Source organism: Pseudomonadota bacterium, assembly GCA_034189865.1.
Lineage (GTDB): Bacteria > Pseudomonadota > Gammaproteobacteria > UBA5335 > UBA5335 > JAXHTV01.
Genome location: JAXHTV010000003.1, coordinates 57,672 through 173,014, shown reverse-complemented (window position 1 = coordinate 173,014; position 115,343 = coordinate 57,672). Strand labels below are relative to the sequence as shown.

The window sequence follows — 115,343 nt, the reverse complement described above, 5'->3', positions numbered from 1 at the left end:
CCCGCCAAAATGAAACCAACGAGGCTTTTCAGGCCAGTCAGGAGCGTTATTTCAACGCCGGTGCCACGGTCGCCCGTTTGGAGCAGGAAATTCAGCACGCCAAAGAGCTCCGCCAACGGCAGGAACAGGAAAGACTGGAACTGGAACGGACGTCTCGAAAATTATCCGATGAGCTTGCCGAGGACCAACGGGCCGTTGATCAAGCGGGCCAGGCCCTGGCGGAGTTGGAGCCGGCGTTCAACCGGGCGTTAGAAGAAGAACAAGCGGCCAAAGCTGCGGTTCGACAGGCGGAGCAGCAGGGCAGTGAGGTTCAAAAAGCCTGGGAAGCTCTCCAGGCGCGCATCAATGAGGCCGAGCGTACGCTGAGCGTGGAAAGCACCCGCCAGGATCAAATCACCCAGCGCGATCACGATGCCGATCAGCGGCTTGCCCGACTGAACGAGGAATGCACGCGGCTGAATGCCGAGGCCTTGGAGCAAGAACTATCGCAGTTGGCACAATTCGCCTCGCAACTGGAGGTCGATGACGGCAACGCTCATCAGGCACTTCGGGATGAGACGGATCGGATCACGCGGCTTCGCGGGCAACTGCAACAGGTCCAGACCGAACTTCATCAAACCCAAGAGCAGTTGCAAAAGGCGAGCGGACGTTTGGCGTCTTTACAAGCGCTCCAGCAGGCGGCCTTGACCGACAATGCCCGGAGTGCGCGTGACTGGCTGCGCGAACGATCATTGGATGAATCCCCGCGTCTTGCCCAGTCGCTGGATGTGGCGGCGGGTTGGGAACGCGCGGTGGAAATGGTGCTGGGATCGCAGTTGGATGCCGTGTGTGTTCCGCTGAGTGACGATTTACTGGCGCAGCTGGCGTTTTTGGAACAGGGCAGACTGTCTCTGATCGATCCCAGCGCGTCCGCATCTGGGTCGCGAGGAACGCAAGCTTCGGGCAGCTTGGCTGCGCAAGTGAGCGGGGCCGGCCCGTTGGCGGCTCTCTTGGAACCGGTTCTAACCGCCGCGACACTGAGTGAGGCCATCGCGCGCAGTGAACAACTGGCGCCTGGTGAGTCGGTGATCACGCCCGATGGATTTTGGTTGTCTGCAAGCTGGGTTCGGGTTGTCCATCCCGACCCCAAAGAGGACGGCGTGCTCAAACGCGAAAGGGATATCAAATCGCTGACCCAACAATCGGCCGGTCTGGATCGGGATGTTGGACGCTTGTCCGAGTCGCTGGAAGCACTCAGAGGGCAATTGTCACAGGCCGAGCGGGAGCGAGATCGCCGTCAGTCGATCGCCAATGATATTCACCGTCGGCTCGCCGATGCCAAAGCGAAACGAAGCAGCACCGAGCAGCGCCTGCGACAGACACAAGAGCGAATGGAGCGGATTGCCGCGGAGCGTCTCGATTTACAGCGTTGGCAAGCCGAATGGCGCGCGCAGCGCGAGCAGATTCAATCCCACATTCGGAGTACCACCGAACAACTGGCGGGTGCCAAGGCCGAACAGTCGGAGATGACCGCCCGACGAGAAGCGATCCAGTCGGAACTGGCGCAGCGTCGTCATGATCAGTCTGCCTGTTCCGAGAAGCGCCAGAAACTCGATGTCGATCGACAGGCAGCCCGCAGTCGCCTGGAATCCGGTCAGCGGCAGATCGAGCGCCTACTCGCGCAACACCAGCAGATCGTGGGTCGACAGCAGTCGCTTACTGAGACGTTGGCCGAGCTGGATCAGCCGGAGCAGGCACGGCAAACCGGGCTTGAGCAGGCGCTGGCAAAGCGCTCGGAGGCGGAGCGTGGGCTGGCCGAAGCGCGGAATTCGCTGGCCGGCGTAGACCAGGAAATACGGGAGCTTCAGCAGCAGCGCGACGGTCAGGAGGCGGCGGTGGGCGCCAGTCGCGATGTGGTGGAACGACTTCGCATGCAGCGCCAGGAGCAACAGGTTCGCTGTCAATCCTTCGAGGAAAAGCTGGCGGAAATGGGGCATCAAGCTCAAGCGGTGGCCGACAGCTTGCCGGACGAGGCCGAACCGGCGGTCTGGAACGAGCAATTGCAGGGCATCGTGCGGCGGATCGAACGGTTGGGTCCGATCAACCTGGCGGCCATCGACGAATATCAAAGCCAGTCGGAACGCAAATCCTACCTGGACCAACAAGATGCCGATTTGACCGCAGCGATGGAGACCTTGGAACAAGCCATGGCGAAGATCGACCGAGAGACCCGGGCCCGTTTTCAGGATACCTTCAATCGCTTGAACGAAAGTTTTCGGGCCAAGTTTCCGCGGCTGTTCGGGGGTGGCGAAGCCTATCTCGAACTGGAAAGCTCGGACTTGTTGGAAAGCGGTGTGCGAGTGATGGCCCGTCCCCCAGGTAAGCGGAATAGCCATATTCATCTGCTTTCAGGCGGTGAGAAAGCGCTGACCGCGGTCGCTTTGGTGTTTGGAATTTTCGAGTTGAACCCGGCCCCGTTCTGCATGCTGGATGAAGTGGACGCGCCGTTGGATGAGGCCAATGTAGGAAGGTTCTGCGAGCTTGTACGGGACATGTCGGAGCGGGTGCAGCTGATACTCGTCACACACAACAAAACCACAATGGAAATGACCCAGCAACTGCTCGGCATTACCATGAAAGAGCCCGGTGTTTCGCGCGTGGTGTCGGTGGATATTGAAGAAGCCGTCGAAATGGCAGCGGTCTGAAGAGGCGAGAGCGAGGAATGACAGGACTCAGGTGGACCATACTGATTATCGGCGCGCTTTCGTTGCTCATCATCTATGTTCATGGCCGACTTAGAATACGATCGGGAGCGAACGCAGACACGGATTCACATCCGACGGTGGACCATGACGCGCTCGTCGAGCGTCGAGAACCGGCGTTGGATGCCGCGCGATTGGATATGGATGAAGTGGCTGATACCGTGCCCGTTTTGGGTCCGGCGGCATCATCGATCGTGGATCCGGATAATGAATCAGCGGTCGAACCCAGGATTGAAGAGCCGGTATTCGACGAGCCCGATGTCGAACAACCGAATATGAAGCAGCCGGCGCCGACAATTCCGCCGGTTGAGGAGCCGGCACAAGAAATCGAAGAACCGTCGGACGGTCCCGAACCGGACAACCCCACACCAGTGGTGTTTTACGTCGTGGCACCCCGAGGCGAGGAGTTTCTCGGCACGGAAGTCCTGCAAGCCCTCTCTGCCCAAGGGTTAGTGCTGGGTGAGGATCGTACCTTTCACCGTTATGTCAGCCCCGACCGAACACAGGGTTCGTTGTTTCGGGTAGCCAACGCCATGGAGCCCGGCGCTTTCCCCGAGAATGTCGAGGACTTGGTGACACCGGGATTGGCGTTTTTCGCCGTCCTGCCGGCGATCAAGCCAACGTACGTGGTGGTCCGGGAGCTGTTCACGGCGGCTGAGGCCGTGTCGAGAGGATTACACGGGCGTTTGTTGGGCGACGACCGGGAGCCGGTGACGCCAGAGAAAGTCCAACAGCTGATCCAACGGCACAGCCTACTGGATACAAAAACGCCTGATTCGCCGACATGAAAATTCCCAAATCAGTCAGCGAACGGGCGGCTCACCTGCGCAGGGCCATTGCCTACCACAACCGGAAGTATTACGTCGACGACAACCCGGAGGTCCCCGATGCCGAGTACGATCGGCTCATGCGGGAGCTTGAGGATCTCGAAGCGCACTATCCGGAGTTGGTGAGCCCCGATTCTCCAACGCAGCGCATCGGCGCCGCGCCAGCATCGGGTTTCACGACGGTCACGCACGAACAACCGATGTTGTCTCTCGGCAATGCCTTCGAGGAGCAAGAAGTTGCCGATTTCGACCGCCGCGTTCGGGAACGTCTGACTGACGTCGAATGCATCACTTACTGCGCCGAGCCCAAACTGGATGGCGTGGCCGTCAGTTTGTTGTACGAATCCGGCCGCTTGGTTCGCGGTGCCACCCGTGGCGATGGACGTCGTGGCGAGGACATCACCCATAACGTGCGGACCATTCGCAGCATACCCTTGCAGCTCGAAGCCGGATTCGGTGCTGGGCGAGTCGAAGTTCGTGGTGAGGTCTACATGACGCTCGCCGGGTTCGCACAACTCAATGAACGCATGACCGAGGCGGGGCAAAAGAACTTTGTGAATCCCCGCAATGCGGCAGCCGGCAGTCTGCGGCAGTTGGATCCCCGGATCACTGCCGAGCGACCGCTGCGCTTTTTCGCCTACGGCCTGGGTATCTACGAAGGCCATGACGTTTTGCCGGCAACGCAATGGGACATTCTCGAACAACTCAAAGCCTGGGGTTTGCCCGTCTCCCCGTTGGTTCGTCGCTGTGACGGGGTCGAGGGGTGTTTGGATTACTATCAAAAGATGGGTGAGCAACGCCCGCGCTTGCCCTACGAAATCGACGGCGTGGTTTACAAAGTCGACCGAGTCGATTGGCAGAATATCCTTGGCTACGTGGCGCGGGCACCCCGTTGGGCTGTGGCTCACAAGTTTCCCGCGCAGGAGGCGTTGACCAAGGTTCTCGCGATTGAGTTTCAGGTCGGGCGCACGGGGGCATTGACGCCGGTGGCCCGGTTGGAGCCGGTATTTGTCGGTGGCGCCACAGTGAGCAATGTCACGTTGCACAATATCGACGAGCTGCACCGCAAGGACGTGCGTGTCGGCGATACCGCCTATATTCGCCGGGCCGGTGATGTCATACCCGAACTTGTGCGGGTTGTGGAGCACGAGCGGCCGCCCGGTGCGCAACCCGCGAAGTTGCCTGATGCGTGCCCGGTTTGCGGTTCAGCCGTGGTACGCCCGGAAGGAGAAGCAGTGGCCCGCTGCAGCGGGCAGCTCAGCTGCCCCGCGCAACGCATGGCTGCGATACTGCATTTCGCCGGTCGGCGGGCGATGGATATCGACGGCCTTGGTGACAAGCTGGTGGCCCAACTTATTGAAGAAGGGGTGATCAAAACCGTTGCCGATCTGTACGGACTGACCCTTGAGCAATTGATTTCGTTGCCCCGCATGGGCGAGAAATCCGCGAGCAATCTGCTCGCGGCGATTGCCGGGAGCCGGCAGACCACATTTGCGCGCTTTCTCTATGCTTTGGGAATACTCGGTGTGGGTGAGGTGACCGCACAGCAACTGGCGGCGCATTATCCGCGTTTGGATGAACTCATGGCCGCCGATACCGAGGCCTTGGAACAGGTTCCCGGCGTGGGACCGGTGATTGCGACCCAAATCGCCGCGTTTTTCCGCGAACCTCACAATCGCGAGGTCATCGCCCAGTTGCTGGACTACGGCATCCGATGGTCCGAAACGGGAAGGGAAACCGGCTCGGGCGAATTGACCGGCAAAACCTTCGTGTTGACCGGGACCTTGGAGTATTTGACCCGGGAGGCGGCGAAAGAAGCCATCCAGGTTCGCGGCGGCAAGGTCACGGGCAGCGTGTCGGCCAAAACGGATTTTGTGGTGGTGGGCGAGAATCCCGGCTCGAAAGCCGATAAGGCAAGCCGATTAGGTATCCCCATGTTGAACGAGGAACAACTGTTGAACCTGCTGCAGGGAGAAGGCGATGACCACGACACCTGATAGCGTCGCGAGACCGTCGCTTCGTTTCACCGTGTGGGCGGCGTTAGCCTTCGCTTGTCTTACTTCGGGTTTGGCGAACGCCGAGCCCGAGGGCGGCCGGTTTCAGGTTTGCCCCGCATCGCCCAATTGCGTCTCGACGCGGGCGACGGACGAATTACACCGCGTGGAACCCTTTGCGTTCGAAGGTCCGCCCGAAGCGGCATTCGACCGTTTGCGCGAGATTGTGAAGGCCGAGCCGAGAACCCGAATCGTGACCGATGAGGCGGGATATGTTCACGCGGTTTTCATCACCCGCTGGCTGCGGTTTCGGGATGATGTGGAGTTTCAACTCGATGCGGACGATGGGGTGATCCACGTGCGCTCGGCCTCGCGAGTGGGCTACGGCGATATGGGTGTCAATCGAGCACGGGTTGAAAGCTTGCGCGCGGCGTTCGCGGCAGAAAAGACCGCATCCGACCGCGAATCCGAGCCCTGATAGCGACACAGGCTCCGGCCGGAACGACCGGAGCCTGTGTCAGGGAGCGCCGAGCTATTCTTTGTCGGCGGCGGGGGATAGGTCGATAGTCGCCGAGGCGCGCAAGGTTTCGAGGTATTGCTCGATTTTCTCGCCGCGGGCTTGGCCCATCAGCAGTCCCTGCACTTCTTCCATCGGTGGCGTTTCGTAGTCCCGGGTTTCATCCAACTGAATCACGTGCCATCCGAAGCGGCTTTTGACCGGCGCGGAACTATAGGTTCCGGTTTCCATGGCGCCGACGGCTTCGGCAAACGGCGGCGTCATCCGGTCCAGCGTAAACCAGCCTAAATCGCCACCCACGTCCTTGCTGGTATCTGTGGAGTGCGCTGCCGCCAGTTCGGCAAACGAAGTGCCCTGATCCAGCTCGCTGATGATGGTTCTGGCCAGTTCTTCGTCCTCCACCAGGATATGCCGGGCGTGGTATTCCTTGTCCGGAAGGCTGGCCGACCACTGTGCGTAAGCCGCCTCAATGTCCGATTCGTCGATGGGGTTGGCTTCCAGATAATTCTGCACGGCGGCGGTGGCGAACGTGGTGTAATAAGCGATGACGAGCTGACTGGCGACGTCGGCTTGGTTTTGCAGGCCTTGCCGCTCTGCTTCCTGTGCCAGTAGCTCCATATCAATAATGCGCGGAATCAGGTCTTTACGCTGTTCGTCACCTTCGGGGCCTTCGGGCACCCCTTGGGCCGCGGCGAAGGCGTTCACCAGCTCTTCGCTGATGACTTGGTCGTTGATCTGGGCTTTGACGCTGCCACCTTGCAATACCATCGGGCGCAGCCGGGTGGGTTCCTCAGCCGGCGTCTCGGCCGCTTGTTGACAGCCGGACAGGATTAAGCCGACCGTGAAAATGCCGGTCAGCAGGGGGATCCGTTTAATCATGGTGTGGGAGTTCCTTTTCTCAAAAGGGAAGGTGAGCGGGTTGGTTAGTCGGACCCGGGCGCTTCGGCCGGGGCTTTTGCCTGAATTCTCAATGCATGAATGTCGGTCTTCATCAGCTCCCCTAAGGCATCGTAAATCATCCGGTGGCGAGCCAGTGGCCGCTGATCGGCGAAGGCCGCGGCGACAATGACCACGGCAAAATGGCCTTTGCCACTTTGGGCGCCTGCATGACCGATGTGCAAATGACTTTCGTCGATGACTTCCAAGTGATCCGGCTGAAAATGTTTTTCCAGGCAGGCTTTGATGGTCTCTACCCGTTCGTTCATGCCGGCAGCACCCGCTTGAATGGCGATATATCGACGTGCGAAAACACCCCTGCTAGATTGTAAGGATCCTGCTCGGCCCAACGCTCGGCAGCGGCGAGCGATTCGAATTCTGCCACGATCAAGGAGCCGCGATATCCTGTGTTGCCGGGATCTTCTCCGTCCACTCGCGGCAAGGGCCCGGCCAGTACCAATCGACCGGCGTCCTGTAATTGGGCGAGGTAGGCAAGGTGGTCAGGGCGGGCGCTGGCACGCCGGCTGAGTCCATCCTGTGAATCGTGGCAAAGGATCATGTATAACATCGGCTCGTCAACCATCCTGTGGCGGAGAATCCCGCTGATAACGCACGCCCCGATCAGTTGGCGAGAAACCCCGACCGAGGCTGCCGCCGTTGTTTCGCGGATGGCCATCATAGCGAATGCCGGTTTCGATCCCAAGCGCCGAGTTCCGCTCGTCGTTCATCCGTTTGCGAGGCGATACGTCCTATGACGCAGTTCTTTTCCATTCACGCTGAGAACCCGCAACGCCGGCTGTTGAGTCAGGCCGTCGAGATCATTCGCGATGGCGGTGTGATCGTATACCCCACCGATTCGTGCTACGCGCTTGGTTGCCATATCGGCGATAAAGATGCGATGGAGCGCATTCGGCGGATTCGGGGTTTTGACAAGAACCATCATTTCACCCTCGTTTGCCGGAATCTCAATGAGATCGCCGTGTACGCCAAAGTCGATAACACCGTCTATCGTTTGATCAAGACCATGACACCGGGACCCTATACGTTTTTGCTGCCCGCCACACGCGACGTGCCCCGGCGGCTTCAGAACCCCAAACGCAAGATCATCGGCATTCGGGTGCCCGATCACCCGGTGGCTCAGGGTTTGCTGGAACTGTTGGACGAACCGTTAATGAGCTGCACGCTGATGTTGCCCGGCGATGAGTTGCCGCTCACGGACCCCGTTGATATTCAGGAACGACTCAATAAACAGGTGGACTTGATACTGGATGGCGGCAATTGCGGCTTCGAACCGACCAGTGTGATTGATTTCTCCACCGGCGTTCCGGAAGTGATTCGAGAGGGGAAAGGCGATTGCTCGATGCTATCGGTTTAATGGAACGTGCGTCCCAACGCTATATAATCAACCGTCCAAAAATTGTTCTGCGTGTTCAGACGGACGCGCAGGGACGCTCGTGAACTCGCACAACAGGAGAGGGTGTGCCTAGCCATTCAAATCAGCCCAACCGGGTCGTATCCGGTATGCGGGCATCGGGGGCCTTGCATCTGGGGCACTATCACGGTGTATTGAAAAACTGGTTGCGGTTGCAGCACGAAATGGAATGCCTGTTTTTCGTTGCCGACTGGCACGCGCTCACCACCCACTACGAAACGCCCGAGGCCATTGCCGACACCGCCATCAACATGGTGGTTGAGTGGCTGGCGGTGGGTGTGGACCCCCGTCAGAGCAAGATTTTTATTCAGTCGCAGGTGCCTGAGCATGCCGAGTTGCATCTGCTGTTGTCGATGATCACGCCCCTGGGTTGGCTGGAACGGGTGCCAACCTATAAAGACCAGCAAGAAAAGCTCAAAGAGCGTGATCTGTCCACCTATGGCTTTCTCGGTTATCCGTTGCTGCAAAGCGCGGATATTTTGATTTACAACGCCACGCTGGTGCCGGTGGGCGAGGATCAGGTGCCCCATGTGGAGCTCACCCGCGAGATTGCCCGGCGTTTCAATCATCTGTTCGGGCGCGAACCGGGTTTCGAAACCAAGGCGGCGGACGCCATTCGCAAGATGGGTAAAAAATCCGCCAAGTTGTTCCACGATCTGCGTCGACGTTACCAGGAGAAGGGGGAAGAAGAAGCCCTAGAGGTGGCGCGGGCGCTGGTAGAAGATCAGAAAAACCTGACGCTCTCGGACCGGGATCGGTTATTGGGCTATCTGGAGGGTGGCGGGCGTATCATTCTGGTAGAGCCGGAGGCGTTGCTCACCAAGGCCGCCCGAATGCCAGGACTGGATGGCAACAAGATGTCCAAATCCTACGGCAACACCATTGCATTGCGTGAATCGCCCGAGGACGTCGATCGCAAAATTCGCACCATGCCCACCGACCCGCAGCGGGTTCGCCGGGATGATCCCGGCGAGCCGGACAAGTGTCCGGTGTGGCCGTTGCACCAGGTCTATTCCTCGGCGGATGTTCGGGATTGGGTACAAAACGGCTGTCGCAGTGCGGGCATTGGCTGCATTGACTGCAAGCGGCCGCTGATCGACGCCATCCACGCTGAGCTCGCACCGATTCAGGCCCGCATCAAGGAGCTGGATCAGGATCCCGATCAGGTCCGCGGGATTCTTCGGGAAGGCGCAGAAGAAGCGCGCGAGTTGGCTCAAGAGACCTTGTTCGATGTCCGCAAGGCCATGGGCCTGGATTACCGTTAGGTGGTGGAGACGGACACCCGAGCGCCTGATGAGCGGACCGCCGAACACGGCGAGGCCGCGGTGACCGACAGTCCGGTTGCGGTGGTGGCGGGGCAACCGCTCGATGCGTTTCCGCAGGACTTGTACATCCCTCCCGATGCGCTGGAAATCTTTCTTGAAACCTTCGAGGGCCCGCTCGATCTGCTGTTGTATCTGATCAAAAAGCAGAACCTGGACATCCTCGATATCCCGGTGGCATTGATCACCGAGCAGTACATGAGCTACATCGAATTCATGCAGGGCATGCGATTGGAGTTGGCCGGCGACTATCTGGTGATGGCGTCAATTCTCGCCGAGATCAAATCGCGCATGCTGCTTCCCCGTCCCGAGACGGTGGATGACGATGAGTCCGATCCGCGCGCCGACTTGATCCGGCGGCTCCAGGAATACGAGCGAATCAAACAAGCGGCGGAGGATTTGGATGCCTTGCCGCGGGTCGCACGTGATCTTTTTCCCGTGACGGTCGCCTGCCCGGAGCCGCCGGATCTGGAGCGGCCGTTGCCGGATGTGGATCTTCGCGACCTGATCACCGCGTTCCAGGCGGTACTGGCGCGGAGCGAAGCTTTCGCGCACCATCATGTGCAGCGGGAAACCTTATCGGTGCGGGAAAAGATGTCGATGATTTTGGCGACCTTGCGTCAGCGCGAACATATCGAATTCGCTGAACTTCTCTTGTCCGGTGAAGGGCGATTGGGTGTGGTGGTGACGTTTTTTTCCGTACTCGAATTGGCCAAAGAGGCATTGATCGAACTCCAGCAAACCGCGCCGTTTGCGCCGATTTACGTCCGTGTACCGGACGTCGGCCGCAGCGCCGTGGTGCCGGCAGAAAGTAGCTGAGCCGGTGTTCACCCAGTCACTAGAGACACGAGTTTGAGCGACGACCGAACCCTCATTCACGTTTTGGAAGCCGCCCTGATGGCGGCGGCCGAACCGCTTTCGGAAGACCGCCTCCTCGGCTTGTTCGAGGGTGAGGATCAACCCGACAAGCGCATGATCCGCCAAGCTTTGGAGGATTTAACCGGCCGTTATGCCGACTCGGCCCTGGAGTTGGTGCGGGTCGCCAGCGGTTTTCGCTTCCAGATTCGCAATGACTACGCCCCTTGGGTGGCGCGGTTGGAGGCCGAACGGCCAGCGCGTTATTCGCGGGCCCTGTTGGAAACCTTGGCGTTGATCGCCTACCGTCAGCCGGTGACCCGGGGTGAGATCGAGCATGTGCGAGGCGTGAGTGTGAGCACCCATATCATTCGCACGCTGCTGGATCGGGGGTGGGTCCGGGTGGTGGGGCATCGGGAAGTACCCGGTCGGCCGGCGCTCTATGGCACCACCCCCGCGTTTCTGGATTACTTTAACCTTCGCTCTTTAACCGAGCTGCCGGCACTGGCCGAGTTCCGGGATCCCGACTCATTGAACGTGACCTTGGCGTTGGCATCGGATCCGGAATCGTCTCAGGCCGAAGTTTCGGCGGAACACGACACCCATGAATGACCCATCAAACCCGGCAGCAGGCCAGCGGTTACAGAAAGTCCTGGCCGATCGCGGCTTGGGTTCCCGGCGAGAAATCGAAACGTGGATCGCCGCCGGACGGGTAAGCGTCAACGGCAAAATCGCCGAGTTGGGCCAGCGGATCGTCGGTCATGAATCGGTCTGCATCGACGGCAAACCGGTGACCTCGGCGCCGGCTGCTGCGCCTCGGGTATTGCTTTACAACAAACCCGAAGGTCAGCTGACGGCCCGTAAGGATACGACCGGCCGCGATACCGTTTTTGCGCATTTGCCGCCCCTGACGGAGGGGCGCTGGATCGCTGTCGGGCGTTTGGACATCAACACCGCGGGCTTGCTGCTCTTTACCACCGATGGTGCATTGGCCAATGCCTTAATGCATCCTCGGGGAGAGCTGGAACGGGAGTACGCCGTTCGGGTACTGGGCGAGGTCTCGGGTGAAGTCATCGGCGCGCTGCTTCGAGGGGTGGAGCTGGACGACGGACCGGCACGATTCGCGTCCATCAGCGAAGGGGGTGGCCAGGGCGCCAACCGTTGGTACCGGGTGGTGCTGAAAGAAGGCCGCCGACGGGAAGTGCGCCGCTTGTGGGAGTCTCAGGGCGTCACGGTGAGTCGACTTATTCGGGTGCGTTTCGGCCCCATCCGCTTGCCGGGGACACTGCGTTCGGGTCAATCCCTGGAGCTCGCTCGGGGGGAGATGGCGAAACTCTACCGCGCCGGCGGGTTGTCAGTACCCAAAGCTCGCAAGATTCCTCCCCCGAATCAGTCGCCTGGCAGTGAGAGAGTGGAGCGAAAGGGCGGTGCGACTCGGCCAGGTTCCCAGCGTTCGGCCCGTCCCCGTCGCAGCGATCGGCGAAAACCACCTCGCCGATGACCCCCCAAGGCCTGACCACGGTCTATGAGCGTTTGCTTACAGAATACGGGCGGCAACATTGGTGGCCGGCCGAGGAGCGCTTCGAGATTTTGGTGGGTGCCGTATTGACCCAAAACACCTCGTGGACACAGGTAGAAAAGGCCATCGCCACGCTGCGGTCGGTGCGCTGCCTGACACCGGAGGCGCTGCTCGCGCGCACGGCGGTCGAGTTGGGTGAGCTCATTCGGCCGGCGGGCTATTACAACGTCAAAGCACGCCGGCTTCAGGCCCTTTGCCACTGGTTCGTCGAAAGCGGCGGATTCGCGGCGCTGGAATCCTGCCCGACGGAGAGTTTGCGACGGGGGTTGCTCCAAGTCCATGGCGTCGGGCCGGAAACGGCCGACTCGATTCTGCTTTATGCGTTTTCCCGCGCGGTGTTCGTGATCGACGCGTATACCCAGCGCCTTTTTTCTCGTTTGGGTTTGATTGCCGGGCCGATGCCTTACGAGGCACTGCGTGCGGCGGTGGAAAGCCATTGGCCGGCCGGTGGGTCGGTAGATCAATATGGGGAGTATCACGCCTTGATCGTCGCCCATGCCAAACACATCTGCCGACCCAGACCCCATTGCTCGTCCTGCGTGCTGGCCCACCAGTGTCGCCATGCCAGAGCAAATTCGGTGAGCTGAGGGCCCGATCATGGACGTGGCTATTGAATTCAAAGTGCTCGGTAGCGGCAACGCGGCGGGTGTGCCGGTGTTCGGATGCGACTGCGCTGTGTGCGAGCGTGCACGGCTTGACGGCGCGGGCGTTCGCCATTCCAGTTGCGGGTTACTGATTGCCGGTTCGACCCGACTGCTCGTGGATGCCGGCCACATGGATTTGGTCCAGATGCTGACACCAAGCGACCTGACCCACGTGTTATTGACCCACTATCACGTGGACCATGTTCAGGGTTTGTTTCGTCTGCGATGGGGAAAATCCGGGCGGACGATTCCGGTGTTTTCGCCGCCGGATGCCGAAGGATGTGCCGACCTGTACAAGCATCCCGGTCTTCTGGACTACCAGCCGGCACTGCGTCCGTTCGAAACGTTCGAGCTGCCGGATCTCAAGATCACCCCAGTGCCGCTGCAGCATTCCAAACCCACGTTCGGCTACATTTTCGAATCGAAGGGTCGTCGCCTGGCCTATCTGACCGACACCGTCGGCCTGCCCGTGGCCACTCGTGAGTGGTTGGTGGCCCGGCGGCCCGACGTGATGTTTCTGGATTGCAGTTTTCCGCCGCTTCCGACGCCGAATCGAAACCATAACGACCTCAACATGGCCTTGGCGATTCAATCCGAGATCGGGGCGGAACGGGCCATCCTGACCCATGTTGATCACAAGCTGGATTGTTGGCGTATGGCCCCGAACGCGACGCTTCCGGATGGCGTCGAATGGGCCTACGATGGTTTGGAGATTCGGCTGCCGGTGGAGGAGAGCGTTCGGTGAGTGATGAATGCCGCGGTGACGGAATGCGCGTTCCCATCAAAGGCCGCGGGGCGGTGGACAATCCCGCCGGTCGCTTCGACCATCTTACCAAGCAGCCCGAGGATGACGGCTGGTATCGTGCGGCCGAGGGCGTTCCATCCATACAGACTTCGGTCGAGGTGGATCACGCGCGGCGGGTGATTGCCTACAACGACAGTCCCGATGTGCCGTTCGATCGTTCCATCAATCCCTACCGCGGCTGTGAACATGGCTGCAGCTACTGTTTTGCGCGCCCCAGTCATGCCTATCTCGGATTGTCGCCGGGCCTGGATTTTGAATCGCGGCTTTTTTATAAGCCCGACGCGGCGGAGAAATTGCGCCGGGAATTATCGGCTCCCGGCTATGCGTGTGCGCCCATCGCCCTTGGCGTTAACACCGATGCCTATCAGCCCATCGAAAAGCGGTTCCAGTTGACGCGCGCCCTGCTCGAGGTGCTACTGGAAGCCCGCCATCCGGTGTATTTGATTACCAAATCCGCACTGATCGAACGCGACCTGGATATCTTGCAGCAAATGGCGGAGGCATCGCTTGTCGGCGTGGCGGTGAGCTTAACCACGCTGGATGCCGACCTCGAGCGGCGGTTGGAACCCCGGGCAGCCGGTGGGAAACGGCGCCTGCGCGTGATTGAGACGCTGGCAAAGCATGGAATCCCAGTCAGTGTCTCGGTGGCGCCGGTGATACCCGTGCTGACGGACCCGGAACTGGAGCGCTTGTTGGAGGCGGCACGAGCACACGGCGCCCAAGCGGCCGGCTTTGTCATGTTGAGGCTACCCCACGAACTACAAGGCCTGTTTGCCAGCTGGCTGGAAACCCACTACCCACTGAAAGCGGCCCATGTATTGAACACCCTGCGGCAGATGCATGGTGGCGCGCTTTATCGCAGCCAGTTCGGTCGTCGGGGGCGGGGCGATGGTGCTTACGCCGACGTCGTGGCGCAGCGTTTTCGCATGGCCTGTCGACGTTTAGGCCTGAGTGAACACACCGCGGCGCTAGATTGCGGACAGTTTCGCCCGCCAACTCCCGCGGGTGGTCAATTGGCGCTTTTTAGTTGACCGGTACCCATACTGGGAGCGCGGACATTGCACTGGTTCGATGAGTTGGTGGAACAACGCATTGCGGATGCCCTTCGGCAGGGCGCGTTTGAAGATTTGGCGGGGCAGGGCCGGCCGCTGGAACTGGAGTGCAATGCGCTGGTGCCGGACGAGCTGCGGATGGCTTATCGGGTACTCAAAAATGCGAACTGTCTCCCGCCTGAGCTTGAAACGCGGCGCCAAGTTCAGGATTTGGAAAGCTTCATCAGCCGTCTGGACGAGACAGACGAAAACGCCAGAAACCAAGCCAGAAGAAAACTCAATCTGCTTTTGATACGCCTGGAAGCCGAGCGTGGCCATCGAGCGGGCTATCTCAACTCCCCCGAATACCACGCACAATTACTCCGACAACTGGCGGAACCGGACCCGGACTCGCCTGTTCACACGCCGCCAGAAGACGGTCGTGATCGAACTTAAGGTGTCCTCGCCCGCTTTACGGGGCCTTAAGTTCGTCGCCCGCCTGGGATTGCCACGGACCGTCTTCCTGAGCCCGAAAATGCTGCCCGGTGATGCCGCGACTGGCGGGACCGAGTAGGTAAACGTAGGGCAGTGCGATATCGCTGGGCTGGGCCAGGCCATTCAAATCGGGTTCGGGAAAAATACGTCGGTACAGTTCGGTGTCGACCGGGCCTGGATCGATGCTATTAACGCGAATGTTTGTGTTGTCCCGGGTTTCTTCCGCCAGCGTTTGCATGAGACCTTGCAGCGCGAATTTGCTGACGCCGTAGGCACCGTAGTACGCCTTGGCTTGCAGGCCGACCTGGTCGCTGGTGAAGACGATGGACGCATCCGATGACTGACGCAACACCGGCAGGCAGCACATTGTCAGCACGAAAGGGGCGTTCAGATTGATTTGCAGGGTTTTGTACCATTCCGCCAGCGGGAAATTGGCCAGTGGTGTTAGGCCATGCAAATGGGCGGCGTTATGGAGCACCCCGTCCAAACGGCCGAACTCGTCTCCCATGGTGTCCACCAGGGTTTGGGCCTCATCCCAATGGAGCGACTCCAGATTGATGGGGGCAATGGCGGGTGTGGGACCGCCGGCCGCTAAAATGTCATCGTAGACGACTTCGAGTTCGGATACGCGCGGTCCCGACAGAACCACCGTCGCCCCTGACCGGGCCAGCTGGCGGGAGACCGCCGCACCGATGCCACGACCTGCACCGGTAACGAGAATGATTCGGTCTTTCAGGGGCCGGGCGTCTGCGGGGTGATCTGGCATGGAAATGGATCTCCGAATAAAGCGAGTGAGCAAAGTGTAAAGGGCCTTAGCGCGGGTGTCCTTGCCGGACACAGGCCCGTGCTTCCCGGCCCGCCGTGCGCCACAACAGCCAGAGCCTGCGCAGCGGTTCGGTTCTGCCGCCGGGCGGATCGAAACGAAAGTTATTTCGCCGCAGCTGTTGCAAGTGGTATTCGGCCAATTTGGACAATAACAAAGGTGTTCTCAAAGCAGCACGATTGGCGCTTGGCAGCTCGTCACGGGCCTGCTCGAAATGTTTCTCGGCCGCGCGTGTCAGCTCTTCCAAAGCCGCCCGTATCTCCGGCGCGGCGTCGGCTTTTGATAGCGCGTCGTGCGACACCTCGTGGCGCTTGAGAATCTCGGCGGGCAGGTAAATGCGCCCGAGACGTGCCAGAACCCGCGTTCGCTGTATCAACTCCGCCAGCCTGATGCCATTACCCAGTTGCCGGGCGACCGCCTGCGTTTGGGGATCGCTCCCGCCGCATACGCCCGCCGCCATGGCGTGGAGCACTCCGCCGGTGCGGTAGCAATACAGACCCAAGTCGTGCAGCGTTTGGTATCCCTCATGGGTTAAATCCATCTGACTCCCGGCCATCAGTTCCAGCCATTGTTCAGGCCGAGGGTGCGACGACGGCAGGTGGGCAAGCAGGGCTTGCGTTGCCGGGTGATGCGGCTCGCCCTGCGCAGCGCTGCGGATTTCATCGCTCCACCACTGCAGTTTCGCTTGGGCCACACCCGGTTCCAAGGCGGTATCGACGGGGTTGCGGATTTCGAAATAAACCGCATACAAAGCCCGCAGCGAGGCCCGCCAGTTTGGCGGCGTGAACTGCAACGCCAGGTTCAGCTCCGGTGCCGAGCGTGTGATGCGGTCTTGGCAATAACTGTCCGGGTTCATGGGGGCGTCTGGGAAGCGCTATTCCGACGCATCGGGGAGGTCGGACCCGTCAATGCGACGGGTGGTGTGGTCCAGCGGGTCCAACGGCGGGATGTCTTTGGCGGCCTTGATGCCCATTTCCGGGAAGCGGCGCGCGCCGGGGATGACCTGTCGTTCCAGGGATCCGACCGCTTTGTTGTAGTGGTCGACGCTGCTGCCCAGGGACTTGCCAAGGCGATTGAGATGCTCGGTAAAGGTCGCCAGTCGTTTGTAGAGTTCTTCGCCCAGGTCCCGGATTTGCTCGGCGTTTTCGGCCAACGCCAGTTGTCGCCAACCGAATGCGACGGCGCGCAGCAAGGCGATGAAACTGGTAGGCGTGGCCACGACCACCTTTTGCCGTAGGGCATCCTCGATCAACTGGGAATCCACATCAATCGCAGCGGAAAGAAACTGGTCTCCAGGGATAAATAAGACCACAAAGTCTGGGCTGCGGGCGAACTGACTCCAGTACGCTTTGGAGGATAATTCCCGTATGCGTTCCCTGACCTTGAGCGCGTGTTTTTTCAAATGTTGTTGGCGATGCTCGTCGCTGTCCGCTTCCAGCGCGTTCAGATAGCTGTCCAGTGGTGTTTTAACATCTACGACGATCTCGCGGTTTTCCGGCATCCGAATCACCATGTCCGGTCGGATGCCGGCTCCGTCACCGTCGGTGGAGTGCGGTTGCTCGTAGAAATCGCAATGGTCCACCATGCCGGCGATCTCGGCCAGCCGCCGTAACGTCAGTTCGCCCCACTGACCGCGTACTTCCGGTCGTCTGAGCGCCTGCACCAGCCGACGCGTTTCGGTTTGTAGATCCTGTTGCGACAAGGTGACCTGTTCCAGAATCGTCCGGATTGCGCCGAAGGATTCTTTCCGCTCCTTCTCCATCTGGCGCAATTGTTGTTCGGTTTTCTCCAACGTGGCGCTGATGGGCTTGACCAGATTAGCGATGGATTGTTCGCGCTCACCCAGTTGGTTGGCGGCTTTGATTTGAAATTGCTCGAGACGCTCGCGGGCGACGCGGAGGAATTCTTCGTTATTGGCCTTCAGCGCTTCGCGGGAAAGCGCGCTGAAACTATCGGCCATCGATTGGCGTGCTTGATGCAACTCGCTGATGCGCTCTTCGGTATGGCGGCGTTCGCTGTCCAGCGTGGTTTGTAGGCGGGTCTGCTCGACGCGCATGGCGGAAAGCCGGCGTTGCAGGCTCCAACGGCCAATCACAATGCCGACGATCAAAGCGACAACGGCTGAAATAATCAGCGTCGGAAGATGGGGGGTGATGACAGCGACGTTCACGTACCGAAGACCCAGCTAAGAATCTCCCCGGGATGGGATACCGAACCATCGGCACCCCAAGTTTCTGGTTCGCTTCTCACACCCAGATAACCGAAAAGGGCAATCAGATTGGTCGCTCCTGCGGCTCGCCCGGCAGCCACATCGCGGGCATCGTCGCCGATAAACAAGGCTTCGGAGGGTGAACAACCGATCTGTTCGCAGGCGGTGAGTACAGGCAGCGGGTGCGGTTTGCTGTGTGCGGTGGTATCCCCCGAGATGATGCAGGCGCTGCGGGTATCGAGCTCCAGTGCCGCCACCAAGGGCTCGGTTAGATAGGCCGGTTTATTGGTCACGATTCCCCAGGGAATTTCCGCCTGCTCAAACATTGTGAGCACGGCTTCCATACCATGGAACAGCCGGGTTTCCCGGCAAATATTCCGTTGGTAGTGGGACAGGAATCGTTGCCTGAGGTCGGCGGCCTGCGGATGGTCCGGCTCGAGGCCGAATCCGAGGCGAATCAATCCGCCCGCCCCCCGTGAGACTTCGGGGCGGATCCTCTCAAGCGGCAGCGCGGGGTGGTTTTCTTCCTCCAGCAACCGATTGAGCGCACCGGCCATGTCGGGTGCCGTATCCAGGAGTGTGCCGTCCAGATCGAACAGGACGCCGCGAAAGTGTGCCAAATATAAATCCTCAGGCCGATTCTTTAACGCAGGCCATCAGGTAGTTCACGCCGACGCCGGGTGCCAGCCAGTAATACTTCAAAATGGGGTTGTAATGCATCCCGGTCAAATCTTCGGTGGTGAGATTCGCCCGGCGGGCCCAGCTTTCCAACTCCGAGGGACGGATAAACTTCGCGAATTCATGGGTTCCTCGGGGGAGCAGATTCAGAACATACTCGGCACCGAGGATGGCGAAGACGAACGCTTTGGGGGTGCGGTTGATGGTGGAGAAAAAGACGTGTCCGCCGGGTTTGACCAGATCGGCGCAGGCTTTCACCACCGCAGCAGGATCCGGTACGTGCTCCAGCATCTCCAGGCAGGTAACCACATCAAACGCCCCCGGCATTTCAGCCGCCATCGCTTCTGCTGTCGCGTGCCGGTAAGTGAGCTTTGCACCTGATTGCTCGGCGTGCAACTTCGCGACCGATAAAGGCGCTTCGCCCATGTCGATACCGATCACCTCCGCACCGCGGAGCGCCATGCTCTCACTCAGGATCCCGCCGCCGCAGCCGACGTCGATGACGCGAAGACCTTTCAATCCCACGCGCTTGTCGATGTAATCCAGACGCAACGGGTTGATATCGTGTAATGGCTTGAATTCGCTGGTCGGATCCCACCAACGACTGGCCAGCGCTTCGAACTTGCGGATTTCGTCGCGATCGACGTTCAGCTCGGTCGGCTGGGATTCGGTTTGATCGGTCATGGGTGCGGTAACTCCGAGTCACTGGCTGCGATACGTAATCCCCAATCCACCATCTGGGATTGGATCTGGCTTTCATCCATATGGGTCAGCGTGCCTTGGCTCAGGAGATGGCGGCCGCCAATCCAGACATCGGTGACGTGGTCGCGGTGGGCGGTATAGACCAGCTGGGACACCGGATGGTAGATCGGCAGTCGATCAACCCCATGGAGGTCAACTGCGGCCATGTCGGCCCATTTTCCGGCCACCAGGCTGCCGGTCTGGTCGGCGATTCCCAAGGCACGGGCGCCGTTTAACGTGGCCATTTGGAGTACACGGGCCGCAGGTAAAGCGCTGGCATCGCCGGCGACACCTTTGGCCAGAAGCGCGGCCGTGCGCATCTCACCGAACATGTCGAGGTCGTTGTTGCTGGCGCTGCCGTCGGTGCCCAAGGCCAGGTTGACGCCCGCCGCATCCAACCGGGCGGCGGGGCAAAACCCGCTGGCCAGTTTGAGGTTTGATTCCGGGCAATGCAGGACGTGCACCCCTTGATCCGCCACGAGCGTGATTTCCTCGTCGTTGAGTTGGGTCATGTGCACCGCCAATAAGCTGGGATTAACCAGACCCAACCCGTTGAGGCGGGCCAGCGGCCGTTTACCCAGTTTTTGCTCGCTTTCCTCCACTTCAGCCGCCGTCTCGTGGATGTGCATGTGGACCGGGATGTCCAACTCGTCAGAGAGCGTTCGGAGCCGCTTGAGCGGGTCGTCCGACACCGTATAGGGCGCATGCGGGGCGAAGGCGGTGCGGATCAACGGATGGCTGCGAAATTCGTCGTGAACGCGCAAGCCTTTGGTGAGATAGTCATCGGGTCCTTCGCCCCAGATGGTGGGGAAGTCGAGCATGATCAAGCCGACACAGGCACGAATGCCGAACTGGGCTGCCTGCTGCGCGATGACATCCGGGAAGAAGTACATGTCATTGAAGCAGGTGATGCCGCCCTTGATCATCTCCGCGATCGCAGCGGTGGTCCCGTCACTGACAAACTTGGGGCTCACCCAGCGCTGCTCGGCCGGCCATATATGCTCGTTCAACCAACGCATAAGGGGTAAATCGTCAGCCAGCCCGCGCAGCAGGGTCATGGGCGTGTGAGTATGGGCGTTGATGAGTCCGGGGATCAGCGCATGATGCGGCAAGGAAGTGATCGCCCCCGCTTGATACGTTTGTCGCGCCTGCTCTTGTGGAACGACGGCCACAATCCGCCCTTTGTCCGTCACCACGGCGTGATGATCGAGCACCACGCCTTCGGGTTCAACGGGAATGACCCAACGGGCCTCAACGATCGCCTCGACTGTTTTCACGCTCGTTCCCCGAAATGAATATCTTATTCGTGTCGTATCGCCAGCAGGCCGCGGATGTGCCACTGATCAGGGTTAAACTGTAGTTTGGTGGCTGACAATTCTATCATTTTTGATGACGTGTATTCGCTGGCGCAAAGGATAAGGCGACGCCCGATCCGCGTGGCGGGTGTTAAGGGCTATGCTAGAATTCGCACGTTTTTGACCTTTCACAAGCCCATTGCCTGAGAAAACCATGTCTTCTTTCGATTCTGTTCGCGCCGTCGAATGGTATGACGATTGTTTGGTTCTGCTGGATCAGCGTCGTTTACCGGACGAAGTTCATTTCTTGCGTGTGACGACCGAACAACAAGCCGCGGAAGCGATTCGCGATATGGTTGTTCGGGGTGCGCCAGCCATCGGCATCGCCGCCGCCTACGCGATGGTGTTAGCCGCTCAGCGTTTGCAGGCGGGATCGGATGACCAATGGTTAAGTGGCCTGGGGGAGGCCGCGGAAACGTTGGCGGCGTCGCGTCCGACCGCCGTTAATCTGCGATGGGCACTCTCACGGATGTTTCACCGCGCCAAATCCGGAGCCCCGGGCGATGTGGTCGGATTGTTGGCGGAGGCCGAGCGGATTCTGGCGGAAGATCTGACCGCTAATAAACGCATGGGGGCGCATGGGGCACAGCTAATATCCCCGGGCTCCAACGTGCTGACCCATTGCAATACCGGTTCGCTAGCAACCGCGGGATTTGGCACGGCGTTGGGCGTCATCCGTGCGGCTTATGCCGAACGTCGGATTGGTCAGGTTTTCGCGACCGAATCGCGGCCTTGGTTGCAGGGCGCCCGTTTGACCGCCTGGGAACTGAGCCGGGACGGTATCCCGGTCAACCTAATCGTCGACAGTGCGGCTGCCTATTTGATGGCGCGTGGCGAGATCCAATGGGTCGCCGTTGGGGCCGATCGCATTACCGCCAATGGCGATGTGGCCAATAAAATCGGCACCTATTCACTGGCCGTGGCAGCGGCCCGTCACAAGATTCCATTCATGGTGGTTGCGCCCTTGTCGACCATTGACATGGGATTGGAATCCGGCAATGACATACCCATCGAGTTCCGCGGTCCGGAAGAGATCTTGCCGCGGCTTAGCGAGTCTCAAGCCGAGCTCGTGACGGTGGTCAACCCCGCCTTTGACGTGACCCCTGCCGAACTCATCACCGCCCTGGTGACCGAGCAAGGTGTGGTGCATCGGCCCACCGCCGGCGGGATTCGTCGACTGTATACGGACAGCCACTAAATACAAATCCCGGTACATCCAAATGCTGCGGTTTTGGATGGCTGTTGTGTTAGTATTCGCCGATTAAATTGCCTTCCGCTCGCTCGGTTATCGCGGCTAGATATCATTGACGCCGCGAGGATCGGGCGAACACCGGGTGTCGGTGTGGTTGCTCGGCCGAATACGCCGGTGAGTGCCAGGGATGGTCTGTGTGACTGGGTAAGGAACTGGGTTAACCCCGATGTCTGACGCTGGAAAAGAAATACTCGACGTAAACTTAGAAGACGAAATGCGGCAGTCCTACCTGGACTACGCTATGAGCGTCATCGTAGGGCGGGCTTTGCCCGATGTGCGTGATGGCTTGAAACCCGTCCACCGGCGGGTTCTCTACGCCATGCGGGAGTTGGGCAACGACTGGAACAAGCCTTACAAAAAATCAGCGCGTGTCGTCGGCGACGTGATCGGTAAATACCATCCCCATGGCGATGCCGCAGTGTACGACACCATTGTCCGCATGGCGCAGCCATTCTCTATGCGCTACATGCTGATCGACGGGCAGGGTAACTTCGGGTCTGTCGACGGCGATTCTCCTGCCGCCATGCGTTACACCGAAGTGCGCATGTCGAAGTTGGCCCACGAGTTGTTGGCCGATCTCGACAAAGAGACGGTAGATTTTACCCCCAACTATGACGAATCAGAGCGGGAGCCGGTCGTTCTCCCGACCCGCGTGCCCAATCTGTTGGTCAACGGTTCATCGGGGATTGCGGTGGGTATGGCCACCAACATTCCGCCTCATAATTTAACTGAGGTTGTGAATGCTTGTCTGGCTTTGATTGACGATCCGGAATCGTCCATTGACGATTTGATGCAGCATTTGCCGGGGCCCGATTTTCCGACGGCCGCCATGATTAACGGCGCCACGGGCATCGGTGAGGCTTACCGCACCGGTCGTGGGCGTATATACCTGCGGGCGCGCGCGAACATCGAAGAGGATGATCGGGGTAAGCAGAGTATTGTCGTCACGGAACTGCCGTATCAGGTCAACAAGGCCCGGTTGCTCGAACGCATCGCCGAGTTAGTTAAAGAAAAGCGGGTTGAGGGTATCACCGAGCTGCGAGACGAGTCCGATAAAGACGGACTGCGCGTGGTGATCGAACTGCGACGCGGCGAGTCGGGCGAAGTGGTGTTGAACAATCTGTATCAGCATACGGCTCTCCAGACTGTGTTCGGCATCAACATGGTCGGCCTGCTCGACGGGCAGCCCCAACTGCTGAATCTGAAGCAGTTGCTCGAAGCATTCGTTCGCCACCGCCGCGAGGTCGTGACCCGGCGTACCCTTTACGACCTGCGTAAAGCCCGCGAGCGTGCCCATCTCGTCGAAGGTTTGGCCGTCGCCTTGGCCAATATCGACGACATTATCGATCTGATCAAACGTTCCAGCGGTCCTGCACAGGCCAGGGAAGCCTTAGTGGCGCGGGCCTGGAAGCCGGGCATGGTCGAAACCATGCTCGAGCGGGCCGAAGCGTCAGGAACACGTCCCGAGGACCTGGGTCCCGAGTATGGTGCGCATCCCGACGGCTATCATCTTTCGCCGCAACAGGCACAAGCGATTCTGGATCTGCGATTGCATCGCTTGACAGCCCTGGAGCAAGAGAAACTCTTGAATGAATACAATGAGTTGCTCGATAAAATTGATGAATTGGGTCAAATTATCGCCAACCCCAAACGTTTAATGGAAGTGATTCGCCAAGAGTTGGTCGAGGTCCGCGATGGTTATGGCGACGAGCGGCGCACCGAGATCATTGAGCACCACTTGGGACTCAGCTTGGAGGACCTAATCGCTGAAGAAGACGTCGTCGTCACGCTCTCGCACCAGGGGTATGTGAAAGCGCAACCCTTGGCCGAGTATAAGGCGCAGCGACGTGGTGGGCGCGGTAAAACCGCGACCACCCATAAAGAGTCAGACTTTGTCGACAAGCTGTTTATCGCCAACACGCATGACACGCTGCTTTGTTTCTCCAGCCTCGGCAAGGTGTATTGGCTGAAAGTCTATGAGTTGCCGCAGAGCAGTCGCGTCGCCCGGGGTAAGCCGTTCGTCAATCTGTTGCCATTGGAGCCGGATGAGCGAATCAACGCCGTTCAGCCTATCCGCGATTATCTGGATAACGCCTACGTTTTCATGGCAACGACACAAGGAACGGTTAAGAAGACTCCTTTGTCCGACTTTTCGCGCCCCCGCAGCACCGGCATTATCGCCATTGCTCTAAAAGACGGCGATCGTCTCGTCGATGTGGCAATTACCGACGGCGATGCCGATGTGATGTTGTTTTCGAATTCCGGCAAGGCCACCCGATTCAAGGAGTCGGACGTTCGGGCGATGGGCCGAACCGCCGCGGGTGTTCGCGGTATTCGTTTGCGCAATGATCAGCGGGTCATCGGTTTGGTGATCGTCGGAGAAGGCGATTTGCTGACGGTTACCGAGAAAGGTTTCGGCAAACGAAGCGCGGTAGACGAATTCCCGCTCTATGGCCGGGGTGGCCAAGGCGTGATCGCCATTCAAACCAATGAACGAAACGGTGAACTGGTCGGAGCCATCCAGGTGGCGTCGGATGATCAGATTATGTTGATCAGTGATACCGGTACCTTGGTGCGAACTTCTGTGGACGAGATCTCCCTGCTTGGTCGAAATACCCAAGGCGTCCGCGTCATACGTCTCGACGAGAGAGAACGCCTTTGTGGTATCGACCGGATCGTCCAGCTCGATGAGGACGTGGCCGGCATCGAGGACGAAGCTGACGATACGAGTCCGGAGCCGGAAGCGCCCTGATATCGACGGTCGCTCACGTGTACCGGCAACTCTTGAATACTTTTGATACGCGTTTGCCTAAGGGGTTTTTATGACACGCGTTTACAATTTCAGTGCGGGTCCGGCCGCCTTGCCGGTGTCGGTTTTAGAGCAGATTCGAGAAGAGTTGCTGGACTGGGGTGGAAGCGGCACCTCCGTGATGGAAATGAGCCATCGCGGTAAAGAATTTATCAGCATTGCCGAACGAGCCGAGAGTGATCTGCGTGATCTGCTGCATATCCCGGGTAACTACAAGGTTCTGTTTTTGCAGGGCGGTGCGACCAGCCAGTTCGCGATGGTGCCTTTGAACTTGTTGGGCGGAAAATCCTCTGCCGACTACATCAACACAGGTAGCTGGTCAAAAAAAGCCATCGCTGAAGCGCAGCGGTATTGTGATGTCAATGTGGCCGCGAGTTCTCAGCAAAGCGGATTCACGGAGATCCCGGATCAATCGACGTGGCAATTGAAGGCCGACGCCGCTTACGTGCACTACACGCCCAACGAAACAATCGGGGGTGTGGAATTTCACGAGATACCCGAAACCGGCGACGTCCCCTTGGTCGGGGATTTTTCGTCAACGCTGCTGTCCCGGCCTATCGATGTCAGCCGGTTCGGTGTGATCTATGCCGGAGCACAAAAGAACATCGGGCCTGCGGGCATTACGGTGGTGATCGTCCGGGAAGATTTGATCGGCAATGCATCGCCGGTGACCCCCAGTATGTTCGATTACGCCAAGCATGCCGAAGCCGATTCGATGTATAACACGCCGCCGGCTTTCGCGTGGTATGTCGCCGGCTTGGTTTTTCAATGGCTTAAAGCTGAAGGTGGCCTGACCGCGATGGGTGAGAAAAATCGCGACAAAGCGGCGCGGCTTTACTCGACGATTGATGGCTCAGCTTTCTATTCAAATCCTGTCAAACCGGCCCATCGTTCTTGGATGAATGTGCCGTTTATCCTCGGCGACAGTGCCTTGGATGCGGAGTTTCTCTCTCAGGCGAAAGCGGCGGGTCTGATTGCTTTAAAGGGCCATCGCTCGGTCGGTGGTATGCGCGCCAGTATTTACAATGCGGTCCCGATGGGCGCGGTCGACGCGTTAATCGATTTCATGAGAGACTTCGAGCGTCGTCACGGCTAGCTGTTATTATTGTTAATCTCCTCATTTTACAATGAGTTGAGGGCTTTATTTATTAATATTTCTAATTGGGTTCCGAATGTTCAAAATACTCACCCTGAACAATATTTCACCCCGCGGGTTGGCATTGTTTCCCGAGGACCGGTACCAATGTAGTAACGATGTCAGCGACCCGGACGCGATTCTGGTGCGCTCTCAGGTGATGCACGAGATGACTTTCGGTCCTGGCTTGAAGGCTGTCGGCCGGGCGGGCGCAGGGGTCAACAACATTCCTATCAATGTGCTTTCGGACCGTGGCGTACCGGTGTTCAACACGCCGGGGGCCAATGCCAATGCCGTGAAAGAATTGGTTATTGCGGGTCTGTTGCTGTCGGCAAGAAATATTCCGGCTGCACTGAATTTCGTCGGCGGCCTCGAAGGTGATGACGAATACCTGCATCGTGAAGTCGAGGCCGGCAAGAAGCGCTTTGTGGGGACCGAACTACCGGGCCGCACGTTGGGTGTCATCGGGTTAGGCGCGATCGGCGTTCGCGTCGCCAACGCCGCGCATGCCTTGGGAATGCGTGTGATCGGCTTTGACCCGAAAATTACCGTACAGAGTGCTTGGCAATTGTCATCCGGCGTGGAGCAGGCCAGTAGCGTCGAAGAAGTATTGGCCAAGTCGGAATTCGTCACTTTTCACGTTCCGCTGAACGAACACACCCGCAACATGCTGAGTCGGGAGCGCTTGGCGCGGGTCCGCGACGGCTCGGTGGTTTTGAACTTCGCGCGCGACGGGGTGGTCGACGCCGATGTGATCCGAGAGGGTCTGGATAGCGGAAAGCTTGGCGGGTACGTGTCGGATTTTCCGAACAACCAGTTGAAGAAACGTCCGAACGTCATTGCGCTGCCGCATTTAGGTGCTTCGACTCGGGAAGCGGAAGAGAATTGCGCGGTCATGGCGGTCAGTCAGATTCGGGATTATCTGGAAAACGGCAACATCGTGAACTCGGTGAACTTTCCGGAGACGATACTGCCGCATACGGAAGGTTACCGTTTGTGCATTGCTAATGCCAATGTCGTCAATATGTTAGGTCAGATTTCTTCCGAGCTTGCGAAATCTGATTTAAACATTCTCGATATGCTGAACAAATCCAAAGGCGATTTGGCATATACGGTCGTCGATGTCGACAAACCGATTACGGAACAGGCGCTGGACCACATTCGCTCGATAGAAGGCGTCTTGGCCGTCCGGACCGTTTAACGCGATATGCAATCGACAGAATGTTGGTCGGCAGGGTGTTGCAATTAGTTCATGAGCGAAGATGATCTATCCGAAATCCGGCGTCAGATTGACCGTTTGGATCAAAAGCTTCAGGCGTTAATCAGTGAACGCGCTACGCTGGCCCAGCGTGTGGCGGAAGTCAAAACGAAAACGGGCGAGAAAGACGGATTTTATCGCCCGGGGCGAGAGGCCGAGATCTTGCGCGGGGTGGTCGAGCGAAACGACGGGCCCTTGTCGGATGATACGGTGGTTCGCTTGTTCCGTGAGATCATGTCGTCCTGTTTGGCGTTGCAGCACCCGCTGCGTGTGGCCTATTTCGGTCCAGCAGGAACCTACACTCAGGCGGCGACCTTCAAGCACTTCGGCCATGGCGTGAACGCGCTGCCATTGCCGGCGATCGACGATGTTTTCCGGGAGGTTGCGTCCGGCAGCGCAGACTATGGAGTCGTGCCAATCGAGAACTCCACGGAAGGTGTGGTGACCCACACGTTGGATATGTTCGCCCGATCGAACTTGAAGATTTGCGGCGAGATTGTGCTGCCTGTTCACCATTGCCTGCTCTCGTGCGCCAATGAATTGGCATCCATAGACACCGTTTACAGTCACTCGCAATCGCTTGGCCAATGCCGGCGATGGTTGGATACCCATTTGCCGAATGCGCAACGAGAATCCGTGAGTAGCAATGCCGAGGCGGCTCGCCGCGTGGCGGAGCTTTCGGACGGTGGCGGTGCCGCCGTTGCCAGCCGTGATGCGGCGGATGTTTATGGTTTGAAAGTACTGGCTGAGAACATTGAGGACGAGCCGGACAATACCACGCGTTTTCTCGTCATCGGGCGGCAGGAGGTCAATGCCACCGGGGATGATAAAACTTCGCTAATGGTCTCGGCGGCCAATCAGCCGGGTGCGCTCTATGCTGTGCTCGAGCCCTTCGCGCGCCATGGCGTGAGTCTCACGCGTATCGAATCGCGGCCGTCTCGTCGGAGCCGTTGGGATTACAATTTTTTTCTCGATATCGAAGGTCATACGGAGGATGCGCCGGTCGCCGCCGCACTGGCCGAGGTTAAGAAAAAAGCGACTGTGTACAAAATTCTGGGTTCCTACCCGACAGCGATTGGCTGAATGCGCCGTGGGATCAAGGCTTCGCCCGAGTAACGATCTTGCCTTACCGCACGGTTCCGGTGTCGAGTCCATGGGTTCATCTGTAGGGTCGTTATGACGCAAGGTTCTGATTTTCCTTTTATCGAGGGGGCCCTCCCCGGGATTCGTGCACTCGCACCTTATCAACCCGGCAAACCGATTGAGGAGTTGCAACGGGAGCTTGGCCTCAGCGACATCATCAAGCTGGCGTCCAATGAAAACCCGCTTGGCCCATCCAAGTCCGTTCAGGCGGCGATCACGCCATTAATGTCGGATTTAGGGCGATACCCGGACGGCAATGGTTTCGCGCTCAAGCAGGCGTTGGCGGAGCGCTACCGGATTGCGACCGATTGTTTGACGTTGGGAAATGGTTCCAACGACATTTTGGAGTTCGTGGCACGAATCTTTTTGCGGCCGGGACTGAACGCCGTGGTATCTGACCACGCTTTCGCGATCTATGCCTTGGCGACACAAGCGGTGGGGGCGGAGCTCAGAGCGGCGCGGGCAAACCCGGAGGATAGCCCCCATCCCTACGGACATGATTTGGTGGCCATGTCATCGCTCATCGACGCGGACACGGCCGTCGTATTTATCGCCAATCCCAATAATCCGACCGGCACTTGGTTCGACGATGCGGCTTTAAAGCGTTTCTTGGCCGGCGTGCCGCCTGAGGTGGTTGTGGTCCTGGACGAGGCCTATGCGGAGTATGTCGAACATCCAGCCTACCCAACGGGTTTGTCGTATTTACAACATTATCCCAACCTGATTGTCACTCGAACCTTTTCGAAAGCGTTCGGCTTGGCCGGTCTGCGGGTCGGGTATGCGGTGTCCCATCCAAAAATGGCGGATTTGCTCAACCGCGTTCGCCAGCCGTTCAACGTCAATCTGTTCGCACAGACGGCTGCCGTGGCGGCACTGGCCGACGCGGATCATCTCGAGCGAAGCCGGGCATGTAACCGGGAGGGGTTGCAGCAACTGCATGACGAATTGGCGCGGTTGGGGCTTTATTTCATTCCGTCGGTTGCCAATTTCGTCAGCTTTCGGGTACCCAATGCCAATGGCTGTTTCGAGGCGCTACTCAAGAGCGGCGTGATTGTCCGTCCCATCAGCGGTTACGGATTGCCGGATTTTCTGCGGGTGAGTGTGGGGTTGCGCGAAGAGAATGAACGTTTCCTGCGGACGCTGGAAGGTATCATTGCATCATGATTCAGCGACTGTGCATTGTTGGTGTGGGCCTTATCGGCGGTTCGTTGGCGCTGGCCTTGAAGCGGGCCAATTGGTGCCGGGAAGTCGTCGGCGCCGGCCGCAGTGAAGCGCATCTTCGGCAGGCGGTCGAGAAAGGCGCGATTGATCGTTACTGTCTGGATCTTGAGCAGGCGGTTACCGGCGCGGATCTGGTGGTGCTGGCTGTACCCATGGGTGCGATGCGCGCGGTATTGGAGCGGATTTGTCCGGCATTGGCCGACGATGCGGTCATAACGGATGTGGGCAGCGCCAAGCAAGCGGTCGTTCGAGATGTCCAAGCCGTTATGGGGAAGCATCCGGCATCCTTCGTTCCAGGGCACCCCATCGCAGGAACCGAGAACAGCGGCGTGGCTGCGGCATTCCCTGAGTTGTTTGAAGGCCGCCGCGTAATTTTGACTCCCATGGCCGATACGGCCGAGACGGCAGTGGAGCGGGTCCGCGAGATGTGGCGGCAAGCCGGCGCCAATGTGGTCGTGATGGACGCTGCGCATCACGACGAGGTGCTTGCGGCAACCAGTCACCTGCCCCATGTGGTGGCGTACAGTTTAGTGGATACCTTGGCGCGAATGGACGAACGATCTGAGGTATTCCAGTTTGCCGCGGGCGGGTTCCGCGATTTTACGCGCATCGCTTCGAGTGACCCGGTGATGTGGCGTGATATCTGCCTCACCAATCGGGAGCCCTTGGTGCGCATGATCGACCTTTTTTTCGCGGACTTGAATCAATTGCGTGATGCCATTGCGGCGGGAGATGGCGACGCTATTGAGGCGGTATTCTCCCGTGCCAAAATTGCGCGCGATGCGTTCATTGCCTAGGAAATCGAGTGTCTAAAACCTTTGTCGATAACACTTACGTCGTCCAACCCGGCGGTTGCCTGCAGGGTCCTGTCCAGGTGCCCGGCGATAAATCGATTTCGCACCGCTCCATCATGCTGGGTGCGTTAGCGGACGGTCGTTCGCAAGTGACAGGTTTTCTCGATGGGTTGGATTGCTTGGCCACACGTGATGCATTTCGGGCCATGGGGGTGTCGATCGAAGGTCCGAAAGACCGAAGCGTGACGATCCACGGTGTCGGGCTGGCTGGCTTGAGGGAGGCAAGTGGTGCTTTGGATCTCGGGAATTCGGGTACATCCATGCGTCTGCTCTCCGGTCTATTGAGTGCCCAGCGTTTCGACAGCGAGCTGGCGGGTGATGAGTCGTTGAATCGCCGGCCCATGCGGCGCGTGATCGAGCCCCTGCAATTGATGGGGGCGCAGATCGAATCGTCGGAGGCGGGCACCGCGCCGCTGAAAATACGGGGCGGACAAACGCTGCGCGGCATCGAATACCGATTGCCGGTCGCCAGTGCGCAAGTTAAATCCGCAATTATTTTGGCTGGCTTGTACGCGACCGGCCGCACGATCGTATATGAGCCGGCGCCCACACGCGACCACACCGAGCGAATGCTGCAAAGTCTTGGTTATCCGCTGATCGTCGAGTCCGGGCGAGTGGAAATTCGGTCTGGTGGGCAATTGACGGGCCGCCCAATCGAAGTGCCGGCAGATATCTCTTCGGCCGCATTTTGGATGGTGGGGGCGAGTATCGCACCGGATTCCGACATTGTGCTTCGAAAGGTCGGGATCAATCCGACCCGAACTGGAATCATCGATATACTTCGGCTGATGGGCGGGGATATCGAAGTCCAGCGGTTGCCGGATATGGGAGCCGAGCCGGTGGCGGATATTCGCGTCCGTTCCGCCAACTTGAAGGGTATAGAGATACCGGTTGAATTAGTGCCTTTGGCGATTGACGAGTTCCCCGTCATTTTCGTCGCCGCGGCATGCGCCGAAGGCGAGACACGATTGACCGGTGCGGAGGAGTTGCGCGTCAAAGAAAGTGATCGGCTTTCGGTGATGGCCGATGCGCTCAATGTTGTGGGTATCGCCGCCCAAACAACGCCGGATGGTATCTGTATTCGCGGTGGCCGGATGATGGGCGGGGAGATCGACAGCCACGGTGATCACCGGGTGGCAATGGCCATGGCGATGGCCGGTCTTCGGGCCCGATCGCCCATCCGCATCAAGCAATGTCGAAATGTCGAGACTTCGTTCCCCGGATTTGTCGAGATCGCTCAGAGGACGGGCTTGTCCATTGAGGTCGCGGATGACTGAGCGCGACGAAACGGTTATTGCAGCTGAGCGTTCGGGTACCGCTATCCCCATTATTTGCGTTGACGGTCCTAGCGGCTCCGGTAAAGGTACCCTAAGCCGGCGGCTGGCAAAACATTTGAATTGGAATCTCCTGGATAGCGGCGCCCTGTATCGTTTGGTGGCCATCGACGCGTTGGATTCCGGTATCGCACTGAACGATGAAGCAAAATTGGCTGCGGCAGCGGCGGATTTGATCGTTCGATTTGAAGTCACGGACGACTATGAAGAACGGATACTCCTGGGAGAGCGCGACGTAACCACCAGAGTCCGGGATGAAAAAACCGGAGAAGCCGCCTCACGAGTTGCCGTTCATCCGCAGGTCAGACAGGCATTGATGGGTACGCAGCGCGGATTTTTGAGACGGCCGGGATTAGTGGCCGATGGGCGAGATATGGGGACGGTTGTTTTTCCCGACGCGCCACTTAAAGTTTTTCTCGTCGCCAGTGCTGAAATGCGGGCGGAGAGGCGCTATAAGCAGTTGAAGGAAATGGGGTTAAATGCTAATCTCTCGCAACTCGCAGCCGAGGTGCGGGCACGGGATCTGCGGGACACGAATCGTTCCGTATCCCCTTTGCGTCCGGCCGATGATGCGGTGACGGTGGATTCTACCGCATTAGGAATCGACGACGTGTTTTCTTATGTGGTTGATTTGGCAGTAAAACGAGGCCTCGTTCCCGGTAGCGGCTAGTTTTGTGTCGGTCGTGTTTTAGCGAACGAATTGAGTCGTTGAATGGCACGTCCTGTGACGTTGCGTTTGTCTACAGACGAACGCGTCAGTATTTATACCACCTAAACTCGAGGTGGTTTCGGTTGCGGCAGCTTCATCGTTGTCGCAAATGTGGCAAACCAGCCTTCGCTCTGCGAAGGATAACCCGTGATTCCTTCCTGATTGATGGTCGGTTTCACAACGATTTATTTAGGATAGATACGTTTCATGTCTGAAAGTTTCGCCGAACTGTTTGAAGAGAGCTTACGCGGTCAAGCCATGCAGCCCGGGTCCATCGTGACCGGCACCATCGTGGCGATCCGCGGAGGCAACGTCATTGTTAATGCCGGCTTTAAGTCCGAAGGTGTTATTCCCGCTTCCCAATTCTTCAACGAAGAAGGGAAGTTGGAAATCTCGGAAGGAGATGAAGTCGAAGTTGCATTAGATACGGTTGCGGATGGATTCGGTGAGACCATTCTATCGCGCGAAAAAGCCAAGCGCGCCCGTTCCTGGGCTCAGTTGGAGGCCGCGTTTGAGAAGGATGAACTGGTCAAGGGCTTTATGACCGGCAAGGTGAAAGGCGGCTACACCGTCGAAATTGACGAGGTTCGAGCGTTTCTGCCGGGTTCTTTGGTTGACGTTCGGCCGGTACGGGATACCACCTATCTCGAAGGTAAAGAGCTTGAATTTAAAGTTATCAAGCTTGATCGTCGGCGCAACAACGTGGTCGTCTCTCGGCGCGCGGTTGTCGAAGAAGAGTACAGTGCCGAACGTGAAGCATTGCTCGATACGTTACAAGAGGGCAGCGTCGTCAAGGGTATCGTGAAGAACCTGACCGACTACGGTGCGTTTATCGACTTGGGCGGTATCGATGGGCTGTTGCACATCACCGATATGGCTTGGAAGCGAGTGAAGCATCCTTCGGAAGTCGTCAATGTCGGCGATGAGATCGATGTCAAGGTGCTCAAATTCGATCGCGAACGGAAGCGGGTTTCTCTGGGGCTGAAGCAGCTCGGTGCCGATCCTTGGGAAGACATTGCGCGTCGTTATCCCACGGGAACCCGGTTGTTCGGCAAAGTTACGAACATCACCGACTATGGCTGTTTCGTCGAGATCGAAGAGGGTGTCGAAGGCTTGGTCCACGTTTCCGAGATGGACTGGACCAACAAGAACGTCAATCCCAATAAACTTGTGGCAGTCGGCGATGAAGTCGAAGTGATGGTGCTGGATATCGACGAAGCCCGTCGCCGGGTATCGCTGGGCATGAAGCAAGTTCAACCCAACCCTTGGCGTGATTTCGCGGAAAAACACAACAAAGGTGATCGAATCAGCGGCACTATCAAATCCATCACCGATTTCGGGATCTTTATCGGTCTCGACGGTGGGATTGATGGTCTGGTTCATTTGTCGGACATCGCCTGGAACGAAGCCGGTGAAGAGTCGGTACATCAGTTCAAGAAAGGGGATGAAGTCGAGGCGGTGGTGTTACAGGTAGATGCTGAACGTGAGCGCATTTCACTCGGCATTAAACAACTCGAACAAGATCCGTTCGCTGGTTACTTGGCATCACACCCGCGGGGTACGGTTGTGACGGGGCGCGTTACGGAGGTCGACCCCAAGGGCGCGACCTTGGAGTTGGCCGAAGGCCTGCAGGGCTACCTTTCGGTCTCGGAGATCTCCCGTGACCGCATCGAAGATGCTCGATCGGTCCTCAATGTCGGCGAAGAAATAGAAGCTCGCATTGTCGGTGTGGATCGTAAGAACCGCGGTATCGGCCTTTCAATCAAGGCGAAAGAAATCCAGGAAGAGAAAGAGGCGGTTGAAGACTACAATCGCAGTACTCAAACCGGCGCCGCTACCTTAGGTGATCTGCTCAAAGAGCAGATGTCAGTCCAGAAAGAAGACGAGTAGGCGCGTATCCAAATCAGGGCCGGCTGCCTCATGCCGGCCCTAAGAATCCCAAATATAAGCATTTTTCGAGATTGATCCGCCCTTGTCGGTATTGGGGCGCACTTCGTTGCAAAGGATCCATTCCATAATGACCAAATCTGAGCTAATAGACGAGATCGCACGTCAGCAATCGCATCTCGAACATAAAGACATTGAGCTGGCGGTTAAGAGTATTCTCGATATCATGAGCGTGGCCTTGGCCGAAGGTGAAAGAATCGAGATTCGGGGATTTGGGAGCTTCTCGTTGCACCATCGTCCTCCACGGATGGGGCGTAACCCCAAAACCGGAGAACCTGTCGCGCTGCCTGAAAAATATGTTCCTCACTTCAAGCCAGGCAAGGAGCTTAGAGAGCGAGTTAATCAGAATCAGAATAAGTCAATCCGATAATTTGACGCATCCACGTTTTGTCGCGCGAACCCAATATGGATTGCCATCGCGAACAACTTAGGAGCAAGGTCGAGTTGTTCTTTTAAGGTGATGATATTTAAAAGGAGTATTTGGCCGTGCGTATCCTCAAACTTGCTATCGTATTGATCGTGGCTCTCGTGGGAGCGAGCTTTGCTTGGCTAAACGGGCAGCCGGTGATGTTTGACTACTTCTTGGATCGCCAGCAAATATCGTTGTCGTATTTGTTGCTGGGCGCGCTGGCGGCGGGATGGTTTCTGGGTTGTGTCAGTATGCTAAGACCGTGGCTGCGAGCCCGCTCCCGAATTCGGACCGCCGAGAAACATCGGGGTTTGGCGGAGAAAGAGATCGCAAATTTGCGAGATCTCCCCATCAAAGATGCCCGTTGACCTTCCAGTCGTTACGTTATTTCTTCTCCTGCCAGTTGCTGCCTTGTCGGGCTGGATGATAGCCAGACGCCACGGCCGGAGCGAGACCGAACCCTCGCATCGGTTAGCAAGCGATTATTTGGAGGGAATGAATTACCTCATTAATGAACAACAAGACAAAGCAATCGAGGTGTTCATTCGGCTTGCGGAAGTCGACAATGATACGGTCGATACGCATATGGCCCTTGGTACATTGTTCAGGCGACGAGGAGAAGTCGAGCGGGCTATTCGTATTCACCAGAATCTGATCGCCCGTCCAACCTTGCGTGGCCAGTATCGAGACCGTGCACTTTTCGAGCTCGCACAAGATTATCTCAAGGCCGGGTTACTTGATCGGGCCGAGGCGTTGCTTCTAGAGTTGACGGAGGGGCGTCCAAAGTCAGATGACGCATTGCGTCTTCTGCTTCAAATCTACGAACAAGAGCGAGACTGGACTCAGGCCGTGGAAATCGCCCGGAGCCTGAAAGATGCGGATAGAGAGCAAACACAGCAACTTATCGCGCAGTATTGCTGCGAATTGGCTGAGTCCGCGATTTCTGCCGGTGAGGTGCAGCGAGCAGAAAGGTTGCTCCGCCAGGCGCTATCGGCGGACCGGCATTGCGTTCGGGTGAGTATGCTCCGGGGTCGGGTTGCAGCAGATAGAGGGGATTTTCGCCAAGCCATCCGGCACTATAAAGCGGTTCTCGATCAGGATGTGCGTTTCTCAGGCGAGATCGTCGAAACGGTTCGGCAATGCTATGGACGGTTGGGGGATTTTCGTGGTGAAACACGTTTCATTCAAGAGTTGGCCGACAAGATTCGGCCAATCAAACCGGCTGGCGCTGTGAGTTCATTCGATGCCCGTTTTGCTGACCCTTCGGAACTCAAGAGTGATTTTGCCCGTTTTGTCGCTAATAAACCCGACGTCGAAGGGCTTGCCGGCTTTGTGGATTCATGGCGAAAGCGTGGTGTGGACGACGACGAGGAGTTGGTTCGGCTGGTTCATGAGGGCTTGATCGGCATCGTTGAACAGAGAGACCATTTCAAGTGCCAAAACTGCGGTTTTTCCGGTCGAACTTTGCACTGGCAATGCCCGAGTTGTAAGCAGTGGAACACCGTCATACCCACTCAGGCCTATCTACAGGGATACTCCCGCGTGCCCGGATTGTCTTGACCTCTTTGCTTGCAGTGTTGCTTAACAACATGTTAAAACCCCCACCCCGGAGGCGATCACCCGCGCCGGGGTACAGAACAAAAAGGAGCGTAACTAATGAAAGACGGAATTAAAGCTTTGGTATTCTTTGCGGCGATGTTGTTCGCGGCGCAAGCATTGGGTGCAGCGGTTAATGTTAATAGCGCCACTGCCGAAGATATTGCGGAGGCCCTGGATCACATTGGGCCGAAGAAGGCTGAAGCGATTGTCGAATATCGCAAGAAACATGGTTCCTTCCAGTCTATCGACGACTTGCTCAAGGTCAAAGGTATTGGCCCGGGTACGTTGGACAAGATTCGAAGTGATGTCCAGTTGAAGGATCCGAAGTAGAAGAACAAAAAGCGAAGGGCCTCCGATTGTGAGGCCTTTCGTTTCGGTGGGGAGCGAAGCGTCGTTTTTTAGTCCGGAGACTGTTCCGGAAGAAGCTAAGGGGTGTTATATGACTGCCACGTTAGACAGCGGCCGACCGAAAGTACGCAAGGCGGTATTCCCGGTTGCCGGTCTAGGTACGCGTTTCCTTCCTGCCACCAAAGCCAGTCCCAAGGAAATGCTGCCGGTTGTAGATAAACCGCTGATTCAATATGCGGTGGAAGAAGCAGCCGCTGCGGGTATCGAGGTGATGGTCTTCGTCAATGGTAGGAATAAGCGTTCGATTCCCGACCACTTCGACAAGGCTTACGAGCTCGAGCATGAACTGGAGTTGAGAGGGAAGGCGGCGTTATTGGACACGGTGCGCGGCATTTTGCCGGCCGGCGTCTCGTGTGTCTATGTCAGACAGGCAGAGGCCTTGGGATTGGGGCATGCAGTGCTTTGTGCTCGACCGATTGTGGGTGATGAGCCTTTCGCCGTTATTCTGGCGGACGATCTTATCGAAGGTCAGGGTAAGCCAGTGATGTCCCAGATGGTTGATATGTACAACGACTTTGGAGCCAGTGTATTGGCAGTCCAGGAGGTTCCTGGCGACGAAATCAAGAAGTACGGTGTCGTAGAGCCCTTCGGCCCGGTCGATCGCATCACGGAAATATGTGGGCTGGTTGAGAAACCCGACCCTGCAAACGCTCCCTCCCAGTTGGGGGTGGTGGGCCGGTATGTCCTCAACCCGCGAGTGTTCGAACTCATCGAGGCCACGCCGAAAGGCGCTGGTGGTGAGCTCCAACTCACAGATGCCATCGCGAATTTGCTGAAATTCGAAAAGGTGTTTGCTTATCAGTTTGCCGGAAAGAGATACGATTGCGGAAGCAAGCTCGGGTACCTGAAAGCGAATGTTGAGTATGCCTTGAGCCACTCCGACGTCGGCGACGATTTTCGCGAGTATCTTCGTCACGCGTTTGAGCAGGGCTTGCTCGACTAAGAGCGATCCCACGCAAGATCATGATCAAGAGAAAGGGCCGGTTCTTTCGGAGCCGGCCCTTTCTCTTAAGTTCGCATATTGTACAGCTTTTGGCTCCCCGGGACGGGCTCGAACCGCCGACCCGGTGATTAACAGTCACCTGCTCTACCAACTGAGCTACCGGGGATCCGTTTGCTGGAAGGCGCAAATCTTACCGATTGCGTGCCGCCAACGTCAACTACCTTTTGGCATCACATCTGCAAGGCTTCCGCGAGCCGGTCCAATGCGGTTTTGAGGTTGTCCATGCTGGTGGCGAAGGAAAGCCGCATATGACCGGGCGTGCCGAACGCCGAGCCAGGTACCAGGGCAACAAGCGCTTCGGTGAGCAGCCACTCACCTAGGGCCACATCGTCTGTAATATCAGGGTGCTGATCGATCACGCCCTGAAAGCTGGGGAAAGCATAGAATGTCCCATCGGACGGCAGGCATTTCACCCCAGGCAGATCGTTGAGTCGGCCGACGACGAAATCGTGGCGCTCTTTAAAGGCCTTCAGCATTTCTTGAATGCAGCCCTGATCTCCCGCGAGCGCGACTTCCGCCGCCGCCTGGGCAATGGAGGTCGGGTTGGATGTGCTTTGGGACTGGATCTTTTTCATGGCTTTAATGAGATCGGCTGGTCCCGCGGTATAGCCGATTCGCCAACCTGTCATCGCGTAGGCTTTTGATACACCATTGACTACAGCAGTTCGGTCTTTGAGTTCCGGGCATACGTTCACGATGTTCTGGAACGGGCCATTATTCCAGAGAATATGCTCGTAGATGTCGTCACTTACGATCATGACATCGGGATGTTTCTTCAGCACATTCCCCAAGGCGGATAGTTCAGAGGCGCTGTAGGCCTTGCCACTGGGATTGGATGGGCTGTTCAGAATCAGCAGCCGAGTTTTCGGTGTGATTGCGGCCTCCAGTTGCGTCGGCGTGATCTTAAAGTCGGACGCCATGTCGGTTTCGATGATGACCGGCTTGCCGTCGGCGATCAGGACCATATCGGGATACGATACCCAGTAGGGCGCAGGAATAATGACTTCGTCCCCTGCGTCCAGTATGGCTTCGCACAGGTTGAACAGACTGTGTTTGGCGCCGCAGGACACCAGGATTTCGTCTGAACGATATTCCAAGGCGTTTTCTCTACGGAACTTTTCCGCGATGGCTTGCTTCAAAGCGGGCGTGCCATCGACCGCGGTATACTTGGTGAGCCCCTTTTCGATCGCTTGTGTCGCCGCGGATTTGATGTGTGGCGGTGTATCGAAATCGGGTTCACCCGCGCCGAGGCCGATAACGTCCTGACCGGCTGCTCGCAATTCAGCGGCGCGCGCGGTAACGGCGAGGGTTGGTGACGGTTTGATGCGCTGAACGCGCTGGGAAAGACGAGTAGCCAATCGTGACTCCCTAATGACTCTGGTTTGGCGAGGGCTCAATGATACGGAAAGCAGCTTCTGAATCGCAATGAAAGACGCGTTTGAACTGGGTGGAACCTATACTCCGTCGGGAGATCAACCGGCGGCAATCGAACAACTGATCCAGGGTCTGGAAAACGGCCTTGCCTATCAGACTTTATTGGGCGTGACCGGTTCGGGCAAGACCTACACCATCGCGAATGTGGTTGCGCGGGTTCAGCGTCCCACGCTGATACTGGCCCCGAATAAAACGCTGGCGGCCCAGCTGTACGGAGAGATGAAAGGATTTTTCCCGCGCAATGCCGTCGAATATTTTGTTTCTTATTACGACTACTACCAGCCTGAAGCATACGTGCCTTCCACAGACACGTATATCGAGAAAGACGCGTCTATCAACGATCACATTGAGCAGATGCGGCTTTCGGCCACAAAAGCACTGATGGAGCGGCGCGACGCCGTTATTGTCGCCAGTGTGTCGGCTATATACGGGCTCGGCGACCCGCAAGCTTACTTCAGCATGGTTCTCCACTTGGTCCGCGGAGACCGGATTGATCAACGGGCGATCCTGCGTCGGCTGGCGGAACTGCAGTATACGCGGAATGAAGTAGAGCTTGTGCGTGCCACTTATCGCGTCCGGGGGGACGTGATCGACATTCATCCAGCCGAATCCGAGCGGGAGGCGGTGCGGATTGAGCTGTTTGACGATGAGGTTGAAAGTTTGTCGCTTTTCGACCCGCTGACGGGGCGGGTATTGCATAAAGTGCCGCGCTTCACTGTCTATCCGAAGAGTCATTATGTGACGCCACGAACCACCCTGTTGGATGCCGTCGAGGAGATTAAGTCGGAGCTGCGGGAGCGCCTGAAAGTGTTGCGGGATCAAAATCGGCTGGTCGAGGCGCAGCGATTGGAGCAACGCACACAGTTCGACATCGAAATGATCGTCGAGCTCGGTTACTGCTCCGGCATCGAAAACTACTCGCGATATTTGTCAGGTCGACAGCCAGGCGAGCCGCCGCCCACCTTGTTCGACTACCTTCCGCCTGATGCATTGCTGGTTATCGACGAAAGTCATGTCACCATTCCCCAGTTGGGCGCGATGTACCGCGGTGACCGATCCCGTAAGGAAAATCTGGTGGAGTACGGTTTTCGGTTGCCATCCGCTCTGGACAACCGGCCGCTGAAGTTCGAGGAATTCGAACGTCTGGCGCCGCAATCTCTTTTTGTTTCGGCGACGCCTGGGCCGTATGAGCGGTCCCACTCCGATGCAGTGATTGAACAGGTTGTCCGTCCGACGGGCTTGGTCGATCCGGCGTTGGAGGTTCGCCCGGCCAGCACGCAGGTCGATGATCTGCTCGGGCAGATCCGCGAACGCGTGGCGCTTGGTGATCGAGTCCTTGTGACCACGCTCACCAAGCGTATGGCGGAGGATCTGACAGACTATCTTCAAGAATACGACGTCCGCGTGCGGTATCTTCATTCCGACATCGACACCGTGGAGCGCATGGAAATTATCCGCGGACTACGCCTGGGCGATTTCGATGTGTTGGTCGGGATCAACCTACTGCGCGAAGGGCTGGATATGCCGGAAGTTTCGCTGGTGGCCATTCTGGATGCGGACAAGGAAGGATTCTTACGATCCGAGAGGTCACTGATTCAGACCATTGGTCGGGCAGCTCGGAACGTCCGCGGGACCGCCATCTTGTATGCGGACCGCATCACCGATTCCATGAAAAGCGCAATGGAAGAGACTGATCGGCGTCGTCGCAAGCAAATCGCGTATAACGAAGCCCATGGTATTGTCCCGCAGAGCATCGAGAAGTCGGTGGCCGATGTATTGGAGGCAGGCTATGCCGGGCCGGTGCGACAACGGGTGAGTACACCGCTCGTGGCGGGCGATCGATCCATTCCGAACGAGGAGTTGACGCCCACCAGAATCGATGCGTTGGTGAAAGATCTCGAGCAGCAAATGCATCGCCACGCGCGGGATCTGGAGTTCGAAGAGGCGGCGCGTCTGCGGGACCAAATCACCGCGCTTAGAGCACATGAATTGGGAATCGACCGAAAAGCGGTGTGACGTTGCCGGCCGATGATCGTGTCCATTGCTGTAGACGGGGCCCGGCCAGAGTGCGTTTTGCTTGTTTTTGGCGGCCGGTTTGGGTATTGTTTTCCGTCCTGACGACAGGCGCGTAGCTCAGCTGGTTAGAGCACCACCTTGACATGGTGGGGGTCGTTGGTTCGAGTCCAATCGCGCCTACCAGTTTTCCGGGCGGAGCGAAGAAGCTTTCGCGCTCCGCATCGATCACTCAGACGCAATGCATGTGGCCCCTCGTATCGGTCACCACTGGAGATAAACTCACATGCTTACCATTACCCTACCGGACGGCGGTCAACGCCAATTCGACCAACCGATATCCGTGGCCGACGTCGCTGAGGCGATTGGTCCTGGTCTGGCCAAGGCCGCACTGGCCGGACAGGTTGATGGCCGTTTGGTTGACACCAGCTATGTGATCGACCGTGACGCGGAACTTGCCATCATCACCGATCGTGATCCAGAAGGCTTGGAAGTCATCCGTCATTCCACAGCCCATCTTTTGGCACAGGCGGTGAAAGATCTTTTTCCGACGGCGCAAGTGACCATCGGTCCGGTGATCGAAGACGGCTTCTATTATGATTTCGCGTTCGAACGCCCATTTACGCCAGAGGACTTGCAGGCCATTGAGGAACGCATGGGCAAGTTGGCCTCAATGAATTTGCAAGTGAATAGGGAAGTGATGGATCGTGATGATGCGATCCAATACTTTCGTGAAATGGGCGAAGATTACAAAGCGGAAATTATCTCCGAGATTCCCGAGAACGAAGCCATCTCTCTGTACCGACAGGGGGAGTTCGTCGATTTATGCCGGGGGCCCCATGTGCCCAGCACTGGCAAACTCAAGGCCTTTAAGTTAACCAAACTAGCCGGTGCGTTTTGGCGGGGAGATGCGCACAACGAGCAGCTGCAACGAGTCTACGGCACGGCGTGGCCGGACAAAAAAGCGCTCAAGGCCTATCTTCACCGGATCGAGGAAGCGCAAAAGCGCGATCATCGTCGTATTGCCAAGGTCATGGACTTGTTTCATACCCAGGAAGAAGCACCGGGCATGGTGTTTTGGCACGACTCGGGCTGGCGTATCTATACCCAAGTACAAGATTACATCCGCGCGCGCTTGAAACGGCGCGGTTACATGGAAGTGCATACGCCTCAGATTGTCGATCGAAGTCTCTGGGAAAAATCAGGGCATTGGGAGAAATTCGGCGACGCGATGTTCACGACACATTCGGAGAATCGCGACTATGCCGTCAAACCCATGAACTGCCCGTGCCACGTGCAGATCTATAATCATGGATTGCATAGCTATCGTGATCTGCCGCTACGCATGGCGGAGTTCGGTTCGTGTCATCGAAATGAACCCTCCGGTACGCTGCATGGGTTGATGCGGGTGCGCAATTTCGTTCAGGACGATGCCCATATTTTTTGCACGGAAGCCCAGATTCAATCGGAAGTCTCCGCATTTATCGACCTGGTATTCGAAGTGTATGGCGACTTCGGCTTCGATGAGGTGTTGATTAAGTTCTCGACGCGCCCGGAGCAGCGTGTTGGATCCGACGATATTTGGGATCGCGCGGAACATGCACTGCAACAAGCCCTTGATGCCAAGGGGCTTGAATGGGAGCTGCAGCCAGGAGAGGGCGCGTTCTACGGTCCAAAGATCGAGTTTTCCTTAAAAGATTGCCTCAATCGAGTGTGGCAACTGGGGACGATACAACTGGATTTTTCCATGCCGAGTCGGCTGGGCGCGCAGTACGTCGCCGAAGATGGAACTCGGCAAACGCCTGTTATGTTGCATCGTGCCATACTCGGTTCGCTTGAGCGTTTTATCGGAATATTGCTTGAGCACTACGCTGGCGCGCTGCCGACTTGGCTTGCGCCCATCCAGGTGGTCATCATGAATATCACTGATCGTCAGCGCGACTACGCTGAAAAAATGGCACAAATCTTGTCAAATCAGGGTTTTCGGGCGGAAGTCGACTTGAGAAACGAAAAGATCGGCTTTAAAATCCGCGAGCACACTTTGCGAAAGGTTCCCTACATGCTGATTGTGGGGGATAAGGAACTGGAATCCGATACCGTGGCCGTTAGGACACACGGTGGCACAGATCTCGGCACCAAAAGCGTGGAAGCGTTTGCCGAAGGCTTGTCCCGTGATATTGAGGGTCTCGGTAAGGTGAAATGGGAGGATTGACATATCGCTGCCGACAAGACTGCCCGCCGTAACGAGCAAATCACTGTACGAAACGTTCGGGTGATCGATTCTGAGGGTGAGCAATTGGGGGTACAAAGCATCGAAGATGCGTTGCGACTCGCACAAGACGCTGGCCTGGATCTGGTTGAAGTTTCGCCTAACGCCGAACCTCCCGTCTGTCGCATTATGGACTACGGCAAGTACCTTTTTGAGAAAGCCAAGTCACAGCAAGCGGCCAAGCGAAAACAAAAACAGATCCAAATTAAGGAAGTTAAGTTCCGTCCAGGAACTGACCAAGGGGATTATCAGGTCAAGCTACGCAACCTGATACGTTTCCTAAATGACGGCGACAAAGCCAAGGTAACCTTACGCTTTCGAGGGCGTGAAATGCAGCATAGAGGACTTGGGCTGGAATTGCTCGAGCGGGTGCGCGCGGATCTCGAAGAGTATGGAACCGTGGAGCAGGAACCTAAGATGGAAGGTCGTCAAATGGTGATGCTTCTGTCGCCGAAGAAAAAATAAGTGGCCCCGAACGGTTGGGGTATCTATTACATTGAAATGCGGAGTTTATGATGCCGAAGATCAAGACAAATCGCGGTGCTGCGAAACGATTCGCTCGCACCGGCGGCGGCGGTTTTAAACGTAGCCACGCCAATAAAAATCACATTCTCACAAAGAAGTCGACCAAGCGTAAGCGAGGGCTACGCTCTCAAACCCAGGTTGCGGCTTGTGACGCGGCGGCTATCGCCCGTCAGCTTCCGTATCGCTAAACACGCGCAGGGAGAATGTGAATCATGCCTAGAGTAAAGCGAGGCGTTACCGCCCATGCTCGTCATAAAAAGATATTAGACAAGGCCAAAGGTTACTATGGCGCGCGTAGTCGAACCTACCGTACTGCGAAGCAGGCGGTCATCAAAGCCGGCCAATACGCATATCGGGACCGTCGTCAAAAGAAGCGGGATTTCCGTAGCCTTTGGATCGTACGAATCAATGCGGCCGCGCGAGATAGCGGACTGTCTTATAGCCGATTCATCCACGGTCTTCGCGAAGCAGGCATAGAGATCGATCGCAAGGTTCTGGCCGATATCGCGGTGTATGACAAAGCTGCTTTTGCTCAGCTCGCTGAGCAGGCCAAAGCCGGTCTTTCCCAGTAAATCCGGATCCGCCTGCGAACCGTAGGTGGATCGCCAAATGTAGAGAAAGGGGAAAGCGGTGGCTTTCCCCTTTCTCATTACGCACCTGAGGTTGTTTGACGTGTCGAACCTGGATGATTTAACAGCGGAAGCTTTGGAGTCGTTCAGCAAAAGCCAGGACTTGGCCGAGTTAGACGACGCTAAGGTTGGTTTTCTTGGTAAGAAGGGATCGTTAACGGGCCTGTTGAAAACACTTGGGTCTCTCCCACCGGAAGAACGATCTGCTCGCGGCCAAGCGATTAACGCCGCCAAGCGGACCCTTCTCGACGCTTATCAAACACGACGAGAAGCGCTGCAAGAGGCGATGCTAGCCCAACAGTTGCTCCAGGACCGTATTGACGTCACGCTGCCCGGCCGAGGACAAAGCGCGGGTGGCCGTCACCCGATCTCGCGGACGCTGGAACGAATTCAAGCGTTGTTTCGCGGCGCCGGCTTCGAAGTTGTAGAGGGGCCTGAAGTGGAAACCGATTACTACAATTTCGAAGCGCTCAATTTTCCTGCCGAGCATCCCGCCCGTGCAATGCACGATACGTTCTATTTTGATGCCGATACGCTGCTTCGTACCCATACTTCGCCGGTCCAGATTCGCGAAATGGAGCGTCGGGAAGCGCCACTCAAATTGATTGCGCCTGGTCGGGTCTATCGTTGCGATTCTGATCTGACCCACACCCCCATGTTTCATCAAGTGGAGGGGCTCGTGGTTGATCAAGATGCCTCAATGATTGATCTCTACAGTCTACTGAAAGCGTTCTTGTCAGCGTTTTTCGAGCGCGAGTTGGAGGTGCGTTTTCGGCCCTCGTATTTTCCGTTCACCGAACCTTCGGCCGAAGTCGATATGCAATGCGTGATGTGCGATGGCAAAGGATGTCGTGTTTGCAGTCACACCGGCTGGCTGGAGGTCCTTGGATGCGGCATCGTGCATCCCGAAGTATTTGCCCATGTGGGGGTTGATACGGAACGCTACACCGGTTTTGCCTTCGGCTTAGGAGTGGAACGGTTGGCGATGCTTCGTTACGGAGTCAATGACTTAAGAGTATTCTTTGAGAACGACATTAGGTTTCTAAGGCAGTTTCAGTAAACATCGGACTTAGGGCAACCTGGCGTCAAGTAAGACGGTGAATCATGCGATTTAGCGAACAGTGGCTCAGAGAGTGGGTGAACCCGCCAATCGACACGAACGAGTTGGCGAGCTGTTTGACCATGGCCGGGTTGGAGGTCGACGGTGTGGAGCCGGCGGCTCCACCGTTCTCCGGTGTTGTGGTCGGACGGGTGCTCGAGGTTGAGCGACACCCGGATGCCGATAAACTCCGCGTTTGTCGGGTAGATGTGGATCGTCCTGAGCCGGTTCAAATCGTCTGCGGTGCGTCGAACGTGCGCGCTGGGATGCGGGTACCCGCGGCCTTGCCCGGGGCGGAACTGCCCGGCCATGTCGGGATCGAGGCCACAGAGTTGCGGGGAGTTTCGTCTCACGGAATGCTTTGTTCGGCTCGCGAGTTGGGGCTCGGCGATGCGCCGGATGGCCTGATGGAGTTGTCTGAGGATGCGCCCGTAGGTTCGGACTTACGGCAATGGTTGGCTTTAGACGACTCGATTATCGAGATCGATCTGACGCCGAACCGAGGAGATTGTCTCAGTATTCAGGGGGTCGCGAGGGAAGTTCACGCGCTTACTGAGGCCGATCTGAGGGTGATTCCCGATACTGCGGTGCCGATCGCGCTGGATGAAAGCATCGCGATTTCGATCGCCGATCCGGACGCTTGCCCCCGTTATGCCGGTCGTGTGATTCGAGATTTGAATCCGAGTGCACGGACGCCCGACTGGATGAAGGAGCGTCTACGGAGGGGCGGTATTCGCAGTACGGGCATCGTGGTCGATGTCACCAACTATGTAATGCTCGAGCTGGGACAACCCATGCACGCCTTCGATCTTGAGCGGCTGAAAGGTAGCCTACAAGTCCGATTTGCTCGCGCGGAAGAGCCGCTGGTTTTACTCGATGGTCGCGAAGTGTCCTTGAGCGCCGACGTGCTTGTTATCGCGGATCAAAGCGGTCCGGTAGCGGTTGCCGGAATCATGGGGGGGAGCCGATCGTCGGTAGGCGAGAACACGACATCCGTTTTTCTAGAGAGTGCCTCGTTTTCGCCTAAGGTGGTTCTCGGGCGGGCTCGGCGTTTGGGGCTGCATACCGACTCCTCACATCGTTTTGAGCGGGGAGTCGACCCGGCACTGCAGTGTCGCGCATTAGAGCGCGCCACCAGTTTGCTGTTACAGATCGCTGGCGGTAAAGCCGGGCCCGTGGTGTTGCCCGAAGGGACCACCGATCTGGGGCGAGGAGCGGAGATTAAACTGCGCCGCTCGCGACTCGACCGCATCCTCGGTTTTGTGGTCGACGACGAGGCCGTCGACGGGATACTCCGGCGATTGCAGATGCCGTTTCGGCGTGAGGGGGGGGATTGGTACGTCGAGTCACCTCCGCATCGCTACGACATCGCTATCGAAGCCGATCTCATCGAAGAGATCGTTCGTGTCCATGGTTACGAAAGGCTGTTCGTCCGGGAGCCGATGACTCGCTTTTCGATGCCACGGCTCAGTGAGCAGGTGGCCCCCCAGGAACGAATCAAAGAAGTTTTCGTTCAACGCGGATATCACGAGGTCGTCACCTACAGTTTCGTAGACCCCAAGATCCAGCGGTATTTCCCGACTGAAGGCGCGCCATTGGACTTGGCTAATCCCATCTCCAGTGAACTGGCTCAAATGAGAACCGGGCTCTGGCCTGGCTTGATTAGTACGCTGATACATAATTTGTCCCGTCAGCAAAACCGTGTGAGATTGTTCGAGATCGGTTTGGTGTTCAGCCGTCTTGGGGGAAATATTCTTCAACGCAAACGGATCGGGGGCTTGGCATTCGGACCCACAGAGCCCGAGCAATGGGGGCAGCCTGAGCAACAAGTCGACTTTTTTCATATCAAAGGCGACTTGGCGGCGATCTGGCAATCCACGGGAAGACGAGGCGAGTTTCGGACTATCAAGGCAGAACACCCGGCGCTGCATCCAGGGCAGTGCGCGCAAATTGTCACAAAAGGGGAACATCCGGTCGGTTGGCTTGGTACCCTGCATCCGAAGTTGGTCGATGCACTAGAGCTTCCGCAGAGCCCTGTTTTGTTTGAGTTTGATTGTGAAATCGCTTCGACGGTTAGCGTTCCCGCGCATCGCCCCGTCTCGCGGTATCCCTCTGTACGACGAGATATTGCGGTCATTGTATCGTCGGAGATCGCTAGCGCGGCGTTGGTGGATGCTGTGCGCGAAGCGCTTGATGAGACCTTGGTCGATCTCGTGCTGTTCGACGCCTATCAGGGGAAAGGGATAGAGTCCGGTTCAAAAAGTATCGCTTTAGGCTTGATTTTCCAGAAAGATTCACGCACGCTTGAGGACCAAGAGGTTGATGCTTATGTCGCTCGGGCCGTCAATATAATGAATAGTCGCTTCGATGCGAAAATTAGGGAGTAATAACAAATGGCTTTGACGAAGGCTGACATGGCTGACCGGCTATTTGTCGAGTTGGGTCTTAACAAGCGAGAAGCCAAAGAGTTGGTGGACCTATTCTTTGAACAAGTTCGCTTGGCTCTTGAGAGCGGCGAGCAGGTTAAACTGTCCGGTTTTGGTAATTTCGATTTAAGGGATAAAAGCGAACGTCCGGGTCGTAATCCCAAGACGGGCGAAGAGATCCCGATCTCTGCTCGCCGAGTCGTGACCTTTCGCCCAGGACAAAATCTAAAGAGCCGGGTGCAAGGTTATGCTGGAACCGGGAAACAATAGCGAATTACCGCCGATTCCGAGTAAACGCTACTTTACTATTGGTGAAGTGAGCGAGCTCTGTGGCGTAAAACCGCACGTGTTGCGTTACTGGGAGCAGGAATTTCCTGAGCTGCGTCCAGTAAAGCGCCGAGGTAATCGTCGGTACTATCAGCGCAACGACGTATTGATGATCCGTCAAATTCGAAGTTTGTTGTACGAACAGGGTTTCACCATTACCGGCGCTCGCCAGCAGTTGACTAGTGGCGATGCCAAAAAAGATGTGACCCAGAGTCAACAGGTGGTCCATCAAGTCCGTGTAGAACTCGAAGAGATCTTAAACTTGCTGAAGCGATAATCGTTAATTTAAATCACGCTTCCAACCCGGACGTATATTCGCTATCATCCGGCGTCTCTGATTTCCGCGAGATATAATTGTATTGGTCGTTTCCATTCGGGGCGTAGCGCAGCTTGGTAGCGCACCAGCATGGGGTGCTGGGGGTCGCAGGTTCGAATCCTGCCGCCCCGACCAATCAATTTCCGTTTGAATCTGTGAGCGATTCCTCGGATTCGAGATCAGATTTCGTTTTCTTCTGAAATTCCGCCAAACGATCCGTATTGGGTCTTAGCGAGCCGGCACACGTTTTCCCGCCAGCTGGTCGCCCACCATGGGTCTGAAGTAATAAAATCCTTGTACTAGAACCTCGGGCCAGTTTTGTAAAAAGCCCAGCTGCTCCGGACGCTCAACCGCTTCCGCCACCACGGATAAATCCAGATCCTCCGCCAGTTGAATGATGGTCCGAGCAATGGTGGTGTCGATCGGATCTTCCGGAATTCGTCTCATGAATGAGCGGTCCAGCTTCAACGCGTCTGCAGGGAGTTGCCTGAGATAGGCGAGTGAGGAATAGCCGACTCCGAAATCATCAACAGTAATCCGGGTTCCAAGGGCTTTTAGGCGGTGAATCGTTTCTATCTTGGTGGGGTCCGACAGGACCATCACGCCTTCGGTGATTTCGATATCTAGACGATCAGGACTTAAGTTGGCATCGTTAAGCGCAGATTGAACCCGTATTACGAAATTGGGATCCTCGAGTTGATAGGGCGAGACGTTGATCGCCACGCGAAGTTTTCCGAGGCCTTCTTGTTCCCAACATTTCGCTTGGTGGCATGCGTTGATCAGTACCCAGTCGCCAACCGAGACGATTAATCGTGTCGATTCCAAAATCCCGACGAATTTTCCGGGACCGATGGCCCCGTATTTCGGATGGTTCCATCTTAACAACGCCTCCGCACCCACGATTTCGCCACTCGGTATGTGAACCTGTGGCTGGTAGAGTAGCTGAAACTCGTCACGAGCAAGGGCGTTCTTGAGGTCGGATTCAAAGCTGAGTTGTTTGGTACAGCGATAGTCCATTACCGGCGAGTAGATGCAGAATCGATTGCCACCTGATGATTTTGCGCGGTAAAGCGCCAACTCGGCGCGCTGAAGCCACTCAAATGGGGATTTTTCATCGCTTTTGACTTCGACAATACCCGCACTTGCGGTCAGGCAGACCTGCTTCCCACGAACCAAGATCGAATCTGAAACGCATTCGGTGAAACGTGAGACAAGTGATTCGACGCGTTTCTCCCCCCGCTTTGTGAGACAAATCACGGCGTACTTATCCCCACCGAGTTCGCACAATTCGTCGTACTTATCGAGATGATGGTAGAGGCGGTTTCGAATGGCGTCTAAGATTGCATCGCCTGCGGCATGCCCGAATCCATTGTTAAACGCTTCAAAACGATCGATGTCGAGATATATTAGGTAAACTCGATCAGAGCGATGCGCGGCTTTGACGGCCTTCTCCAAGGCGGCAACAAAGTGACTTCGAGGGTGGGGCGGCGTGTTACCCCCCGGATAACTTGCTCGCGTCGATAGGGGTAATTTGCCCTTGTGGTCCTGGTGACAGGTATTTTGCGAACGCGATTTAGATTTTCCCGCCCCTTGCTTTGAATTCTTTCTATTCCCAGCAAGCATGAACATGATGCTTCCAATGATGATCGTTGTTTTTAAGCAACATCGTTGGAATACCCAAACAGAGAATCCAATGCGCGCCATTCACTAGCGAGTACCGATTTTCGTTGCGGGTTTTCGCACTTTTCGTGCGTTTTCCAACCATCCTTCTTCTACCGCTGTATCGGCAGTATTGATCATAGCTGGAGTGGCTTTTAGATAACTCTGGTATTTGCTTGATATATATCAAAAAAGACGGACGCCTTCGGCTTCTGAATGCGGTACTGAGCGCCGATAAACGCGCAGCGTCAGATATCTTAAGCGAAGCGCGAGGCGTCCGGTTTTGCGGGATATCAATTGTCTGCTTCTACGTTTCCTTTCTTGCACGGCGCATGATACTCGAAGACCCATTCAGTCACCCCGTTGCCCAACTTCCTAGGCTGGAGTTCATACGAGTCACCATTTTTGTGCTTCCATCGTTTGATCCGAACAGATCCGCGAGCGCGATCATTCTCGTTCCGTGGATCGGTGGGCGAAGCGTTAATTGAACCACCGTGAGCTGCATGGTTTTGTTTCTGAAATATCTCGCCAGGCACTAAAACCCAATCAAAGTCTTTCGCTGCGAAGCTTATGAATGCATCAGTTTCGTCATTCTGGCGATATACGACCACGTACTGATGTTGAGCTTGATCGATACCATCCGGTAGTTGGAAGTCGTCTGGAGACGACTGCACCACCAAGATCTTCATGCGGCCCTCCTTCCAGGAACATGAGTTTCCATAGCGTTTAGGATGGCGGCATGGGATTCCGAATTAACCGGGATCCGGCATGCGACGGTAAGAACCTTACCTACGTGTTGAGCTTTTCCGTCCCCAAAACGTTGGAGTTTGAGTCCACCGGCTTTCATCATTCGTTCGATTGCTACGCTGGTGACCATGACATATTCGCGAACACCATTTTTGATGGCGAATTTGTAAGCTTCGTGCATGATCTCGAAACTGCGGTAGGAAAAGCTCGCTTGCAGACGAGCGTCGCGGTCGGGGGTTTGTACGGCGCAGCGACTAAGCTCCCAGACATCAGGTGCACTGGGTGCTTGCTCGCCACGAAGCAGCTGAGGAAACACGTCTTTCAGCATATAGGGCCCCTGCGTGGGTAACAGCCGACCACAGCCATCGACATGATTTTCTTCGTCTTGTGACACGATATATACGGGGTCTATCGTGTCATAGTCATCACGCTCCTCACCCTCATAACTACTTACATCCCAGCCGAGTTTGTCGTGAAAAATGTGATGCCGGAAGCGATAGAGAGAGGATAAAGTGGGTGCGTCAAACGTGTGTTCAGAAGGGCGTCCTACGAGGATGTCGACCATGGCTCCAAAATCTCCTTATACCGAAAGAGAAGTGCGGAACCAGTAAACGGATATTTGCTTTACGTGTAACCTGTAACATCTTACAGGTAAGAATAACTAACAATTCGAGGATTCGAGAACCGGAGGAAATCGCCGTATGAGGCGGCTATCGCGATAGCCTGATTTCTCGCTCGTGGCGGTTAGTCGATCTGTGGCGTGATCAAGCCTTGTGATATCGCTCTCGCGATGGCTTGTTGGCGGCTGGTTACGCCCAGTTTTTCCACGACGCGTTGTAAATGGTATATCACTGTGCGCTCAGAAATGCCGAGTATCTGTGAGATTTCCCAAGAGGTTTTTCCTTCAGCCGACCACAACAAACAGTCCCGTTCTCGGCACGAAAGCTCTATTTTTTCCGAGTCGATCATGCTGTGTTTGACGATCCGGCACGCAGCCTCGTGGATGTATGTGGAAAGTAAAACTACTTCAGGCGTGGCCAGATTGATTTGTTCGCGATGTCGCTTAGGGTCGCTGGAACTCGTTAGACTAAGTAACGCCGCCTCGCCGTGTGCGCCGTGAAGAGGCACGGTTAGGCCGCTGCAAAGACCGAAGTTTCGCGCCTCGTTCATAAAATGATGTATTTCCGGATTGCTTTTTTCGACCGCGTTGAGTTCTTCCCAAAGTAACGGTCGAATCGCACGGGCACTATGCGCGACCGTGGGGTCAATTCGCAGATAGTGGTTTTCGTTATAGCAGGTCAGCCAGTCGTTGGGATATCCGCTGATGACGATGCGGAATGGATTTACGAGCGAGTCCGGGAATCTTGCCGCGTAAATGAAGTGATCGAAGTCGTAAAGCTCACACAGCCGAGAACAGATTCGGTGAATGTCTTCTACGCTGTCGGCCTCGACCGTTTCCCCAACCGTACGGCTCAGCCGATCATCATACATTGATGAAAGCCCCCGTAGAATATTTATTATGCGTTGGCCCCAAACCAAAACACGCATTTCGTTTAATAATAGAATGAGTATATAAATTCGGTGAGATTATGCAATGACATATGGCGGTATGGTGTCGTTTCTATTCTCACCTGCCACGATCTTTGGCGGTGGTCGCTGCAGCATCATTTCACGATTCGGGTATAATCGCCGACAATTTTTTTAACGATCCTGTGCACAAGCGTGTGACTAAATCAGATATGGCTTGTTGCAGCGAGAGAAAATAGGGTAAGCGAATGGAAGAGCTTGTCACTGAAGCGCCAGATTGGTTCAAAGAAGCACTGGCGGTTCCGTATCGCGAAAACACCATCGATGTTCAAGGATGCCCGATTCACTATCTTGCTTGGGGCGATTCGGGAAAACCCGGCATGCTTTTTGTCCACGGTGGCGGTGCCCATGCGCACTGGTGGGACTTTATCGCACCATTCTTCGTTGATGAATACTCCGTCGCAGCCATCGATCTCAGCGGTATGGGCGACAGCGGCCATCGGACCCAATACTCGGGTGATTTATTTGCCGAAGAGCTGATCAGCGTTTGTGACGCGGTGGGTTTCGGTAACGATGTCACCGTTGTCGGCCATAGTTTCGGTGGTCTCGCGACGCTTAAAGCGGGTCTGAGTTATGCGGATAGGTTAAACGGAATTCTCGTATGTGATTCCGCCATTTTCCCACCCGGCTTTAATCCCGGAAACGATCTGCGCGCTTCCCCGTTCAAAGCCAAAAAAATCTATGCGGACTACGAGACAGCGTTAAGTCGGTTTAAGCTGGTTCCGCCACAACCCTGTAAGAATCAATATATTCTCGATTATATCGCCAAACACTCGCTCATGAAGATAGAGGACGGGTGGTGTTGGAAGTTCGACGTTAGATTTTTGCAGAAAACCATTTACGACAATATGGCCAACGAGGTCAAAGATTTGAAAGTGCCGGCCGCCGTGATTTACGGCGAAAAGAGCATGTTATTCGGCAAGTATATGCTCGAGAATACCCGTAAGCTCTATCATTCAGACGTGCCGTTTATCGCCATCCCTGAGGCTCGGCATCACCTCTTTCTTGATCAGCCGCTAGCATTCGTGGAAACCGTAAAGAATGTCATGGGCAGTTGGCATTGATGGTTTCTACATACTGGCGGAAGCGCGGGCAGCTTCGTGGACTAGGATGTTTTGTTCGTGCGCCGTGCGCGGCCACCTCCAATTCGCAAACGCATCCAAGAGACAACTGGTCATTTTATGCTGTTGTAAGGATCAGCCCGTCGGCTGAATGAAGCACTGTGATGTTGTTGGCGGTGCTCCTCGCTGCGCCGCGTATTGCCGGAAGCGCTGATGACCTCATGTGAGAGACTGTTTGTTTACGGCACGCTACGCAGTCAGGGGTCTAACCACGACTTGATGAGCGGCGCCGTATTGCTGGGGCCGTGGCGCACTATTGCGGCCTTTCGGATGGAGGATTTAGGTGCGTATCCCGGGGTTTTCAGGCAAGGGAAAACAGCGATTTCGGGAGAGGTTTATGGGATTGGTCGGCGGCTGTTACGGCGCCTCGATCAGCTAGAGGATTATCCGCGAACCTACACCCGAGAGCGAATCGGCACCGGTTACGGAGTTGCATGGATCTATCTTTATCGGAAACGTCATGTGTACCCGCATATGGTTGTTCGATCCGGAGATTGGATAGAACATGCGCAACGCAAACGCAGCACAAGCTGACCCCCTTCCTTGGTTGACCGGGACAATGAATCAAGAACACCGTTGGACCACTTGGAGTTGGTCTCGTTGCCGGGATGCCCCATGAGCGCTTCTACTGCTGGACACCCTGAGTTCCTCATTGTGCTGAATGCCGTGATCGTCGCGGTCACCGATGAAGCCCCCCGTATTCTCACTGTACCTTACGAGCATTTTGCAGCCAGCGAAATTGGCGGCCAGATCGACGTCGGAGATGGACTTGATGCGTTGCCATCCGGTCCACTTGATCCAGAACGGGATCTTACCTTGGAGTTGGCACTGCGAAATTGGGTCGAACGACAAGCGGATCTGTCTCTGGGATATGTCGAGCAGCTGTACACTTTCGGCGACGCTTCGCGTGATCCGACTGAACGCATGGAGGGGCGACGCGTTATTTCCGTTGCCTATCTCGCTTTGGTTCGGGAGCATCGTCCGGCCCTTCATTCTGATTGGCGAGAATGGTATGCGTATTTTCCCTGGGAAGACTGGCGGCAAGGGCGCCCGGAGCTCATCGACAGCACTATCGCGCCCGCTTTGGAGCGATGGATCGAGGGTGTTGATCACCACGAATTGGCCGACACGCTCCGTGAACGAGTTGACATCAACTTCGGCTTGTCGGGCGCTGCTTGGGATCCGGAGCGGGTGCTTGATCGGTACGAACTTCTCTACGAAGCCGGTATGGTTCCCGAATCACGGAGGAATCAACAGCAGCCGTCGAATCTTCCGTTAATGCCCGGACGACCTATGGGACTGGATCACCGCCGCATTCTTGCGACGGCGATGGGCCGTATTCGCGGAAAAATCAAGTACCGGCCGGTTGTGTTTGAGCTACTGCCCCCTGAGTTCACCCTGCTGCAGCTACAACGAGTGGTCGAAGCGCTCTCAGGGGTTCGTTTGCACAAGCAGAATTTTCGTCGATTGGTAGAGCAGGGTGGGCTGGTAGCCAGTACCGGCGAACGTGAACATGCCACCGGAGGTAGACCGGCTAAGTTGTTTCGTTTCCGCCGAAGAGTTCTACGAGAGCGTCCCGGTCTTGGTGTCGGTTTACCTGCGAAGCATCAGTAAGTTGACTATAGTTATACTCAAGTCTAGTATAACGAGAATGCAACGCCGGTTGTCGCCTGCCGGTTAAGAAAATAGTGATCATACGGCGTAAAAAAGGCGAGGAGAGGGTTTCAGGCATGATGAACGTACCGGAACAACGGTTGGAATTGCGCTTCCAGTTACCGAAATACGATGCAGCGCTCGAACATGAGCTTGCGCCCATTTATGAGCGCATGAAAGGTGTGATGCCAAAAGTGGAATGGGCAGTTCACGCACCATATGTCGCAGCGATCAATAAGTTAAAACGCGAACGCAATGCATTGGTTTTGGCGCATAACTATCAAACACCGGAAATCTATCACGGTATCGCTGATTACACCGGCGATTCCCTCGGTCTTGCCCAGCAAGCCGCGCAGGCCGATGCCGACGTGATTGTTCAATGCGGCGTCCATTTTATGGCTGAGACGTCGAAAATTTTGAGTCCCGAAAAGACCGTGCTGATACCCGATGTTGAGGCGGGTTGTTCTCTCGCGGCATCCATTACCGCGGAAGGCTTGAGGGCAATGAAAAAGCGGTATCCCGGCGTGCCGGTGGTTAGCTACGTGAACACCAGTGCCGATGTCAAAGCCGAGTCCGATATTTGCTGTACGTCAGCGAATGCCGTGGAAGTGGTGGAGTCGTTGGGGGTTGATCGGGTGATTTTTACGCCGGATCAGTATTTAGGGCGTTGGGTTGCCAGCCAAACAGATGTTGAAGTGATCCTGTGGGAAGGGAGCTGTGAGGTTCACGAGCGATTTAGTGGCGACGAATTGAGGCAGTACCGGGATATGCACCCGGGTGTACACATCATCGCTCACCCTGAATGTCCCCCCGATGTGCTTGAGGAAGCTGATTTCGTCGGGTCGACCTCGGGCATGATCAGTCATATCGCTCAAGCCCGCCCGGGAAAGGTGGTGATGGTGACCGAATGCTCTATGAGTGACAACGTGTCGGTCGAATTTCCGAAAGTCGATTTCGTTCGGCCATGTAATATGTGCCCGCACATGAAGCGAATTACACTGCCGAAAGTATTGGAGTCACTCGTGAGTTTGTCACCCGAGGTCACCGTAGATCCGGAGATTGCCGTGAGGGCTCGTCAGGCCGTAGAGCGCATGCTGGCCGTCGGAACCGGCCAGGCGCGACGGGTAGAGCAGCTGGAGGTCGCCACCGCTTAAGCCGCATCATCAGTCAATGTGACCCTTGTCGGTGGCATTTGGTCACGGCTGGATGAGATAGATAAGGCGGCATGGAGCGATCCATGCCGCCTTTTTAGTTGGATTAAGCGAGTGTTTTCTAAAACACGAAATCGAATGCCAGACTCACGATGTCGACCTTGTCCTTTTCCGGGAAGTCATCGAACAAACCGCTGGTACCGTTCAAGGGCTCGGCTTGTTTCCATTCGAACTTCAACGCGGAAGCGGCGTTGACGTTCCAGCGTACTCCCGCGGCCCAGGATCGCTGATCCTCCGAGTAAAAACCGACGTCGTCAGCTTCCGCTTCGGCATAGGTTACATGGGGCAGGAATTGACCAATCCGATAGCCGAGCGTGGTATACCAACCCGTATCCCGACCGAGAGGGCCTTCATTAGAGTCGAAATCGACATATTCGGCCTGACCCACGATGTTGAGCCAGTCGAACTTGAATCCTACGGACCAAATCGTTGCTGGTTCATTGAGCGCTGTAGGATCTGCCCCCGCGGGAATCAGCAGGGCCGTAATGGGATCCAGATTGGCATCGGTCGTTAACTCGGTGTCGATGTAAGTGCCGTGAAGTTGCCAGTTCTCACCGCCGACGTTCGCCGTGAGTACCCAGGTATTCCGGACCTCGGTTCGAACCTCTAGGCCCGAGATGCTTCGGTTTTCTTCGAAGCCTCCGTACAGCAGTTGTAGCCCTAGGTCCAAGCCGCCGATTGTCGTTTCGAAGGGAATCGCTACGCCCGTCAAGGCGGTAACGGGTACGATGTCATAGACTTCTTCGACCGGTCGAACCCAGGGATAGGCGTAGCCCACGTAAAAGACTTCCGATTCCATGTACGTGGGCAGTTTGAGTCGACCCGCCCGAACCGACCAATTGTCATTGATCTGGTAGGAAATGAATCCCCAGTCGGCCTTTACATCGTAGGTGTCCAACTCTCCGCGGGCGATGAGTTGGGCGTTGAAGGTCAGTTCCGGTGTGATTCCGGCGGCGAATTGAAGTCCGATTCGCGTATCCTTTTCGAAACTGACTTTATCGTCGATAAACCCGAGGTAGGTGACTTCGGAATCAGCCCACGCCGCTCCTGCCGTTCCGAACCCATGGATCTCTACGTCAATCGCGAAGGCGCTGAGCGGTAAGCACACACCACAAAAACCGAATGCTCTCCATAACATTCGTCGTTGTTTCGACATGGTTCATCTCCCTATAATCATGTCATCTCGCCGCTATGACCGAAGAGTTGAGACCGAAATGTCTCACGGTATACGGGTTACAACTTTCACGCTGTCATCGACTGCAGCCGCGCTGATGTATCCCAATCCCGACGGATTCCCGGTGATCCACGCCTTAACCGCAGCATCGTCGGCCACGGTGTTGGGCGGGCTGCCTTTTCCGGTGAAAATGCGCTGAGACCAATAGGCCTTGAGTTGGCTTTCGTTTTTATTGAGCACTTTGTCGAGGAATTCGGCCCGATTCGAACTACCTTCTGCTTGATTGATCGGCTCAGCGGTTTGGCCGGTTGGAAAACTGGAAGATTTCCCCTCAAAAATGCGTTTAACATCATCGACGCTGATGCTTTGGATGGAATTGTCAGGGTGAACCACGATCGCCAACTCCGCATGTGCGAATCCGCATAACGACAGCATAGCGGCAACCAGAAGCCCTTGATTCAAAATATTATTACTTCGCATTTGATCTGGTCCTCAGAAAACGAAATCTAAACCGACGCTCACCACATCGATCTTGTCATCAGACAACGATTCACCCGGTTCGGGCTCAAAAAGTCCAGCGGTGCCGCCCGTCGGCTCAACTTGCTTCCATTCAACTTTCAACGCAGAGAAACTGTTCAGCTCATAGCGTAGGCCGACGGCTATGGAGTCTTGATCAGCTGAAAGGGGCACGACTTCTTCACTTTCCGCGCTGGCGACGGTCACATGGGGCGTGAAACTTCCGATTCGGTAGCCCACGGTGGCATACCATGCGGTGACGTCCGCGACGTTGCCATCCACCTCGCTGTCCACATATTCGGCATGCGCGATGATGTTGGCTATATCCAGCTTCAAGCCGATGCTGTAAAGGCGGCTATCACCGTTTTCTATGCTGGGGTCCACGCCCGGCGGTAGGAAGATGGCGGCGAACGGGTCAATGCTGATATCGAGTTCGCTCTCAAGGTAACCGGCTCGTATCTTGAATGATTCATTGCCCAAGGACAGGTTTGCACCGAGCAAACGCGAATTGGTTGACAAGTCTAAACCGCGGTAAAAGATTTCTTCTTCGTAACTGCCGCCAAATAGCTGGACCAAGCCATCTAACGGCCCCAAGCGGAAGTTGATGGGAAGATCGACACCGGATATCGCTCTAAAGGGGACAATCTCGTAAATTTCTTCCGGGGGTCGAATCCACGGGTAGGCGTAACCGACTTCCACGTAATCTGAAACAAGGAGGATCGGTAGTTTGACGCGGCCCGCCCTGACCGACACGCTATCGTTGAATTTGTAAGATACGTAGGCCCAGTCCGCTTTGACGTCGTACGTTTCTCTGTCTCCGCGGGCGAGCAGCTGCGTAGTAAATGTGAGTTCCGGGGTGATCTCAGCGGAAAACTGAAGCCCGATACGGGTATCTTCTTCGAAGCTGATTTTGTCGTCGATTAGACCCGAATAGGGCACTTCGGAGTCTGCCCAGGCAGCCGCGGCCGTTCCGAAACCATTGATGTTGACCGAAGCGGCAAAGCTCATTGCGGGTAACATGCCTACCATTGCTGTTGCGCCGGCCTTGACCAGGATGTTTCTCATTCCTTTTCCTCTTAGCCTAATTGTTTGGGGATATGCAAGAAGCGAAACTAAACGCTCTGGACGATTTTTAGTTTAGTAGATTGGATACAGAACGGAGTTTAGATTTTGAACTTGCCGACCAAGCTCTGTAATCCGATGGCTAGATCCGCGAGTTCCTTATTGGAAAAAGCGATTTGCTCGGCACTGCTATTCGATTGTTCGGCAATGTCGCGAATCTGATTTACGTTCAGTTGAATTTCGTTGGCCACAGCACTTTGTTCCTCCGTGGCCGTAGCGATCTGTCGATTCATGTCACTGATGGTGGCCGCCATTGTGGTGATTGCCTCGAGGGATTTTCCGGCTTTCGCCGCATTTTCAACACTACGTTTCGCCGCATCGCGGCTATGGAGCAATACATCGCCGACCGAGTTGGCCCCACCGCGCAATTGTTCAATGGTTTTTTCGATTTTGACGGTCGATTCCTGGGTGCGTGATGCGAGCGTACGCACCTCATCGGCGACGACTGCAAAGCCGCGTCCATGTTCTCCCGCCCGGGCAGCTTCGATAGCGGCATTCAGGGCCAGTAGGTTGGTTTGCTCAGCGATACCCCGGATCACATCCATGACCGTACCGACTTCTTCGGTGTCGGCATGGAGCGTTTGCATTGCTTCAGCGGCGCGTTCGACTTCCGATGCGAGGGTGTTGATGGTCATTACCGTGCCATCGACGACTTCTTTGCCTTTGTGCGCTTCGTGGTCCGCTTCGCGCGCGGATTCTGCGGCTGCTGCTGCGTTGCGTGCTACGTCGGCAACCGTTGCGGACATTTCATCGATGGCAGTGACCAAATGCTCCGATTCGACCTTTTGTCTTGCCATGCCTTCCTGAGATTCTTGTGTGCTACCGGCGGTTCGTTCGGCGGAAGCCGCAATCTGTGTCGAGGCCGCGGCGATTTGTCCAACAATTTGTTGAAGGTTTCGAACAAACGCATTGAATTCGTGGACGAGGTCACCGATTTCGTCTTTTACGTTGGTTTCCAGTCTTTTGGTCAGATCGCCTTCGCCATTGGCCATTTCTCGAAGTGATGCCAATACGGATTCGATGTTGGCGGAGGTTTTCGAAGCGATGGCCATTGCGGTGATGATCATAATGATCATGGTGACAAGACCGATGCCTATCCCGATGATCAAAGCCCGACTGGTGGCTTGGTTAGTGGCGGCGATGGTGTCGCTAAAACGCTGATAGCGATCCTGAGCAAACTCGTTGAGATCCGCGGTGACCTGATCCAGCGCCATGGTCATGGCTTGGGCCCGTTGTCCCAATGTATTGGGGTCGACGTTGCCACGAATCATAACTTCGGACAGTTCTCGAGCACTATCATAATAGGTTGCCAGATGGCTCTGAATGGCTTCGATGCGTGCTTTTTCCGACGGAAGCAGCGCGACGAGTTCAGTCAGGGATGTATCCATCTGCGCTTTCACTTGATCCGCTGTGGATAGCAGGTCGGTATCACCGGCGGTAACAGCCGAATTCAGGATCTCGGAGATTTTCTCAAGTCGAGGACGATTGGCATTGGCTCGATCCAGAACGGGGTAGAGCACATTTTGGATTTCGTTTAAGCGCCCATCGTTGCTTCGGCTCACGCTGACGTTGTAGGCGAAATATCCGACGAACCCCATGAGTCCAACAAGAGCGATGGCCAGGAATTTGTGGCGGATAGACAGATTCATCACCCATTGCATTGCTGGATTCTCCCACTGCCGTGACTGCTTCGACGAGGCGCCGATTAAACATGGTTTGTTAAGTGAACGACCCGATACAACGGGTATGCTCTGGCCTTGTATCGGCCATGGGATAGGGGGCTTTAATGGGATAAAATAATTCTCGCGGGGCAACGCATGAGTCGAGGTCCCCGTGCCAACGGGCGATTAGGCAAGGGTACGCCCTAAGCTTAAACAGGTGGGCTTAACGGAGGGTGTCGTTGAGATCTGCGATAAGTATCTCGAAACAATCGGATCAGTTGTCGTAGCCCAAATTGGGCGCCAGCCAACGTTCGACCGCCTCGATTGTCATGTCTTTCCGTCGGGCATAGTCGGCAACTTGATCCCGGCCGATTGAACCCAGGCCGAAGTACCGTGATTGCGGGTGGCTGAAATACCAGCCGCTGACGGACGCGGGTGGCCACATGGCAAAGCTCTCCGTCAAGTGCACACCGGTATTCGCTTCGGCGTCGAGCAGATCCCAAAGCAGAGATTTCTCGGTGTGATCGGGGCAAGCTGGATAGCCGGGAGCCGGTCTGATGCCGACATATTTTTCGTCTATTAACGCTTTGTTGTCCAAATGCTCATCCGTAGCGTAACCCCAGAATTCCTTTCGGATAAGTTCATGCATGCGCTCGGCGAAGGCTTCGGCCAGTCGGTCTGCTAACGCCTTGACCATGATGGCGCTATAGTCATCATGATCTTGTTCGTAACGAGCGGCGATATCGTCGCAGCCTAGCCCGACTGTCACCACAAAAGCGCCGATATGGTCTGGTATCCCCGATTCCTTGGGTGCGATGAAGTCGGATAAACAGTGGTTCGGTCGACCTTCCGGTTTGACTTGTTGTTGTCTGAGGTGATGCAAGGTGGTCAAGACACCGTCACGATTGTCGTCAACATATAACTCGATATCATCGCAGTTGACGGTATTCGCGGGAAAGATTCCGATCACCGCGTTGGCTTCCAACCATTTCTCAGCCACCAGTTGATCCAACATCCGTTTGGCATCTTCATACAGCTGGCGAGCCTGTTCACCGACGATCGGGTCGCCGAGAATTTTCGGGTAGCTTCCCGCCAGCTCCCAGGTTTTAAAAAATGGTGTCCAGTCGATATACGGAACCAGGTCCTTCAGAGGGTATTCCTTGATGACGTGAACGCCCTTAAGCCGCGGGACGATAGTTTGGTGAGTACTCCAATCGATGGGGACCCGGTTTTCTCTGGCTTGTTCAAGTGGTAATAGCGGCGTTCGTTTCTTGCGATTCTTATGGCGTTCCCGAACCGCATCGTATTCGTCCTGAATTTGGCGACGAAACTCTCCGCTTAAGGTTTTGCTCAACAGACTGGATGCCACGCCGACGGCGCGGGAGGCATCTTTGACATACACAACGGATCCATTGTACTCGGGTGCGATTTTGACGGCGGTGTGAACTCGCGACGTGGTAGCACCACCAATCAGCAGCGGCACTGTGAACCCAAGTCGATGAATTTCCGATGCGACGTAGACCATTTCATCCAGTGATGGCGTGATCAATCCGGAAAGTCCGATGACATCGACTTGCTCTTTCTGTGCCACCGACAAAATCTCTTGTGCCGGGACCATCACGCCCAGGTCGATCACTTCGAAGTTGTTGCACTGCAAGACCACCCCGACGATGTTTTTTCCGATGTCGTGGACATCGCCCTTAACGGTCGCCATGAGTATCTTGCCGGCAGAACGCTGTTTCCTTTCTTCCTCGGACTTCGCCGCTTCGATGAAAGGAATCAAGTAGGCCACGGCCTTTTTCATCACCCGCGCACTTTTTACGACTTGGGGCAAAAACATTTTGCCGTCGCCGAACAAGTCGCCGACGATGTTCATGCCGTCCATCAGGGGACCTTCGATAACTTGCAATGGATGCTCGAAGGATAGCCGAGCTTCCTCCGTGTCCTCCTCGATATAGTCTGTGACGCCTTTGACCAGGGCATGGCTCAAGCGCTTGCCTACCGGCCAGTCGCGCCAAGCCAGATCCTGAGTTGCGGATTGGCTAGCTTGTCCCTTGATGCTATCGGCGATCTCGAGTAGCCGCTCCGTTGCGTCGGGCCGCCGATTCAGTACGGCGTCTTCGACCCGTTCCTTCAGGTCAACGGGGATTTCTTCATAGACCGCGAGGCTGCCGGCATTGACAATCGCCATGTCCATACCCGCTTTGATCGCGTGGTACAGGAAGACGGCATGTATCGCCTCCCGCATCGCATTGTTGCCGCGAAATGAAAACGAAACGTTGGATAAGCCACCGCTCACTTTGGCGTAGGGAAGTTCCTTTTTAATTCGACGGGTCGCTTCGATGAAAGCAACGGCATAGTCGTTGTGTTCGTCGATGCCCGTCGCGATGGCGAAGATGTTCGGGTCGAAAATGATGTCTTGGGGCGCGAAATCGGCGTGATCGATCAGTAACCGGTAGCTGCGTGCGCATATTTCGAATTTGCGTTCCAATGTCGCTGCTTGCCCTTGCTCATCAAACGCCATCACCACCACGGCAGCGCCGTAACGCCGGGCGAGGCGTGCCTGAGTGAGAAACGCCTCTTCGCCTTCTTTCAAGCTAATGGAATTGACGATGGCCCGTCCCTGAATGCACTTGAGTCCCGCTTCGATGACTTGCCACTTGGACGAGTCGACCATAACCGGAACCCGTGAGATGTCGGGTTCGGATGCCACCAGGTTGAGGAAGCGAACCATCGCGGCTTCTGCATCGAGCATGCCCTCATCCATGTTGATATCGATGATTTGGGCCCCGTTATCGACCTGTTGCCGGGCGACGTCCAAAGCGGTGTCGTAGTCATCTTCCTTGATCAAACGGGCGAATCGGGCGGAGCCGGTGACATTGGTCCTTTCCCCGATGTTTACAAACAGACTCTCGTCAGTGACGTTCAGAGGCTCCAGTCCGGAAAGACGCAGTGCCGGTTTGTGCTGGGGTATGGCACGCGGTGGGTTATCAGCCACACGCCGAGCAATGGCTTCAATGTGTGCTGGCGTGGTTCCGCAACACCCACCGACGATGTTGAAATAACCGCGGTCTGCCCATTCACCGATCTCCGCGGCCATATTCTCGGGTGTGTCGTCGTATTCTCCGAATTCGTTGGGCAAGCCGGCGTTGGGATGGACGCTCACCCGGCACTGTGCAACTTTGGACAGTTCTTGAATATGTGGCCGAAGCTCTTTTGCACCGAGGGCGCAGTTCAGTCCGATACTGAACGGTCTGATATAAGCTATTGAATTATAGAATGCTTCGGTCACTTGCCCCGATAGGGTGCGGCCGGACGCGTCGGTGATCGTCCCGGAGATCATCGTGGGTAAGTATTGGTTCTGCGAAGCGAAGTAGCTTTCGATTGCGAATAACGCTGCTTTGCAGTTCAGCGTGTCGAACACCGTCTCAACCAGGAGAATGTCGCTACCCCCGTCGACCAGGCCACGCAGCGCTTCGTCGTAAGCCTCAACGAGCTGGTCGAAGGTGATGTTGCGAAACCCAGGGTCGTTCACGTCCGGTGAGATGGAGGCCGTACGATTGGTTGGACCTAACACGCCCGCGACAAAACGGGGCTTATCTGGTGTTTTGGCGGTGAACTCGTCCGCCGCTTGGCGGGCCAACCGCGCTCCCTCGAGGTTCAGCTCGTAGGTCAGCGCCTCCATGCCGTAATCGGCCATGGAAATTCGCGTCGAATTAAATGTGTTGGTCTCGAGAATATCCGCGCCGGCAGCCAGGTAACTCCGATGAATTTCCCGGATTACCTCCGGTTGGGTCAACGACAGCAGATCGTTATTCCCCCGAACATCCTGCGGCCAGTCCGAAAAACGCTCTCCCCGATAACCGGCCTCGTCCAATCGATGGTTCTGAATCATGGTCCCCATTGCACCATCGAGTACGAGGATGCGGGAATCGGCAGCGTGTATTAGTTGGTCGGTGCGGGTTTTCGGCATGGAGCGTGTGCTAACTGGTGGTTGTGGGGTTTATCGGAATCAACTGGTAATTATCGCCGAGTCGGACTGATAGGTCACGTTATCTTGGCATCGGTTTGGCAAATCGGATGGGGTTTGCAGGCGAAATCGCCCATGAAAAAGGCCTTGTGGGTTGAACCCACAAGGCCTTTCGTCGGTCGCGAGACCGTGAGCTGAATTACATCAACATCCCTTCGGGCATGATGTTCTGCAGCTGCATGGCGATAGACATATCGCCTTCGATCTGAATGCGACCGGACATGAACAACTGCTGCGGGTTGCCCGTGCGTTCGATCATCATTTCGCGCCAGGTTTCCTCATCGGTGACCAAAGTCATTTCGGCTTCGTCGATGCCGGGTTTGACTTCGATGTCACCCTGATTGATGTGGAAAGAATATTGGCAATCGGTGTCGGTGATGTTGAAACCGATCACGGTTGAAAAATCACCGGCGCGGTCACGAGCTTCCTGCTTCTGTTCTTCAGGAATAGCGGCAATCTGCTCAGGAATGAACTTCTCGAAGAAGTCCTGCGGCGAGATATCCTTTGGCGGTGCTGGACGATCAGCCATTCCAGTCTCTCCTTAGTATTGCTGAATTTTCCCTAATATTTGGGTTCGTTTTGAGATCCAGTATTATCCTGGATGGAGGATAGCCTAGACAAGGCGGATCAAAACTTCAAGCCTCTCGATCGGCCGTGATGACGGGCGAAGGAGCCGGGTTCTTTGAACATCGAGAGCCACTACTCATCGAACGCTACCACCGATGTTTTTCCCACCGTTCGGGATGAGCCCAGTTGTTGGGATTCAGCCAGTCGGGCGTTTGTTTGTAGCTGTTGATATCGAAGGTATATACGCGATATGTCTTGTCCTGGAAGCGATATAGGCCGCGGTTTGCCAGCCCAAGACTCAAAAATTCCTGCTCGCTCCAGTATCGCTCAGCATGCTCGGCGTTGACGACGAGCATGAGGGCTGCGGTTTGCACATCGCGCAATCGTGCGATGAGGGCGCGAACGCTCTCATGCGGGAGTTGCTCAAATATGTCTGAAACGATCGCAGCGTCGTACCGAAGGTCGGGCTCAAGTTCTGTGAGATCAGAGAACCGCGCGATTTTCTGCCAGGTTGTACTGTCTTGTAGTTGGGGGCTCTGGCCGACGAGTTGGCATGCAAGTGCACCGACGGCTAGCGCGTGTTGATGTGGCCGGTCTGCCAGATAGCTCTCTAACAGGGACTGTAAACTCTCCATCGGCTTGTCCCAACATCCCTGATGTGGTTCTCAAAGTGCTCATTGTGTTCCGGCTCGCATAGAATTGCCATCTCAGCTATGGCACTGTGCCCGAATACTCCTTTAACCAGTTTTCAAAACACTCAATAAGCAAATGAAAAAAATAGACGTGGCGTCATGGAATGGTGCATCAAGTCCCCTGGCAACGGTGGGTTGTGGGTTCAGGATTGGCGCACTGTGGCTTTGCATTTTCTTTCTGGGGGCCTGCGCAAGTTCGCCGACGGATGTGCCCAATCCCGATCCTCTCGAGCCGCTTAATAGAGCAACCTATCGTTTTAACGAAGAAGCGGATCAATGGGTGTTGCGGCCAGTCGCTAAGGCATACGATCAGATCGCGCCTGAGCCTGTCAAAATCGGCATCTCTAACTTTTTCGACAACCTCGGTGAGCCGGTTGTAGCAGTCAACAATCTCGCGCAGGGAAAACCCGTATCGGCGGCATCGGATGTGGGACGATTTGCCATCAATACTACCGTGGGTATCTTAGGCGTCATTGACGTCGCCACCCTGATGGGCCTGGGGCGAAACCGGGAAGATTTCGGCCAAACGTTGGGGTACTGGGGCATGGGTCCAGGATGGTATTTGGTGCTGCCTTTGCTGGGTAGCAGTACCGTCAGAGACGGATTCGGCATATTGGTGGATTGGCAGGTGGACCCGATCTCGCTACTGCCGTCGACCACAGAAACGACCGTCGTTCTGCTGGCGGTCGATGCGGTGAGCGTTCGGGCGTCACTGTTGCCGGCCGATCGAATCTTGGAAGTGGTCTACGATCCCTACGCCTTTACGCGGGATGCCTATCTCCAGCGGCGTCGGGTTCTGGTCAGCGATGGAACCATAGAGGACGACGAGTTGCTGGATCCGGATACGGGGATCACCCCGCCCTGGGAGCAATGAACGGTTCGCCCGCGAAAGTTCCATCGCTTGATCGTCACGACGTGGCGGCCGTTTTGTTGGCGGCTGGTCGCTCCGAGCGAATGGGTGCAACGAACAAGCTGCTGATGCAGTGGCGTGGTCAACCGCTCATCACCCACGCGTTGAATGCCTATACCCACGTCGGGTTCGGTGGTGTTTGGGTCGTAACGGGTTTTGAGCGTGATCGGCTGGCGCCGTTGATATCTCAGTCGGGCGCTTATGAAGTGTTCAATCCTGATTACCGGCAAGGTCATCTCAGCTCGTTGCAGGCAGGTTTGGCCGCGATCGGGGATCATTGGGGCGGGGTCGTAATCGGCTTGGCGGATCAACCGCTCATTACCTGTGACGAGGTGTGCGAATTGTTTTCCGCATTCCGCTCAGGGAGCGAGCAGGGCATTTTGATTCCTTTCTATCATGATAGGGAAGGGCACCCCCGGTTCTTTTCGCGTCGCCATTTTTTGGCCATGCGGCAAGCCGGGCCGTTGCTGAATCCGAAACGCTACCTGGCGGCAAATCATCACGCGATTGTTCGGGTGAACTCAGTCAATCCTTCGGTGATCGTCGATATTGATACGCCCGCGGATGCGGAGCGAATCGGCGCGGCTTAGACGGGCTGCCGCCTCTGACGGGGGCAAGCGCCTCGAATGATTCGGCACCGAGTCGCCTGAGGGTGACAGATCTCATAATCCTGAACCGCTCTGCCATAAACACCGCTCAGGTTCGATGTGAGACAATCTGTTCCCTTCGTCGCTGGCCCGATCGGTTTCGTTGTACCGGTCATGCCAAGTGCTAGGCCGCGGTATGTTGGATGCGTTTGTTTTAACTGTGCCGGAAGATGCGCGTTTTTGATGACTGCACCGGAATTTGACGATGTGATCGAGTCGCAACTGAGACTGCGGCAGCGTCGCGTACCGTATGCCGTGGCAACGGTTATCCGAACGGTGGGTTCAAGCGCCGCCAAAGCAGGTTCCAAAGCCATCATCGATGCCCATGGGAGGGTTCTCACCGGCTGGGTCGGCGGTGGTTGTGCGGAAGCCGCTGTTCGAGAGGCTGCCCGCGACTGCCTCAAAAACGGACAGACGCATGTATTACACATTGACATGACGGATGAAGTCCTTGGGATCGGCATGCCATGCGGAGGTCAAATGGACGTTTTTATTGAACCGCAGTTACCGATACCGACGGTCTGGATTTTGGGCCACGGCCGGATGGCGGAGTCGGTCGCCAGCTTGGCGGTCATGCTGGGGCTCGGTGCCATCGTGCACGATCTGAACGTGACCTCGGAGCGCTTACCCAGCCGATGTCAGATGATTAACGACGATCCCGGTTTCGAGCGGCTCGTTCCGCTGAAAGGGGACGCCGTGATTGTGGCGAGCCAGCACAAAGGCGACCACCTGGCGCTGCGTCAGGTGTTAAAGACGCCGGTTGAATACGTCGCTTTGATTGCCAGCGTGAAACGCGCCCGCCTGATTCTCGATTATCTTCGAGAGGCGGGTTTTTCGTCGGCCGATCTGGCGCGCATCAGGGCACCCGCCGGTGTCGATCTGGGTGGTCACACGGCGGAAGAAATCGCCTTGTCGGTGCTGGCCGAGTTCACGATGGTGCGGCGGGGCGGCTCCGGACAGCTGATGCGGGAGCGAATCCACTAGCTATCATCCGTCGATTAATTCACCAAGCCTGATACGCTGCCAATCTTCGCAATCATTCTAGATGAGACTATGAGCGCTTTATCTGTCCAGAATATCAACAAAACGTATGCCAATGGTCTTCGCGCGTTGCGAGATGTCACGCTCGAGGTCGCGGAAGGCGATTTTTTTGCCTTGCTCGGTCCTAACGGGGCCGGAAAATCGACACTGATCGGGATTATCAGCTCGCTGGTGAATAAGTCGTCTGGGAAAGTGGAAATCTGTGGCCATAGCATCGATACATCCCTGGAAGCGGCCAAGGCGCACTTGGGTGTGGTGCCCCAGGAGTTCAATTGCAATGGTTTCGAGACCGTGCTCGACACGCTGATCAATCAGGCGGGCTACTACGGGGTCGATCGAGGGCGCGCTTTGGTCAGTGCCGAGCGTTACCTTAAAGAGCTGAATTTGTGGGATAAACGGGACAATTCGGTGCGGTTTTTATCTGGCGGCATGAAACGTCGATTGATGATTGCACGCGCCCTGGTCCACGAGCCGAACGTCGTGATCCTCGATGAACCGACGGCGGGTGTTGATATCGAAATTCGAAGATCTATGTGGGCATTCATGCGAGAGTTGAACGCCGAGGGCATGACCATCATTCTCACCACCCACTATTTGGAGGAGGCGGAGAGCCTTTGCCGGAACATTGCCATCATCGATCACGGAGAGATTGTCGAAAACACGTCCATGAAGGCGTTGCTCTCCCGGTTGGATTCGGAAACCTTTGTGCTTTATCTCAACCAGCCCGTCACCGGACTGCCCGCCCAGCCACCTGTGACTGTGGAGCTACTTGATGAGACCACACTGGAAGTGGTGATTCACCGCGAGCAAGGTTTGAATGGCTTGTTTGCGTGGCTCAGCCGTCACGGACTGGAAGTCGTTTCCATGCGCAACAAGGCGAATCGTCTCGAACAATTGTTTATGGATCTGGTTTCGTCGGAAGGGCGAACCGAGCGATCACCCCTCGTCGGAGCGAGCGTATGAGTATGGGGTACGCCGCTCGGATTCCACGTGCTCGTCGCTATTGGGTGGCCTTTCGGTCAATTCTAACCAAAGAAGTCCGACGATTTATGCGGATCTGGGTACAAACTCTGGTGCCGCCAGCGATTACGATGAGCCTTTATTTTGTCATCTTTGGCAACCTGATCGGTCCGCGCGTGGGGATCATCGATGGCTTTGATTACATCGATTACATCGTGCCCGGTATCATCATGATGTCTGTAATCACCAATTCCTATGCCAACGTGGTGTCCTCGTTCTTCAGCGCCAAGTTTCAACGCAACATTGAAGAGATGCTGGTTGCACCGGTGCCGTCGATGGTGATTCTGCTGGGATACGTCGGCGGCGGTGTTGTGCGGGGACTCATGGTGGGTCTGGTGGTGACCGTGGTATCCATGCTGTTCATCGATTTGGATATCGCTCACCCGCTGATCACCGTTTCGGTGGTTGTGATGACGGCGACGTTGTTCTCCTTGGGCGGGTTGATCAACGCGGTGTTCGCCAGCAAGTTCGATGACATCTCGATTGTGCCCACGTTTATCCTCACGCCACTGACATACTTGGGTGGCGTGTTCTATTCAATCAGCATGTTGTCGCCGTTTTGGCAGGCGGTCTCTCAGATCAACCCGATCCTCTACATGGTCAACGCGTTTCGCTTCGGGTTCCTCGGCGTTTCGGATATCCAACTGACCACCGCCTACGGCATCGTCATTGGGTTCATTATTGCCTTGACGTCCTGGGCGCTATATTTGCTCAACCGGGGCGTGGGAATACGCACCTGACGCGATCTGAAACCGGTATTTAGGAGGGTCGCCATGAAACGGAAACTTGCGCTCATTACCGGAGGCGGTACGGGTATTGGTCAAGCTTTGGCTTGGCAACTTGCCGGCTGTGGGATGGATATCCTCATCGTAGGCCGTCGAGAGAAACCGCTTGCGGCGACGCAAGAGAAATTCCCGCAGACCATCAAGACGGTTATTGCCGACGTGGCGGAAGCACGCGGTCGGGAAGCGGTCGCCGAGGCCTGTGGTGAGCAACCGATCGGCTACCTCGTCCACAACGCCGCCGTGCTCGAACCGGTCGAACCGTTGGCTAAAATGACGCTGGAGGCTTGGCGCCAGCACATGGCGATCAACGTGGAAGGCCCGCTCTTTCTGACGCAGATACTCCTACCGCACCTAGTGGGTGGTCGCATACTACACATCTCGTCGGGAGCCGCTCATCACCCCTATGCCGGATGGGGGCCCTACTGTACGTCCAAGGCGGCGCTCCATATGGTGTATCAGGTCTACCGTGAGGAGCTGAAATACAAACAGATCGCGATCGGTAGCGCGCGTCCCGGCGTGGTCGATACGCCCATGCAAGCGTTGATTCGGCAAACGCCGCCTGATCGATTTCCAAAGCTTGAGCGTTTCCTGCAATTAAAAGAGAATGAAATGTTGGTTCGCCCGCAGGATGCGGCGCGTTTTCTCGCGTGGTTGTTGTTGGATACGACCGATCGCGAGTTTTCAGAATCGGAATGGGATATCGGTGAAGCGGAACATCGCTGGCGTACCTTCGATGCTTAGCAGCTATCTTACTTCCGCGCTACAAGGACGTAGTACACAGTTATGGGAAATAAGCCAAAAGCGCAAGAAACGACACCCGTTACCTTGACTTATGTCGCCCCCGACGGGGTGCATTTGCGGGCTGACGGATGGGGTCGATCCACCGACGTTCCAGTTATCTTGCTCCACGGCGGGGGACAAACGCGTCATGCCTGGGGGGATACCGCCAGGCGTTTGGGCGAAAACAACTGGTACGCGGTTAACCTCGATCTGCGCGGTCATGGTGACAGCGAGTGGTCACCGGATGGGCATTACGGACTCGGCGTGTTGGCCGCGGATGTGGCTGCCATCGTTGATGAGTTGGGTCGACCACCGGTTCTGGTGGGTGCGTCCATGGGCGGAATGACGGCGTTGTATGCGCTCGGCCGCATGAATCCCGAAATGGCTCGTTCACTGGTGCTCGTGGATGTCGTTCCGCGAATGGAGGGCTCGGGCGTCAAGCGCATTGTCACGTTCATGCAGTCGCATCCGAATGGCTTCGGGAGTTTGGAAGAGGCGGCCGACGCCATTGCGGAATATCGCCAGCAGCGCTCTCGACCTTCGGATCTGTCGGGCTTGAAGAAGAATCTTCGCCAACGGGAGGACGGTCGTTATTACTGGCATTGGGATCCTCGCCTGTTGCAGCCGCGGGACCCCAATGCCCTGAAGGACTACATGGGCTTGTTCGCCGCCGCCAAAGCCATTCGTGTCCCCACGCTGTTGGTACGCGGTAAACAAAGCGACGTGGTCGGGGAGCAGGGCGTGAAGGAGTTCCTGGACTTGGTGCCCCATGCAGAGTTTGTCGATGTCGCCAATGCCGGCCATATGGTCGCCGGCGACAACAACGATACGTTCACGCAGGCGATATTGGATTTTTTGGCTCGCCATTTTCACGAGACCGTTCGCTAAGCACCCGCGTCGAGACCTGGGCCAGAAAATCCGCAAACAGATATTCCAGGATCGGCAGCTGGTCGGTGAGGGTGTGGCCGCTTTTCAAAACATGTAAGCTCGCGCTGTGTTCGCGCGCAAAGCGGATACCGGCATCGACAGGCACGATTTCGTCCTGCCAGCCGTGGACAACGGCCATCAAGCGCGCGCTCGCTGGCGCGGGCAGCTCAAACCCTTGAAAATACAAGGCCGGCGCCATTAAGAACAAACCGTCGGGTTTCAATCGATGGCTTGCAGCGGCACTTACATAGCCGCCCATACTGGAGCCCACCAGCACTAGAGCGCCGTTGGTTTTCGGATGGATATCGAGGAGTTGTGCGACCCGGGTTTTCGGGTCGTGGGTATGGGAGTAGTCGGGGCTGGCAACACGATAACCGGATCGGCGGGCCACCGCTGCCAAACGGGTGATTTTGGTACCCCACGGGCCGCTTTCCTTTCCGTGGGCAAAGTACACCAGGTTGGCATCGATCATGCTGTTTTCCTCTCGTTGTGGGGGTGGGCTCATCCACAGTCGCAATTGAATGGCCGATTAGCCCGGGCTGCATCCAGCGTTGGGATGGATGATGAAAAAAGACACACTATTGGTGCACGCAGGCCGCGACCCTTCGGCTCAGAACGGGGTGGTCAATCCACCGGTCTATCGCGCCTCGACGGTATTGTTTCCCACCTTGGAAGCCCTGGAGTCGGCCTCCCGCCATCCGTTTGATCAAACCTACTACGGCCGATACGGTACACCGACGACGGTCGCCTTAGAAGAGGCTGTTGCAGCGCTGGAGGGCGCCCATCGGGCCGTTGCGACCTCTTCCGGTTTGGCAGCAATAGCGGTGGCGCTGCTGGCGTTTGTCAGCGCCGGCGATCATATCCTGGTGTCTGACAACGTCTATGGGCCAACCCGTAAATTCTGTGATAGCCAGCTCAAGCGTTTCGGTGTCGAGACGACCTACTTCGATCCCTTGATCGGTGCGGGTATCACTGAATTAATGCATTCTAATACCCGGTTGGTGTTCTTGGAGTCACCCGGTTCTTTGACCTTTGAGGTATCGGATGTGCCTTTGCTTGCGCAGGCCGCCCGTTCTCGCGGTATCCGGGTCTTGATGGACAATACCTGGGCCACGCCTTTGTATTTCGATGCCCTGGAACACGGTGTGGATGTCTCGATTCATGCCGCCACCAAATATCTTGTCGGGCACGCCGATGCGATGCTCGGAATCATCAATACCACCCAAGAAACCTTCAATGCCGTAAAACGTTCTGCGGTGGCGCTGGGCAATTGTCCGGGGTCGGAAGAATGCGCGTTGGCGTTGCGCGGTCTTCGTACCTTGTCGGTGCGTCTGGCGCGCCATCAAGCGACGGCATGGGAGCTGGCCACTTGGCTTTCATTGATGCCGCAGGTTAAGCGTGTTCTGCATCCGGCTTTGCCTGATCACCCTGGCCACGAATTCTGGAAGCGGGACTTTCGGGGAGCATCCGGCTTATTCGGTGTTGTTCTTGAGCCGGTTTCGAAGCAAGCGCTCGCAGCGATGGTGGATGGCCTGGCGCTTTTCGGGATGGGGTTCAGCTGGGGAGGCTACGAAAGTCTGATTCTGCCGGTGGAACCCGAAAAGATGCGCTCGGCAACATCCTGGCAGAGCGATGGTGTTTGCTTGCGAATTCACGCCGGATTGGAAGATATCGATGATTTGAAGGCCGATTTGGCGGCGGGGTTCGCGCGTCTCGACGACGCGATGTGAAGCGGTCGGCTGAGACATCGCATGATATTTTCAATCTAGAAGGGTGGATGACGCGGTCTGCTGAGATCTAGAGCTGCAATCGTCTAAGGTTGGGGTCCGGGTCGGATTGCGCCCAATAATCGACGAATTCCTGCCGTTTAGGCCGCACTTTCCCTAAATCGGAATCGACCACGATACCGGCATAATGCTTGGGGTCGCTTCTGAGCACCATACGGTCTTCGTCCGCGAGCAAATAACTGGCGCCGTCGCTTTGTATGTGCGGTCCCAGCCGACGGATCTCGACCTGACTGGGGAAACTGCGAAGCAATTCCACCAAACGGGGGCTTTTCCGCAACGCGGTGGCGCCGTCGAGTACCAACAGGTGGATTCGGCGTGCATGGGCCGTGATGAGAAAGGTTCGCACAGCTTCCATAAACGCCCGCTGCTCGAAAACCCCTGGTTCCAGCGCTGGGCTGAAAATGCGTAGCTCCCGTTTTGCCAAACCGACGAGATGACAATAGCTCTGGCGAACCTCATCCCAGTCCTTGAGTTGTCGCGGTTCTGCTCGGTGATCGCTGGATTCGACCATCAGGACCTCTGTCGGCGTTCAACTAATTTCGAATCAAATATCGCGCGCCTGTTCAGCCGCGTTTCCGACATACCCGTGCGGGGTCAATTCAAGTAAACGCGTTTTGACATCTTGAGGAATTTCCAACTCGGCGATGAAAGACCGAAGGGATTCCTGCGTGACCCGCTGGCCGCGGGTCAGCTTTTTCAACTTTTCGTATGGCTTCTCGATGCCGTATCGCCGCATCACCGTTTGAATGGGTTCGGCGAGTACTTCCCAATTGTCGTTCAGGTCCCGTTCCAGTACCCTCGGATCGGCTTCCAGTTTGTCGATGCCGCGGAGCAAAGACTGGTAGGCGATCAGACTATGCGCCACGCCGACTCCCAGATTTCGCAGCACCGTCGAATCGCTAAGATCCCGCTGCCAGCGTGAGATCGGCAGCTTGGACGAAAGATGCTCGAACAAGGCATTGGCGACACCAATGTTACCTTCGGCGTTTTCAAAGTCGATGGGATTGACCTTGTGAGGCATGGTCGATGACCCCACTTCATTTTCTACCGGTTTCTGGCGGAAGTAACCCACGCTGATGTAGCCCCAGACATCACGTGCGAAATCCAACAAAATGGTGTTGATTCGCGCGATGGCGCCGAAATACTCGGCCAAATAATCGTGGGGTTCGATCTGGGTGGTGTAGGGATTGTAGGCAACGCCCAGTTCGCGGACGAAACGTTGGCTTAAATCGGGCCAGTCGACTTCCGGGTAAGCGGCCAAATGGGCGTTGAAATTGCCCACCGCACCATTGAGCTTGCCCAGAATTTCAATCCGGTTGAACTGATCGCGCTGGCGCTGCAAACGATAGACGTAGTTCGCCATTTCCTTACCCAAGGTTGTCGGTGAGGCGGGTTGACCGTGGGTGCGGGAGAGCATGGGAAGATCTGCGTAGCGATGAGCCAGCGTGCGCAAGGCTTCATAGACGTCATCGAGGATGGGAACAATGGCTTGTTTACGGGCTTCTTCGCACATCAAGGCGTAACAGAGGTTGTTGACGTCCTCGGACGTGCAGGCGAAATGAATGAACTCACTAATGGCCTCGAGTTCGGGATCGCCGGCGATTTGTTCCTTCAGGAAATACTCGACCGCTTTCACGTCATGGTTGGTTGTCGCCTCAATGGTTTTAACCCGCTGGGCGTGTTCAAAACCAAATCGCTTAATGACGTTTTCCAGGCGGTCGTTGGCTTGTTTGCTCAAGGCCGGAACTTCCTGGATGGTCGGTTCCGATGCCAGCGTTTGTAGCCAACGAACTTCGACAATGACGCGATATCGAATGAGACCGAACTCGCTGAAAATGTCCCTTAACTGGAACGTCTTGTCGGCATACCGACCGTCGATGGGTGAGATGGCCGTAAGCGAAGACAGCTCCATGGATTCTCCTGTTCTCTAAACGCGGTAATCTAATTCAGTTGGAAATAATTCGGTCGCACATGATACTGCAATCTGTCGCCTTGAGTGTGGGTCGTATCAAGTTGGGATCATCACGCGGAGACTTTGAGCGCTATGGTGGACGGCGAATATCGTACTGAACGGGACAGCTTGGGTGAGCTGAAAGTGCCGGCCGAAGCGCTCTGGGGCATACAAACACAGCGGGCCGTGGAAAACTTTCCGATCAGTGGTTTACGGATGCCACGCGCGTTCATCGAGGCGTTGGGGTTGATTAAAGCCAGTGCCGCCGAAGCCAACGGCGCGCTGGAGCTGATTCCGGCCGAGCGAGTGATTGCCATTGTGCAGGCGGCAGAAATGGTTGCTTCAGGCGCCGTGGACGAACACTTTCCGGTGGATGTGTTCCAGACCGGCTCGGGTACCAGCAGTAACATGAACGCCAATGAAGTCATTGCTCAATTGGCATCGGAGCATCTTGCCGCTCCGGTTCATCCCAATGATGAAGTGAACATGGGGCAGAGCAGTAACGATGTGATCCCCACGGCGGTTCACCTCAGCGCCGTATTGCAGACGCAGCGGTTCTTGCTACCAAGCCTGGATTATCTGGAAACGGTCATACGTGAGCAGGCAGCCGCGGTGGATGATGTCGTCAAGACCGGCCGTACGCACCTGATGGATGCGATGCCCATCCGAATGTCACAGGAGATGGGCGCCTGGGCCAGCCAGGTCGGCCACGCCAAAGCACGGTTGCAAACAAGTCTGTCAGAGCTCAAGGGTTTGGCCCAGGGTGGAACGGCCGTGGGAACGGGAATCAACGCGCACCCGAATTTCCGAGCCCATTTTTTGCGGGCGCTCAACGCCCGCACCGGGATCGATTTTCAGTCAGCCCCGGACCCGTTTGAGGCCCAGAGCAGCATCGATGCACTGAGCGCTTTTTCCGGGCACTTGAAAACCTTAGGTGCCGCCCTCATTAAAATCTCCAATGATTTGAGGTGGATGAACAGCGGTCCATTGGCAGGGTTGGGCGAAATCAGCTTACCGGCACTTCAGCCGGGCAGCAGCATCATGCCCGGTAAAGTGAATCCGGTGATTCCCGAGGCCGTCGCCCAGGTCGGCGCCCAGGTGATCGGCAACGATGCGACCGTGACCGTGGCGACTCAGTCCGGCAATTTTCAGCTCAACGTCATGTGGCCACTGGTCGCTCACAATGTACTTCAGAGCGGCATGCTTTTGAGTCATGCCGCAAATGTGTTGGCCGATAAGGCCATAGCGGGTCTGACGGTAAACCGTGAACACTTGGCCGATCAGGTCGCCCGCAATCCGGTGTTGGTGACCGCACTGAATATGGTCATCGGATACGATCTTGGCGCGCGGATCGCTAAGATCGCTTATCGTGAGGAACGCCCCCTATTGGACGTCGCACGGGAAATGACCGATCTTAGCGAGGCGAGGTTGCGTGAGCTGCTCGACCCCGAAAAACTGACTCAGGGAGGAATTCCCGGCACCGATGCCGAATCATCGGACCGCGAATAGCCCGCATGATTGATTTGATTAGCGGTCGCTTGCGCGACACGCGTCCCTTGTTGGATCCGGATGAGCTGGCTTCGTATCCCGGAGCACTCAACATACCCATTGATTTCCTGCCCGTCCCGCCCGCAGAGTTGCGGCCGGCTGCCGTGCTTGTCCCGATTGTGGATGAGCAGGAGGGCATGTCCGTATTGTTAACTCAGCGGACGAATCAGTTGCGCAATCACGGCGGCCAGATCAGTTTTCCGGGGGGCGGAGTTGAATCACACGATGTCGATATCACGGCCACCGCGCTGCGTGAAACACATGAGGAAATCGGTATACCGCCGGAACAGGTCGAGGTTATCGGCTATCTGGATCCTCATCTGACGGTGAGCGGATTTTGGGTTACCCCGGTGGTCGGCTTGGTCCGTTCACCCTACCAATTGCTTCCCGACGAGCGGGAGGTAGCCGATGTTTTTGATGTCCCGCTCTCCTTCGTGATGGACCCGAAAAATCACCTCCGGCGCACGGGCAACTTCCGGGGTCAAGAGGTGGCCTATTACTCCATTCCTTACCAAGGCCGCAATATTTGGGGCGCAACGGCGGCCATGATTATCAACCTTTATCAGAAGGTGTTTTTTTGAGTTCTAATCCAACGTCGGCTGGGGAGATCTCGGAGCTATTGGAGATTATGGCTCGCCTTCGCGATCCACAAGGCGGGTGTCCGTGGGATCGCGAGCAGGATTGGCACTCGTTGGTACCCCACACCTTGGAAGAAGCCTATGAGGTGGCCGATGCCATCGAACGCCAAGACTACCAAGCGCTCCCCGGCGAGTTGGGTGACCTTTTGTTTCAGGTGGTGTTTTATGCGCGAATCGGCGAGGAGAGCAGCGCCTTCGATTTTGCGGCTGTTGTTCGCGAACTGCGCGACAAACTGATTCGAAGGCATCCCCACGTCTTCAGCGATCTCAAACTGGAAGATCAGGCGCATCAGGCGCGTCTATGGGACGAGATCAAGGCACAGGAGCGTTCGGGACGGCAAAATCGCGCAGATGTGTCCGATAACGTGCTCGGTAGCGTACCTGCGAATTTCCCGTCTTTAACGCGCGCCGCCAAACTCGGTCGGCGAGCGGCGCGTCTGGGGTTCGATTGGGATGGAATCGATGGTGTGTTGGATAAGGTTCATGAAGAGCTCGGCGAGTTGCGTGACGAGTTGACTGACCCGATTGACCTCGATCGTGCGGAAGAGGAGTTGGGCGATCTGTTGTTTTCTATCGCCAGTTTGGCTCGTCACCTGGGTGTGGACGCCGAAACCGCGCTGCGGCGGGCAAACCGCAAGTTCGAACGCCGGTTTCTGGAAATGGATCGGCTGATGAAAGTTGATGGCTTGGAGCCTGGACAAGATCAGCGCGAAGCGATGGAAGATTATTGGGCCCGGGTCAAGGCCGGTGAGCCATAGCTGTCCGTTATCTCATGGGTTTTCATAGAGCTCGCTGCGCATATAAATGTCGCCCAAATGGCGAAAAAATACCGCCAACACCGCGCTGACCGGCAATGCCAACATCACGCCGGCAAAGCCGAACAACTGCGCCCCCGCCAGTACGGCGAAGATCACAACAACCGGGTGTAAGCCGATACGGTCACCGACCAAGTTAGGTGTGATCACAGAGCCTTCCAGTATTTGGCCGATGCCGAACACGATGACGATATAGAGATAGGTCAAGGGTTCGGCTCCCGTAAACAAGGCTGAGATCAACGCCGCGCCGATACCGACGGCGAATCCCAGATAAGGCACGAAACTCACCAATCCGGCGAAGAAACCAATGACCAATGCAAACTCAACACCGGCGACCCACAAGCCCACTCCGTAGATCAAGCCCAGGGCGATCATCACCGACAGTTGGCCTCGGAGGAATGCTGCCAGCATGTCATCGGTTTCTCGAAAGAATTCTTTGGTCGGTTCCAGTAGCGGGCGCGGAACCAACCGGCTGAAGCTTTCCAACACCCGTTTCCAGTCCCGCATGAGATAGAACGCCACAATGGGAATCAACGAGAGTTTGGCGACCAAGCCCACCAACGCTAATCCGGAGCTGGTGAGGTAGCGGGCCACAAATCCGGCAGCGGTCCCCGCTTCGGATAGATTGCGCTGAATTACGGAGGCAAAACTCTGAATGTCCACTCGCGACACATCAATGCTGAAAACGTTTGATATCCAGGGCAGTGCGGTATCTTGGATCCATGAGAAGATCGCGGGTACGACGGCAATCAGGCGGCTGATTTGCTCCTGAAGAGGGGGGATCAAGATTAACACCGCACCCGATACGGCCAGAATGACGGCAGCGAATACGATGAAAACCGCCAGACTTCGAGGTACCCCCCAACCGGCGATGCGTTCTACGAAGGGCCGAAACAGGTAGGCCAATATGAAGGCCGCCGCAAATGGATCGAGCACGGGGCCCAGAAAATAAACCACAGCGAACAGGCTGAGAATGGATGCACCCCAAGCCCACCAGGGTAGGCGACCCAAATAAGCCCTGACCTGATCGAGCGAGTGCTCGCGATCCAGACTATCGGTCGATTCAGTCTCGTTCATACGCGGTCATCCGAATTCAAAAATGGGTGATGAGGCGTGCGTCGGGACCCCCGACCTTTCAGCTGGACAAGTGTCCCTCGATCCACGCGGCGATTTGGGGAAATTCCTCCGTCCGTGCAGGGTCGTTGTGGGGTTCGTGCAAACATCCGTCAAATACCCTGAGCATCTTATCCTTCAGAGCGAGTCGTTGGTAGAACTTGTGAACCGCACTGGGCGGCGAGACGGTATCGGCGCCGCCATGTACAAACAACGTCGGAACGTTTAGCCGTTGCGGTGAGGCGTTGACACGCCGCATGGCGTCCATCATTTCGGTTCCCCAGCGCGCGCTGGCCAGGCCGTGGACCAGCGGATCATTTCGGTAAGCCTCGACCACGGCGCTGTCCCGCGACAGCGCTTCAGGTTGGACGCCCAGTTTCACGCGCATCGCTGGCAGATAGCGCGACATGACCCGTGACAGAGCGATGAGCACAGGACCGGCAGCGCCCGTGGGTTCTAGTGGTGTGCCGCTCAATATCGCCCCCTTAAGCGCCGGGTTCGGGGTGTGCATGAGATAGTCCAGCGCGATCAGCGCGCCCATACTGTGCCCCATTAAGAAAATCGGCAATGCGGGTGACCGGTTCACGATTGAATCCAGCATGGCCGCAACGTCGTCTCGGTACTGTGAAAAGTCGGAGATGTGGCCCCGGCGGCCGGTTGAACGACCGTGACCTCGGTGATCGAACGCATGGACGTCGATTTGGGCTCGAACCAAGTGTTCGACCAAAGTGGGATATCGCCCACTGTGTTCTCCAAACCCATGTACCAAGAGAAGCCGGGCCCGGGCTGGGCCGCCACTGGGCCAGTGGCGGGTGAGTAAGGTTTTACCGTCGTTTGTCTTCAGCGTCGATTCTTGGCAAGTCAACATGTTGTTCTCATTCCGGATACAACGTTAACCAATACAGCAAGTGGAGTTGGGAGATCCGGCGTGGACCGTCGTCATGGTCGCACATCAGGCATTTAACCATCGCCAACTGTGATATCGGTTGTGATGAATTATTGACACATTGCGTTTAAAATAGAGCCCTTGACTGCATGGGTATCGGTGGATCGAGCAGGGGATTGTCTCTTAACCCCCTGAGAACAACCAGTCCGTATCGGGGAGGATCGGTTGTTATTCGACGAGCTGAAAAGGGGTTTGATGTCGCCCACGCGGTCACCATCGCGTTTCGCACCAGCCATCGCTGGAACACGCGCCCGTCCGAATCTTGGGGGATTTTAGGGTATGGGTGATCTTCTTCTCGCGTCGAAATCGGGCGTCGGCCGAATGGTCGGCGAGCCAGGAGCGTTTGGGCATCTGGATCCTACTCGGCATCATTATTATCGGCAGTTTGTGCCCGATTTTCGGGGGCTCAGTGTGTTGGAACCCGCATGGGGTACGACCGTGGGCAATGAGTATCTCACCAAGCAGGGCGCTCAGGTGTCGACAGTCGATATGAGCCTCTACGCGCCGGAACTAACGGGTGAGCAAGCCATCCCGTCGTTATCTGAAGCTCGCCTCAAGACCAATATGCTGCCGTTCGCCGACACAACATTCGATGTTGTGCTTTGTCATAACGTGCTGGAGCATACATCCGATTCCCTTAATGTTCTCAGTGAGCTTCACCGGCTGTTGAAGCCTGGCGGACAGTTATTCTTCAATACCTTCAACCGTTCTTGGGCAACGCGTTTTGGTTTGATCTGGAACTTGGCCTATCTGCAACGCCGCGTTCCAACGGGTTCATACACTTGGAAGAAGTTCATGACTCCCGAAGAACTGAAACGAAAGCTGGAAGCGGTGGGGTTTACGGGAATTCACATGCGAGGAATTAACCCAGGCTTGTATGGCAGCGATCGGAAGCGTCGGCGGCGGACAGACGAAAATATGCGTTTGATGTTTATGGGGCGTGCACGTAAGAACGGATCTCAGTAATTATTGGCGTAATCGTCCGTTTCTCTACTTAACGCGTCCGAGATCATGGTCCGCCAGCGGAATGAACAACTCATTGCGTGGTAACGGGCAGCGATTTTGGCGGTTAAGCTTGGCGGGTCAACGCGTTTAACATGTCGTTGATGGCGCGCTCCAGGTCATTGATATTTCCGCAACGCCGCACCATGCGGCAGAACGGCCGGTAGTTTCCCATTTCCGAATCACCTTGACCCCAGCGGTTTTCAGGCTCCGGGTTCAACCAAATGATGCCGCGACTGCGCTGCTGGATTTGACGAAGCGCGCTTGCCCCGGCGGGCAGCTGATTGTTACGTGCATCGCCCAGTATCAATACCGTGGTTTTCGGCGTCAGGGCGTCGGCGAAGCGATCCAGCATGGATTGAAAGCTTTGTCCGTAGTCGGTGTATCCCTTCGGTGCCGCAGTCAGGGCGGTATCGATCACCTCGGTCGGTTCGGATGCCTGGAACGCGCTGGTGACCTCGGCCACATCCGAACAGAAAACGAATGTTCGGCTGCGGTGGATGGCGTCAGCCAGGCTATAGAGGAAAAGTAAAAGAAACCGGCTGTAGGGTGAAACGGATCGGGAGACGTCGCAAATTGCCACGATCCGCGGGCGGTCGACCTTCTTGCGTTTCCATTGGATATCCCATAAAGCCCCGTCATAGCCGGTGTTGCGACGCAAGGTCTGCCGCACGTCCAAAAGGCCTCGTTGTGCCCGTTTGCTGCGACGGGCATGGACTGCCGCAAGACGTCGGGCGATGTGTCGTACCAATTGTTGCATCTCGGCCTGATCGCGATAGTCTTGGCTGGCGAGGCTTTTCTCCCGCAGCGATGTCTGGTGAAATCTTTCGCGCTTGCCTTTGCCGTACAGGGCCAAGTGCCGTTCCGTATACCGCTTGGCTTGTTCGATGAGTGCCTCGCGACGTTGCTGGAGTCGGGCGAGTTGTTCGTGGTCGGGGTTCTCCGACGATTCAAGGCCCGCAAGCTCCTCATCCAACGCCTCCAGGCCCAACTCGCGTAGCAAGCGATACATAAACACGTTCCGTTGGCCCAGATGCTCGATGTCGTCGAGACGAACGTGGCGTGCGGCCTCCTGCATGGCCGCCAACAACCGAGTGGAGCCGAAATCAGGGGAGGAGGTTTGCGCGATCTGCCGTTGATACCCACTGTCGGCATCATTCGGTTCGACAAGCTTTTCCAACGCGGGTTGGTAATCCGAGGTGGAGAAGAAGCGGTCGAAGACTTGTTCGAATTCCCGGCGGTCGTCCAAGGTCTTGGCCATCACCGCGGCTAAGGCATCACGCAGTACATCCCGATCCTGATAACCGACCAAGGACACCGTTCGGTAAGCCGTCAGCACTTCGTCGACAGAGACGCGTATGCCGGCACTGCGAACGGCGAACACAAATTCTTCAAAGGTCTGGTGCATGTGGTGATGTGCCGGCTATACCACGCCAATAAGGCGTTGGACTGAGAGAATGTATCGGGGTGGAAGCGAACGGACCACGCGATAACCCCGTTATTTTAGGGGTGCTGGCGGCGATATAGAAGTCAGCGACCGTCACGACACGATCATATCCCCGCAAAAAATCCGCAATGTGCCGAGCGGTAAGATGCCCGGATGCAGCCAGCAATAGGTTCGGGCATGCCAGGGTTCGGTGAAATCTTCAGCCAGGCGATTCCTTATCAGCACGATAACCTGTTGAACCGCATTCTACTGCGTGGCGTCATGGCTACACTTGGCCGCCTCGTGGAAGACGTTCGGGGTGCCGACAAATTGACGCAGATTCCCGATCCCTACATCGTCGTCCTCAATCACAGCACCCGAATCGAGGCCCTCGTCGTGCCACCCCTGTTAGCTTGGTACCGACAGGGCAAACAGATTCGTTTCCTGGCCGACTGGAACTTTCTGATGGTGCCAGGAATTTCATTGCTGTATCGACGCAATGGCGTCATTCCCGTCGTCCGAAAGCCCGCGCGCCCGAAAGTACTCAACGCCCTGCGGCCATGGATTGTGAGGCAAACCACCGGTTTCGCGGGGGCGAGCCAATCGTTGGCGAAAGGGGAGTCAGTAGGGATTTTTCCGGAAGGCACGGTCAACCGTGATCCTCATTGTCTCCTGACGGGCCAGATCGGCACGGCGAAGCTCTCACTAGACACCGGGACCCCGGTATTGCCCATTGGGATTCGATTTCCCCAGCCCAAGCGCCATGACGCGTTGGAGGCGTTTCCGACGATGCGGCTGGTTGTGGGTGATCCCCTGGATCCGTGTCAGTTCCGGTCGACGCAGCGTCGCGTATCAGCCGTGAAACAGTGGCATGAGCGGATTATGAGCGAACTGGGGCAGTTGAGCGGAAAACGTTGGGAACCGACCCTTTCCAGAATGCAGGAGCAGGCATGTCAAACGTCCACGAAATCGATGTAGAACAAGTTGCCAGCCGCGCCCAGCGGGCGGAAACGCTGAGTGTGCTGCGAGAGACTTACCGCGACGAAAAACACTGGATAGACGACGAATCCACCGTGTTTCCCATCGAGGATCTCGATAATGAACATGTGGCGTGGTTTCTTGCCACCTCGCGTGGACAGCCGGCGGGCGTGCTCCGGGTACACTACGCGCCGCCCTTACATCTGTATCGCCAATACAACCTGAAAATGACCACCCCGGGCATTGACGTGGAGGGGTTTATCAACGAGAACGCCATCGCGGAGATTGGGCGTTTCGCTGTGGTTCCGAAGCAACGCCGGCATCTGAAGATTGTGGCGGCACTGATGCGGGCTGCGACGGCCGACACCATCGCTCGCGGTTTTACCCATTACATCACTGACGTATTTGAAGGCGAGACACACAGTCCGTATCACTTTCATACGCGCGTGTTCGGCTTCACGCCGGTGGCGACCCACGAAGTCGGTGAAATGAACTGCGCCAATCGGCGGATCACGCTGATCCTCAATTTGCGTGAGGCTTATCATCGCCTAGCTGGACGACGCAATCGCGTTTTCCGGTCGATCACCGAAGGGTGGGACGAGCAATTGCATAAGCGTTTGTCGGCCTGACTGAGCGTGATTGAAAGGAGATGTACACACTGAGTTTGAATGTTATTTAACATAATATACATTATGCGCACTATAGGGCGCGTCGAACGAGCGCGTCGATTGTCCTGCCTCTAAGGTCTGTTGGATCCCGAAGGATTATCCCGGCTCGCGATTCCTCTTGCAGCCGTCGCCACGCTGCTGTGTTTCGGATGATCCGATTCGTTTTTCTTGGCGGTACGTGGCTTCGGATAACGTCTTGGGTATCGACGCCACGATCGACCTAGCCGATACAATGCCACTGCTGTTTGCCAATGGCCTGGTTACGGGTACCGTGGCGCCCGATGTGTTGAGATCACGATGCGCCAAGTCACAACGTTTTGATCAGAAAACGCACTCGCCACCTAATCGCGTTAATGTTCGTGATGGCCGTGTTGGGCGTGACGCTGGACAAAAGGATCGGCTTCGTTGTCGCCGAGATCTGCGTAGTCTATTGCTTCGTAGCCTCGGCTCGAGGGAACCGGCCAGGGGGCGTTTGCCAGCGGGTGAATTTCAAGCAGGTGAATCGATGTTTCCCGGGCGCCATTCACCGTACGCACCATGGCCGGCAGTTTCACCTCCGGTAACCAGTGTACTTCCCAATCCACACCGCCGATTTGTCCCTGGTAATGTTCGGCTTCTCCGACCGCAGTCTGGATGTTTTCCAGCCTACGCAAGCGGTTAAGTTGATCGGCAGAAATCAATTGGGTCACTTCAAGCCAGTCCGGGTAGCTTTGCAGTGCGCGCAAGTCGCCCGGTACGTACTCGATCACGCGTTTTTCTTGAGGAAATATGCGGTCGTAAGCGATTTCGCCGTTGGAAGCGCGGTGCCAGCGTTCAATGGATTGGTCACCGACTTCTCTGGCCACGAGATCGTCCGATCGCCACAGTCGCCATTGGTTGTTCTGGGATTTAGGGCGGTGCGAAATCTGTATCACGCGGGTTTCATATAAGGCTGCGATTTTACTCTGACCCAACTCCTCTGCGCCCAGGTCATGGGCTGGAAGGATCACACACATCAAAGCAAGCAGACCGCTGATAGGCGCGAAAAACTTGAAGTCAATCATTCTATGAATCAGTCCTGGTATGGCCTAAATAAGAAGAAAGCCCGCGGGCCGAGGCCGGGTGCCTCGTCTCCCGCGGGTCGTTCGTTTCGTAAGCTCCGGATTTTACGGTGATTCGATGTCTTCCAGCAGATCGGCGTACGGCTCGAGATCAATCTCCTGAACCAGATCGATCACTTCGTTCAGCTTCAGCCGGGCCGCGTGACGCATCACGTGGTAGATCACATTCTGTTCAACGACACCCCGCATCAAGTAGGAGCCCGCGCCACCGGCATAGATCGCAACGTCCTCACCGGCGTGGGTTTCGCTGCTCAGCGGAACGGTCGCTTCTTGCATATAGCTGGGGTCCGTGGTGTCAACCGCGGTTAGGTCGGGGCGACCCGAAGTAATACCGGTGTACCCTGAACCGAAGTGCGGATAGGTCTTCGGGCCTTCGCCTTGTTCGGACGAGGCGCCCGTGTACCCAGGCCCGTTGGCGTAGCTTAGCGTGGTGTAGGGTAAACCGAGCGCATCAGAACTGAAGGTTCCGGTCGGCGCACCTGAACTGTCGTTGCCCATCACCTTGCCGAGAATCGGGTTACCACGGGTCGGGTAGCCGGCGATGGTGAAGACGTGGCTGTGGTCGGCGGTGACGAGAATCAGCGTGTCTTTGTGGCTGGTCTTTTCCATCGCAACTTTCACCGCGTTGGCGAACTCGATGGTATCGGTCAGGGAACGATAGGCGTTGCCGGCATGATGTGCATGGTCAATACGACCACTTTCCACCATCAGGAAAAAGCCGTCTTCGTTCTTCGACAGGATGTCGATGGCCTTGTCTGTCATTTCACTGAGGGACGGCTCGCCGGCGGTATCCCCCGCACGATCGTATTCATATTCCATGTGGGAACGTTCGAAAAGCCCCAAGAGGTGATCGGTAGCGGATGGATCGATGGCATCGAAGCCGGCCTGATCGTAGACAAATTCCGCATTGGGGTAGCCGGATAACCACTCTGCGGTTAAATCGCGACCATCCGTACGATTCCCTGTTGCACCTGCATCTTCGGGATCGTCCATTTCTACCGGCAAGAAGTGCCGGCGACCGCCGCCCATCGCGACTTCTAACCCATCACCGTAGCCAAACTCAATCAGTTGTCGGGCGATGTCCTTACAACCCGCGGCATCTTCAGGCAGATCATCGTCGTCTTCCCAGTTGCGCTCAGGTACATGAGCGTAGGTCGCAGCCGGGGTGGCGTGGGTCAAACGGGCGGTGGTGACCACCCCGGTGGAGCGACCCATCTCTTCGTATTCTTCCAAAAAGGTTTTCAGTTCGTTGCCGAATATGCTGGCGCAATCTCCGCGAATGGCCTTTTGATCGATGCCGATCACGCCCGCCTTGGTCTTAACTCCGGTCATCATGGCGGTCATGGTGCCTGCGGAGTCCGGCGTTTGTTGGTTGGTGTTATAGGTTTTCGACAGCGCGACATAGGGCAGCTTTTCGAAGCTGAGGATGTTTTCTTCCCCGTAACCGCCTTTCATTTGACCCTCGAGAATGCGAGCCGCGGTCACGGTGGAAATACCCATACCGTCGCCTACGAACAAAATCACGTTCTTGGCCGTCAGGCGATTCTTGATCAATAGTTCAGATTTCAGAACGGACTTTGTTCCGTCACGATACCATTGGCGCGGCGTTTCGGCGGCGATCACCTGACTCGTGAGACCGATGCCGAGGATCGCCATTCCGGCGATAGCCATTCCCATGCGACGTTCCATCTTAGAGACCCCCATAGTTCAAGAGCTTGGAATGAGTTGACGGGCTCCTCCGTTCAACTTCAAGGGGGCAGGCTAGCGTTTCAGGATGGCACGCACATAACACCGGTATTGCAATTAGGTGACAGCGCTATTGCGGATCGGTGATGGCAGATGAGCGCGTTCAGGCTGTGGCCGATACGCGGATGGGGCTACATCGTGTGGGTCGGACGTTCGGCCGATAAGGCGCCGGCCAGATAGGTTTCGATTTTCTTTTGGGTGCTGCCGCCATCCTGAGCGCTGAATTGAACGCCGATTCCGGCCGTGCGTTTGTTCTGGGCACCGCTCGGTGTGATCCAGATAATCTTGCCCGCGACCGGTACTTTTTCGGCCGCGTCCATCAGGTTGAGGAGAATGAAAACCTCGTCACCGACGCGGTAGGGTTTATTGGTGGGTATGAACAGACCGCCGTTTTTGATGAAAGGCATATACGCAACATATAGTGCGCTTTTGTCTTTGATAGTGAGCGTTAAAATGCCCTGTTGTGGTCCGCGAGAGTCCATAAAACGAAAACTTATCCTCTAAAAATATCATTCATGGACTCGGTGTACGGCCCACGTAGTTGGTGGCGCCAAGGAGTCAGCAAGGTCTCTAAAAGCGCCGGTTTGTTCGCCGTGGTGCTCAACCAGGTACGGCTTTGGTAAAGCAAAGCCAAATACCGGGTGGCATTCTCCGTATCGGCGCGCTCTGCCAGTTGTTTAATGGCCGTCGCGAGTCGGGCTTGAAAAAAAGTAGGCTCAGGTCCATCGCATCCCAATTTGGACCATATCAGCGCCCGGGTCCGACCGATCATTCCCCGCATGACGAGATCGAGCGGATAATTGCGATTCCAGCCATCTGCGACGGTGACGGCATCCGTGCGGTTCAGAATCAGGTCCGCCAATTCCTGATCAAGATTGGCGTCCATGTCTACCAGGTTCTCGGTCAGAAAACGCTCGGCCAACAAAGGTGCGCCTTCTGCATAGCCGAGGCCAATGTCCGCAGCATCGGCGGCGTGCCCTTGTTCCAGCAACCATGCTTGAGCAGTCGATTGGGCTGGCAAATCGAAACGGATCATCTGACACCGGCTCCGAATGGTGGGAAGCAATCGTCCCGGTTGTTCGGTGACGAGAACAATCAGTGAATCAGCCGGTGGCTCTTCCAAGGTTTTTAGCAAGCTGTTGGCGGCAAATGGATTCATGGCCTCCGCGGGGTCGATCACCGCAATTTTCAATCCCCCGTAGAAGGCGGTCAGTCCCAAGTCCGCCGTCAGGTCGCGAACCTGGTCGATCCGGATTTGGCCCTTACCTTCCTCGGGTGTCAAATACAGGAAATCGGGGTGGGTCTGGGCATCGAACTGGCGGCAGCTGCGACAAGCGTCACACCCCTCCCCCGTCGACGTCGGGTGCGAACAAAACAATGACTTGGCCAGAACACGTGCGAAGTGATGTTTTCCCACGCCGGCGGGACCATGGAACAGCAAGCCGTGTGCGATCCGCCCGGTTTGGCGAGCAAGATTCAACTGATCCAGAATGGCGGTATGCCAGGAGAAACATGGATTGGACAAGACGGCCCCCGAATCAGCGTGTTTTCCAATCGGCGATCAGCCGGTTCATCAGGCCCTGCAGCTGAATTTGCACCTGATCCAATTCCAATGCGGCGTTGATGATGTGATACCCGGGTTGTTCCGCCCGGCGTAAATAGGTCTCGCGAACGCGCTCGAAAAAGACCGTTTGCTCTCGCTCAAAACGATCCGCGTGACCCCGCTGGACAGCACGGGCCATCGCGATCTCCAACGGCGCATCGAAAATCAGCACGGCATCCGGCCGGAGTGCACCTTGAACCCAATCTTCCAATGCGGCGATGCGTGCTTCCGGGATGCCGCGGCCGCCGCCTTGATAGGCGTAGCTGGCATCGGTAAAGCGATCGCAGATGACCCACTTTCCGGATTCCAAGGCAGGTCGGATCCGTTGTTGGATGTGCGCCGAACGGGCCGCGAACATCAGTAGCAATTCGGTGTCGGACGGCATGTCGTCACCGTGGAGCAGAAGCTCCCGGATTCGCTCACCAATGCGTGTTCCTCCGGGTTCCCGTGTCTGTTCTACCTCAATTCCGTGCCTTTGCAAATACTCGCAAACGAACGGCAGGTTGGTGCTTTTCCCGGTGCCCTCTCCCCCTTCCAGGGTGACGAAAAATCCGCGCTTCATGCTGCTTTCCGGTGACTGTTTGTTTCTAAATTCGTCATTTGCAGCGCCCTAACTGGTAGCAGCGCACCGCTTGTTCGTGTTCCTTTAAGGTCGCGGAGAACACATGCCCGCCATCACCCCGGGCGACAAAGAACAAGCTATCACCCGACGCCGGTTGAACGGTGGCGACAAGCGAGGCGCGGCCGGGTAAGGCAATCGGTGTTGGGGGCAAACCACTAATGCGGTAGGTATTGTAGTCGGTCTTTTCCCGCAGATGCGCGCGGGTGAGATTGCCGTCGAAGCGAGACCCCAACCCGTATATCACTGTGGGGTCGGTCTGCAGGCGCATGCCTAAGCGCAGCCGGCGGACAAACACGCCGGCAATTTGGCTGCGCTCGTCTGGTAGTCCGGTTTCTTTCTCGACAATAGAGGCCAGAATCAGCGCCTCATAGGGTGTTTTCAGCGGCAGATCCGGTTGCCGCTCAGCCCATGCCGCCGCCAGTTGACGCTCCATGGCTGCATAAGCTTGTTTGAGCACAGTGATGTCCGAGGTTCCGCGGGCAAAGGCGTAGGTGTCAGGGAAGAACCGTCCCTCGGGATGCTCGCCGGGTCGCCCGATGGCGGCCATGATTTCTTGTTCGGTCGAATTTTTCAGATCGTGGGTGAGCGCGTCATGGGTCGAGATAGCAACCATGACATCCCGAAATGACCAACCCTCGACCAGTGTCAGTCGATGTTGCAACACTTCACCGCGCACCAACTGATCCAGCAGCGCTTGAGGCGTGATCGCGGGTTGGATCTGATACTCGCCGGCCTTGATGGCGCCGGCGACCCCCTGCCATCGGGCGATGAGGCGAAACGGTCTCTCATGGGGCAAGATATCTCGTTTCGTCAGTTCGCGGGCGACACGGGCCAAGGAATCACCGCGCTCCACCGCGAAAACGACCGGATCGCTATAGCCGGACAAGGGCGTGGTTCGATAGTGCTCCAACCAGCGTACAGCGATCCACCCGCCCACGGCTGCGGTGGAAAGCAAAATAAGCACAATGGCAATGAGTAGGCGCGAAAAACTCAAATTCAACCCGTGATAAACGGCCGCGTAACGGGCGGCTTCTCCTGCGACACCTTACCAAAAAACGCTCGAGTGAGCGTTCCGTCAGAGCGGAAAGTCAGTACTTTCTTGGCATTCATGGAATCTAAGTGCGGCATACGATCGCCGATGGCGGCTCCTGCAGATTTTCCATCACCTGAGCGGTGAGATCGTGCCGGTCGAAACTCTGCTGCTCTAGACGTGAGACAGGCACGATGCCACGGACGGCATTGCTGAGAAATAAGCCGTCGGCTTGTTGGCACATCTCAGGCGTCACCGGCGTTTCAGTCGCATGCAAACCGAGTTCCCGAGCTGCGCGAAAGACGCGTTCTCGCATGGTGCCGGCCACGCCTGCATGGAAAACATCCGGGGTCAGGAGCTCCCCTTTTTGGATCAAGAACAGATTGCTCATCGTACCCCCGATCACCCGCCCCCGTTGGTCGGTTAACAAACCATCGAAAATTTCGACGTCGTCCCATTCCGCGCGAGCCATCACCTGCTCAAGGCGATTGAGGTGTTTGATTCCGGATAAGCCGCTGTGGTCCGCCAATTGGAAATGACACCAGCGCACGGTGACACCGGTTTCGTAACAGCGCGCAGGTAAGGGCAATAGTTCGTGCAGCGTGAGTATGCGGTTGAAGCGTCCGGCGGCGGGCCTTTTATAGCCCCGCTCGCCACCGGCCAATGTCAGCTGTACTCGAGCGATGGCGCAGTGCTGACCGGACGCCAGGTGATCGATCTCCTGCCGCAGGAGAGCAACAGGCGGAGTGGGCAGCCGCAGCTGGGTGCAACCACGTCGCAACCGGCGCATGTGTCCGTCCCAGTTGTCCGGCTGCCCGTGAACGATTCTGATGGTTTCGAACAGTCCGTCACCATATAGAACGCCCCGGTCATCCAGCGGGATGCATCCGTTCGGATCGCCATTAACCAGTGCGCGGATCATCGGTTCGTTTGGCGGTTAAGCCCCGCCAGCAAACCACGGGCCTTGGCGCGTGTTTCACGCAGTTCGTGTTCAGGGTCCGAGTCGGCGACGATGCCGCCGCCGGTTCGGAAAAATACTTGGTCCTCGCTGAGCAAAGCGCTCCGGATCAAAATGTTTAGGTCCATCTGGCCGTCACGGCTGAGATAACCCATCGAACCGGTATACAAACCCCGACCCTCGCCTTCAAGCTCGGCAATGATTTCCATACAACGAACCTTCGGACAACCCGTGATGGTCCCGCCGGGAAAAGTCGCTTGAATTACATCGACGGGCGTCATGTCATCTTGCAAAGTTCCGATCACGTTGGAGACGATGTGGTGGACATGGGCATAGGATTCGACGGTCATCATTTCGCTAACTTGAACGCTGCCGGGCTTGCAGATCCGACCCAAATCGTTGCGTTCGAGATCAATCAACATGACATGTTCCGCGCGCTCTTTCGGGTGTGTGATCAGCTCCGTCAGCAGCGCTTCGTCTTGATCCCGATCGGCGCTTCGCGGCCGGGTGCCTGCGATGGGCCGCGTATCCACTCGCCCTCCCCTTACGGACACCAATCGTTCCGGGGAAGTCGAAATGACTGCGCGATCGTCTAGCATCGCCAAGCCGGAGAACGGCGCAGGGTTACTGTGTTTCAATCGACGGTAAAGAGCAGCCGCGGAGATCGGCCGAGAATAGCATGCATGCCATGAACGCGAGAGATTGGCCTGGAAGATATCGCCTTCTCGGATGTAATGTTTTGCCCGCCGGATTCGATCAAGGTACTTTTCCGCGGGTTCTTCGGTGAGTCGGCAGGTGGGAAACGGAGAGCCCGGTTCGGGGGTCAGCTTAGTCAAATCCGTACGGATTTGATCGAGCATTTCCTGAGATTCGGCGACGATGGCGGACTGAGCGCGAACGTGATCTACGATAACAGCGGCGGGACAGCGGACGGCCTTGGCGGTAGGCAGCATGGGCGTTCGAGGTGCCGGTAGATGCAAGCTGGGCTCGATTTCCCCGGCAAGCTCATAGCTCAAAAAAAGAAACCATCCGCCCCAGAATGGCCAATCATCCCGAGGTGCGTGTTGCCCCCGTTCCCGGCTCCACCACGACTTCAATGTCTGCAAAAAAGGTGGATGGTCTTCGTCGGCAGTGGGTGTTGCAACCAGCGACTCGCCGGGGAACGCAAAGAGCAAGTCAAAGCGCCCGGTCAACTCATGGCGAGCTGAACTTTCCAATAAAAACGGATAGCGCTTGGAGTTGGACTCGTGTAGCGCGAGCAAGTCGGGGATGACCCCCGATGTTTCGATATAAGTCTGTTCCTCTGGAACCACCGGCAAGCGCGGCGACCTACTTTAGAATCCCAAAAATGAGGGTTCCATTGGTTCCACCGAAACCGAACGAATTGGACAGGACATAGCTTAACTCAGCGTTACGTGCCGTATGCGGAACATAGTCCAGGTCACATTCTGGGTCGGGGTTGTCCAGGTTAATGGTCGGTGGAATGACCTGATCGCTCAGGGCAAGGACAGAAAAGACCGCTTCGGCAGCTCCGGCGGCGCCCAGCATGTGGCCGGTCATGGATTTGGTGGAGCTCACACACAACGCTTTGGCATGTTCGCCAAAAGCACGCTTGATCGCCATGGTTTCTGCCACGTCACCCGCCGGTGTGGACGTGCCATGGGCATTGACATAGTCAATTTGATCGCCGTTTAAACCGGCATCTTTGAGGGCGATATGCATGCAATCGGCGGCGCCCCGGCCGCCTTCGCTGGGTTGGGTGACATGATAAGCGTCTGCATTCATGCCGAAGCCGAGAAGCTCAGCGTATATGCGGGCGCCTCGGGCACGGGCAGACTCATACTCTTCCAAGACGACGATACCGGCGCCATCGCCCATGACGAATCCGTCGCGGTCTTTGTCGAACGGACGGCTGGCCTTTTCGGGCTCATCGTTTCGGGTAGACAAAGCGCGTGCGGCGCAGAACCCGCCGAGGGACACCGGCGTACTCGACATTTCCGTTCCACCGGCAATCATGACATCCGCATCGCCATACTGGATGGCTCGAGCAGCCAAGCCGATGTTGTGGGTCCCGGTGGTACAGGCCGTGACGGTCGCCAAGTTGGGACCTCTGAGATTGTGCATGATCGACAGGTTGCCTGAAGCCATGTTGATGATGCTGGCCGGCACGAAAAACGGAGAGATCTTTTTCGGAGAATGGTCGTTCTCGAGATAGAGCGTGTGGTTCTTCTCAATGCCGTATATGCCGCCGATTCCCGAGCCGATGGACACACCGATCCTCGCGGCATTCTCTTCGGTCACTTCCAGCGATGCATCACTCATCGCTTCTCTCGCCGCGGCGATCGCATATTGGATGAAAACATCCATGCGCCGGGCTTCTTTTGCCGACATCGATTGCGTGGGGTCGAAGTCTTTGACCTGGGCCGCGAAGCGGGTTGGAAATTTGCTGACGTCAAAGTCGACGTTATACGGAGCGGCACCGCTCTTTCCGGCCGTCAAGGCCTTCCAGGTATCGACCACATTCAACCCAAGCGGAGATACCACTCCCAGCCCAGTGACTACCACACGTCGCTTTGACACGTTAACCCCCGTCTAAGACTTCCGCTAACAGTTTTTCCCTGGTCCCGATAGAAATATGCCGTCGCTTGCTGCAAGCGACGGCATACGGATTTCAATCGAGGAGGCGGGATTATTCAACCAGATTGGCCTGGATGTAATTCAGCGCTTCACCCACGGTGGTCAGCTTCTCAGCTTCCTCGTCGGGAATTTCGCATTCAAACTCTTCTTCCAGGGCCATCACCAGCTCGACGGTATCCAGAGAATCGGCACCCAGATCATCCACGAAAGACGCTTCCGGTTTTACTTCTTCTTCCTTGACACCGAGTTGCTCGACAATGATTTTTTTAACCCGTTCCTCAATACTGCTCATAGTCCTCATATCCTCTAAAGCGGACGGTAATTCTTCGCGCGGGCGCCATTTTAGTGAAAAGCGCCCGACCAATCTACAATTTGCACCGTATGGTCCAATCTTGTGACGATCAAACCATGTAAAGGCCTCCGTTGACGTGCAAGGTTTCACCGGTGACGTATGCGGCATCGTCAGACGCCAGGAATCCGACCGCCTTGGCAATGTCTTCCGGTTTTCCCAGCCGTCCCAGCGCAACCTGACCGAGGATCGCCGATCTTTGTTCTTCCGTTAACGCATCGGTCATGTCCGTGGCGATGAAGCCCGGTGCGACGACATTAACGGTGATGCCGCGCGATCCCACTTCACGTGCGAGTGATTTGCTGAAACCGATGATTCCCGCTTTGGCGGCGGCATAGTTGCTTTGACCGGCGTTGCCCATGACGCCGACCACTGAGGCGATGCTGATGATCCTTCCCCACCGCGCCTTCATCATGGGGCGCAAACATGCTTGCGACATGCGAAAAACGGAGCTGAGATTGGTACTGATAATATCTTCCCATTCCTCATTTTTCATTCGCATAAGAAGATTGTCGCGGGTAATACCGGCGTTATTGACAAGTACCGATGGCTCTCCGGGCGCTTCTTTAAGCGAGGAGATCAAATCGCTGATCGAAGACGGATCGGCAACGTTTAGTACCTGCCCGACACCATCAATTCCAGCGTCTTTGAGGCTCTCTTCGATACGGCTGGCACCGGATTCTGAGGTGGCGGTGCCCACAACCCGAAAACCCCGTTTGCCGAGTTCGAGCGCAATCGCGCGACCAATACCCCGGGATGCGCCGGTAACCAGTGCAACTTTCGCTTCTTCAGCCATCGCCTAACTCCGACGCCGTTTTTAACGCTTGCTCTAAACTGTCCAGGTCGAACACCGGCGATACCGGCGCGTTTCGATCAATACGCTTACCCAAACCCGCCAAGACCTTACCTGGACCGGCTTCGATAAATGCCTGCGTGCCCATACCCACCATGGTGCGAACACAGTCAACCCACTTGACCGGGCTGTGGAGTTGCCGCACCAGCGCTTCACGAATTTCGTCCGCCTGACTCCGGGCTTGACCGTCGACATTGTGGATGACAGGGATTTTTGGGCTGCGAATGTCCAGATCCTTCAATGCATCCGCTAGTGATTCAGCCGCAGGGGTCATCAAACTGCAGTGGGACGGCACGCTGACCGGCAAAATAAGGGCCCGTTTGGCGCCTTTCTCCTTGGCCAGCTCCAGCGCGCGGTCAACCGCGGCACGGTGGCCGGCGATCACGACTTGACCGGGTGCGTTAAAGTTAACGGGCTCGACCACTTCATTCGCAGCAGCTGCGGTGCAAACCTCCGCCACCGCTTCGTCGTCAAGCCCCAGTATAGCGGCCATGGCGCCGACACCCTCAGCAACGGCCGTTTGCATGAACTCGCCACGCTTGGCTACCAAGGCAACAGCATCGGAGAAATCCAATGCCCCAGAGCAAACCAGTGCCGTGTATTCGCCCAGACTGTGGCCACCCATGACGCGGGCGGGGGCACCCTGCCTTTCCTGCCACACATGCCAAACGGCTACACCGGCTGTCAGCAATGCCGGCTGGGTTTTCTGGGTTTGATTCAGCCCAGCTTCCGGACCGTCCTGGACCAACGACCAGAGATCGTAACCCAATACATCCGAGGCCTCACTGAAGGTGTGGCGTACCACAGGAAAAGCGGCGGCCAAATCGCCCAGCATGCCCACGGATTGAGATCCCTGGCCTGGAAATATTACTCCAATTGACATTAGAAGTCGCCCGCAAGTCCTTTAATTTTATGGTTTATTTGCGATCAATAATATCTAAATCGCATACGAATCTTGGTGAAGTCAGCGCATCGTAGCATGGCTTGAGCAGAAATCGAACCGTTAGATGAGGGGCTGTATCACGCCAGCGGGATGCCCAAGGTAACGCGGGGTGGTCGGGACCCTCGAGCCAGGATGGTTGGTGGTTCCGCCTTGCCTGAAGCTCCCACAACCGCCTGATCCTGCTATCATAGGCCGTTTGTGAATACGCCCTAAAGCCTCGACTGTTTGAACGCACCCCACATGTACAGCGATCAGTCGAGCTCTTGGAAACGAAAATCGGGATGCCCCGAGGTCATCGCGCATCGGTTGCGTCTCTTGGCGAGATAGAAATTCGTCCGCAAGCATGAACCCGATCAAGCCAACTCCAAATGTCTCTTCGCCGCTGGTCATCGTCGGCATGTCCGGTGGGGTCGACTCGTCCGTTGCGGCCCATCTGTTGTTGGAGGCCGGATATCGCGTGGAAGGACTGTTCATGGTCAATTGGGAAGACGATGACAGTTACTGCACGGCTGCCGAGGATTTTCAGGATGCCCGGGCGGTGTGCGCCGATCTCGGTATCGGCCTTCACCGTGCCAATTTCGCAGCGGAATACCGAGCCCGGGTTTTTCGCCATTTTCTCGACGAGTATCGTGCCGGTCGAACGCCCAATCCGGACATCCTCTGTAATCGTGAAATCAAGTTCAAAGCGTTTTTCGACTATGCGATGCGACTGGGAGCCGATTTTATTGCCACCGGCCACTACGCTCGCTTGCGTCACGATGAGCGTGGCACTCATCTGCTCTGTGCAGCGGATCGAGCAAAAGATCAGACGTATTTTCTCCATGCGGTTCCGAGCGAGGCGCTTGCGCGGACGTTGTTTCCGCTTGGGGAGTTGTCCAAAGATGAAGTGCGGCAGCTGGCGGAAGATGCCGGTTTCGGCAATTTCGACAAGAAGGACAGCACGGGCATTTGCTTTATCGGGGAGCGAGATTTCGCCGATTTCTTATCCCGTTATCTGCCGGCCCAGCCCGGGAATATATTCAGCGTCGACGGGGTCCATCTGGGGCGCCATCAAGGTTTGATGTTCCATACGCTGGGCCAACGTAAGGGTTTGGGGATCGGTGGGCAACGTCATGCCGACGAGCGGCCGTGGTATGTGGTGGACAAAGACTTGGGAAGCAATTCTCTCATCGTCGGTCAGGGGCACGATCATCCGCGGCTGCTGTCTTCGGCCCTGTTGAGCGAAAGTGCGTATTGGATATCCGGACAATCGCCCGTGCTTCCCTTGCGTTGCAAGGCCAAAGTCCGGTATCGGCAATCGGCGCAGTCCTGCACGGTTTATCCCATCTCCGACGGCCTGCGGGTGGTGTTCGATGATTCTCAATGGGCCGTCACTCCCGGACAATCCGTTGTATTCTACACTGGCGAGGAATGCTTGGGCGGCGCCGTGATTCGTGAACGACTGGCCACCTCTTCGGAGTGTTCCGAACGGCCGGCGGTGCATGAAGCGAAGGCCTGAACAGATGGCTCGTTACTCCGAAGGGGATCGCATTCTCGCCTTGGCCGGGGTTTTTCAGGCGGCGGAACTGGTGCAGCAGATTGCTCGAACGGGGCGAGCCGAGGAAGTTTCACTCCGGGCCAGCCTGGGGAGCCTGATGGCGGTGGATGCAGACTCCGTCGAGTCCATATACGGTGGCCGTGAGAAACTTCAACTGGGTTTGGATTCGCTGATTGCGACTTTGTCCAATCCCTTGACCCCGCAACGTTTAACGCCCGTTTCCTATTACGTTGCCACCTTGGTATCGCTTGAACGGAGATTGCACCGCAACGCTCATCGCGCCGACTTGTTGGCGGAAGGCATTCGAGCCGCAGTCAATAAAAGCCGAATGTTCGATCTAATGGATGAGCCTCTCATTGAGCACTTGGCGGCGCTCTATCAGGAAATCACCCAAGGACTGCAGCCCCGAATCATTGTTCGCGGTGACGGGACACATCTTCGACAAGCACGCAACGCCAGTTTGGTACGAAGCTTGTTGCTGGCGGCTATCCGCTCGGCTTATCTGTGGCGCCAATGCGGCGGGAGTCGCTTGGCGGTGTTGCTACGCAGGCGGAATCTGGTCGCGCTTGCCCGACGAGAGCGCGGCGCGATCTCCGCCGTCGGTCCGTTCGAATAGTTTGCAGGTCGGTTCTTCGTTATAATCCCGCGCACACCGCACGGCGTGGTCTTGCACAGCACTGGTTGGATCATGTTTTTCAGTCCGCCGACTGCCTTTATTCCGTTATGGTTTGGTTACTGGAGCTGATCCGCCACGGATGGATCCGGTTCATTCAACCGTCGCCGCGAGACCCCTGGTTTTCAACGTCTTAATTGGCCGATTAGTCGGCACAACGGGAGGAATGCATGACAGATAGTTTTAGTGCCCGCTCATCTTTGAAGGTGGGCGATCGTGAATATGAAATCTATCGCTTGGATGCCATCAAGGATGACAAAGTTGCTTCTCTTCCCTACTCCCTGAAAATTCTTTTGGAGAACTTGCTCCGAACGGAAGACGGCGTCAATGTGACGCGGCAGGATATCGAGGCACTCGTCAATTGGGATTCCAAAGCCGAACCATCGAAAGAAATTGCCTTCACCCCGGCGCGGGTGGTCATGCAGGACTTTACCGGCGTTCCTGCCGTGGTCGATCTGGCCGCGATGCGGGATGCCATGAAGAAGCTCGGTGGCGATCCCAACAAAATCAACCCCCTCTCGCCGGCTGAACTGGTCATCGACCACTCCGTGCAAGTCGACGAATACGGGAAACCCGATGCGGCCGATTTGAACGCCAAGATTGAGTTTCAACGTAACAAGGAGCGCTACCAGTTCCTGCGTTGGGGACAGACCGCGTTTTCGAATTTCGCTGTGGTGCCCCCCGATACCGGCATCGTGCACCAGGTCAACCTGGAGTATCTGGCCCGGGTCGTATTCACCAAGGATGAGAGCGGAAAATCGGTTGCCTATCCGGACACCGTCGTGGGCACCGACTCGCACACCACCATGATCAACGGTGTCGGGGTATTGGGCTGGGGCGTCGGCGGTATCGAAGCCGAGGCGGCCATGTTGGGCCAACCCATCAGCATGCTGATACCGCACGTGATCGGCTTTAAGCTCACTGGAAAAATGCCGGAAGGCATCACCGCCACGGATCTCGTATTGACCGTGACCCAAATGCTTCGGCAAAAAGGTGTGGTCGGCAAGTTCGTGGAGTTCTTCGGCGACGGCTTGGACCAGCTGCCACTGGCGGATCGGGCGACCATCGCCAACATGGCACCGGAGTATGGCGCCACTTGCGGCATTTTCCCCGTCGACCAGGAAACCCTGAACTATTTGGCTTTGAGTGGCCGGAGCGAGGAACAAATCGCCCTGGTCGAGGCCTATGCCAAAGCGCAAGGCATGTGGCGCGAAAAAGGACAGCAGGCAGACTACACCGATGTGTTGGAACTCGACATGTCTACGGTCGTGCCCAGCTTGGCGGGACCCAAACGTCCTCAGGACCGCATCACCTTGGTGGACATGAAGAGCACCTACGAAACGGCGCTCAAGCCTTTCGCAGAAGCACGATCCAACAAGACTGGCGCGGCAGATGTCACCTATAACGGCCAAAGTTTCCAGTTGAAAGACGGTTCGGTGGTGATCGCGGCCATTACCAGCTGCACCAATACCTCAAACCCCGCCGTACTGATGGCAGCCGGGTTGGTTGCCCGCAACGCGGCTGCCAAAGGCCTGAAAGCGAAACCATGGGTTAAGACGTCCTTGGCCCCCGGGTCCCTGGTCGTGACCGAGTATTTGGAAAAGGCGGGTCTGTTGGATGACTTGGAAGCGGTCGGTTTTTACACCGTCGGCTACGGTTGCACCACCTGCATCGGTAATTCCGGACCGCTGCCGGACGAGTTCAGCAAGGCCATCCAAGAAAACGAGTTGGTGGCTTGCTCGGTATTGTCGGGGAACCGAAACTTCGAAGGCCGTGTGCATGCGGACGTGCGCATGAACTTCCTGGCATCACCGCCTCTCGTTGTCGCCTACGCATTGGCCGGTACCGTGAACGTCGATTTGTACAAGGATCCGATCGGCCAGGATCAAGACGGCAATAATGTCTATCTGAAGGACATCTGGCCGTCCAACCAGGAAGTGGCCGATTGCATTTCCGGCAACGTCACCTCGGCGATGTTCACAGAATCCTACGGCAGTGTCTTTAAAGGTGATGATCGCTGGAACAGCTTGAGTGTTCCGGAAGGCAATATCTACGAATGGGACGCCAGTTCGACTTATGTTCAGAACCCGCCCTACTTCGAGAGCATGACGATGGCGACCAATCGCATCGAAGATATCGAGGGTGCCCGGTGTCTGGCCCTGTTGGGCGACTCCATTACCACCGACCATATCTCACCGGCCGGTAATATTAAGGCGGACAGTCCAGCTGGCAAGTACCTCATTTCGCACGGTGTACAACCGCAGGATTTCAATTCCTACGGTTCGCGCCGCGGCAACCACGAGGTGATGATGCGTGGCACCTTTGCCAACATTCGACTCCGTAACAAGCTGGTCCCAGGTGTGGAAGGCGGTTATACCAAGTACTTGCCCACCGATCAGCAAATGGCCATCTACGATGCCGCCATGAAGTACAAATCCGATGGGACTCCGCTGGTCGTGCTCGCCGGTAAGGAATACGGCACGGGCTCCTCGCGTGACTGGGCCGCCAAAGGCACGGTTCTGCTCGGCGTGAAGGCGGTCATCGCCGAGAGCTTTGAGCGTATTCATCGCTCCAATTTGGTGGGCATGGGCGTTTTGCCCTTGCAATTCCAAGATGGTGAAAATGCCGAATCGCTGGGCTTGACCGGTGTGGAGACCTTCTCTCTGACAGGTTTGAGCAAAGGTGCCACGAGCGTGACCGTGACGGCCAAGAGTGAGAGCGGCGAGACCAAGACCTTCACGGCGAAACTTCGCATCGATACGCCGAAGGAGTGGGAGTACTACGAAAACGGCGGTATTCTCCAATACGTCCTGCGATCCCTGGCCAAGGCCGCGTAGGGAAAGAAAGGTCGACCGATTCGTCGGTATAAAGGCCGCCGGCCGGGTATTTCCCGACCGGCGGTTTTTTTGTTTAATCTCGAGAGGCGCCCTCATCCCGGGTTTGGCCGGTCATGGCGGGGACCCTCATCCTCCGAGCGATGGTGCGCTACGGTATCGGAGACGAAACCGTCGCCTCTGTTTTTGCTTCCACGTTCTCGCCGGTGAACTCCATGGCCTCGTCGGCAAGTGCACCGAATTTCAGACTGACGATATCCCTCGCGTAGTTCTGGTAGAGCTTCCAGGGCGGCTTCGAGCCCTGTTTCGGGAAACGATCGATGGCTCGCTGAATGTATCCCGAGCTGAAGTCCACAAACGGCAATTCGGTCACGCTCGGATCGTGGTTCCGGGGTGTGCAATACCGGTATCCGTGCTGATCCATGTAATCGATCAATCGACAAACGTACCGGCTTGTGAGATCGCACTTCAGCGTCCACGAGGCATTGGTATAGCCGGTGGCCTGGGCCAGATTGGGCACGTCTTTGAACATCATGCCTTTGTAGGTCATGCTCTTTCCTGGTTCCCAACGCGCGCCATCTATCGTGAACTCAACGCCACCCAACGGTACCAGATCCAAGCCGGTTGCCGAGACGACGACATCGGCCTTTAAGCTTTCCCCGGAACGCAGCTTGATGCCGTATTCGGTGAACGTCTCGATGTGGTCTGTCACCACGCTGGCACGACCGGATCGGATCGCCTTGAACAAGTCGCCATTGGCGGCAATACACAAACGTTCTTCCCACGGGTTGTATTTGGGGTTGAAGTGCACATCCGCATCACAGGTTTCGGCGAGCTGGCGACGCATGTGAAAACGCAGTGCCTTACGAATCAGGTTTGGCCATCGTCGGGCAATCTGAAAAAAGAATGTGGCTAGCCAGACGTTTTTAAAGCGATTAATGCTGGAACCCACGCGCTTGGGAAGCGCAATACGAATGGCCTCGGTGATGGGATCCCACTCGGGAAGTGCAATGACATAGGTCGGTGAACGCTGCAGCATGGTGACATGCGCAGCATTTTCGGCCATGGCAGGTACCAGCGTGATGGCCGTGGCCCCACTGCCGATCACCACGACGCGTTTTCCACTGTAGTCGAGATCTTCCGGCCATTTTTGAGGATGAATGAGTTCTCCTTGGAAATTCGCAACGCCCGGATAGTCCGGCATATAACCCTGGTCATACCGGTAGTATCCGCTGCACATATAGAGAAAATTACAGGTATACCGAATGGGTTCGTCATCGGAACCGGTTTGAACGTCGACTGTCCATTGCGCATCCGAGCTTGACCAGTTGGCTCGTTTAACTTTCTGGCGAAATCGAATTTTGCTTTCCAGATCGAACTCTCGAGCGGTCTGCTGGATGTAATCGAGAATCGCCCTGCCGGGTGCGATGGCTCTGCGGTCATTCCAAGGGCGGAATGGAAACCCCAGGGTATACATATCGGAGTCGGAGCGAACGCCCGGGTAACGGAACAGATCCCACGTTCCACCGATCCGGTCCCGCCCGTCCAAAATAGCGAATGACTTGTTTGGGCAGCGTTCGCTCATGTGGAATGCCGCCCCGATTCCGGACAAACCGGCACCCACAATCAACATGTCGAAATGCTCTGCAGACATGTCCTCTCCTCCTCGCATATCACTGATGTTTCGCCCGCTTCCAAGCAAGCTCGAACATCCTTTTGAATTCTGTTGGTTGTTAATGCGCGAACCAGGACCACACCAAAACACACGATAAGTCTGGATCGTCGCCCGATTTTCTGGGGTCTGTACTAGATCAAGGCACAAGATCGATGCTTTTACAAATTGATTTATTCGCCAACGATCCTAATCGGAGTGGTGATGAGGGCTTGGTCGCCACTGATGTGCCGGCGTCGGTAGCATGGTTGGGCGGGCGACCGCGTTTGGTTGTGCGTCGGAGCGGTTATCAGCGGCGTGTTTGTCTCGCGAGCAGATGCCCCTTTGCCTTTGTTGCTGACATATAAACTAATCTCCTTCAGCCAACATCATTTCCATGGCCTTGTGTCTGGGAGCACCCAATTCACCCGATGGCTGGCCGCTGGTGGCGGCCTACCGCACCCGGGCTAAGTCTCACGCACCAAGAGGAATATCTTGGGATTCTAATCACCCGGGTCATGACAAGGCTTTGCTAGCTCGAGAGATGGGGGTGAGGCAAGCCCCGCTGAGTAACAGAAATGAACTCAATGTCTCAACCGAAGCACCAACTCCACTCGGCGATTCAGCTCACGACCGCTCTCGCTGCGATTTGAGGCCAACGGAGATAAAGGTCCCGCGCCATGAGCATCCAGCCGGTCTTCATCAATGCCGCGTTCCAGCAGTGCGTCTTTAACTGCCTCGGCGCGTGCTCGGGACAAGGTTATGCTGGCTGAGAAACTGCCCGCATCGTCAGTGTGCCCGACCACGTAAAAATGGTCATTCGGATGCTGAGTGAGAAAAGCGGTGATGGCGTTGAGCGCCGGTTCCGACGCGTCAGTGATGCGTGCACTGTCCCGCTCGAAGTAAATATCATAGACCGACGCGTGACCCTGAGATTCGATGGCATTGTTCAGCGCAGCTAGATTCAACCTGGTCATGTCTGCTTCAACCGCGACGCTCCCAAGTGTGTCTACCAGATAGTCGTTTCGATTGGGGCTCACCAAAACCGCTACATACACGTCCTGTCCACCAACCGTTTTACGCGCGGAAAGGTAGTGGCTACTGTAGATGGTCAGATAATCGACCGTCGACAAAGCCATCAGATTACCTTCTGATTCGTAGTCGCGTTTCTGGGCGATACTCATGGCCTTGCGACCATATAGTCGGGATGTAATGAACGATTTGATATTATCGTTTTGATCGGCGGCGAGGAGAATCTCGAAACCGCTCTGTGTTAAGGATTGCTCGAGACTTCGAGCGATATCCTCCGCCGTCCTGTTGTCCGGCCATCGGTAGATTCGGCTTGCCAGGCGCCCGCTTGCAGACACGGTCTCCAGTTGCCCGCCTTTGCGCACACCGATCAGTAGCTCTTCATACTCGGAGTGGTACTCGCCGATCAACGTACTGCCCGCGAAAGGCGCAAGCCATTCGTTGGCGAAACACGGCATGGCAAAGAAAACGGTCAACACCCAAAACAAAAACCGTATCCGCATCAGTCACTCCAATCCCTGGTCAAAAAAGACTGGCGCAGCATAACGTTTGCAACATTCCAGCTTCAACTAGCCGGCCTGACACACGGAAAACGATTGGTTCAGGAGGTCAGGAGGAAAAGTAGGTGAAGACTCACAGGCCTGGGTTAGCGGCCTTCACTGGTGTTGGACGAGCGGCCTGACCGGCGGTGGCGAACCCGCCCCAGCCAACCCCGACGCCGGTAGAAGATCAAAAACCCGGCAAACATGGCCAACATCACCGCAAGCGCGAACGGATAGCCGAGAGACCAGCCGAGCTCCGGCATGTTCCAGGGGGAGACATGACGATCGAAGTTCATGCCGTAGAGACTGGCGACGAAGCTGAGCGGCATGAATAAGGTCGCGATCAAGGTGAGAATTCGCATGATTTCGTTCATCTGATGGGCGACCACGGAATAATGGATATCAATGAGGCTGGAACTGAGCTCTCGACAGCTCTCGATTGCGTCGAGCAACTGTGCGGTATGGTCATAACAGTCGCGAAAAAACAGCTGCGTATCCTCGTCTTTTAGTTCGATCTCTCCACGGGACAATGGTCCGACAACATCGCGGGTCGCAGCCACGACACGACGAAGTACCGACAGGTCATGCCTGACATTGTGTATTTCACCCAAAGCGCGTTCGTCCGGGGTCGGAATCACACGGTCTTCCAGTTGATCGAGACGGGCATTGAAATCTTCAACGATGGGAAAATAACGGTCGATGATGGCATCGGTGATGGCATAGGCAAGGTAATCGGCGCCCTGCGTTCGAATTCGACCCCGGCCTCGGCGTATCCGTTTTCGCACCGGCTCCAGGCAGTCCCCGGGTGTCGCCTGAACGGTCAACACATGGTTCGCGCCGAGAAATACACTGATTTGTTCGAGATCCATGCCGTCTTCACAGGTTGGCATTCGTAATACGAGGTAGGCGTACTCGTCATAGTCTTCGATCTTGGGCCGCTGATGGAGGTTGACCACATCTTCCAAGGCCAAATGATGGTAGCCGAACAGTTGCCCCAGTTCCGTGAATGTGGCCGAATCGCCAATACCGGTGATGTTGATCCACGAGACTTCCGTTTTGCCCACCAGATCTCGCAGTTCCGCGACGCTCTCCACTTCTCGCTCTATCACTTCATCGGCGCCGTAACAGATCAACTCGATCCGTGGTTTCTCGGCATCGGCCGGTGGTGAGATCGTCCCGGGGGGCGCCCCCATCTCGGTCCGTTTTGGCACGATGATGGGGGTTCTGGGTGTTTTCGAACTATGAAGTCTCATCAAGGCCCTCGCCCCGTCAGTGCGATGTTTTGGGGGCTGGCAAACCCACTTCTAACGGGGCCGGGTCAGTCGTTCCGTCCGCTTTTTCGTTCTCCACCGCCTGGCGGGAAATCAGCCAGTATGTCGCGCACCGCCTGGTTTATGCGCTTAGGTTGCTCGGCCGGATTCGGTTGATCCGCCAATACGCCGCGCGCCCGTCCACGCCACACGGGACGGTTCGAAGCCGGATCGATGACGTCGATGACCAGCGTTCCCACTTCGTAGTCATAGGTGGGCGCCGTATCGTCCCAGGAGCCCGTTCCACTCATCGGAATATACGGTTGGGTTTTCGTTTCTGCCGACGCCCGCACGGTGACCAGAAAATCGGGTCGCCTTGGATCTTGCTGGTACCCCAGGCTCATCAGTTGCGCGTCAGTGGAGAGCCTGACTTGTTCGAGTAGCGTCGGGTTCATGCTCGCAGTTTTCGATAAGTCCGCGGTCCAAGCGTAGGTTTTGAGTTGGCTGAAATCAAAGCTTCGATCGTAATCTTGTCGGATGCGATAGTCGCCGCAGGCGATCAGCGTGAGGGCCGTAGCACTGAGGACAGCCAACCGTATAGCGTGAGTCCAAGACGGGGTACGACGGCTCATGCCAGCACTCCTTGTTTGAGTTTCGTTTTGTACTTCCATTGACCACCTCGAAAATGCCGCAGATCGGACTGTTGTCACCGGCATGACCTTCGCGGAGTTTATCGTAAAGCATCTCTTCTTGCCGGATCATCATAGAGCCGACTAATTTGGTTATAATGAAATAACTGTATGGAATTTACGTCTCGATTTGTTGTCAAAATGGCCAATCGAAAGGCTGTCCAAGGAGTTATCCGTCATGCTGTTTCGCCAACTTTTTGACCGGGAATCTTCGACATATACCTATCTGCTGGCCGAGAAGGCGGGTCGAGAGGCGCTTCTGATCGATCCCGTGCTGGAACGGGTGAATGACTATCTTCGGCTTTTGCATGAACTTGAGCTCAAGTTGGTGAAAGTCATTGATACACATACCCATGCCGACCACGTGACGGGTATGGGGTCACTGCGCGACCACACCGGCGCGGTCACCATCATGGGCGAACAAAGCCAAGCGGAGTGCGTTTCTCTCAGAGTACGTGACGGGGAAAAGATCCTGGTCGATGGGATTACCCTAACCGCCATCTACACGCCGGGACATACGGATGAGTCCTACAGTTTCGTGCTGCCTGACCGGGTTTTTACGGGCGATACCCTTTTAATCCGCGGCACGGGCCGAACCGATTTCCAGAATGGCGACCCGATCGCTCAATATCACAGTATTTTCAATCGATTGCTAAAACTTCCTGAGGAAACACTGGTCTATCCTGGGCACGACTACAAAGGCTGGACTGTCAGTACGATCGGTGAAGAGAAGGCACATAATCCGCGTCTTCAAGTGAACTCGCCAGAGGCCTACGCGGAGCTGATGAATAATCTGAAGCTGCCGAATCCGAAAATGATGGATGTTGCAGTTCCCGCGAATCTGGCTTGCGGTAAAGCGGCTGCGTGAACCGGTCCACTCGGGCTTAAGGTTTTCTCGAAGTGCATTGGTTCCCGCTAATAGAACAACTACAAAATTATCGCCGCGAGGATTGGGTCAGTGACCTGACAGCGGGCGTGATTACCGCCGTCTTGCTGATCCCCCAGGGCATGGCCTATGCCATGTTGGCGGGTCTGCCTCCGCAGACGGGGCTTTACGCCAGTGTCGCTCCCCCCATTCTCTATGCGTTGCTGGGTACCAGCCGAACGCTGGCTGTGGGTCCGGTCTCGGTCGCCGCGATTATGGTGGCTAGTGTTCTCAGCGCGCCGGAATTCGCTGGAGGTGGTGATTACCTGACCAATGCCGTGGTTCTCGCCGCGGAATGCGGACTGATCCTGCTGGTCCTGGGCACGCTGCGTGCGGGGGTTTTGGTCAATTTTATCAGCCATCCCGTTTTGTCCGGATTCACCACCGGGGCCGCGGTGCTGATCATGGTCAGCCAGCTTCGGCACCTCACCGGTATTCAACTTGAGAGCGGACTGACGCCGGCGACAACCGTTTGGCAAAGCCTGACTTCGCTGTCATCCGTCAATCTCGCCACCGTGATGCTGGCGGCGTTGAGTTTGCTCGCTCTGTACGGAATGGGCAGGCCATTGACCCGTTACCTTGTGAAGCGTGAGTGGGCCCCTGCTTCAATCACGGCGATCAGCAAGTCAGCGCCGCTGATGGTCGTGGCGCTGGGAACGTTCACGGTTCTGTTGTTCGCCTTGAATGATCGATATGGCGTTGCCGTTGTGGGTGCCATTCCATCGGGCCTTCCCCAACCCAGCTTGGGCTTTCTATCGGCCGACACCTGGTTTGCGCTGTTGCCCTCGGCGGCGCTTATTGCGCTGATCGGCTACGTTGAGAGTGTCTCGGTCGCGAAGTTTTTGGCAAACCGTGAGCGTAACCGAATCGATCCAGATCGGGAGTTGGTCGCCTTGGGTGCTGCGAACTTAGGTTCTGCACTTTCGGGGACCATGCCCGTTGCGGGTGGGTTCAGCCGAACCATGGTCAACCATGCCGCCGGTGCGAAAACCCAAGTGGCGGCGTTGATCACGGCGGTATTGGTCGGATTGGCGGTGATGTTTCTCACACCCCTGTTTACCTACATGCCGCAGGCCGCTTTGGCGGCCATTATCGTGATCGCCGTGTCCTCACTCATCGACGTCGGGACGATCAAGCATGCCTGGCACTATGATCGGGCCGATGCCCTGGCGTTAATGGTCACCTTGGTGGGTGTTCTGGTGTTTGGCATTGAACACGGTTTGCTGCTGGGTATTGCGATTTCACTGGCGGCATTCCTGTGGCGTGCCGGGCATCCGCATATTGCCGTGGTGGGCCGCGTGCCGGGCACGGAGCACTATCGCAATATCAACCGGCACCAGGTGTGTACCTGGGACACGATCTTGTTGATGCGTGTCGACGAGAGTCTATATTTCGCGAATGCGGGCGTGGTCGAAGATGTGGTCATGGACGAGTTGCGTCAACGGCCAGACGTTGAACATGTCGTGCTGATTTGCAGCGCCGTCAATTTTATCGATGCCAGCGCCGAGGATATGCTCGAACGGTTGCGAGATTCACTGGCAGGCAACGGCATGACGCTGCACTTGGCGGAGGTCAAGGGGCCGGTGATGGACCGGCTGGAACGAATCGATTTTTATGCGCGGCTGAGGCCAGGTCAGGTTTTTCTCAGCACCGACCAGGCCGTACACGCGCTGGTGGCGTCGTCCCCTGATGTATCGCAACATGGGTCGAGTCAGGTATGAGGCGGGTCAATCCGGCAGAATTTTCCCCGGATTCATGATTCGATCGGGATCCAATGCTCGCTTGATCGCGTGCATCAGCGCCAGCGCAACAGGGTCTTTATAGCGAGCCATCTCCGCGATTTTGAGCTGTCCGATTCCGTGTTCAGCGGACACACTCCCCCCGAGTTCATGCACGATGTCATGCACGATCCGATTGTAGTCGGCCCAGGCTTGGATGAACGCTTGGCCGTCCATGTCCACCGGTTGGCTCAAATTGAAGTGGATATTGCCATCACCGACGTGACCGAACGGACAAACCCGAACGCGGGAATCGACGGCAGTCACAGCCGCCGTGGCGCGCTCGAGAAACGTGGGGACTTGGGACAGCGGCACGGAAACGTCGTGCTTGATGCTGGCGCCGACCTTTCGCTGAGCTTCCGGTATCGAATCGCGTAGCCGCCAGAAGTCGGCCCGTTGCGAATCACTGGTGGCCAGCACCGCATCGGCCAAATCACCGGCTTCCAGGGCATCGGCGAGTATATTTTCCACAATGGCTTCTAAACCACTGTCATCGCCGGAGGTACCCACTTCGATCAGCAGATACCAGCTGCTGGGCGTATCCAGCGGATCTCTCGTTTGCGGGATGGTCGAAAACACGAAGTCCAAGGCGCGTCGGCATATCAGTTCAAAACTGGTCACGGATTGACCTGTGGCGCGTTGGAGCGTCTCGAGTAGTCGCATCGCGGTTGCGGGAGCGGAGACCGCAGCGAACGCTGTCACACGCTGACGCAATGCCGGAAACAACTTCAGAACGGCGGCAGTGATGACGCCAAGGGTGCCCTCCGAGCCGATAAAAAGATGGCGCAGATCATAACCGGTGTTGTCCTTGCGGAGAGCACTCAGTCCGTTCCAAATCCGACCATCGGGTAGAACAACTTCCACTCCGAGTGTTAAATCTCGCATATTGCCGTAGCGCAGCACGTTGTGCCCGCCCGCATTGGTGGCTAGGTTGCCGCCGATCTGACAGCTTCCTTCCGCGGCGATGCTCAATGGAAACAGCCGGTTCGCTTGTTCGGCGGCCCTTTGTACCTCAGCCAACAAACAGCCGGCCTCTACCGTGATGGTGTCGTTGGCGGTATCGACGGCGCGAATCCGGTCCATCCGCCGGAGGTTGAGCAATATCTGCCGATCGGCCGCAACCGCGCCGCCGCAAAGACCTGTGTTACCGCCTTGCGGGACGATGCCGATCCCCGATTGGTGACAAATTTTCACCACGGCCGCGACTTCATCGGTATTGGCGGGACAGACCACTGCAGCCGCCTGACTCTCGAACAGTCCCCTGCGCTCTTCCAGGTAAGGTCGCATGGCGTCGGGCGAATCGAGCCAGCCTTTCGGCCCGACGGTTTTACGAAGCTTGGCCAAGGCAGCGTTCAATTCGGCCATGTTTGGTCAAGAAACCCGAATAACGATTTTCCCGAAGTGACGCCCTTGAGCCATATGCTCAAATGCCTCGCGGGTGTCTTCTAACGGGAACACGTTGTCCACCACCGGCTCGATACGGTGCTGGCTGATGGCGCGGTTCATGTCCTCAAACATGGAACGGCTGCCGACGAATACGCCGCGGAGCTGGATTCCTCTCATCAGCAATCGTCTGACATCGATCTCGGCCGCGGTGCCCGACAGTACGCCGATCACGCTTACCCGTCCGCCAATACCGGCAGCATCGACGGATTTCGATAAGGTCCCTGCACCGCCGACTTCCACCACGTGATCCACCCCCTCGCCGTTGGTCAGCTCGTAGACCTGTTTGGGCCAATCAGGCGTCGTTCGATAATTGATGGTTTGCCAGGCACCCAAACGCCGGGCCCGCTCGAGCTTGTCGTCTTGACTGGATGTGACCACCACGCGCGCCCCACTGGCTTGTGCCAGTTGCAACGCGAACAGTGACACCCCCCCCGTCCCGAGCACCAACACGCTGTCCCCCGCCTTGATCTGACCATGGGCCACGAGCGCATGCCACGCGGTGACCGCCGCGCAGGGCAGAGTCGCGGCTTGATCAAAAGTCAGATGGTCCGGTATGGACACCAAGCCATCTTCGTGAAAGTTCATCTGTTCAGCAAGGGTGCCGTCCAGCGGTCCCCCCAGGGTGAAACGGGCGACTTTACTATCGCCCGGACCGGCAAGCCATTTCTGGGCGAATATGCCCGCGACCCGATCGCCCTTACGGAAACGGCTGACGCCGTCGCCTACCGCGACCACTTCGCCTGCGCCGTCGGAGCATGGGATCAGCGGCAATTTTTGTCGGGGGTTATAAAGGCCCCGAACCATCATCAAATCCCGATAATTCAATGAGGCAGCATGGATGCGAACCGTCACCTCGCCCGGGCCGGGATCGGCCGGTTCACGCTCGCCAAGATTAAGATTCTCCAGACCGAAGGCATTGCCGATTTCAACCACTCTCATGCGTCAATCCTCCCGGGTCTACGTGATGTACCCCACGACGATGAAGACCATCGAGTTTTGGGGCCGTGTTGGTACATTCTCATTCTATTGGGTTCTAAAGTATGGGTGTCGCCAAGCGAGCTATGCCGTCGCGCAGCTTGACCGGCAGCGCGCGGTTATCGACCGTCTCCAGCGTGCACGGCGTGGCCGTGGCGATTCGCTCGACCACCAGTGAGTCCAGTTGGTGAGCCAACTCGCGGTCGTAGAACTCCACGTTATACTCAAAATTCAACCGCAGGCTTCGGGGGTCCCAGTTGGCGGATCCCACAAATCCCCAGGCCTCGTCGACCACCATCAGCTTGGTGTGATCGAACGGTTTGGGCGTCAGCCAAACGCGGCAGCCATGCTGGAGCACTTGCCATATTTGCCCCATCATTGCCCACTGAACATATGGCAAATTGTTTTTGCTCGGTAGGACGATATCAACCTTGACACCGCGCAAAGCCGCTAAGTTAAGTGCGGTAACCAGCGCCCGGTCCGGCAAAAAGTACGGCGTCATGATGCGGACCCGGCGTTTGGCCAGACTCAGTGCACCGTGTAGCGTCCACACCAGTTTTTCCAGGTCTTCGTCTGGGCCGTCGGGCACGCCACGAGCGAATATTCGCCCAATCGGACGCAGTTCGGGGAACCAATCTTCACCCTTTAATATTTCACCGTCTGAGAACGCCCAATCTTGGACGAAGACTTCCTGCAATTGACCGACGATGGGTCCCTCGAGCCGGAAGTGCAGATCCCGCGTGCTTCGCCGGCCGGCGTTTTGGAGGTGATGCACGCGGATGTTCATGCCGCCAGTGAAACCGATACGACCGTCCACAACTAAGAGTTTACGGTGATTTCTGAGGTTCAGTCCCACTAGGCGGTTGGGTTTGTGAGGTAAGAAGCGAGCAACGGGAATACCGGCCTTCTGTAGTACCCCGACGATGGAGGGCCAGCTGTATCGCTCCCCTGCAGCGTCGATCAGCACCCGGACTTCTACGCCCCGGTTCATCGCGGCAACCAAGGCTTTGACGAAACCCTGGCCGATGCGGTCGTTGCCGAAGATATAGGTTGAGAGGGTGATATTCTTCGTCGCCTGAGAGATTGCTTTGAGCATTTCTGGAAACGCTTCATCACCGTCGACCAATAAGGTAATGGCGTTACCGGGAAGTAGCGGGCTATTTGTGACTCGGTCGCCCAGATTCCGCAGTGCGAGCAAATGTTCATAACCACGTCCCAAGGCGAGCCTGAGCTCCCTGGGATCGGTATCTACTGTGCCGGCCAAGTGTTGCAAGCGTGGTCTGTTCAGGGCATAAGCGCGACGTCGTATGCGGTTAACCCCGAACAACAAATACAGTATGGCACCTAAAAAAGGCACGAGCCAAAGTACCGTAACCCACAGTAAAGCGGCACGAGGTTCTCGTTTGACTAGCACAATATGGGCCGACAGCAGCACCGCCAGCACGGTGATGAAAAGCGCAAATAGGCTGTACCAGAACTCCATTCAGCACCGGCCCTCGATAAAAATCAGGTTGAATTTTTGTTTCCGCGCCCGCCCAACCATCGCTCGATTTCGGCCACCATGGGCTTCATGAAAAATGATTCTGGCGGCATCGTATCGACTCGAACGCCGGCCGACTCGAGACAATTCGCCATCACCGGACCCACGGCAGCCACCTTCGTCTGACGAAGGCCGGTTGCCAGTTCGCTCGACAGACCGACGTTCTCCGCGACTTTGCAAAGTCGCCGATATTGCGGTTGGCTGGTAAAAAGAATCATATCGATACCGCCGGCGCTCAGCTCGCGGATGAGGTCAACTACTTTTTGCTCGTCGCTGGCTGGCGCATACACGTACGGTGCAACGGGTCGGGGTTTCGCACCAGCACCTTGCAAAAACGAGATCAGCCGCGTATTGGGATCTTCGCCGTACAGTTGCACGCCCACTTCGTGGTTTTCGAGCGTTTCTTGTCGCAGCGTTTCAATGACGCCTTCGGTGGTCGGTGTAATGGCCGCGACGCTGGGTGATAAACCCAATTCTTTCAAGGCACGCGCTGGTTTGGGTCCACGAGTGACCGTACGGGTTTGTCCGAGGGCCGTCAAAAAAGCGTTGGCAATATTCGCTCTTTCGGCAAACCCGACTAAGCGTCTTAAACCTTCACCGGTGAGCAAAATGAGTTCTTGCGGCGGTTGCTCCACGAATTCCCTCAGCCACCGCTCCACGCCAGCGCTATCGGGCGTATCCAAAATGGCTACCAGGGGGCAACGCCGCACATTCCCGCCTCGGCGTTCGATGAGTCCAGTGAGTACGTCGAGTTGTCGCGTTTCGGGCAACGCAAAGGTCAGACCTTCCAAAGGCTGTTTCACTGACG

General features: G+C 56.4%; 105 protein-coding genes, 3 tRNA genes and 1 pseudogene (1 of these 109 only partly in view). 61 read left to right on the top strand and 48 right to left on the bottom strand.

Annotation, left to right across the window (positions count from 1 at the left end; translation table 11 throughout):
• The 4 genes in view from smc to SVU69_02795 are tightly spaced (at most 17 nt apart) and all read left to right on the top strand, a layout consistent with a single transcriptional unit that may run on beyond the window.
• Positions 1 to 2,684, top strand: the 3' portion of a protein-coding gene (smc, locus tag SVU69_02810) for a chromosome segregation protein SMC (GenBank protein MDY6941928.1). Its footprint begins 829 nt before the window's first position; 2,684 of the gene's 3,513 nt are visible here — the last part of the coding sequence; the start codon falls outside the window, past its left edge; its stop codon occupies positions 2,682 to 2,684.
• Between the two features lie 17 nt (positions 2,685 to 2,701).
• Complete coding sequence (locus tag SVU69_02805; GenBank protein MDY6941927.1) at positions 2,702 to 3,529, top strand: cell division protein ZipA C-terminal FtsZ-binding domain-containing protein; 828 nt, start codon at positions 2,702 to 2,704, stop codon at positions 3,527 to 3,529.
• The gene (gene ligA / locus SVU69_02800) at positions 3,526 to 5,565 is read left to right on the top strand and encodes an NAD-dependent DNA ligase LigA (protein ID MDY6941926.1); all 2,040 of its coding nucleotides are present in this window, start codon (positions 3,526 to 3,528) and stop codon (positions 5,563 to 5,565) included. The genes SVU69_02805 and ligA overlap by 4 nt, the downstream gene beginning before the upstream one ends.
• Positions 5,549 to 6,040 (top strand): DUF1499 domain-containing protein, encoded by a 492-nt coding sequence (locus tag SVU69_02795; GenBank protein MDY6941925.1) that lies wholly within the window; start codon positions 5,549 to 5,551, stop codon positions 6,038 to 6,040. The genes ligA and SVU69_02795 overlap by 17 nt, the downstream gene beginning before the upstream one ends.
• Before the next feature lie 54 nt (positions 6,041 to 6,094).
• Here the strand turns inward: SVU69_02795 and SVU69_02790 are convergent, their stop codons facing one another.
• The 3 genes from SVU69_02790 to SVU69_02780 are packed head-to-tail and all read right to left on the bottom strand — an operon-like array spanning position 6,095 to position 7,583.
• Complete coding sequence (locus SVU69_02790) at positions 6,095 to 6,958, bottom strand: peptidylprolyl isomerase (GenBank protein ID MDY6941924.1); 864 nt, start codon at positions 6,956 to 6,958, stop codon at positions 6,095 to 6,097.
• Positions 6,959 to 7,002: 44 nt separating this feature from the next.
• The gene (locus SVU69_02785; GenBank protein MDY6941923.1) at positions 7,003 to 7,284 is read right to left on the bottom strand and encodes a BolA family protein; all 282 of its coding nucleotides are present in this window, start codon (positions 7,282 to 7,284) and stop codon (positions 7,003 to 7,005) included.
• Positions 7,281 to 7,583, bottom strand: coding sequence for a YciI family protein (locus tag SVU69_02780; GenBank protein ID MDY6941922.1), 303 nt, complete (start codon positions 7,581 to 7,583; stop codon positions 7,281 to 7,283). Before SVU69_02780 ends, SVU69_02785 begins: the two co-directional genes overlap by 4 nt.
• A gap of 183 nt (positions 7,584 to 7,766) precedes the next feature.
• Between SVU69_02780 and SVU69_02775 the strand changes: the two genes are divergently transcribed.
• The 9 genes from SVU69_02775 (at position 7,767) to SVU69_02735 (ending at position 15,139) form a co-directional block, all read left to right on the top strand.
• A complete protein-coding gene (locus tag SVU69_02775) occupies positions 7,767 to 8,390 on the top strand; it encodes an L-threonylcarbamoyladenylate synthase (GenBank protein MDY6941921.1) in 624 nt (207 codons plus the stop codon).
• Positions 8,391 to 8,494: 104 nt separating this feature from the next.
• The gene (locus SVU69_02770; GenBank protein MDY6941920.1) at positions 8,495 to 9,712 is read left to right on the top strand and encodes a tryptophan--tRNA ligase; all 1,218 of its coding nucleotides are present in this window, start codon (positions 8,495 to 8,497) and stop codon (positions 9,710 to 9,712) included.
• Positions 9,713 to 9,772: 60 nt separating this feature from the next.
• A complete protein-coding gene (locus SVU69_02765; GenBank protein ID MDY6941919.1) occupies positions 9,773 to 10,588 on the top strand; it encodes a ScpA family protein in 816 nt (271 codons plus the stop codon).
• A gap of 33 nt (positions 10,589 to 10,621) precedes the next feature.
• The gene (gene scpB, locus SVU69_02760) at positions 10,622 to 11,236 is read left to right on the top strand and encodes an SMC-Scp complex subunit ScpB (protein MDY6941918.1); all 615 of its coding nucleotides are present in this window, start codon (positions 10,622 to 10,624) and stop codon (positions 11,234 to 11,236) included.
• On the top strand, positions 11,229 to 12,125 hold the full coding sequence (locus SVU69_02755) for a pseudouridine synthase (protein MDY6941917.1): 897 nt from the start codon (positions 11,229 to 11,231) through the stop codon (positions 12,123 to 12,125). The genes scpB and SVU69_02755 overlap by 8 nt, the downstream gene beginning before the upstream one ends.
• Positions 12,122 to 12,790, top strand: coding sequence for an endonuclease III domain-containing protein (locus SVU69_02750; protein ID MDY6941916.1), 669 nt, complete (start codon positions 12,122 to 12,124; stop codon positions 12,788 to 12,790). The genes SVU69_02755 and SVU69_02750 overlap by 4 nt, the downstream gene beginning before the upstream one ends.
• A 16-nt stretch (positions 12,791 to 12,806) precedes the next feature.
• Positions 12,807 to 13,592: a phosphonate metabolism protein PhnP gene (gene phnP / locus SVU69_02745; protein ID MDY6941915.1), complete on the top strand. Its 786-nt coding sequence runs from the start codon at positions 12,807 to 12,809 to the stop codon at positions 13,590 to 13,592.
• A gap of 23 nt (positions 13,593 to 13,615) precedes the next feature.
• Positions 13,616 to 14,683 (top strand): PA0069 family radical SAM protein, encoded by a 1,068-nt coding sequence (locus SVU69_02740; protein MDY6941914.1) that lies wholly within the window; start codon positions 13,616 to 13,618, stop codon positions 14,681 to 14,683.
• 27 nt (positions 14,684 to 14,710) lie between these two features.
• Positions 14,711 to 15,139, top strand: coding sequence for a DnaJ family domain-containing protein (locus SVU69_02735; protein MDY6941913.1), 429 nt, complete (start codon positions 14,711 to 14,713; stop codon positions 15,137 to 15,139).
• Between the two features lie 16 nt (positions 15,140 to 15,155).
• On the opposite strand, the gene SVU69_02730 is transcribed toward SVU69_02735, so the two are convergent.
• Genes SVU69_02730 through SVU69_02705 form a run of 6 tightly spaced genes read right to left on the bottom strand, consistent with a single transcriptional unit; the run spans position 15,156 to position 20,906 of the window.
• Entirely contained in the window at positions 15,156 to 15,944 is a 789-nt protein-coding gene (locus SVU69_02730) for an SDR family NAD(P)-dependent oxidoreductase (GenBank protein ID MDY6941912.1), read from the bottom strand.
• A 46-nt stretch (positions 15,945 to 15,990) separates the two neighbouring features.
• Positions 15,991 to 16,857, bottom strand: a complete 867-nt coding sequence (locus SVU69_02725; GenBank protein ID MDY6941911.1) for a squalene/phytoene synthase family protein — start codon at positions 16,855 to 16,857, stop codon at positions 15,991 to 15,993.
• A gap of 18 nt (positions 16,858 to 16,875) precedes the next feature.
• Positions 16,876 to 18,171 carry a DNA recombination protein RmuC gene (rmuC, locus tag SVU69_02720; protein ID MDY6941910.1) on the bottom strand — a complete coding sequence of 432 codons (1,296 nt, stop codon included), beginning with the start codon at positions 18,169 to 18,171 and terminating at the stop codon, positions 16,876 to 16,878.
• Positions 18,168 to 18,830 (bottom strand): HAD-IA family hydrolase, encoded by a 663-nt coding sequence (locus SVU69_02715; protein ID MDY6941909.1) that lies wholly within the window; start codon positions 18,828 to 18,830, stop codon positions 18,168 to 18,170. Before SVU69_02715 ends, rmuC begins: the two co-directional genes overlap by 4 nt.
• A 10-nt stretch (positions 18,831 to 18,840) precedes the next feature.
• Entirely contained in the window at positions 18,841 to 19,572 is a 732-nt protein-coding gene (gene ubiG, locus SVU69_02710; protein MDY6941908.1) for a bifunctional 2-polyprenyl-6-hydroxyphenol methylase/3-demethylubiquinol 3-O-methyltransferase UbiG, read from the bottom strand.
• Entirely contained in the window at positions 19,569 to 20,906 is a 1,338-nt protein-coding gene (locus SVU69_02705) for a TRZ/ATZ family hydrolase (protein MDY6941907.1), read from the bottom strand. The genes ubiG and SVU69_02705 overlap by 4 nt, the downstream gene beginning before the upstream one ends.
• Positions 20,907 to 21,138: 232 nt before the next feature.
• On the opposite strand from SVU69_02705, the gene mtnA reads away from it, so the two are divergent.
• The 15 genes from mtnA (at position 21,139) to galU (ending at position 38,005) form a co-directional block, all read left to right on the top strand.
• Positions 21,139 to 22,182, top strand: a complete 1,044-nt coding sequence (gene mtnA, locus SVU69_02700) for an S-methyl-5-thioribose-1-phosphate isomerase (GenBank protein MDY6941906.1) — start codon at positions 21,139 to 21,141, stop codon at positions 22,180 to 22,182.
• Between the two features lie 220 nt (positions 22,183 to 22,402).
• Positions 22,403 to 24,988, top strand: coding sequence for a DNA gyrase subunit A (gene gyrA / locus SVU69_02695; protein ID MDY6941905.1), 2,586 nt, complete (start codon positions 22,403 to 22,405; stop codon positions 24,986 to 24,988).
• A 70-nt stretch (positions 24,989 to 25,058) separates the two neighbouring features.
• On the top strand, positions 25,059 to 26,141 hold the full coding sequence (gene serC / locus SVU69_02690; GenBank protein MDY6941904.1) for a 3-phosphoserine/phosphohydroxythreonine transaminase: 1,083 nt from the start codon (positions 25,059 to 25,061) through the stop codon (positions 26,139 to 26,141).
• A gap of 76 nt (positions 26,142 to 26,217) precedes the next feature.
• On the top strand, positions 26,218 to 27,381 hold the full coding sequence (locus tag SVU69_02685) for a phosphoglycerate dehydrogenase (protein ID MDY6941903.1): 1,164 nt from the start codon (positions 26,218 to 26,220) through the stop codon (positions 27,379 to 27,381).
• Positions 27,382 to 27,432: 51 nt separating this feature from the next.
• The gene (gene pheA, locus SVU69_02680; protein MDY6941902.1) at positions 27,433 to 28,521 is read left to right on the top strand and encodes a prephenate dehydratase; all 1,089 of its coding nucleotides are present in this window, start codon (positions 27,433 to 27,435) and stop codon (positions 28,519 to 28,521) included.
• A 93-nt stretch (positions 28,522 to 28,614) separates the two neighbouring features.
• The gene (gene hisC, locus SVU69_02675) at positions 28,615 to 29,745 is read left to right on the top strand and encodes a histidinol-phosphate transaminase (GenBank protein MDY6941901.1); all 1,131 of its coding nucleotides are present in this window, start codon (positions 28,615 to 28,617) and stop codon (positions 29,743 to 29,745) included.
• Positions 29,742 to 30,599: a prephenate dehydrogenase/arogenate dehydrogenase family protein gene (locus tag SVU69_02670; GenBank protein MDY6941900.1), complete on the top strand. Its 858-nt coding sequence runs from the start codon at positions 29,742 to 29,744 to the stop codon at positions 30,597 to 30,599. The genes hisC and SVU69_02670 overlap by 4 nt, the downstream gene beginning before the upstream one ends.
• Before the next feature lie 8 nt (positions 30,600 to 30,607).
• The gene (gene aroA, locus SVU69_02665; GenBank protein MDY6941899.1) at positions 30,608 to 31,933 is read left to right on the top strand and encodes a 3-phosphoshikimate 1-carboxyvinyltransferase; all 1,326 of its coding nucleotides are present in this window, start codon (positions 30,608 to 30,610) and stop codon (positions 31,931 to 31,933) included.
• Positions 31,926 to 32,660, top strand: a complete 735-nt coding sequence (gene cmk, locus SVU69_02660; GenBank protein MDY6941898.1) for a (d)CMP kinase — start codon at positions 31,926 to 31,928, stop codon at positions 32,658 to 32,660. The genes aroA and cmk overlap by 8 nt, the downstream gene beginning before the upstream one ends.
• Positions 32,661 to 32,906: 246 nt before the next feature.
• Positions 32,907 to 34,589, top strand: coding sequence for a 30S ribosomal protein S1 (gene rpsA, locus SVU69_02655; protein MDY6941897.1), 1,683 nt, complete (start codon positions 32,907 to 32,909; stop codon positions 34,587 to 34,589).
• A 127-nt stretch (positions 34,590 to 34,716) separates the two neighbouring features.
• The gene (locus SVU69_02650) at positions 34,717 to 35,016 is read left to right on the top strand and encodes an integration host factor subunit beta (protein MDY6941896.1); all 300 of its coding nucleotides are present in this window, start codon (positions 34,717 to 34,719) and stop codon (positions 35,014 to 35,016) included.
• 116 nt (positions 35,017 to 35,132) lie between these two features.
• The gene (locus SVU69_02645; protein ID MDY6941895.1) at positions 35,133 to 35,423 is read left to right on the top strand and encodes a LapA family protein; all 291 of its coding nucleotides are present in this window, start codon (positions 35,133 to 35,135) and stop codon (positions 35,421 to 35,423) included.
• Entirely contained in the window at positions 35,413 to 36,615 is a 1,203-nt protein-coding gene (gene lapB / locus SVU69_02640; GenBank protein ID MDY6941894.1) for a lipopolysaccharide assembly protein LapB, read from the top strand. Before SVU69_02645 ends, lapB begins: the two co-directional genes overlap by 11 nt.
• A 96-nt stretch (positions 36,616 to 36,711) precedes the next feature.
• Positions 36,712 to 36,984 carry a ComEA family DNA-binding protein gene (locus SVU69_02635; protein ID MDY6941893.1) on the top strand — a complete coding sequence of 91 codons (273 nt, stop codon included), beginning with the start codon at positions 36,712 to 36,714 and terminating at the stop codon, positions 36,982 to 36,984.
• A gap of 109 nt (positions 36,985 to 37,093) precedes the next feature.
• Positions 37,094 to 38,005: a UTP--glucose-1-phosphate uridylyltransferase GalU gene (gene galU / locus SVU69_02630; GenBank protein ID MDY6941892.1), complete on the top strand. Its 912-nt coding sequence runs from the start codon at positions 37,094 to 37,096 to the stop codon at positions 38,003 to 38,005.
• A 90-nt stretch (positions 38,006 to 38,095) separates the two neighbouring features.
• Here the strand turns inward: galU and SVU69_02625 are convergent.
• Both SVU69_02625 and SVU69_02620 read right to left on the bottom strand, forming a co-directional pair.
• Positions 38,096 to 38,171 (bottom strand) — tRNA-Asn (locus SVU69_02625).
• Positions 38,172 to 38,235: 64 nt separating this feature from the next.
• The gene (locus tag SVU69_02620) at positions 38,236 to 39,423 is read right to left on the bottom strand and encodes a pyridoxal phosphate-dependent aminotransferase (GenBank protein MDY6941891.1); all 1,188 of its coding nucleotides are present in this window, start codon (positions 39,421 to 39,423) and stop codon (positions 38,236 to 38,238) included.
• 67 nt (positions 39,424 to 39,490) lie between these two features.
• Between SVU69_02620 and uvrB the strand changes: the two genes are divergently transcribed.
• The 11 genes from uvrB to SVU69_02565 all read left to right on the top strand — a co-directional run bounded on the left by uvrB (position 39,491) and on the right by SVU69_02565 (position 49,238).
• On the top strand, positions 39,491 to 41,515 hold the full coding sequence (uvrB, locus tag SVU69_02615) for an excinuclease ABC subunit UvrB (GenBank protein ID MDY6941890.1): 2,025 nt from the start codon (positions 39,491 to 39,493) through the stop codon (positions 41,513 to 41,515).
• A 106-nt stretch (positions 41,516 to 41,621) separates the two neighbouring features.
• A tRNA-Val gene (locus tag SVU69_02610) sits at positions 41,622 to 41,698 on the top strand.
• Between the two features lie 100 nt (positions 41,699 to 41,798).
• The gene (gene thrS, locus SVU69_02605) at positions 41,799 to 43,724 is read left to right on the top strand and encodes a threonine--tRNA ligase (GenBank protein MDY6941889.1); all 1,926 of its coding nucleotides are present in this window, start codon (positions 41,799 to 41,801) and stop codon (positions 43,722 to 43,724) included.
• A 3-nt stretch (positions 43,725 to 43,727) separates the two neighbouring features.
• A complete protein-coding gene (gene infC / locus SVU69_02600) occupies positions 43,728 to 44,246 on the top strand; it encodes a translation initiation factor IF-3 (protein ID MDY6941888.1) in 519 nt (172 codons plus the stop codon).
• Positions 44,247 to 44,296: 50 nt separating this feature from the next.
• Positions 44,297 to 44,494, top strand: coding sequence for a 50S ribosomal protein L35 (gene rpmI, locus SVU69_02595; GenBank protein MDY6941887.1), 198 nt, complete (start codon positions 44,297 to 44,299; stop codon positions 44,492 to 44,494).
• A gap of 24 nt (positions 44,495 to 44,518) precedes the next feature.
• A complete protein-coding gene (rplT, locus tag SVU69_02590) occupies positions 44,519 to 44,878 on the top strand; it encodes a 50S ribosomal protein L20 (GenBank protein ID MDY6941886.1) in 360 nt (119 codons plus the stop codon).
• A 100-nt stretch (positions 44,879 to 44,978) separates the two neighbouring features.
• The gene (gene pheS / locus SVU69_02585) at positions 44,979 to 45,995 is read left to right on the top strand and encodes a phenylalanine--tRNA ligase subunit alpha (protein ID MDY6941885.1); all 1,017 of its coding nucleotides are present in this window, start codon (positions 44,979 to 44,981) and stop codon (positions 45,993 to 45,995) included.
• A 44-nt stretch (positions 45,996 to 46,039) separates the two neighbouring features.
• Positions 46,040 to 48,421 (top strand): phenylalanine--tRNA ligase subunit beta, encoded by a 2,382-nt coding sequence (pheT, locus tag SVU69_02580; GenBank protein ID MDY6941884.1) that lies wholly within the window; start codon positions 46,040 to 46,042, stop codon positions 48,419 to 48,421.
• 6 nt (positions 48,422 to 48,427) lie between these two features.
• Positions 48,428 to 48,730, top strand: a complete 303-nt coding sequence (ihfA, locus tag SVU69_02575; protein MDY6941883.1) for an integration host factor subunit alpha — start codon at positions 48,428 to 48,430, stop codon at positions 48,728 to 48,730.
• A complete protein-coding gene (locus SVU69_02570; protein ID MDY6941882.1) occupies positions 48,708 to 49,064 on the top strand; it encodes a MerR family transcriptional regulator in 357 nt (118 codons plus the stop codon). Before ihfA ends, SVU69_02570 begins: the two co-directional genes overlap by 23 nt.
• Before the next feature lie 97 nt (positions 49,065 to 49,161).
• A tRNA-Pro gene (locus SVU69_02565) sits at positions 49,162 to 49,238 on the top strand.
• Positions 49,239 to 49,331: 93 nt separating this feature from the next.
• Here SVU69_02565 and SVU69_02560 read toward each other — a convergent pair.
• The 4 genes from SVU69_02560 to SVU69_02545 all read right to left on the bottom strand — a co-directional run bounded on the left by SVU69_02560 (position 49,332) and on the right by SVU69_02545 (position 53,000).
• Positions 49,332 to 50,807, bottom strand: coding sequence for a bifunctional diguanylate cyclase/phosphodiesterase (locus SVU69_02560; GenBank protein ID MDY6941881.1), 1,476 nt, complete (start codon positions 50,805 to 50,807; stop codon positions 49,332 to 49,334).
• Between the two features lie 248 nt (positions 50,808 to 51,055).
• Positions 51,056 to 51,451 carry a hypothetical protein gene (locus SVU69_02555; protein ID MDY6941880.1) on the bottom strand — a complete coding sequence of 132 codons (396 nt, stop codon included), beginning with the start codon at positions 51,449 to 51,451 and terminating at the stop codon, positions 51,056 to 51,058.
• Positions 51,448 to 52,074: an acyl-homoserine-lactone synthase gene (locus SVU69_02550; protein MDY6941879.1), complete on the bottom strand. Its 627-nt coding sequence runs from the start codon at positions 52,072 to 52,074 to the stop codon at positions 51,448 to 51,450. The genes SVU69_02555 and SVU69_02550 overlap by 4 nt, the downstream gene beginning before the upstream one ends.
• Before the next feature lie 179 nt (positions 52,075 to 52,253).
• Positions 52,254 to 53,000 (bottom strand): LuxR family transcriptional regulator, encoded by a 747-nt coding sequence (locus tag SVU69_02545; protein MDY6941878.1) that lies wholly within the window; start codon positions 52,998 to 53,000, stop codon positions 52,254 to 52,256.
• A gap of 284 nt (positions 53,001 to 53,284) precedes the next feature.
• On the opposite strand from SVU69_02545, the gene SVU69_02540 reads away from it, so the two are divergent.
• The 3 genes from SVU69_02540 to nadA all read left to right on the top strand — a co-directional run bounded on the left by SVU69_02540 (position 53,285) and on the right by nadA (position 57,024).
• Positions 53,285 to 54,160 (top strand): alpha/beta hydrolase, encoded by an 876-nt coding sequence (locus SVU69_02540; protein MDY6941877.1) that lies wholly within the window; start codon positions 53,285 to 53,287, stop codon positions 54,158 to 54,160.
• Between the two features lie 672 nt (positions 54,161 to 54,832).
• Complete coding sequence (locus tag SVU69_02535) at positions 54,833 to 55,831, top strand: hypothetical protein (GenBank protein ID MDY6941876.1); 999 nt, start codon at positions 54,833 to 54,835, stop codon at positions 55,829 to 55,831.
• Between the two features lie 119 nt (positions 55,832 to 55,950).
• On the top strand, positions 55,951 to 57,024 hold the full coding sequence (gene nadA, locus SVU69_02530) for a quinolinate synthase NadA (GenBank protein ID MDY6941875.1): 1,074 nt from the start codon (positions 55,951 to 55,953) through the stop codon (positions 57,022 to 57,024).
• Between the two features lie 118 nt (positions 57,025 to 57,142).
• Here nadA and SVU69_02525 read toward each other — a convergent pair whose 3' ends face one another.
• The 7 genes from SVU69_02525 to SVU69_02495 all read right to left on the bottom strand — a co-directional run bounded on the left by SVU69_02525 (position 57,143) and on the right by SVU69_02495 (position 66,786).
• Positions 57,143 to 58,237 (bottom strand): hypothetical protein, encoded by a 1,095-nt coding sequence (locus SVU69_02525; GenBank protein MDY6941874.1) that lies wholly within the window; start codon positions 58,235 to 58,237, stop codon positions 57,143 to 57,145.
• 63 nt (positions 58,238 to 58,300) lie between these two features.
• Positions 58,301 to 58,735: a phosphate ABC transporter substrate-binding protein gene (locus tag SVU69_02520; protein MDY6941873.1), complete on the bottom strand. Its 435-nt coding sequence runs from the start codon at positions 58,733 to 58,735 to the stop codon at positions 58,301 to 58,303.
• A gap of 12 nt (positions 58,736 to 58,747) precedes the next feature.
• Positions 58,748 to 59,836: a porin gene (locus SVU69_02515; GenBank protein ID MDY6941872.1), complete on the bottom strand. Its 1,089-nt coding sequence runs from the start codon at positions 59,834 to 59,836 to the stop codon at positions 58,748 to 58,750.
• Positions 59,837 to 59,934: 98 nt separating this feature from the next.
• Positions 59,935 to 61,554 carry a methyl-accepting chemotaxis protein gene (locus SVU69_02510; GenBank protein MDY6941871.1) on the bottom strand — a complete coding sequence of 540 codons (1,620 nt, stop codon included), beginning with the start codon at positions 61,552 to 61,554 and terminating at the stop codon, positions 59,935 to 59,937.
• 274 nt (positions 61,555 to 61,828) lie between these two features.
• Entirely contained in the window at positions 61,829 to 65,527 is a 3,699-nt protein-coding gene (gene metH, locus SVU69_02505) for a methionine synthase (GenBank protein MDY6941870.1), read from the bottom strand.
• Between the two features lie 196 nt (positions 65,528 to 65,723).
• Positions 65,724 to 66,113, bottom strand: a complete 390-nt coding sequence (locus SVU69_02500; GenBank protein MDY6941869.1) for an SCP2 sterol-binding domain-containing protein — start codon at positions 66,111 to 66,113, stop codon at positions 65,724 to 65,726.
• Positions 66,114 to 66,297: 184 nt separating this feature from the next.
• Positions 66,298 to 66,786, bottom strand: a complete 489-nt coding sequence (locus SVU69_02495; GenBank protein ID MDY6941868.1) for a DUF6231 family protein — start codon at positions 66,784 to 66,786, stop codon at positions 66,298 to 66,300.
• 148 nt (positions 66,787 to 66,934) lie between these two features.
• Between SVU69_02495 and SVU69_02490 the strand changes: the two genes are divergently transcribed.
• From SVU69_02490 to SVU69_02460, 7 genes are all read left to right on the top strand, one after another.
• Positions 66,935 to 67,717, top strand: a complete 783-nt coding sequence (locus SVU69_02490; GenBank protein ID MDY6941867.1) for a VacJ family lipoprotein — start codon at positions 66,935 to 66,937, stop codon at positions 67,715 to 67,717.
• Positions 67,714 to 68,343: a nucleotidyltransferase family protein gene (locus SVU69_02485; GenBank protein ID MDY6941866.1), complete on the top strand. Its 630-nt coding sequence runs from the start codon at positions 67,714 to 67,716 to the stop codon at positions 68,341 to 68,343. Before SVU69_02490 ends, SVU69_02485 begins: the two co-directional genes overlap by 4 nt.
• Positions 68,344 to 68,583: 240 nt before the next feature.
• Positions 68,584 to 69,384: an XdhC family protein gene (locus tag SVU69_02480; protein ID MDY6941865.1), complete on the top strand. Its 801-nt coding sequence runs from the start codon at positions 68,584 to 68,586 to the stop codon at positions 69,382 to 69,384.
• 69 nt (positions 69,385 to 69,453) lie between these two features.
• Complete coding sequence (locus SVU69_02475; protein ID MDY6941864.1) at positions 69,454 to 70,404, top strand: ABC transporter ATP-binding protein; 951 nt, start codon at positions 69,454 to 69,456, stop codon at positions 70,402 to 70,404.
• 2 nt (positions 70,405 to 70,406) lie between these two features.
• The gene (locus tag SVU69_02470) at positions 70,407 to 71,201 is read left to right on the top strand and encodes an ABC transporter permease (protein MDY6941863.1); all 795 of its coding nucleotides are present in this window, start codon (positions 70,407 to 70,409) and stop codon (positions 71,199 to 71,201) included.
• A 33-nt stretch (positions 71,202 to 71,234) separates the two neighbouring features.
• The gene (locus SVU69_02465; GenBank protein MDY6941862.1) at positions 71,235 to 71,987 is read left to right on the top strand and encodes an SDR family NAD(P)-dependent oxidoreductase; all 753 of its coding nucleotides are present in this window, start codon (positions 71,235 to 71,237) and stop codon (positions 71,985 to 71,987) included.
• Positions 71,988 to 72,029: 42 nt separating this feature from the next.
• The gene (locus SVU69_02460) at positions 72,030 to 72,914 is read left to right on the top strand and encodes an alpha/beta hydrolase (GenBank protein MDY6941861.1); all 885 of its coding nucleotides are present in this window, start codon (positions 72,030 to 72,032) and stop codon (positions 72,912 to 72,914) included.
• On the opposite strand, the gene SVU69_02455 is transcribed toward SVU69_02460, so the two are convergent.
• A complete protein-coding gene (locus tag SVU69_02455; protein MDY6941860.1) occupies positions 72,859 to 73,425 on the bottom strand; it encodes an alpha/beta hydrolase in 567 nt (188 codons plus the stop codon). The two genes, SVU69_02460 and SVU69_02455, sit on opposite strands and share 56 nt — an antisense overlap.
• Positions 73,426 to 73,516: 91 nt before the next feature.
• Between SVU69_02455 and metC the strand changes: the two genes are divergently transcribed.
• Positions 73,517 to 74,683, top strand: coding sequence for a cystathionine beta-lyase (metC, locus tag SVU69_02450; protein MDY6941859.1), 1,167 nt, complete (start codon positions 73,517 to 73,519; stop codon positions 74,681 to 74,683).
• Between the two features lie 67 nt (positions 74,684 to 74,750).
• Here metC and SVU69_02445 read toward each other — a convergent pair whose 3' ends face one another.
• Complete coding sequence (locus SVU69_02445; protein ID MDY6941858.1) at positions 74,751 to 75,251, bottom strand: hypothetical protein; 501 nt, start codon at positions 75,249 to 75,251, stop codon at positions 74,751 to 74,753.
• A 33-nt stretch (positions 75,252 to 75,284) separates the two neighbouring features.
• Positions 75,285 to 76,652: an adenylosuccinate lyase gene (purB, locus tag SVU69_02440; protein MDY6941857.1), complete on the bottom strand. Its 1,368-nt coding sequence runs from the start codon at positions 76,650 to 76,652 to the stop codon at positions 75,285 to 75,287.
• Positions 76,653 to 76,784: 132 nt separating this feature from the next.
• Here purB and SVU69_02435 point away from each other — a divergent pair, with 132 nt between their 5' ends.
• From SVU69_02435 to mazG, 3 genes are read left to right on the top strand one after another with little or no spacing between them, the layout of a single operon-like run.
• Positions 76,785 to 78,200 (top strand): class II fumarate hydratase, encoded by a 1,416-nt coding sequence (locus tag SVU69_02435; protein MDY6941856.1) that lies wholly within the window; start codon positions 76,785 to 76,787, stop codon positions 78,198 to 78,200.
• Positions 78,201 to 78,205: 5 nt separating this feature from the next.
• Positions 78,206 to 78,820: a CoA pyrophosphatase gene (locus tag SVU69_02430; protein MDY6941855.1), complete on the top strand. Its 615-nt coding sequence runs from the start codon at positions 78,206 to 78,208 to the stop codon at positions 78,818 to 78,820.
• Positions 78,817 to 79,635: a nucleoside triphosphate pyrophosphohydrolase gene (mazG, locus tag SVU69_02425; GenBank protein ID MDY6941854.1), complete on the top strand. Its 819-nt coding sequence runs from the start codon at positions 78,817 to 78,819 to the stop codon at positions 79,633 to 79,635. Before SVU69_02430 ends, mazG begins: the two co-directional genes overlap by 4 nt.
• A gap of 12 nt (positions 79,636 to 79,647) precedes the next feature.
• Here the strand turns inward: mazG and SVU69_02420 are convergent, their stop codons facing one another.
• Complete coding sequence (locus SVU69_02420) at positions 79,648 to 80,769, bottom strand: AI-2E family transporter (protein ID MDY6941853.1); 1,122 nt, start codon at positions 80,767 to 80,769, stop codon at positions 79,648 to 79,650.
• 58 nt (positions 80,770 to 80,827) lie between these two features.
• Positions 80,828 to 81,673 carry an alpha/beta hydrolase gene (locus SVU69_02415; GenBank protein ID MDY6941852.1) on the bottom strand — a complete coding sequence of 282 codons (846 nt, stop codon included), beginning with the start codon at positions 81,671 to 81,673 and terminating at the stop codon, positions 80,828 to 80,830.
• A gap of 357 nt (positions 81,674 to 82,030) precedes the next feature.
• Between SVU69_02415 and SVU69_02410 the strand changes: the two genes are divergently transcribed.
• Positions 82,031 to 82,717 carry a methyltransferase domain-containing protein gene (locus SVU69_02410; GenBank protein MDY6941851.1) on the top strand — a complete coding sequence of 229 codons (687 nt, stop codon included), beginning with the start codon at positions 82,031 to 82,033 and terminating at the stop codon, positions 82,715 to 82,717.
• Positions 82,718 to 82,820: 103 nt separating this feature from the next.
• Here SVU69_02410 and SVU69_02405 read toward each other — a convergent pair whose 3' ends face one another.
• Entirely contained in the window at positions 82,821 to 84,161 is a 1,341-nt protein-coding gene (locus SVU69_02405; GenBank protein MDY6941850.1) for a VWA domain-containing protein, read from the bottom strand.
• A 192-nt stretch (positions 84,162 to 84,353) separates the two neighbouring features.
• On the opposite strand from SVU69_02405, the gene SVU69_02400 reads away from it, so the two are divergent.
• Positions 84,354 to 85,157: a lysophospholipid acyltransferase family protein gene (locus SVU69_02400; GenBank protein MDY6941849.1), complete on the top strand. Its 804-nt coding sequence runs from the start codon at positions 84,354 to 84,356 to the stop codon at positions 85,155 to 85,157.
• Positions 85,130 to 85,786 (top strand): GNAT family N-acetyltransferase, encoded by a 657-nt coding sequence (locus SVU69_02395; protein ID MDY6941848.1) that lies wholly within the window; start codon positions 85,130 to 85,132, stop codon positions 85,784 to 85,786. The genes SVU69_02400 and SVU69_02395 overlap by 28 nt, the downstream gene beginning before the upstream one ends.
• A gap of 389 nt (positions 85,787 to 86,175) precedes the next feature.
• Here the strand turns inward: SVU69_02395 and SVU69_02390 are convergent, their stop codons facing one another.
• The 12 genes from SVU69_02390 to fabD form a co-directional block, all read right to left on the bottom strand.
• Positions 86,176 to 86,868, bottom strand: a complete 693-nt coding sequence (locus tag SVU69_02390) for a hypothetical protein (protein MDY6941847.1) — start codon at positions 86,866 to 86,868, stop codon at positions 86,176 to 86,178.
• A 102-nt stretch (positions 86,869 to 86,970) separates the two neighbouring features.
• The gene (locus tag SVU69_02385; GenBank protein MDY6941846.1) at positions 86,971 to 88,581 is read right to left on the bottom strand and encodes an alkaline phosphatase; all 1,611 of its coding nucleotides are present in this window, start codon (positions 88,579 to 88,581) and stop codon (positions 86,971 to 86,973) included.
• A gap of 221 nt (positions 88,582 to 88,802) precedes the next feature.
• A complete protein-coding gene (locus tag SVU69_02380; GenBank protein ID MDY6941845.1) occupies positions 88,803 to 89,153 on the bottom strand; it encodes a PilZ domain-containing protein in 351 nt (116 codons plus the stop codon).
• 11 nt (positions 89,154 to 89,164) lie between these two features.
• Positions 89,165 to 90,196: a DNA polymerase III subunit delta' gene (holB, locus tag SVU69_02375; GenBank protein ID MDY6941844.1), complete on the bottom strand. Its 1,032-nt coding sequence runs from the start codon at positions 90,194 to 90,196 to the stop codon at positions 89,165 to 89,167.
• Positions 90,197 to 90,209: 13 nt separating this feature from the next.
• Positions 90,210 to 90,836, bottom strand: coding sequence for a dTMP kinase (tmk, locus tag SVU69_02370; GenBank protein ID MDY6941843.1), 627 nt, complete (start codon positions 90,834 to 90,836; stop codon positions 90,210 to 90,212).
• Between the two features lie 34 nt (positions 90,837 to 90,870).
• Positions 90,871 to 91,890 carry an endolytic transglycosylase MltG gene (mltG, locus tag SVU69_02365; protein ID MDY6941842.1) on the bottom strand — a complete coding sequence of 340 codons (1,020 nt, stop codon included), beginning with the start codon at positions 91,888 to 91,890 and terminating at the stop codon, positions 90,871 to 90,873.
• Positions 91,891 to 92,011: 121 nt separating this feature from the next.
• The gene (gene pabC / locus SVU69_02360) at positions 92,012 to 92,848 is read right to left on the bottom strand and encodes an aminodeoxychorismate lyase (protein ID MDY6941841.1); all 837 of its coding nucleotides are present in this window, start codon (positions 92,846 to 92,848) and stop codon (positions 92,012 to 92,014) included.
• A complete protein-coding gene (locus SVU69_02355; protein MDY6941840.1) occupies positions 92,845 to 94,197 on the bottom strand; it encodes an aminodeoxychorismate synthase component I in 1,353 nt (450 codons plus the stop codon). Before SVU69_02355 ends, pabC begins: the two co-directional genes overlap by 4 nt.
• Positions 94,198 to 94,213: 16 nt before the next feature.
• Entirely contained in the window at positions 94,214 to 95,464 is a 1,251-nt protein-coding gene (gene fabF / locus SVU69_02350; GenBank protein MDY6941839.1) for a beta-ketoacyl-ACP synthase II, read from the bottom strand.
• 109 nt (positions 95,465 to 95,573) lie between these two features.
• Positions 95,574 to 95,813: an acyl carrier protein gene (gene acpP / locus SVU69_02345; protein MDY6941838.1), complete on the bottom strand. Its 240-nt coding sequence runs from the start codon at positions 95,811 to 95,813 to the stop codon at positions 95,574 to 95,576.
• Positions 95,814 to 95,922: 109 nt separating this feature from the next.
• Positions 95,923 to 96,666 (bottom strand): 3-oxoacyl-ACP reductase FabG, encoded by a 744-nt coding sequence (gene fabG / locus SVU69_02340; protein ID MDY6941837.1) that lies wholly within the window; start codon positions 96,664 to 96,666, stop codon positions 95,923 to 95,925.
• Positions 96,659 to 97,606, bottom strand: coding sequence for an ACP S-malonyltransferase (gene fabD / locus SVU69_02335; GenBank protein ID MDY6941836.1), 948 nt, complete (start codon positions 97,604 to 97,606; stop codon positions 96,659 to 96,661). The genes fabG and fabD overlap by 8 nt, the downstream gene beginning before the upstream one ends.
• 403 nt (positions 97,607 to 98,009) lie before the next feature.
• On the opposite strand from fabD, the gene mnmA reads away from it, so the two are divergent.
• The 3 genes from mnmA to acnA all read left to right on the top strand — a co-directional run bounded on the left by mnmA (position 98,010) and on the right by acnA (position 102,713).
• Complete coding sequence (gene mnmA / locus SVU69_02330; GenBank protein ID MDY6941835.1) at positions 98,010 to 99,164, top strand: tRNA 2-thiouridine(34) synthase MnmA; 1,155 nt, start codon at positions 98,010 to 98,012, stop codon at positions 99,162 to 99,164.
• A gap of 4 nt (positions 99,165 to 99,168) precedes the next feature.
• Positions 99,169 to 99,819 carry a high frequency lysogenization protein HflD gene (hflD, locus tag SVU69_02325; protein ID MDY6941834.1) on the top strand — a complete coding sequence of 217 codons (651 nt, stop codon included), beginning with the start codon at positions 99,169 to 99,171 and terminating at the stop codon, positions 99,817 to 99,819.
• A gap of 227 nt (positions 99,820 to 100,046) precedes the next feature.
• Positions 100,047 to 102,713 carry an aconitate hydratase AcnA gene (gene acnA / locus SVU69_02320; protein ID MDY6941833.1) on the top strand — a complete coding sequence of 889 codons (2,667 nt, stop codon included), beginning with the start codon at positions 100,047 to 100,049 and terminating at the stop codon, positions 102,711 to 102,713.
• A gap of 148 nt (positions 102,714 to 102,861) precedes the next feature.
• Here acnA and SVU69_02315 read toward each other — a convergent pair whose 3' ends face one another.
• The 4 genes from SVU69_02315 to SVU69_02300 all read right to left on the bottom strand — a co-directional run bounded on the left by SVU69_02315 (position 102,862) and on the right by SVU69_02300 (position 107,814).
• Positions 102,862 to 104,364 (bottom strand): NAD(P)/FAD-dependent oxidoreductase, encoded by a 1,503-nt coding sequence (locus tag SVU69_02315; protein MDY6941832.1) that lies wholly within the window; start codon positions 104,362 to 104,364, stop codon positions 102,862 to 102,864.
• 581 nt (positions 104,365 to 104,945) lie between these two features.
• Positions 104,946 to 105,893, bottom strand: a complete 948-nt coding sequence (locus SVU69_02310; GenBank protein ID MDY6941831.1) for an OmpA family protein — start codon at positions 105,891 to 105,893, stop codon at positions 104,946 to 104,948.
• Between the two features lie 143 nt (positions 105,894 to 106,036).
• The gene (corA, locus tag SVU69_02305; GenBank protein ID MDY6941830.1) at positions 106,037 to 107,185 is read right to left on the bottom strand and encodes a magnesium/cobalt transporter CorA; all 1,149 of its coding nucleotides are present in this window, start codon (positions 107,183 to 107,185) and stop codon (positions 106,037 to 106,039) included.
• Positions 107,186 to 107,250: 65 nt separating this feature from the next.
• Entirely contained in the window at positions 107,251 to 107,814 is a 564-nt protein-coding gene (locus SVU69_02300; protein MDY6941829.1) for a DUF4136 domain-containing protein, read from the bottom strand.
• A gap of 235 nt (positions 107,815 to 108,049) precedes the next feature.
• Here SVU69_02300 and SVU69_02295 point away from each other — a divergent pair.
• Together SVU69_02295 and sulP are read left to right on the top strand one after the other, a co-directional pair.
• A pseudogene (locus tag SVU69_02295) lies at positions 108,050 to 108,715 on the top strand (MBL fold metallo-hydrolase).
• A 56-nt stretch (positions 108,716 to 108,771) separates the two neighbouring features.
• A complete protein-coding gene (gene sulP / locus SVU69_02290; GenBank protein MDY6941828.1) occupies positions 108,772 to 110,517 on the top strand; it encodes a sulfate permease in 1,746 nt (581 codons plus the stop codon).
• 6 nt (positions 110,518 to 110,523) lie between these two features.
• On the opposite strand, the gene SVU69_02285 is transcribed toward sulP, so the two are convergent.
• From SVU69_02285 to SVU69_02270, 4 genes are all read right to left on the bottom strand, one after another.
• Positions 110,524 to 111,939, bottom strand: coding sequence for an FAD-binding oxidoreductase (locus SVU69_02285; protein ID MDY6941827.1), 1,416 nt, complete (start codon positions 111,937 to 111,939; stop codon positions 110,524 to 110,526).
• Between the two features lie 6 nt (positions 111,940 to 111,945).
• On the bottom strand, positions 111,946 to 112,959 hold the full coding sequence (locus SVU69_02280) for an NAD(P)-dependent alcohol dehydrogenase (protein ID MDY6941826.1): 1,014 nt from the start codon (positions 112,957 to 112,959) through the stop codon (positions 111,946 to 111,948).
• Between the two features lie 94 nt (positions 112,960 to 113,053).
• Positions 113,054 to 114,478 carry a cardiolipin synthase gene (gene cls / locus SVU69_02275; GenBank protein ID MDY6941825.1) on the bottom strand — a complete coding sequence of 475 codons (1,425 nt, stop codon included), beginning with the start codon at positions 114,476 to 114,478 and terminating at the stop codon, positions 113,054 to 113,056.
• A gap of 23 nt (positions 114,479 to 114,501) precedes the next feature.
• A complete protein-coding gene (locus tag SVU69_02270; GenBank protein ID MDY6941824.1) occupies positions 114,502 to 115,338 on the bottom strand; it encodes a uroporphyrinogen-III synthase in 837 nt (278 codons plus the stop codon).
• Between the last annotated feature and the right edge of the window lie 5 nt (positions 115,339 to 115,343).

What these genes read in the sequence shown, in the direction of transcription:
- SVU69_02805 (MDY6941927.1), top strand. Translation starts at nt 2,702, where the DNA reads ATGACAGGACTCAGGTGGACCATACTGATTATCGGCGCGCTTTCGTTG.
- ligA (MDY6941926.1), top strand. Translation starts at nt 3,526, where the DNA reads ATGAAAATTCCCAAATCAGTCAGCGAACGGGCGGCTCACCTGCGCAGG.
- SVU69_02795 (MDY6941925.1), top strand. Translation starts at nt 5,549, where the DNA reads ATGACCACGACACCTGATAGCGTCGCGAGACCGTCGCTTCGTTTCACC.
- SVU69_02790 (MDY6941924.1), bottom strand. Translation starts at nt 6,958, where the DNA reads ATGATTAAACGGATCCCCCTGCTGACCGGCATTTTCACGGTCGGCTTA.
- SVU69_02785 (MDY6941923.1), bottom strand. Translation starts at nt 7,284, where the DNA reads ATGAACGAACGGGTAGAGACCATCAAAGCCTGCCTGGAAAAACATTTT.
- SVU69_02780 (MDY6941922.1), bottom strand. Translation starts at nt 7,583, where the DNA reads ATGTTATACATGATCCTTTGCCACGATTCACAGGATGGACTCAGCCGG.
- SVU69_02775 (MDY6941921.1), top strand. Translation starts at nt 7,767, where the DNA reads ATGACGCAGTTCTTTTCCATTCACGCTGAGAACCCGCAACGCCGGCTG.
- SVU69_02755 (MDY6941917.1), top strand. Translation starts at nt 11,229, where the DNA reads ATGAATGACCCATCAAACCCGGCAGCAGGCCAGCGGTTACAGAAAGTC.
- SVU69_02750 (MDY6941916.1), top strand. Translation starts at nt 12,122, where the DNA reads ATGACCCCCCAAGGCCTGACCACGGTCTATGAGCGTTTGCTTACAGAA.
- SVU69_02740 (MDY6941914.1), top strand. Translation starts at nt 13,616, where the DNA reads ATGCGCGTTCCCATCAAAGGCCGCGGGGCGGTGGACAATCCCGCCGGT.
- SVU69_02730 (MDY6941912.1), bottom strand. Translation starts at nt 15,944, where the DNA reads ATGCCAGATCACCCCGCAGACGCCCGGCCCCTGAAAGACCGAATCATT.
- SVU69_02725 (MDY6941911.1), bottom strand. Translation starts at nt 16,857, where the DNA reads ATGAACCCGGACAGTTATTGCCAAGACCGCATCACACGCTCGGCACCG.
- ubiG (MDY6941908.1), bottom strand. Translation starts at nt 19,572, where the DNA reads ATGACCGATCAAACCGAATCCCAGCCGACCGAGCTGAACGTCGATCGC.
- mtnA (MDY6941906.1), top strand. Translation starts at nt 21,139, where the DNA reads ATGTCTTCTTTCGATTCTGTTCGCGCCGTCGAATGGTATGACGATTGT.
- gyrA (MDY6941905.1), top strand. Translation starts at nt 22,403, where the DNA reads ATGTCTGACGCTGGAAAAGAAATACTCGACGTAAACTTAGAAGACGAA.
- serC (MDY6941904.1), top strand. Translation starts at nt 25,059, where the DNA reads ATGACACGCGTTTACAATTTCAGTGCGGGTCCGGCCGCCTTGCCGGTG.
- SVU69_02685 (MDY6941903.1), top strand. Translation starts at nt 26,218, where the DNA reads ATGTTCAAAATACTCACCCTGAACAATATTTCACCCCGCGGGTTGGCA.
- pheA (MDY6941902.1), top strand. Translation starts at nt 27,433, where the DNA reads ATGAGCGAAGATGATCTATCCGAAATCCGGCGTCAGATTGACCGTTTG.
- hisC (MDY6941901.1), top strand. Translation starts at nt 28,615, where the DNA reads ATGACGCAAGGTTCTGATTTTCCTTTTATCGAGGGGGCCCTCCCCGGG.
- SVU69_02670 (MDY6941900.1), top strand. Translation starts at nt 29,742, where the DNA reads ATGATTCAGCGACTGTGCATTGTTGGTGTGGGCCTTATCGGCGGTTCG.
- cmk (MDY6941898.1), top strand. Translation starts at nt 31,926, where the DNA reads ATGACTGAGCGCGACGAAACGGTTATTGCAGCTGAGCGTTCGGGTACC.
- rpsA (MDY6941897.1), top strand. Translation starts at nt 32,907, where the DNA reads ATGTCTGAAAGTTTCGCCGAACTGTTTGAAGAGAGCTTACGCGGTCAA.
- SVU69_02650 (MDY6941896.1), top strand. Translation starts at nt 34,717, where the DNA reads ATGACCAAATCTGAGCTAATAGACGAGATCGCACGTCAGCAATCGCAT.
- lapB (MDY6941894.1), top strand. Translation starts at nt 35,413, where the DNA reads ATGCCCGTTGACCTTCCAGTCGTTACGTTATTTCTTCTCCTGCCAGTT.
- SVU69_02635 (MDY6941893.1), top strand. Translation starts at nt 36,712, where the DNA reads ATGAAAGACGGAATTAAAGCTTTGGTATTCTTTGCGGCGATGTTGTTC.
- galU (MDY6941892.1), top strand. Translation starts at nt 37,094, where the DNA reads ATGACTGCCACGTTAGACAGCGGCCGACCGAAAGTACGCAAGGCGGTA.
- uvrB (MDY6941890.1), top strand. Translation starts at nt 39,491, where the DNA reads ATGAAAGACGCGTTTGAACTGGGTGGAACCTATACTCCGTCGGGAGAT.
- thrS (MDY6941889.1), top strand. Translation starts at nt 41,799, where the DNA reads ATGCTTACCATTACCCTACCGGACGGCGGTCAACGCCAATTCGACCAA.
- rpmI (MDY6941887.1), top strand. Translation starts at nt 44,297, where the DNA reads ATGCCGAAGATCAAGACAAATCGCGGTGCTGCGAAACGATTCGCTCGC.
- rplT (MDY6941886.1), top strand. Translation starts at nt 44,519, where the DNA reads ATGCCTAGAGTAAAGCGAGGCGTTACCGCCCATGCTCGTCATAAAAAG.
- pheT (MDY6941884.1), top strand. Translation starts at nt 46,040, where the DNA reads ATGCGATTTAGCGAACAGTGGCTCAGAGAGTGGGTGAACCCGCCAATC.
- ihfA (MDY6941883.1), top strand. Translation starts at nt 48,428, where the DNA reads ATGGCTTTGACGAAGGCTGACATGGCTGACCGGCTATTTGTCGAGTTG.
- SVU69_02570 (MDY6941882.1), top strand. Translation starts at nt 48,708, where the DNA reads ATGCTGGAACCGGGAAACAATAGCGAATTACCGCCGATTCCGAGTAAA.
- SVU69_02560 (MDY6941881.1), bottom strand. Translation starts at nt 50,807, where the DNA reads ATGGCGCGCATTGGATTCTCTGTTTGGGTATTCCAACGATGTTGCTTA.
- SVU69_02555 (MDY6941880.1), bottom strand. Translation starts at nt 51,451, where the DNA reads ATGAAGATCTTGGTGGTGCAGTCGTCTCCAGACGACTTCCAACTACCG.
- SVU69_02550 (MDY6941879.1), bottom strand. Translation starts at nt 52,074, where the DNA reads ATGGTCGACATCCTCGTAGGACGCCCTTCTGAACACACGTTTGACGCA.
- SVU69_02545 (MDY6941878.1), bottom strand. Translation starts at nt 53,000, where the DNA reads ATGTATGATGATCGGCTGAGCCGTACGGTTGGGGAAACGGTCGAGGCC.
- SVU69_02540 (MDY6941877.1), top strand. Translation starts at nt 53,285, where the DNA reads ATGGAAGAGCTTGTCACTGAAGCGCCAGATTGGTTCAAAGAAGCACTG.
- SVU69_02535 (MDY6941876.1), top strand. Translation starts at nt 54,833, where the DNA reads ATGAGCGCTTCTACTGCTGGACACCCTGAGTTCCTCATTGTGCTGAAT.
- nadA (MDY6941875.1), top strand. Translation starts at nt 55,951, where the DNA reads ATGAACGTACCGGAACAACGGTTGGAATTGCGCTTCCAGTTACCGAAA.
- SVU69_02525 (MDY6941874.1), bottom strand. Translation starts at nt 58,237, where the DNA reads ATGTCGAAACAACGACGAATGTTATGGAGAGCATTCGGTTTTTGTGGT.
- SVU69_02520 (MDY6941873.1), bottom strand. Translation starts at nt 58,735, where the DNA reads ATGCGAAGTAATAATATTTTGAATCAAGGGCTTCTGGTTGCCGCTATG.
- SVU69_02515 (MDY6941872.1), bottom strand. Translation starts at nt 59,836, where the DNA reads ATGAGAAACATCCTGGTCAAGGCCGGCGCAACAGCAATGGTAGGCATG.
- SVU69_02510 (MDY6941871.1), bottom strand. Translation starts at nt 61,554, where the DNA reads ATGCAATGGGTGATGAATCTGTCTATCCGCCACAAATTCCTGGCCATC.
- metH (MDY6941870.1), bottom strand. Translation starts at nt 65,527, where the DNA reads ATGCCGAAAACCCGCACCGACCAACTAATACACGCTGCCGATTCCCGC.
- SVU69_02500 (MDY6941869.1), bottom strand. Translation starts at nt 66,113, where the DNA reads ATGGCTGATCGTCCAGCACCGCCAAAGGATATCTCGCCGCAGGACTTC.
- SVU69_02495 (MDY6941868.1), bottom strand. Translation starts at nt 66,786, where the DNA reads ATGGAGAGTTTACAGTCCCTGTTAGAGAGCTATCTGGCAGACCGGCCA.
- SVU69_02485 (MDY6941866.1), top strand. Translation starts at nt 67,714, where the DNA reads ATGAACGGTTCGCCCGCGAAAGTTCCATCGCTTGATCGTCACGACGTG.
- SVU69_02480 (MDY6941865.1), top strand. Translation starts at nt 68,584, where the DNA reads ATGACTGCACCGGAATTTGACGATGTGATCGAGTCGCAACTGAGACTG.
- SVU69_02475 (MDY6941864.1), top strand. Translation starts at nt 69,454, where the DNA reads ATGAGCGCTTTATCTGTCCAGAATATCAACAAAACGTATGCCAATGGT.
- SVU69_02470 (MDY6941863.1), top strand. Translation starts at nt 70,407, where the DNA reads ATGGGGTACGCCGCTCGGATTCCACGTGCTCGTCGCTATTGGGTGGCC.
- SVU69_02465 (MDY6941862.1), top strand. Translation starts at nt 71,235, where the DNA reads ATGAAACGGAAACTTGCGCTCATTACCGGAGGCGGTACGGGTATTGGT.
- SVU69_02460 (MDY6941861.1), top strand. Translation starts at nt 72,030, where the DNA reads ATGGGAAATAAGCCAAAAGCGCAAGAAACGACACCCGTTACCTTGACT.
- SVU69_02455 (MDY6941860.1), bottom strand. Translation starts at nt 73,425, where the DNA reads ATGATCGATGCCAACCTGGTGTACTTTGCCCACGGAAAGGAAAGCGGC.
- metC (MDY6941859.1), top strand. Translation starts at nt 73,517, where the DNA reads ATGAAAAAAGACACACTATTGGTGCACGCAGGCCGCGACCCTTCGGCT.
- SVU69_02445 (MDY6941858.1), bottom strand. Translation starts at nt 75,251, where the DNA reads ATGGTCGAATCCAGCGATCACCGAGCAGAACCGCGACAACTCAAGGAC.
- purB (MDY6941857.1), bottom strand. Translation starts at nt 76,652, where the DNA reads ATGGAGCTGTCTTCGCTTACGGCCATCTCACCCATCGACGGTCGGTAT.
- SVU69_02435 (MDY6941856.1), top strand. Translation starts at nt 76,785, where the DNA reads ATGGTGGACGGCGAATATCGTACTGAACGGGACAGCTTGGGTGAGCTG.
- SVU69_02430 (MDY6941855.1), top strand. Translation starts at nt 78,206, where the DNA reads ATGATTGATTTGATTAGCGGTCGCTTGCGCGACACGCGTCCCTTGTTG.
- SVU69_02420 (MDY6941853.1), bottom strand. Translation starts at nt 80,769, where the DNA reads ATGAACGAGACTGAATCGACCGATAGTCTGGATCGCGAGCACTCGCTC.
- SVU69_02415 (MDY6941852.1), bottom strand. Translation starts at nt 81,673, where the DNA reads ATGTTGACTTGCCAAGAATCGACGCTGAAGACAAACGACGGTAAAACC.
- SVU69_02410 (MDY6941851.1), top strand. Translation starts at nt 82,031, where the DNA reads ATGGGTGATCTTCTTCTCGCGTCGAAATCGGGCGTCGGCCGAATGGTC.
- SVU69_02405 (MDY6941850.1), bottom strand. Translation starts at nt 84,161, where the DNA reads ATGCACCAGACCTTTGAAGAATTTGTGTTCGCCGTTCGCAGTGCCGGC.
- SVU69_02400 (MDY6941849.1), top strand. Translation starts at nt 84,354, where the DNA reads ATGCAGCCAGCAATAGGTTCGGGCATGCCAGGGTTCGGTGAAATCTTC.
- SVU69_02395 (MDY6941848.1), top strand. Translation starts at nt 85,130, where the DNA reads ATGTCAAACGTCCACGAAATCGATGTAGAACAAGTTGCCAGCCGCGCC.
- SVU69_02390 (MDY6941847.1), bottom strand. Translation starts at nt 86,868, where the DNA reads ATGATTGACTTCAAGTTTTTCGCGCCTATCAGCGGTCTGCTTGCTTTG.
- SVU69_02385 (MDY6941846.1), bottom strand. Translation starts at nt 88,581, where the DNA reads ATGGCGATCCTCGGCATCGGTCTCACGAGTCAGGTGATCGCCGCCGAA.
- SVU69_02380 (MDY6941845.1), bottom strand. Translation starts at nt 89,153, where the DNA reads ATGGACTCTCGCGGACCACAACAGGGCATTTTAACGCTCACTATCAAA.
- tmk (MDY6941843.1), bottom strand. Translation starts at nt 90,836, where the DNA reads ATGAAGCGCGGATTTTTCGTCACCCTGGAAGGGGGAGAGGGCACCGGG.
- pabC (MDY6941841.1), bottom strand. Translation starts at nt 92,848, where the DNA reads ATGATCCGCGCACTGGTTAATGGCGATCCGAACGGATGCATCCCGCTG.
- acpP (MDY6941838.1), bottom strand. Translation starts at nt 95,813, where the DNA reads ATGAGCAGTATTGAGGAACGGGTTAAAAAAATCATTGTCGAGCAACTC.
- fabG (MDY6941837.1), bottom strand. Translation starts at nt 96,666, where the DNA reads ATGGCTGAAGAAGCGAAAGTTGCACTGGTTACCGGCGCATCCCGGGGT.
- fabD (MDY6941836.1), bottom strand. Translation starts at nt 97,606, where the DNA reads ATGTCAATTGGAGTAATATTTCCAGGCCAGGGATCTCAATCCGTGGGC.
- mnmA (MDY6941835.1), top strand. Translation starts at nt 98,010, where the DNA reads ATGAACCCGATCAAGCCAACTCCAAATGTCTCTTCGCCGCTGGTCATC.
- hflD (MDY6941834.1), top strand. Translation starts at nt 99,169, where the DNA reads ATGGCTCGTTACTCCGAAGGGGATCGCATTCTCGCCTTGGCCGGGGTT.
- acnA (MDY6941833.1), top strand. Translation starts at nt 100,047, where the DNA reads ATGACAGATAGTTTTAGTGCCCGCTCATCTTTGAAGGTGGGCGATCGT.
- SVU69_02315 (MDY6941832.1), bottom strand. Translation starts at nt 104,364, where the DNA reads ATGTCTGCAGAGCATTTCGACATGTTGATTGTGGGTGCCGGTTTGTCC.
- SVU69_02310 (MDY6941831.1), bottom strand. Translation starts at nt 105,893, where the DNA reads ATGCGGATACGGTTTTTGTTTTGGGTGTTGACCGTTTTCTTTGCCATG.
- corA (MDY6941830.1), bottom strand. Translation starts at nt 107,185, where the DNA reads ATGAGACTTCATAGTTCGAAAACACCCAGAACCCCCATCATCGTGCCA.
- SVU69_02300 (MDY6941829.1), bottom strand. Translation starts at nt 107,814, where the DNA reads ATGAGCCGTCGTACCCCGTCTTGGACTCACGCTATACGGTTGGCTGTC.
- SVU69_02285 (MDY6941827.1), bottom strand. Translation starts at nt 111,939, where the DNA reads ATGGCCGAATTGAACGCTGCCTTGGCCAAGCTTCGTAAAACCGTCGGG.
- SVU69_02280 (MDY6941826.1), bottom strand. Translation starts at nt 112,959, where the DNA reads ATGAGAGTGGTTGAAATCGGCAATGCCTTCGGTCTGGAGAATCTTAAT.
- cls (MDY6941825.1), bottom strand. Translation starts at nt 114,478, where the DNA reads ATGGAGTTCTGGTACAGCCTATTTGCGCTTTTCATCACCGTGCTGGCG.